This window comes from Winogradskyella sp. ECml5-4 (assembly GCF_036903175.1).
Taxonomy (GTDB): Bacteria; Bacteroidota; Bacteroidia; order Flavobacteriales; family Flavobacteriaceae; genus Winogradskyella; species Winogradskyella damuponensis.
Map to the genome: position 1 here is coordinate 230,687 of NZ_JAYJLF010000005.1, position 84,800 is coordinate 315,486.

General features: G+C 32.8%; 74 protein-coding genes and 2 tRNA genes (1 of these 76 cut by a window edge). 32 read left to right on the forward strand and 44 right to left on the reverse strand.

The features are described 5' to 3' along the window. From VDP25_RS05905 to VDP25_RS05925, 6 genes are all read right to left on the reverse strand, one after another. A protein-coding gene (locus VDP25_RS05905) for a NupC/NupG family nucleoside CNT transporter (RefSeq protein ID WP_334467777.1) crosses the window boundary here: on the reverse strand, positions 1-270 show its 5' end (the start). Its footprint begins 1,530 nt before the window's first position; the window shows 270 of its 1,800 coding nt (coding positions 1-270); it begins with the start codon at positions 268-270; the stop codon falls past the left edge of the window. Between the two features lie 16 nt (positions 271-286). Then, entirely contained in the window at positions 287-904 is a 618-nt protein-coding gene (locus tag VDP25_RS05910; protein WP_215928441.1) for a bifunctional nuclease family protein, read from the reverse strand. Positions 905-1,090: 186 nt separating this feature from the next. Beyond that, the gene (locus tag VDP25_RS05915) at positions 1,091-2,053 is read right to left on the reverse strand and encodes an electron transfer flavoprotein subunit alpha/FixB family protein (RefSeq protein ID WP_215928439.1); all 963 of its coding nucleotides are present in this window, start codon (positions 2,051-2,053) and stop codon (positions 1,091-1,093) included. Between the two features lie 129 nt (positions 2,054-2,182). Continuing rightward, positions 2,183-2,929 carry an electron transfer flavoprotein subunit beta/FixA family protein gene (locus tag VDP25_RS05920; protein WP_334467783.1) on the reverse strand — a complete coding sequence of 249 codons (747 nt, stop codon included), beginning with the start codon at positions 2,927-2,929 and terminating at the stop codon, positions 2,183-2,185. A 119-nt stretch (positions 2,930-3,048) separates the two neighbouring features. After that, positions 3,049-3,273 carry a T9SS type A sorting domain-containing protein gene (locus VDP25_RS17785; RefSeq protein WP_443089850.1) on the reverse strand — a complete coding sequence of 75 codons (225 nt, stop codon included), beginning with the start codon at positions 3,271-3,273 and terminating at the stop codon, positions 3,049-3,051. Then, a complete protein-coding gene (locus VDP25_RS05925; protein WP_334467785.1) occupies positions 3,260-4,138 on the reverse strand; it encodes a hypothetical protein in 879 nt (292 codons plus the stop codon). The genes VDP25_RS17785 and VDP25_RS05925 overlap by 14 nt, the downstream gene beginning before the upstream one ends. A 125-nt stretch (positions 4,139-4,263) precedes the next feature. Here VDP25_RS05925 and VDP25_RS05930 point away from each other — a divergent pair, with 125 nt between their 5' ends. The 5 genes from VDP25_RS05930 to VDP25_RS05950 all read left to right on the forward strand — a co-directional run bounded on the left by VDP25_RS05930 (position 4,264) and on the right by VDP25_RS05950 (position 13,032). After that, positions 4,264-5,241: a pyruvate dehydrogenase complex E1 component subunit beta gene (locus tag VDP25_RS05930; RefSeq protein ID WP_215928435.1), complete on the forward strand. Its 978-nt coding sequence runs from the start codon at positions 4,264-4,266 to the stop codon at positions 5,239-5,241. Positions 5,242-5,326: 85 nt separating this feature from the next. Continuing rightward, positions 5,327-7,840, forward strand: a complete 2,514-nt coding sequence (locus VDP25_RS05935) for a DUF5686 and carboxypeptidase-like regulatory domain-containing protein (RefSeq protein ID WP_334467788.1) — start codon at positions 5,327-5,329, stop codon at positions 7,838-7,840. A gap of 128 nt (positions 7,841-7,968) precedes the next feature. After that, on the forward strand, positions 7,969-8,496 hold the full coding sequence (locus VDP25_RS05940) for an inorganic diphosphatase (protein ID WP_334467790.1): 528 nt from the start codon (positions 7,969-7,971) through the stop codon (positions 8,494-8,496). Positions 8,497-8,642: 146 nt separating this feature from the next. Further along, entirely contained in the window at positions 8,643-11,066 is a 2,424-nt protein-coding gene (locus VDP25_RS05945; RefSeq protein ID WP_334467792.1) for a sodium-translocating pyrophosphatase, read from the forward strand. A 148-nt stretch (positions 11,067-11,214) separates the two neighbouring features. Beyond that, positions 11,215-13,032 carry a hypothetical protein gene (locus VDP25_RS05950; RefSeq protein ID WP_334467794.1) on the forward strand — a complete coding sequence of 606 codons (1,818 nt, stop codon included), beginning with the start codon at positions 11,215-11,217 and terminating at the stop codon, positions 13,030-13,032. A 79-nt stretch (positions 13,033-13,111) separates the two neighbouring features. On the opposite strand, the gene VDP25_RS05955 is transcribed toward VDP25_RS05950, so the two are convergent. The 4 genes from VDP25_RS05955 to VDP25_RS05970 form a co-directional block, all read right to left on the reverse strand. Then, the gene (locus VDP25_RS05955) at positions 13,112-15,871 is read right to left on the reverse strand and encodes a TonB-dependent receptor (RefSeq protein ID WP_334467796.1); all 2,760 of its coding nucleotides are present in this window, start codon (positions 15,869-15,871) and stop codon (positions 13,112-13,114) included. A gap of 38 nt (positions 15,872-15,909) precedes the next feature. Further along, positions 15,910-16,782 (reverse strand): GLPGLI family protein, encoded by an 873-nt coding sequence (locus VDP25_RS05960; protein WP_334467798.1) that lies wholly within the window; start codon positions 16,780-16,782, stop codon positions 15,910-15,912. A gap of 112 nt (positions 16,783-16,894) precedes the next feature. Continuing rightward, on the reverse strand, positions 16,895-17,746 hold the full coding sequence (locus VDP25_RS05965; RefSeq protein ID WP_334467800.1) for a GLPGLI family protein: 852 nt from the start codon (positions 17,744-17,746) through the stop codon (positions 16,895-16,897). Beyond that, positions 17,746-18,138 carry a hypothetical protein gene (locus VDP25_RS05970; protein WP_334467802.1) on the reverse strand — a complete coding sequence of 131 codons (393 nt, stop codon included), beginning with the start codon at positions 18,136-18,138 and terminating at the stop codon, positions 17,746-17,748. The genes VDP25_RS05965 and VDP25_RS05970 overlap by 1 nt, the downstream gene beginning before the upstream one ends. A gap of 124 nt (positions 18,139-18,262) precedes the next feature. Here VDP25_RS05970 and VDP25_RS05975 point away from each other — a divergent pair, with 124 nt between their 5' ends. The 5 genes from VDP25_RS05975 to VDP25_RS05995 all read left to right on the forward strand — a co-directional run bounded on the left by VDP25_RS05975 (position 18,263) and on the right by VDP25_RS05995 (position 22,458). After that, positions 18,263-19,801, forward strand: coding sequence for a sensor histidine kinase (locus VDP25_RS05975; RefSeq protein WP_334467804.1), 1,539 nt, complete (start codon positions 18,263-18,265; stop codon positions 19,799-19,801). After that, complete coding sequence (locus tag VDP25_RS05980) at positions 19,794-20,477, forward strand: response regulator transcription factor (RefSeq protein WP_334467806.1); 684 nt, start codon at positions 19,794-19,796, stop codon at positions 20,475-20,477. Before VDP25_RS05975 ends, VDP25_RS05980 begins: the two co-directional genes overlap by 8 nt. 109 nt (positions 20,478-20,586) lie before the next feature. Then, positions 20,587-21,381 carry a hypothetical protein gene (locus tag VDP25_RS05985; protein WP_334467809.1) on the forward strand — a complete coding sequence of 265 codons (795 nt, stop codon included), beginning with the start codon at positions 20,587-20,589 and terminating at the stop codon, positions 21,379-21,381. Between the two features lie 3 nt (positions 21,382-21,384). Continuing rightward, positions 21,385-21,999 (forward strand): deoxynucleoside kinase, encoded by a 615-nt coding sequence (locus VDP25_RS05990; protein WP_215928415.1) that lies wholly within the window; start codon positions 21,385-21,387, stop codon positions 21,997-21,999. After that, positions 22,000-22,458 carry a hypothetical protein gene (locus tag VDP25_RS05995; protein ID WP_334467812.1) on the forward strand — a complete coding sequence of 153 codons (459 nt, stop codon included), beginning with the start codon at positions 22,000-22,002 and terminating at the stop codon, positions 22,456-22,458. It begins immediately after the preceding gene. Here the strand turns inward: VDP25_RS05995 and VDP25_RS06000 are convergent. Continuing rightward, positions 22,448-23,452, reverse strand: a complete 1,005-nt coding sequence (locus VDP25_RS06000) for an App1 family protein (protein WP_334467814.1) — start codon at positions 23,450-23,452, stop codon at positions 22,448-22,450. The two genes, VDP25_RS05995 and VDP25_RS06000, sit on opposite strands and share 11 nt — an antisense overlap. Positions 23,453-23,616: 164 nt before the next feature. Between VDP25_RS06000 and VDP25_RS06005 the strand changes: the two genes are divergently transcribed. From VDP25_RS06005 to lspA, 4 genes are all read left to right on the forward strand, one after another. Beyond that, on the forward strand, positions 23,617-26,166 hold the full coding sequence (locus tag VDP25_RS06005) for a S9 family peptidase (protein ID WP_334467817.1): 2,550 nt from the start codon (positions 23,617-23,619) through the stop codon (positions 26,164-26,166). 138 nt (positions 26,167-26,304) lie between these two features. Then, a complete protein-coding gene (locus VDP25_RS06010) occupies positions 26,305-27,858 on the forward strand; it encodes an NAD(P)/FAD-dependent oxidoreductase (RefSeq protein ID WP_334467819.1) in 1,554 nt (517 codons plus the stop codon). Between the two features lie 128 nt (positions 27,859-27,986). Next, the gene (gene fabD, locus VDP25_RS06015) at positions 27,987-28,880 is read left to right on the forward strand and encodes an ACP S-malonyltransferase (protein ID WP_334467822.1); all 894 of its coding nucleotides are present in this window, start codon (positions 27,987-27,989) and stop codon (positions 28,878-28,880) included. An 11-nt stretch (positions 28,881-28,891) separates the two neighbouring features. After that, entirely contained in the window at positions 28,892-29,392 is a 501-nt protein-coding gene (gene lspA, locus VDP25_RS06020; protein ID WP_334467824.1) for a signal peptidase II, read from the forward strand. Here lspA and VDP25_RS06025 read toward each other — a convergent pair. The 4 genes from VDP25_RS06025 to VDP25_RS06040 form a co-directional block, all read right to left on the reverse strand. Further along, positions 29,389-29,580, reverse strand: a complete 192-nt coding sequence (locus VDP25_RS06025; protein WP_334467826.1) for a hypothetical protein — start codon at positions 29,578-29,580, stop codon at positions 29,389-29,391. The genes lspA and VDP25_RS06025 overlap by 4 nt on opposite strands. Positions 29,581-29,769: 189 nt before the next feature. After that, positions 29,770-31,047 carry a metal-dependent hydrolase family protein gene (locus VDP25_RS06030; RefSeq protein ID WP_334467828.1) on the reverse strand — a complete coding sequence of 426 codons (1,278 nt, stop codon included), beginning with the start codon at positions 31,045-31,047 and terminating at the stop codon, positions 29,770-29,772. 2 nt (positions 31,048-31,049) lie between these two features. After that, positions 31,050-32,069, reverse strand: coding sequence for a UDP-glucose 4-epimerase GalE (gene galE, locus VDP25_RS06035; protein WP_215928405.1), 1,020 nt, complete (start codon positions 32,067-32,069; stop codon positions 31,050-31,052). A gap of 1 nt (position 32,070) precedes the next feature. Continuing rightward, on the reverse strand, positions 32,071-33,219 hold the full coding sequence (locus tag VDP25_RS06040) for a DegT/DnrJ/EryC1/StrS family aminotransferase (protein ID WP_334467832.1): 1,149 nt from the start codon (positions 33,217-33,219) through the stop codon (positions 32,071-32,073). A gap of 123 nt (positions 33,220-33,342) precedes the next feature. On the opposite strand from VDP25_RS06040, the gene VDP25_RS06045 reads away from it, so the two are divergent. Continuing rightward, positions 33,343-34,581: a 3-deoxy-D-manno-octulosonic acid transferase gene (locus tag VDP25_RS06045; protein WP_334467834.1), complete on the forward strand. Its 1,239-nt coding sequence runs from the start codon at positions 33,343-33,345 to the stop codon at positions 34,579-34,581. Here the strand turns inward: VDP25_RS06045 and VDP25_RS06050 are convergent, their stop codons facing one another. The 10 genes from VDP25_RS06050 to VDP25_RS06095 all read right to left on the reverse strand — a co-directional run bounded on the left by VDP25_RS06050 (position 34,582) and on the right by VDP25_RS06095 (position 47,783). Continuing rightward, positions 34,582-35,184: an alpha-ketoglutarate-dependent dioxygenase AlkB family protein gene (locus VDP25_RS06050; RefSeq protein ID WP_334467836.1), complete on the reverse strand. Its 603-nt coding sequence runs from the start codon at positions 35,182-35,184 to the stop codon at positions 34,582-34,584. It abuts the gene before it with no gap. 28 nt (positions 35,185-35,212) lie between these two features. After that, entirely contained in the window at positions 35,213-36,502 is a 1,290-nt protein-coding gene (locus tag VDP25_RS06055) for a T9SS type A sorting domain-containing protein (protein WP_334467838.1), read from the reverse strand. A 70-nt stretch (positions 36,503-36,572) separates the two neighbouring features. Then, entirely contained in the window at positions 36,573-37,895 is a 1,323-nt protein-coding gene (locus VDP25_RS06060) for a M20/M25/M40 family metallo-hydrolase (protein ID WP_334467840.1), read from the reverse strand. A 2-nt stretch (positions 37,896-37,897) separates the two neighbouring features. Continuing rightward, a complete protein-coding gene (locus VDP25_RS06065; protein ID WP_334467842.1) occupies positions 37,898-38,743 on the reverse strand; it encodes a cyanophycinase in 846 nt (281 codons plus the stop codon). Position 38,744: 1 nt separating this feature from the next. After that, a complete protein-coding gene (locus VDP25_RS06070; protein ID WP_334467844.1) occupies positions 38,745-39,878 on the reverse strand; it encodes a PKD domain-containing protein in 1,134 nt (377 codons plus the stop codon). Between the two features lie 12 nt (positions 39,879-39,890). Further along, positions 39,891-41,237, reverse strand: a complete 1,347-nt coding sequence (locus tag VDP25_RS06075; RefSeq protein WP_334467846.1) for a PKD domain-containing protein — start codon at positions 41,235-41,237, stop codon at positions 39,891-39,893. A 30-nt stretch (positions 41,238-41,267) separates the two neighbouring features. Further along, positions 41,268-42,596 carry a RagB/SusD family nutrient uptake outer membrane protein gene (locus VDP25_RS06080; RefSeq protein ID WP_334467848.1) on the reverse strand — a complete coding sequence of 443 codons (1,329 nt, stop codon included), beginning with the start codon at positions 42,594-42,596 and terminating at the stop codon, positions 41,268-41,270. Between the two features lie 3 nt (positions 42,597-42,599). Next, the gene (locus VDP25_RS06085) at positions 42,600-45,899 is read right to left on the reverse strand and encodes a TonB-dependent receptor (RefSeq protein WP_334467850.1); all 3,300 of its coding nucleotides are present in this window, start codon (positions 45,897-45,899) and stop codon (positions 42,600-42,602) included. Positions 45,900-46,018: 119 nt separating this feature from the next. Further along, the gene (locus VDP25_RS06090) at positions 46,019-47,077 is read right to left on the reverse strand and encodes a FecR family protein (RefSeq protein ID WP_334467852.1); all 1,059 of its coding nucleotides are present in this window, start codon (positions 47,075-47,077) and stop codon (positions 46,019-46,021) included. A gap of 118 nt (positions 47,078-47,195) precedes the next feature. Beyond that, complete coding sequence (locus VDP25_RS06095) at positions 47,196-47,783, reverse strand: RNA polymerase sigma factor (RefSeq protein WP_334467855.1); 588 nt, start codon at positions 47,781-47,783, stop codon at positions 47,196-47,198. A gap of 351 nt (positions 47,784-48,134) precedes the next feature. On the opposite strand from VDP25_RS06095, the gene VDP25_RS06100 reads away from it, so the two are divergent. Next, positions 48,135-48,581 carry a hypothetical protein gene (locus VDP25_RS06100; RefSeq protein WP_334467857.1) on the forward strand — a complete coding sequence of 149 codons (447 nt, stop codon included), beginning with the start codon at positions 48,135-48,137 and terminating at the stop codon, positions 48,579-48,581. A gap of 66 nt (positions 48,582-48,647) precedes the next feature. Here VDP25_RS06100 and VDP25_RS06105 read toward each other — a convergent pair whose 3' ends face one another. From VDP25_RS06105 to mutS, 4 genes are all read right to left on the reverse strand, one after another. Next, positions 48,648-49,652, reverse strand: coding sequence for a LacI family DNA-binding transcriptional regulator (locus VDP25_RS06105; RefSeq protein ID WP_334467859.1), 1,005 nt, complete (start codon positions 49,650-49,652; stop codon positions 48,648-48,650). A gap of 142 nt (positions 49,653-49,794) precedes the next feature. Continuing rightward, positions 49,795-49,878 (reverse strand) — tRNA-Leu (locus VDP25_RS06110). Between the two features lie 46 nt (positions 49,879-49,924). Continuing rightward, positions 49,925-49,996, reverse strand: a tRNA-Gly gene (locus VDP25_RS06115). A gap of 95 nt (positions 49,997-50,091) precedes the next feature. Then, positions 50,092-52,704: a DNA mismatch repair protein MutS gene (mutS, locus tag VDP25_RS06120; protein ID WP_334467861.1), complete on the reverse strand. Its 2,613-nt coding sequence runs from the start codon at positions 52,702-52,704 to the stop codon at positions 50,092-50,094. A gap of 312 nt (positions 52,705-53,016) precedes the next feature. Here mutS and VDP25_RS06125 point away from each other — a divergent pair, with 312 nt between their 5' ends. Together VDP25_RS06125 and VDP25_RS06130 are read left to right on the forward strand one after the other, a co-directional pair. Next, positions 53,017-53,553 carry an RNA methyltransferase gene (locus tag VDP25_RS06125; RefSeq protein WP_334467862.1) on the forward strand — a complete coding sequence of 179 codons (537 nt, stop codon included), beginning with the start codon at positions 53,017-53,019 and terminating at the stop codon, positions 53,551-53,553. 39 nt (positions 53,554-53,592) lie between these two features. Next, positions 53,593-54,207, forward strand: a complete 615-nt coding sequence (locus VDP25_RS06130; protein WP_334467926.1) for a class I SAM-dependent methyltransferase — start codon at positions 53,593-53,595, stop codon at positions 54,205-54,207. A gap of 47 nt (positions 54,208-54,254) precedes the next feature. Here VDP25_RS06130 and folK read toward each other — a convergent pair whose 3' ends face one another. Beyond that, entirely contained in the window at positions 54,255-55,400 is a 1,146-nt protein-coding gene (gene folK, locus VDP25_RS06135) for a 2-amino-4-hydroxy-6-hydroxymethyldihydropteridine diphosphokinase (RefSeq protein WP_334467864.1), read from the reverse strand. Between the two features lie 71 nt (positions 55,401-55,471). On the opposite strand from folK, the gene VDP25_RS06140 reads away from it, so the two are divergent. The 5 genes from VDP25_RS06140 (at position 55,472) to VDP25_RS06160 (ending at position 60,867) form a co-directional block, all read left to right on the forward strand. Continuing rightward, positions 55,472-56,176 (forward strand): queuosine precursor transporter, encoded by a 705-nt coding sequence (locus tag VDP25_RS06140; RefSeq protein ID WP_334467866.1) that lies wholly within the window; start codon positions 55,472-55,474, stop codon positions 56,174-56,176. Positions 56,177-56,286: 110 nt separating this feature from the next. Further along, complete coding sequence (locus VDP25_RS06145; RefSeq protein WP_334467868.1) at positions 56,287-58,947, forward strand: AsmA-like C-terminal region-containing protein; 2,661 nt, start codon at positions 56,287-56,289, stop codon at positions 58,945-58,947. 115 nt (positions 58,948-59,062) lie between these two features. Then, entirely contained in the window at positions 59,063-59,926 is an 864-nt protein-coding gene (locus VDP25_RS06150) for a sigma-70 family RNA polymerase sigma factor (protein WP_215928363.1), read from the forward strand. Positions 59,927-60,027: 101 nt separating this feature from the next. Continuing rightward, a complete protein-coding gene (gene rpsU / locus VDP25_RS06155; protein ID WP_195871527.1) occupies positions 60,028-60,222 on the forward strand; it encodes a 30S ribosomal protein S21 in 195 nt (64 codons plus the stop codon). Between the two features lie 129 nt (positions 60,223-60,351). After that, the gene (locus VDP25_RS06160; RefSeq protein ID WP_334467872.1) at positions 60,352-60,867 is read left to right on the forward strand and encodes a gamma carbonic anhydrase family protein; all 516 of its coding nucleotides are present in this window, start codon (positions 60,352-60,354) and stop codon (positions 60,865-60,867) included. A gap of 36 nt (positions 60,868-60,903) precedes the next feature. Here VDP25_RS06160 and VDP25_RS06165 read toward each other — a convergent pair whose 3' ends face one another. From VDP25_RS06165 to VDP25_RS06205, 9 genes are all read right to left on the reverse strand, one after another. Continuing rightward, complete coding sequence (locus VDP25_RS06165; protein ID WP_334467874.1) at positions 60,904-61,251, reverse strand: GTPase; 348 nt, start codon at positions 61,249-61,251, stop codon at positions 60,904-60,906. A 33-nt stretch (positions 61,252-61,284) separates the two neighbouring features. Continuing rightward, the gene (gene murI / locus VDP25_RS06170; RefSeq protein ID WP_334467876.1) at positions 61,285-62,064 is read right to left on the reverse strand and encodes a glutamate racemase; all 780 of its coding nucleotides are present in this window, start codon (positions 62,062-62,064) and stop codon (positions 61,285-61,287) included. A gap of 67 nt (positions 62,065-62,131) precedes the next feature. Then, entirely contained in the window at positions 62,132-62,632 is a 501-nt protein-coding gene (locus VDP25_RS06175; RefSeq protein WP_334467878.1) for an OmpH family outer membrane protein, read from the reverse strand. Positions 62,633-62,678: 46 nt separating this feature from the next. Beyond that, positions 62,679-63,788 (reverse strand): OmpH family outer membrane protein, encoded by a 1,110-nt coding sequence (locus VDP25_RS06180; protein ID WP_334467880.1) that lies wholly within the window; start codon positions 63,786-63,788, stop codon positions 62,679-62,681. A 153-nt stretch (positions 63,789-63,941) separates the two neighbouring features. After that, complete coding sequence (bamA, locus tag VDP25_RS06185) at positions 63,942-66,527, reverse strand: outer membrane protein assembly factor BamA (RefSeq protein WP_334467882.1); 2,586 nt, start codon at positions 66,525-66,527, stop codon at positions 63,942-63,944. A gap of 10 nt (positions 66,528-66,537) precedes the next feature. Continuing rightward, a complete protein-coding gene (locus VDP25_RS06190; protein ID WP_215928354.1) occupies positions 66,538-67,278 on the reverse strand; it encodes an isoprenyl transferase in 741 nt (246 codons plus the stop codon). Continuing rightward, entirely contained in the window at positions 67,279-67,968 is a 690-nt protein-coding gene (gene porG, locus VDP25_RS06195) for a type IX secretion system protein PorG (protein WP_334467885.1), read from the reverse strand. It lies immediately after the preceding gene. 110 nt (positions 67,969-68,078) lie between these two features. After that, positions 68,079-68,957: an NAD kinase gene (locus tag VDP25_RS06200; protein ID WP_334467888.1), complete on the reverse strand. Its 879-nt coding sequence runs from the start codon at positions 68,955-68,957 to the stop codon at positions 68,079-68,081. 2 nt (positions 68,958-68,959) lie between these two features. Continuing rightward, entirely contained in the window at positions 68,960-69,616 is a 657-nt protein-coding gene (locus VDP25_RS06205; RefSeq protein WP_334467890.1) for a CBS domain-containing protein, read from the reverse strand. A gap of 247 nt (positions 69,617-69,863) precedes the next feature. Between VDP25_RS06205 and VDP25_RS06210 the strand changes: the two genes are divergently transcribed. From VDP25_RS06210 to clpX, 6 genes are all read left to right on the forward strand, one after another. Continuing rightward, on the forward strand, positions 69,864-70,577 hold the full coding sequence (locus VDP25_RS06210) for a pyridoxine 5'-phosphate synthase (protein ID WP_334467892.1): 714 nt from the start codon (positions 69,864-69,866) through the stop codon (positions 70,575-70,577). Positions 70,578-70,623: 46 nt separating this feature from the next. Beyond that, positions 70,624-71,388, forward strand: coding sequence for an alpha/beta fold hydrolase (locus VDP25_RS06215; RefSeq protein WP_334467894.1), 765 nt, complete (start codon positions 70,624-70,626; stop codon positions 71,386-71,388). Between the two features lie 25 nt (positions 71,389-71,413). After that, on the forward strand, positions 71,414-71,761 hold the full coding sequence (locus tag VDP25_RS06220; protein WP_334467896.1) for a phage holin family protein: 348 nt from the start codon (positions 71,414-71,416) through the stop codon (positions 71,759-71,761). A 79-nt stretch (positions 71,762-71,840) separates the two neighbouring features. Continuing rightward, positions 71,841-73,163: a trigger factor gene (gene tig / locus VDP25_RS06225; RefSeq protein WP_215928342.1), complete on the forward strand. Its 1,323-nt coding sequence runs from the start codon at positions 71,841-71,843 to the stop codon at positions 73,161-73,163. A 209-nt stretch (positions 73,164-73,372) separates the two neighbouring features. Beyond that, on the forward strand, positions 73,373-74,047 hold the full coding sequence (locus VDP25_RS06230) for a ClpP family protease (RefSeq protein ID WP_215928340.1): 675 nt from the start codon (positions 73,373-73,375) through the stop codon (positions 74,045-74,047). Positions 74,048-74,123: 76 nt separating this feature from the next. Next, positions 74,124-75,353 (forward strand): ATP-dependent Clp protease ATP-binding subunit ClpX, encoded by a 1,230-nt coding sequence (clpX, locus tag VDP25_RS06235; RefSeq protein WP_215928333.1) that lies wholly within the window; start codon positions 74,124-74,126, stop codon positions 75,351-75,353. A 282-nt stretch (positions 75,354-75,635) separates the two neighbouring features. On the opposite strand, the gene VDP25_RS06240 is transcribed toward clpX, so the two are convergent. Further along, positions 75,636-77,153, reverse strand: coding sequence for a GH3 auxin-responsive promoter family protein (locus VDP25_RS06240; protein WP_334467900.1), 1,518 nt, complete (start codon positions 77,151-77,153; stop codon positions 75,636-75,638). 53 nt (positions 77,154-77,206) lie between these two features. Between VDP25_RS06240 and VDP25_RS06245 the strand changes: the two genes are divergently transcribed. After that, positions 77,207-77,998 carry a DUF2797 domain-containing protein gene (locus tag VDP25_RS06245; RefSeq protein WP_215928329.1) on the forward strand — a complete coding sequence of 264 codons (792 nt, stop codon included), beginning with the start codon at positions 77,207-77,209 and terminating at the stop codon, positions 77,996-77,998. An 86-nt stretch (positions 77,999-78,084) separates the two neighbouring features. Here VDP25_RS06245 and VDP25_RS06250 read toward each other — a convergent pair whose 3' ends face one another. Together VDP25_RS06250 and VDP25_RS06255 are read right to left on the reverse strand one after the other, a co-directional pair. Beyond that, complete coding sequence (locus VDP25_RS06250) at positions 78,085-78,819, reverse strand: LytR/AlgR family response regulator transcription factor (RefSeq protein WP_334467903.1); 735 nt, start codon at positions 78,817-78,819, stop codon at positions 78,085-78,087. Between the two features lie 81 nt (positions 78,820-78,900). Then, positions 78,901-81,069: a tetratricopeptide repeat-containing sensor histidine kinase gene (locus tag VDP25_RS06255; RefSeq protein WP_334467905.1), complete on the reverse strand. Its 2,169-nt coding sequence runs from the start codon at positions 81,067-81,069 to the stop codon at positions 78,901-78,903. 214 nt (positions 81,070-81,283) lie between these two features. Here VDP25_RS06255 and VDP25_RS06260 point away from each other — a divergent pair, with 214 nt between their 5' ends. Continuing rightward, on the forward strand, positions 81,284-82,315 hold the full coding sequence (locus VDP25_RS06260) for an SIMPL domain-containing protein (RefSeq protein WP_334467907.1): 1,032 nt from the start codon (positions 81,284-81,286) through the stop codon (positions 82,313-82,315). Between the two features lie 5 nt (positions 82,316-82,320). Next, positions 82,321-83,487, forward strand: a complete 1,167-nt coding sequence (locus VDP25_RS06265; protein WP_334467909.1) for a vWA domain-containing protein — start codon at positions 82,321-82,323, stop codon at positions 83,485-83,487. 61 nt (positions 83,488-83,548) lie between these two features. Here the strand turns inward: VDP25_RS06265 and VDP25_RS06270 are convergent, their stop codons facing one another. Together VDP25_RS06270 and VDP25_RS06275 are read right to left on the reverse strand one after the other, a co-directional pair. Continuing rightward, positions 83,549-84,565: a PorP/SprF family type IX secretion system membrane protein gene (locus VDP25_RS06270; protein WP_215928322.1), complete on the reverse strand. Its 1,017-nt coding sequence runs from the start codon at positions 84,563-84,565 to the stop codon at positions 83,549-83,551. 6 nt (positions 84,566-84,571) lie between these two features. After that, a partial coding sequence (locus tag VDP25_RS06275) for a T9SS type B sorting domain-containing protein (protein WP_334467913.1) occupies positions 84,572-84,800 on the reverse strand: 229 nt, incomplete at its 5' end.

Genomic DNA, 84,800 nt, shown 5'->3' on the forward strand with positions numbered 1-84,800 from the left:
GTATTGTCCGTTTTTATATAAATTAAGATATTCTTTACCTTTAGCAAACTCTTGATGACCTTGAATACTGTCTGGATATTTTTCATAAATGACATGTTGAGACAACTGCCAATTATTAAGTTTTAAATCCTCAATATTAGTTAGATATACTGGTACTTCTTTTACATCGTCAATATAAATGGAATCATTTTTTGGCTTCTCAAGTTCCTGTGCTGTTATTGACGAAAGCCCTAGAAAAATAGCTAGAAAAGCCTTGAAAAACTGATTCATATGTAATAAGTGTTAGTTAGCGTTTAGAAATTTCGTCTCTTATTTTGGCAGCCATTTCATAATCTTCATTATTAACCGCCTCTTCTAAGAGATTATTAAGTTCTTCGAGAGATTTATTTTTATAACCTTCTTGTTCTGCAGATGCAGCTTCAATTTCTTCAACAATAAGGTCGTCAACAAGAATACTATCTTGCTCTTCATCGTCTTCCTTTTTAGGATTGACTTTAAGATAGATTCCTGCTTTATCTAAAATATTTTTGTAAGTAAAAATTGGTGCCTGAAAACGTAAGGCTAATGCAATAGCATCGCTCGTTCTGGCATCTATAATTTCTTCAATTTTATCGCGTTCGCAAATTAAACTTGAATAAAACACACCATCAACCAACTTATGAATAATGACTTGCTTAACAACAATATCAAATCGGTCGGCAAAGTTTTTAAATAAATCATGTGTAAGCGGACGCGGAGGTCTAATTTCTTTTTCTAAAGCAATGGCAATAGATTGCGCTTCAAAAGCACCAATAACTATTGGTAACTTCCGATCACCATCAACTTCATTAAGTATTAAAGCGTAAGCACCATTCTGGGTTTGACTATAAGAGATGCCTTTGATATTTAAACGAACTAAACTCATAATTTATAAAACACAAAGAACTGTTTAAATTTGGACTTTACCAACTGCATTGTGCAGATTTGGTTAATTTCCTCTATACTTTCGATAAAACGCAAGCGAATAAGAGGAATCTAAATTTAAACAGTCCTTATTAATACCGCATCTAATTTTTTATGAATTGGCATTTAATATTACAAGGTAATAAAATTATGCGTTTGCAGCTTTAAAAGCTTTTAATTTTTCAATTAATTTAGGTACCACTTCAAATGCATCACCTACAACTCCGTAATCTGCAGCCTTAAAGAAAGGTGCCTCAGGATCGGTGTTAATTACCACTTTTACTTTTGAAGAGTTAATACCTGCTAAATGCTGAATAGCACCAGAAATACCTATAGCAATGTACAAATTAGACGCTACAGGCTTTCCTGTTTGGCCAACGTGCTCGCTATGTGGTCTCCAACCTAAATCTGATACAGGTTTAGAACATGCTGTTGCAGCACCTAACACTTCTGCTAGTTCTTCAACCATACCCCAATTTTCAGGACCTTTTAATCCTCTACCTCCTGAAACTACAATTTCGGCATCAGCAATACTTACTTTATCAGTAGCTTTATCTACAGACTCAACTTTAACACCTGATTCTGGTATTGATGGTGAAAAATCTTCTACAGTAGCACTACCTTCCGTTTCTACCAAACCGAATGAATTATTAGATAAACCAACAATTTTTACATCTGTTGTTATTTCAGTATTTGCAAATGCTTTATTTGTAAACGCTGAATGTTTCACTGTAAATGGAGAGACACTAGATGGTACTGCAATAACATTAGAAACATAACCTGCTTCTAAACCTACAGCTAACAATGGCGCTAAATATTTGCTATTGGCACTAGCACTAATAACCACCACTTTTGCATCTTCGTTTTTTGCAGCACCTTCTATAGCAGCTGCATATTTTTTAGCGTTAAATGAATTTAAAGATTCATCTTTTATTGAAAGTACTTTAGACGCACCATAATTTCCTAGCGTTTCTGCGTTGTCTGCATTAACAGCAACTGCTGTAACTGAAGTTCCCATTTGGTCTGCAACAGCTTTAGCATAAGACACGACTTCTAAAGCCGCTTTTTTAAATTTTCCGTTTTCGGACTCTGTATATACTAGAATTGACATAAAATTTTATTTATAAAATTTATCCTGAACTTGATTCAGGAACTTATTACTATTTCCTTTAACTTCAAGAGATTCCGAAATAACACTTGAACTCTGCTCAGCGTAACCTTTCGGAATAATCAAAGTTTACTAAATTACCTTAGCTTCGTTATGAAGTAAGTTTACTAATTCGTCTATATTATCGGCATCAACCAATTTAACTGCACCCTTTGGAGCTGGTTTTTCAAAACTTACTGCTTTAGTTTCTGCAGTAGCATCTGTAGGCTCTACAACCGTTAAAGGTTTTTTACGTGCCATCATAATACCTCTCATATTAGGAATACGAAGATCACTTTCTTCAACTAACCCTTTTTGACCACCTATAACTAAAGGTAAAGTTGTGCTAACCGTTTCCTTACCGCCATCGATTTCTCTAACGGCCTTAACGTTAGTGCCATCAACTTCTAAACTAATACAATTGGCAACAAAATTAGCATCAATTATTCCTGCTAACATTCCAGGAACCATAGCACCATTGTAATCAATAGATTCTCTTCCTGCTATTACTAAATCGTAACCACCATCATTAACAACTTTAGCTAATTGTTTTGCTACTGAATAACCATCTGTAGCCTCTGTATTTACTCTAATTGCCGAGTCTGCACCAATAGCTAATGCTTTTCTTAAAGTTGGCTCTGTTTCTGCACCACCAACGTTAACGACATCTACACTTGCCCCTTGTTTTTCTTTAAACCACATGGCACGTGTTAGACCAAACTCGTCATTAGGATTAATAACATACTGAACACCATTAGTGTCAAACTTTGTATCTCCTTCTGTGAAATTAATCTTTGATGTTGTATCAGGTACATGACTAATACATACTAATATTTTCATATAAAAATGATTTATTTAAACGTCTTTTTTCTTGAGTACGAAGATAAAAATAATAATTTGAATTTTACTATGCACGCATAGCAAATTTCAGAAAAATTCAATCATTCATCAATAAACTATCATTTTTTTAAAAATTTGAAGATTTTTTGCTGATTATTTAAGTTTGAAACTCTAATGAAATATAATCCGTTGGAAAGATTTGAAATATTTAGACTGTTTTCTTTGAACGTAATTGGCTGAATAATTTGTTGTCCAGATGTGTTATATATTTCAACATTTACCAATTGATTATTTAAGTTAGTGATTTGCAAAAATGGATTTCCTTTAGTCTCAAAAAGTTTCATCACTTATTGATAAAGCAGTGTCTTGAAAAGTTAAAAAATCCGTCGCAAAAAATGCATTTTCTCTTTCAAGAATGATCTGGCATGTTTCATCTATACTTTCATTAACCCTAATATTTCCATAATTATCATGGTCTATACACCCTATATCTAAAACGGAATAGAGCATTTTTTCAATATAGTGACATGGTTGATTATAACTTGTAACGGTAGAAGTTCCTTGTTCAGATTGCCATAATTGAAGTGTGTTATCTGTGCTGCCAAATCCATCGTCAAATCCTCCCCTCAGCCTTATCGAAAAAGAATTTTCACAGCTAGAAATACCTTCTGTTTCGGCATGCATCATACCATTGACTTCATCATATATAAAAACAATATTTAGTTGAAAACCAGCTGGCACATTTTGTTCCCCTTCTGGGCAAGGTAACCCTCCTTCTGTTGATTCAGTACAATACTTTATAAGCTTATAAGTTTTGTTGTCTAACAAATTAATTAAACCAGGACTTATAGAGGTGTTAGAATATGGTTCCATACTATAAACATCGGGATATGCATAATCATATAACTCATTGATAAGTGTTCTGTTCCCATGTACAATTGTATAATATTTGATAAGCTCACCATCGGGATTTGTGTTGGGAAAAGATTGGTAGAAATCATAAATTACATAATCGGCAAAAATATCAGTAATGTTTTGATCTTGGTGTGTTAGCGTTATTGTACCATCCATATTATCTATTACCGTCGGAATATCTGCTGTGGATTCAATTTTTACATGATGATTTTGCAACGGACAAAGCACAGCTTCTTGAGCAAAAGCAAAATTAGAAACTATAAAAAACAAACAGATAAAAATGTAATTTTTCACTTTCATAAACACTCAAATAATTAATACGAACTACAAGTTACAATTATTTTCTTTTTTCGTTTAAGATTTAATGTCATTATATAGTCTAGAATTATTATTTTTGCAGCTCGAATAAAAACAAAAGCATGAAGACAATTCAATTTAGAGAAGCTATTTGCGAGGCTATGAGCGAAGAAATGCGCAGAGATGAAAGCGTTTATCTTATGGGTGAAGAAGTAGCGGAATACAATGGTGCTTATAAAGCATCTAAAGGGATGTTAGACGAGTTTGGTGCTAAACGCGTCATAGATACACCTATTGCAGAACTTGGTTTTGCTGGTATTGCCATTGGATCTACAATGACGGGCAATCGTCCTATAGTAGAATATATGACGTTTAACTTCTCTTTGGTTGGAATTGATCAAATTATAAATAATGCCGCTAAAATTAGACAAATGTCTGGTGGACAATTTAAATGCCCTATTGTATTTAGAGGACCAACAGCATCTGCTGGCCAATTAGCAGCAACACACTCTCAGGCTTTTGAGAGTTGGTTTGCCAATACTCCAGGATTAAAAGTTATTGTTCCTTCAAATCCATATGACGCTAAAGGTTTATTAAAAGCTGCCATTAGAGATGACGATCCTGTAATTTTTATGGAAAGTGAGCAAATGTACGGTGATAAAGGCGAAGTACCAGAAGGAGAATATGTAATACCTATTGGTGTTGCAGATGTGAAACGTGAAGGAACAGATGTTACTATCGTATCTTTTGGTAAAATCATAAAAGAAGCTTACAAAGCTGCAGACGAATTAGAAAAAGAAGGTATTTCTTGTGAAATTATAGATTTAAGAACTGTTCGTCCAATGGATAGAGAAGCCATTTTAAAATCTGTGAAGAAAACCAATAGATTAGTTGTTTTAGAAGAAGCATGGCCCTTTGGAAATGTAGCTACTGACATCACTTACTTAGTACAATCAGAAGCATTTGATTATTTAGATGCCCCAGTTGTTAAAATAAATACCGCAGATACTCCTGCACCATACTCTCCTGTTTTATTAGCAGAATGGTTGCCTAATAGCGACGATGTTATTAAAGCAGTAAAAAAAGTAATGTACAAATAAATTGCAGTTTTCTGCGTTTAAAAAACTTCATTAGTAACCCTCTAACTAAAGTTTAGCATGGTTATTGATGAAGTTTGTTTTTAATATGAAATTAAAATTATTTACACTTTTTTTTGTTCTAGGCTTTTTTTCTGCAATCTCACAGACAAAAGTTAGTGGATACGTGTTTGATGAAAACAACGTAGCACTTCCTTATGTTAATATCTTCTTTAAAGGTTCTACACAAGGTACCATTACTAATGAAGATGGAAAGTTTTATCTAGAATCTGATGAAACATGGGAAACCATAATTGTGTCTTTTATTGGTTTTGAAGTTTTAGAAATTCCACTTACCAAACGTGTTAATTACGATTTAAAATTTATATTAAAAGAAGAAGCTTCCTCTTTAGACGAGGTGCTTATTGTTACCGGAAAACAATCTAAAAAAGCCTCCGAAAATCCAGCGATTAGAATTCTTAAGAAAATTTGGGAACGTAAACGACAAAATGGTTTAAGTCAATTTAAACAATACGAATACGACCAGTATGAAAAAGTTGAATTTGACCTAAACACTATAGATAGTGCTTTAATAAAAAGTAAACTCTTTAAAGGTATGGAGTTTGTTTTTGAAGAAGTAGATACTTCAAACGTTACTGGAAAAACGTATTTGCCTATTTTCTTAAACGAATCTGTTAAAAAAATATCTGGCGATAATATTCTTAAGAAAGAACGAGAAGATTTATTAGGAAATAAAAACTCAGGATTTAGCAACAACCAAATCATTATAGACTTTATAGACGATTTATATTCCGAGTATAATGTCTATGATAATTACCTAAAGTTTTTTGATAAGAGCTTTGTAAGCCCATTAAGTAGAACAGGTATCCAAACCTATAATTACGTATTGTCAGACAGTGCATTTATTGATAATAAATGGTGCTACAACATTATATATTATCCTAGACGAAAAAACGAATTGACTTTTAAAGGCGACTTTTGGGTTAACGACTCTACCTACGCCATTAAAGAAATTAATCTTCAAGCATCTAAAAGTGCTAATATCAATTGGGTAAAAGAAATTTATATAGAACAAGAGTTTGAAGTACTAAGCGACTCTTTATTTCTTATTAAACGCGATTATTTTCTTTCCGATTTTGCATTTAATAAAAAGGAACAATCTAGAGGTGTTTATGGTAAACGAACTACAATTTACGATAATTACAAATTTAATCAGCCAAAAGAAGATCCTAAATTCTATGATAAAGTTGTCTATGATTATGACAAAGACGTTTATAATAGAGAAGATGATTTTTGGGAAAACAATAGACTTGAAGCCTTAAACAAAGACGAAAAAGGGGTTTACAAAATGTTAGACACGCTTAAAACAGTGAAGAAATTTAAGCGATTGTATAATTTAGGAAGCATTCTTGCTTCTGGTTATGTAGAATTTCCAAGCATTAATTTTGATTATGGTCCTATTTTCTCAACCTTTGGATATAATGAAGTTGAAGGTTTACGCTTAAGAACAGGAGGACGAACTTATTTTGGCCCTAACGATCTGTGGAGGGTCGAAGGCTTTATGGCTTATGGCTTTAAAGACGATAAATTTAAATACGGCCTTTCTGGAAAATGGTTGCTAGATAAACGAAGCCGATTAACCTTGTTTGGCGGAAACAGGCGCGACATAGAACAAATTGGTGCAAGTTTAACAAGCTCTACAGATGTCCTTGGTCGAAGCTTAGCATCTTCCTCTGTTATTGGTACTGGTTCTAATGATAAATTAACCAATATCAATTTAACCAACCTCGGAATGTCTATTGAAGCTGCTAGAAATTTCGAAATACGCTTAGATGGTAGTTTCCGTACATTAAGCTCTGCCTCTCCTACTTTTAGTTTAGATTATAATGATGCAGAAGCGTCATCTGGAATTTCTTCTGAGGTAAAACAATTTGAAAGCCGACTCTCATTAGCCTTTTACCCAAAACGCCAAATGACTGGTTTTGGAGTCGAACGAAAAGAAAAAAATGACAATTTCGCAAGATTATTTGCACAAGTAAGTCGTGGAGATCGCAGTTGGTTTAACAGTGATTTTGATTATACAAAAGTACAATTCTCATATATACAACCATGGCAAGTTGGTGGTTTTGGCCGTTTAACAACATCTATCGAAGCAGGTAAAACTTATGGAGAAGTCCCTCTTTCGCTACTAAATGTTGTACCAGGAAACCAGACCTATTTTTCAATCTATAATACCTTTTCTCAACTTGACTTCTATGAGTTTGTTACAGACACATATACATCAATGCATGTAGAGCATAATTTTAATGGACGTATTTTTTCACGCATTCCATTTTTAAAGAAATATAATTTAAGAGCTATTTTAAGTTTAAGAGGTGTTTGGGGCGAATTATCTCAAGAAAACAGAGACCTTAGCACTACTGGTAATCCTGTTGAATTTACATTGGTTGCTCCAGATTCACGTATATATTACGAGTATAGTTTTGGTGTTGCCAATATTTTTAAAGTTTTAAGATTAGACTTTAACTTTAGAGGTAATTACCTTGAAAATCCTGATGCAAGAAAGTTTGGCATTACAGGTAGTTTTGGCTTTTATTTTTAATCTCTACATAAGCCCAATTTCCTTTGGCAACAAATCTGTATTATACTATATTTGCTGCTTAAATTATCACAAAAATTACATAATTAAATTTCCGTGTTCTTTTTGTAAAAAAACAAAATAAATCTAACATGTCAACAACAGAAGAATTAACCTTCGATGTATTAATTGAAATACCAAAAGGAAGTCGTAATAAATATGAATACGATTTTACATTACATAAAATACGTTTCGATCGTATGCTTTTTTCATCTATGATGTATCCTGGAGATTATGGTTTTATACCTGAAACTTTAGCTTTAGACAGTGATCCTTTAGATGTTTTAGTCTTAGGTCACCAACCAACATATCCAATGGTAGTAATGGAAGTAAGACCAATTGGTGTTTTCCATATGACAGATGAAAAAGGTCCAGATGAAAAAATTATTTGTGTACCAGTTTCTGATCCAATTTGGAGTAATAATAAAAACATAAGTGATTTAAATCCACATAGATTAAAAGAAATCGAACACTTTTTCCGTGTATACAAAGATTTAGAAGAAAAGAAAGTAGATGTTGGTGGATGGGGAGACGCAGAAGAAGCTATCAAAATTTATCATGAATGTGTACAACGTTATGATGAAAGCGAACACAAAAAGAAACGCACGTTTACGATTTAATATTCTCATTTAGAAATCTCAAGTTTTTTTAACAAAAAACTAATAAAAAAGCAGTATCATATAATTGATATTGCTTTTTTCGTAAAAATATGATTCATTTTATTACATTTACCTAGCTAATAACTAATTAAATTAAATATTATAATATGGAGTCAATGATGATTTATATGCCAATAGCTTTGGCACTTTTAGGGTTAATTTACATGCTTATAAAGCAATCTTGGGTAATGAAACAAGACGCTGGAGATGGTAAAATGAAAGAAATTTCAGATCATATCTATGAAGGTGCATTGGCGTTCTTAAATGCCGAATATAGATTGCTTGCCATTTTTGTAGTCATTGTAGCAGCCTTATTAACTCTAGTCTCTTTCATTGTTCCAACTACGCATTGGCTAATTGTAATTGCCTTTGTTTTTGGTGCTGTATTCTCTGCTTTTGCAGGAAATATAGGCATGAAGATTGCTACTAAAACAAATGTTAGAACAACACAAGCCGCACGTACAAGTTTACCAAACGCATTAAAAATCTCTTTTGGAGGTGGTACTGTAATGGGACTTGGTGTTGCTGGTTTAGCCGTTTTAGGCTTAACCGTTTTCTTTATCGTGTTTTTCCATGTATTTATGGGAGGTGAGTGGACCAATACAATGGATATGACCATAGTATTAGAAACACTTGCAGGTTTCTCATTAGGTGCTGAATCAATTGCTTTATTCGCAAGAGTAGGTGGTGGTATTTATACTAAAGCTGCAGATGTTGGTGCCGATTTAGTTGGTAAAGTTGAAGCTGGTATTCCAGAAGATGATCCTCGTAATCCTGCAACTATTGCAGATAACGTAGGTGATAATGTTGGTGATGTTGCTGGTATGGGAGCCGATTTATTTGGATCTTATGTCGCAACCGTATTGGCGGCAATGGTTCTTGGAAACTATGTCATAAAAGATATGGGTGGAGCAGTTGATGATCTGTTTGGAGGTATTGGCCCAATCTTATTACCAATGGCAATAGCTGGTGCAGGAATCATTATTTCAATCATCGGTACAATGTTGGTAAAAATAAAAAGTAACGACGCTAAAGAAGCTCAGGTTATGGGAGCTTTAAATATAGGTAACTGGACATCTATTATACTAGTTGCTGTGTCATGTTTTGGTTTAGTAACGTGGATGTTACCTGAAACCATGCAAATGAACTTCTTTGGAGAAGGCTTACAAGACATTTCTTCAATGCGAGTATTCTACGCCACCTTAGTTGGTTTATTTGTAGGAGCAGTGATTTCTTCAGTAACGGAATATTATACAGGTTTAGGTAAAAAACCAATTTTAAATATTGTACAACAGTCAAGCACAGGAGCAGGTACAAACATTATTGCTGGTTTAGCAACAGGTATGATTTCTACATTCCCATCCGTATTATTATTTGCTGGAGCTATTTGGGCATCTTATGCTTTTGCTGGATTCTATGGTGTAGCTTTAGCAGCTTCTGCGATGATGGCAACAACAGCTATGCAATTGGCCATTGATGCCTTTGGACCAATATCTGATAACGCAGGTGGTATTGCTGAAATGAGTGAACAAGAACCTATCGTTAGAGAGCGTACAGATATTTTAGATTCGGTTGGTAACACAACAGCTGCAACAGGAAAAGGATTTGCTATTGCTTCTGCAGCTTTAACATCATTAGCCTTATTTGCTGCCTATGTAACCTTTACGGGTATTGACGGCATTAATATCTTTAAAGCACCAGTATTAGCGATGTTATTTGTTGGTGGTATGGTGCCAGTAGTATTCTCTGCCTTAGCAATGAATGCTGTAGGTAAAGCAGCTATGGAAATGGTAGAAGAAGTACGTCGCCAGTTTAGAGATATTCCTGGAATTATGGAAGGGACTGGAAAACCAGAATACGATAAATGTGTGGCTATTTCTACACAAGCTTCTTTAAAAGAAATGATGTTACCAGGATTATTAACTATTGGTTTTCCTTTAGTAATTGCTTTTGTTCCTATGATTTTTGGAATGAATAATTTAGCGATTGCTGAAATGTTAGGTGGTTATATGGCTGGTGTTACTGTGTCTGGTGTGTTATGGGCTATCTTCCAAAACAATGCCGGTGGTGCTTGGGATAATGCTAAGAAATCTTTTGAAGCTGGTGTTGAAATTAACGGAGAGATGACGTTTAAAGGTTCTGAAGCGCACAAAGCTGCAGTAACAGGAGACACTGTTGGTGATCCTTTTAAAGATACTTCTGGACCATCAATGAATATCTTAATTAAATTAACCTGTTTAATCGGTTTGGTCATTGCTCCTATCTTAGGTGGTCATGCTAATGACATAGGCTTAGCCAATATTGAAGAAGACTTTTCTGTTGAAATGACTATTGATTCTGAAGATATTGAAGCCGTAGCTACAGTTGATTACTCGACGATTAAAGATGGAGAAAAAGTATTAAAAACCATTGTTTTTAAAGGAACTAAAACTCAAGTAGAGAATTCACTAAAAACATTTGAAGCATCATTAACTAACAAAGCTGGTGAGGTTGAAAAAGTGATCGAAAAAATAGATATTACCAAAGGATAACCCTTAAAAGTGTTACCCAAAAACAACCCTCAACATTTTAATTAATGCTGAGGGTTTTTCTTTTAGAATAATCGAAACAGGTAGGAATTTCAGTTATTGAGTTGTTTTATAAGTGAAAAGTAAAATGCATAATCAAAAAAAAAGCGATATGAAACGTACGAACAAATTCCCCAAATTCATTTTTCTATTTTTATTTTCATTACTTACAATGACGTCTTGTCAAAAAGATGATAGCAATCCGGTAGGTGAACAACAAGAAATTGTTCCTGACGAATTCTCTGAATATTTCGGAAATGAAATTTCGAGAGATTTTTTAGGAACAGTCATCGACAAAAACCATCTTCCTATTGAAGGCGTTTTAATAACAATTGGTGATGATACTGCAATGACTGATAGCAATGGTGTTTTTATCATTAAAAATGCGACAGTACACAAACGCTTTGGCTATATCAAGGCTTCAAAAGCAGGTTATATTCATGGCTCTAGAAATGTAGTACCCACTAATGGCACTAATAAAGTAACTATTATGTTACTTGACGCCAATATTACAGGTACTGTAAACAGTGGTTCTGAAGGAACAGTATCACTTGACAACGGAAGCTCTGTAAGTTTTGATGGAAATTTCATAAAAGAAGATGGCTCTGAATACGCTGGCACTGTAAATGTTATTGTACATCATTTAGATCCAGCAGATGAAGATATGGCCTTACAACGCCCAGGAATGTTATATGCTCAAAACTCTGATGGAGCTGAACGTATGTTACAAACCCTTGGAATGTTGGCTGTAGAATTACGTGGAAGCTCAGGAGAAGAATTAAACTTAGCTGAAGGATCTACCTCTGAAATTAAAATGTATGTTGACCCAAGTTTAATGAGCATTGCACCAGCAACCATTCCACTTTGGTATTTTGACGAAACCAAAGGCTATTGGATTGAAGAAGGTGAAGCCACCTTACAAGGCAATATGTATATTGGAACCGTAACGCATTTTTCCTTTTGGAATTATGATATTCCTGCCAACGCTATCACACTTTGTGTAACTGCTACAGACGATCAAAATAATGTTTTAAACAATCTCTATGTAAGTATTACAAGTGCTACATTTGGTACTCGTAGTGGCTATATTAACGACAATGGAGAAGTGTGTGGTTTTGTCCCTAGTGGAGAAACTTTAGAGCTAGATATTTATAATTATGACTTTTGTGGAAATGAATCATTACACTCGCAAATAATTGGCCCTTTTACATCAGACTCTGATCTCTCAATAACTATACCTGACAATCCTGATATTATAGCCGAAACTGTAACAGGAGACTTTAATACTTGTGATGACAATGCTGTAACAGATGGCTACGTACAATTAAAATACGGAGGACAAATCTTTACCGATGTTGTTAACGATGGTACATTTGAAATTAATCTATTACGCTGCGAAAACGATAATACTTTCAAAATAAAAGCGAGTGACTATGTCAACCTTCAAACAACAGACAGTATTAGCTATACCTTTACCACGCCATTAACAAACATTGGAACTATAAGTGCTTGTAACACGATTACTGAGTTTATTCAATATAGTATTGACGGTGGAGATTTAATTTATGTTTTAGATAATATTAATAGTCAGTTTGATGCCAACTCACCTAATTACAATGGGCCAATTTTAACACTTAGTGGGTCTAGTAATGATGGAAACTGTTTTTACCTGATTGGAAAATTAGATGAAACCTCTTACGAAGGGACTTACGACAATTACAATTGGAATGCCAATGACAACAGCGATACGGGCTTCAATCTTCAAGAGTGTTTTGGCATGTCTAACACCAATAACAACGTCATTTACAATTTAACATCTCTTGGAGCTGTTGGTGAATATATTGATATTAATTTTAGCGGAACTTATGAAGACTATGATGGAAACCCACATTCTGTTTCAGGAGTTGTGCATGTTTTAAGAGATTATTAATTAACTTAAAACCTCAAAAAACAAAAAGCCTTGCAATCAATAAATATGAATGCAAGGCTTTTTTATATTAAAATTGTTCTTATAAAGTATAGGTTAACCTAAAGGTAACAAACCTTGGTAAAACAAATGTTTCAGAACTATAAACTGAAATGTTACTAGAACCATTATTTACTTCAGAATCTATATTCAATAAATTGGTTGCTCTAATTTGATACTCCCATTTAGCATCCTGATCTTTTCGGTAAGCTAAACTAGCGTTCCAAGTTTGGTAGGATTGTGTATCACTAACATTACTACTTTGACTTGTATAAGAATAATCAGTTCTAAACGTTAAAGCTTTCCACAAGTATGCATCAAACTCTACTGAAGGAGCATTTGTAATAAACTGTGTATCATTATCACCTTGATTCGTATCAGAAACACGATATAAATATTTTAAACTTACGTTTGGTGCTTCTCTAAAATTAGTACGCAATTCTGGTGTATAACTCTGAGAAAATGTTTCATTTACAGATCTTACATCTTGTACAAATTGATTATTCTTACTGTAATTAAAATTAACTCGCATACTAGCTCTTAACTTACCAAATGTACGTTGTATACGTCCAATAGCTGTAACACTCTCATCTGCGAAGTTTGAATTAAAGTATGTATTTGTTCTAATGACATTATCAAAATTAGTAAATGAACGTATTTGATCTATGTTTTTGTTATAATTAAGAATTGCAAAAACATTGGTATAATTAAATAGGTTAAAACTAAAGTAACGTAAGCTCAAATTATGAGATAACGAATTTTGTAATTCTGGTTCACCATACTGAAGACTATTATAGTTATTTAAAACTAAACCTTCAGCTAAACTTGTAACATCCGTAAACGCATTTTTCATGTTATAACGAAAGGTTAAGCTTTCGCTCTTTTTAAACTGAATTTGTGTTTCAAAATCTGGTAATATTCTAAAGAAATTGTCTTCGTAAGTTTTACCAAACTGTGTGTTTTTGTTACCATAAGCATGCACAGAAAACCCTGGAGTAATTGTAAACTTACCTGTTTTTAATCGGTAATGAAAACCTAAATAAATATCACTAAAATTATACTCAGTGTCATTTTCATTTAATAACACATCTCCTTCCTCGTTTGTTAAACTTGCAGTTGGATCAAAATAAGAACCATCATCTAAAAACTGAAAGATATTAGAGTTAAATTTCTGAGTACTTAAAATAGTCCCTAAGGTTAAATTGATATTACTTTTTGAATTCAAAATATTGTAATAATCTAATTTAGCATCTAGCTGATTTGATTTTATACGACGGTCTTGATTCAAATCATAACCTAACTGATCTCTATCTAGTCCTAAACTCAAAGCTGTATTATCAAAAGCATCTCTATCACTAGGATCTGTAGCATTATTATTTGTAGGGTCGTTTACTAAAATGGCATTGTAAAACGGATCTTCATCTTTTATTAAATGTTGTGCTTCAAAAGCAAAAATATTATTCTCATTTAGGGTGTAATAATAATTTACATTTTGATTAATACTAAATGGTTTAGCCTCATCTAATTGATACGTATTACCTACAACCGAAGAAAATTCATTTTGAGTTTCAGAATCACTAGAAATTCGACCTAAAACATCATAGTTTAATTGGTTATTTGCATTTGGCTTATAAGCTGCACTTAATTTTGCTAAACCTTGGTTAGTAGCCTCACTACCTGTCTGTATTGTTTCTTCATCCGGAATTTCTAATTCGGGATTTGTATAACGTACAAAACTTTCTTCACGAGTACGTAATCTACTACTATTATAAATTATAAAGCCACTAAGATCTAAAGCTTTATTTGGCGAATAACTAAAGTTAACTGCTGCTAATTTAGATTCTACAGTTTGTGAATCGTCTATATTGGTTAATCCACTTAAGCCATTATCTCCAAGATTTAGACTTGTTCCGCTACTAGAACTTGGTCTTCTAAAACCACCACCAAAGTTTCGAAGATCTCTACCTGTTAATGCCACTTCACCTGTATTATTTAAATCTCCAATAACATTAACACTGTATTTAGGGCTGTAATAAAATAGCTTAGGCTGCACTAAATAAAGCTCATCATTTGGAGATGGTGCAACACCTCCACCTACTGTAACATCACCAAACCAAAAGTTTTCTTTTCCTTCTTTTAGTTTAATATTTATAGCAACGTTATCTTGGTTGTTTTGTACACCACTTAATTGCCCTACCTCAGCATAATTACGTAATACTTGAATTTTATCTACAGCATTAGAAGGTATATTTTTTGTGGCCAATTTTGAATCTCCATCAAAGAAATCCTTTCCGTTTACCATTAGCTTAGTAACTTCCTTTCCTTCTACTTCAATTTTACCTTCTGCTGTTATTTCTACGCCAGGTAATTTTTTTAGGACATCTTCAAGCTTTCGCTCTGTTCCACTTTTAAAAGAATCGGCATTATAAATTAAGGTATCTCCTTTTATGGTTACTGGCATTTCATAAGTCAACTCAACAGCATCAAGCATATTATCTGTAAGCATTGTAAAGTCTTTTGTGATATCTACTTCTTTAGTTTCAATAGTTTCATCGACGGACTTTAATCCAATATAACTCACCTGAATACTATACCTTCCGTTCTTACTTAGCGAAATAACATATTTCCCACTAGCATTAGTAATAGCATAGGATTCTAATGTATTGGTATCTTTATTAATAGCTATAATATTAGCTAACTCTAAAGGCGCTCCAATACTATCTTTTACAATGCCTTGCATTTTGATTTGAGCAAAAGAGCTCATTACTACTAAGGTAAATAGTAGTGCTAAAATATTTTTCATATAATTTGGTTGTGATTGTGGTGTTTAATATTTGGTGCTTAATTTCGTCCTCTTCCGCCACCTCTACCGTTGCGTCCTCCGTACATTTCACGCATTTCTTCCATCTTTTTTGTAGTGATTTCAGTGTATTCTTCTTGCGTAACTTTTTGACCTTTTTTAGGCTTTTCTATCGTTTCTTTATCTGTTGGGTTTAATACAATCTTAGTACAAAGAATCGTTGTACGGTCTGCATTAACTTCTAAAATTAAACCTGGTAAACCCCAATAATTATCAGGCCCTTGGTTAACAGGAATTTGAGGAGTGTACCACGCTACAACCTCTATTGTTTTAGGTTTTGCAGGCTCATTTGAGTCAGTAGAATCTTTACCCTTCTCTCCTTCTTTACGTTGATTTCCATTTCTTGGTCTTCTGAAACTCTGAAAATCAATTCCTGTAGGCTCTACCATCGCAGTTGCTTTAAAACAGGTGTATTGACCAATTGTTTTGGTTTCAGTCCCCATTTTCCATTCTATAGTTTTTAATTCGTCTTTAACTAAAAACTGCTTCCCAAAAAATTCTTGATCTTGAAGCATTTCTTTGGTTTGAACATTTTTATATTTTGGTCCGCCTGTCAGACTTCCTCCAAAACCTCTACGACCTCCGCTACCAGGTGCTTCTAACTTTTCTTCTTCTTTATAGATAGACTCAGATTTAGTAAACGTTAATGTAAACTCTTTTTCTAAAAAGCTCTTCATACGTTCTTGAATTTGCTTTTTACGTTCTGCGCTCATGTCTTGTCCACCAAACTGATCTAAATCCATGGTTGTTTTAGACATGTAATAGGCTTTTCCTTGAAAATCTTGAGCAAATAAATTAGAACTGGAAATTATCACAGTTAATAACAATGCAATTTTAAGCGGTAGTTTCTTCATCTTTAATGGTATAGTAAAACTCAATAATAGTTTTTTTGTTAATCTTATTATCATAAGACTCTACTGATGAAGAAAAGTTAAGTCTAGGTTTGTTAAACTTGTGTTAAGAAAACTAACCTCCTATACTTATCTGAATCACCTCACCGCTTTTACTACCATTTCTGGGTGCATAACGCTCCATCATTTCCTTTGTTTTTTTATCCATAATGGCGTCGTATTCCTTCTGAGAAACTTCTTTACCTTTTGTAGGTGCTTCAATCTTAATTTTTTCTTCAGGATTAACGATTATCTTACTACAGATTACCGTTAGTTTTCCGTCGTGAATTTCTAAAATTAAACCCGGAAGACCTTGGTATTTTGCAGGACCATTACTTACAGGAATTTGAGGAGTATACCAAGCTGTAACTGTACGTTCTTCCATTTCTAGTTCTTTTTCCTCTTCAGTATCATCATCTATATTTGAATTACTGTTAAAATTGAAATTATTTTTAGGCACCTTCTTGGTATATGTTGCTTTAAAACACATATACTCTCCTATGTGTTTGGTGTCGGATTCTAGTTTCCATTCTATGGGAGAGATCGTATCTTTAATAAGGAATTTTTTTCCCATTGTTTCCTTGTGATCTACATAGTTATGATCTTTTATATTTTTATAAAACACATCTGACCCACTATTGCCAAAAGACATCTGAATGCCTCCTCCAACTTGTGGCTTATCTAATTCTGCTTCTTGTTTATATAATGATGCACTTTTATCAAAAGTCAAAATATACGTTTTCTGAAACTGCTTCTTCATCATGTCCATCATTTGCTTTTGCATTGCATCGTTCATTTTGGTACTATCCATTTTAATATCAAAATCACGATGGGTTTTGTAAGTCGCAATGCCTTGAAAATCTTGTGCACTAACAGATGAAACGATTACCATTAATATCAAAATTATAATTCTAGTAATTGTTGTCATTAGTTTCTGTTTTTTAAATTATAAAATTTCGATGCTGTAGATTTCATTTTTTCAATATTCTTTAGAAATTTCGTTTTTTCATTTGCCCTTCCTGTAACAGTATAAGTCATGTTTCCTTCTAAATTATCCTTAGCCTCTGAAAAGCTACAGTTTAAGGTTAAACTCAACTCTTCATTGTTATCCATCATTTTAAATAACTCATCTAAATCTTCCGTTTTAAAAGTAGACTCTAACTCTTCAAGAGAATCAACGCTAACCTCAATACTAAACGCATCAATTTTTACTGATTTTTCTTCAACTTTAGATTGACTAAATCCAACAACAGAAACTAATAACACTAAACAAGTGAGCACTTTTTTTAGACTATAACAGTCACGCATCTTTGATTTCATTTTTTATGGTTTTATAATTAATACCCTACAAATATCTCAACACCAATTCGTTTTTTAGGTTAACTAGTGTTAACGTGTGTTAACCGATAACCTATACTTAATAATAACTTTATACATTTGACATATGAATGATAAACGGTATCGCCTAATCTTATACACCATCATTGCCGTAATTATGGCTACCATTGGCATACAGGTCTATTGGAATTATAAAAACTACCAAACCAATAAACAACAACTAATTAACGACGTACAGATTAGTTTAGATAAAGCGGTAGATGATTATTATACCGCTTTGGCAGAGCGCACTACTTTTGGTTTTATTCTTGAAGGCGACCAACAAAAAAATGCTTTTGAAGAAGATGGAGAACTAGAAAAAATTTTAAAAACCATTGATGAATCTAAAAAAGAGTTTACAAATCTTGATGCTTTAGATACAAATACTATTGAAGGCATAACTATTTTTAGAGGGTTTAAAGCAGATTCAATGTCAGAGGCTCATAATAAAAAACACAAGCCCTTATCAATAGATCAATTTAAATTACAAATAGATAGCCTTAAAATTGATACCAAAGATCTCGAATTTAAAAATGCCGAATTTCTGACCTCTAAAGTGATGATTTCGATAAAAAATGACACACTTGATGTTAAGGCCGTTGAAAGTCTAATAGCAAAAGAATTAGAGCGCAAGAATATTAATGTCGATTTTTATTTAGACTATAAAGACTCCGAACGCTATTTAGACTATTTTAGGGTAAACGGATACATACCCGAATTAGATCCTAATCACATGTCTGATGATTACCTTCAAACAGATACAAAATCTAGATTTCTACCAAAAGGCACATTTTTAACCATATTATTTACCAACACCACTAAAGCTATTTTATATCGCATTCTCGGAGGCATCTTAATTTCAACGCTCTTAGTTTTAACTGTAATAAGTTGTTTATTCTATCTATTAAAAATCATAAAACATCAAAAGCAATTAGCCGAAGTAAAAAATGATCTTATTAGTAACATTACACATGAATTTAAAACACCAATTGCCACCATTGGTGTTGCTTTAGAAAGTATTAATAGTTTTAATGTTATTGACGATAAAGAAAAAACTAAAGCCTACATTAATATGTCTTCTAAGCAATTAGATAAATTGAATATTATGGTTGAAAAACTCTTAGAAACAGCCACTTTAGACAGTGACAATTTAGAGTTAAACAAAGAGTCTATTGATATTGTAGAATTACTAAACACTTTAGTAAATCGTTATAAAATTCAATTTCCAGAAAAGGAATTTAATACCAGTTTAAAAGTTGAGAACCTGTGTATTAGTGTCGATATATTTCATTTTGAAAATGCTCTAAATAATATTTTAGACAATGCCACAAAATATGGAGGCGCTATTATTTCTATTGATTTAGTTCCAAAAGAAACAAGTATAAAACTTTTAATTTCAGATAATGGCAATACTCTAAGTAAAGCAAACAAAGACCGGATTTTTGAAAAATTCTATCGTGTTCCAAAAGGGAATACACACGATGTAAAAGGATTTGGTATTGGTTTATATTACACTAAAACTATTATAGACAAACACAATGGGTCTATCTCCTTAGAACTCAATAAAAATTTAACCACATTTAAAATCACACTTCCAAATGGCTGATCACATAAAAGTTTTATTAGCTGAAGACGAAGCTGCGCTCGGACAAATCATTAAAGAAAGTCTAGAAACACGAGATTTTAAAGTCGTTTTATGCGATAATGGAGAAAAAGCATTTGAAAAATTCAAATCTGAAGCACTAGACATTTTAATTTTAGATGTAATGATGCCTAAAAAAGACGGCTTCACTTTAGCAAAAGAAATTAGAGCCATTGATGATGATATTCCTATTATTTTTTTAACAGCAAAATCGCAAACTGCCGATGTTGTAGAAGGGTTTTCTATTGGAGGAAATGACTATCTAAAAAAGCCCTTTAGCATAGAAGAACTTATAGTAAGAATTCATAATTTAATAAGCAGGTCTAAAACACAAAAAACAACAAAAGTCTTAAAAATAGGTGCTTATACTTTTGATTTCCCCAAACAACAACTTCTTTACAAGTCTGAAAATCCTATTCAATTAACTCATAGAGAAGCGCATCTTTTATTTCATTTAATAAAAAACAAAAATCAGGTTTTAGACCGCTCTTTAATATTAAATAAACTTTGGGGAACCGATGATTTTTTTACGACAAGAAGCATGGATGTTTTTATTACAAAATTGCGTAAAAAACTAAAGAAGGATCAAAGTATACAAATCATTAATGTTCGTGGGTTTGGGTATAAATTAACGGATTGATTTTAGCTTAGCAACCAAGTTTAAACCTTTCAGGTTTTAAAAACCTAAAAGATCTTGACACAAAGTCTGACACAATTTTTGTATTTTTCAAGCTTATTCGCCCACAATCATGCAAAAATTAGTGTATTTGTTTTTTCTCTTTAGTTTATTTTGCTTTTCACAAGAGAAGACACAACAACGAATTACTGCTACTCTAAAAGATTCTATAAAAATTGAAACCAAAGCTATTTTTGGTATTGACAACTTTGGAACACTTTACTATACTACAGAAAACAATTCATTTAATAAAAAAACAAAGGATACCACCATTACTTATGCCAATTTTCAACTTGGAGAAATCACATCGGCAAACACGTTTAACCCTTTAAAAATAAGCCTATTTTATAAAGATTTTAATACAGTTATAATTTTAGACAATCGTTTAGCCGAAATTTCAAAAGTAGATTTTAATACCATTCACCCATACAAAAGTGTCTCTTTTGTCTCTTCTGGTTTTGATAATTCGTTGTGGATATTCAATCAGGATTATCAATATTTAGAATTGTATGACTATAAAACTAATAAGATAAAACTCAAAACTGTTCCTGTTCAGTCTATCGTTTTAGACCTAAAAAGCGACTATAACTATTGCTATTTGCTTACGGAGAACTTTCTTTACATTTATAATTATTTTGGTAGTTTAATTCAAAAGATAGAGAATACAGGATATGAGCGTTTAGCTTTTAGTAAAGCATATTTGCTTTTAAAGAAGGCTGAAAAACTTTATTTCTTAGAAAAAAATGGCTCTAAAATTAAGCCTATACAACATCCAAAAATGTTAATAAAACAGTTTTTGGTAACCAACGAAACCTTGTATATTTACGACCAAGAAATACTACGAGAATACCAATTAAAAACGGAATAGATTATGCATGTTGCTGTTGCTGGAAATATAGGAGCTGGAAAAACTACACTCACAAAATTACTCGCTAAACATTTTAAATGGGAGGCACAATTAGAAGATGTCGTTGACAATCCTTATTTAGATGATTTTTACAATCAGATGGAACGTTGGAGCTTTAATCTACAAGTGTATTTCTTAAATAGCAGATTTCGTCAAGTCAACCAAATTCACGATAGCGGAAAAGATATCATTCAAGATAGAACCATTTATGAGGATGCACATATTTTTGCACCCAACTTACATGCTATGGGCTTAATGACAAATCGCGATTTTGAAAACTATTCTTCGCTATTTGAGTTAATGGAATCTTTTGTAAAAGGGCCTGATTTATTGATTTACTTACGCAGTTCTATTCCTAATTTGGTCGCTCAAATTCATAAAAGAGGTCGCGATTACGAAAACACTATCAGCATAGATTATTTAAGTCGCTTAAACGAGCGCTACGAAGCTTGGATTTCTAAATACAATAAAGGTAATTTATTGATTATTGATGTAGACAATCTTGATTTTGTAGCGAACCCTGAAGATTTAGGTGATATTATTAATAGAATTGATGCTGAGATTAATGGCTTATTTTAGGTGACTCTTACACTCTATTTTCTCAAGGCCATTACATTTACTTTTGTCTCATGGACTATTGGGTTAATCGTTAATAATGCAATAAAAAACACCACATTCTATTCAAAATTATCAGATTTTCAATTTATCAGAAGCGCAACTATTTATAATAGTCTTGGGCTATCTGTATTTGCTTGGATTATAAAAAACAGCTTCTTTAAAATCTTCAATCAGAATATAAAACTAAAAAAAAGAGCTTCTCGTGAAGATCTAAAACAGATTAGAAATGAAATGGTTTATGCCGAAATTGGACATATTATTGGCTTCATTTTTATACTTATTATTATAGGTTTACAAATAGGGTATAAAGCTTATACCTTTGCTCTAATATTGTTTGTTTTTAATGTAATATTTAATCTATATCCTTCATTATTACAACAGAAAAACAAAAAAAGAATAGACAATATCCTTAAACAATAAATCCGTGTTCTCTAGCATGTTCTATTGCCTGTTGACTATTTTCTACAAGCAAAACTGGTGTTAAGCTATAATTTTCTATCAAGCGTCTTACCCGTAACATTTTCTTTTTGTGCTTAACACTCCGTAGATAAATAGCAAGAATTCTATTTGGAAATTTTTCTGCTACTTCTATATAAATATCTGGATCATGCTCGCCACTATCACCTATTAAAATAAAAGGCAAATCTGGATACGTTTTAAGAAGGTTCAAAATCTCTTTTTGTTTCTGAGGCTTATCACCTAATTCCTTTTTCTTTAAAGCCTCGCTAACGCTACGCAATAAGATAGGTCCTTTTGGAAAATCGTTCTGCTTTAGAAAGAGTTCTAAGTAACGGTATAAATTCCACGGACTATGACTAACGTAAAAAATAGGATTGGCATTATCACCAGATGAGCCTCGATGTAATTTATGAAAAAACTCTACCGAGCCCTCTAAAGGAATTCTACTTTTAGCACTCTTAAAAATAGAATTATAAATTAATCTCCACTTTAGTAAAGACACAACTCCTGTATGTAAAATTGTATCATCAATATCGCTTGCCACACCAAATTTCGCTTTACTTGAAGGAATTAATAATTCTCCCGGAAATCGATTTTGATTCTGTATGGTACGTTTTATATTGACGTCATTATAAGATAATTCAAAAGGCAACCAACCCTCATCATTGGTAAGTGATTTTAAGTTTTCTAAATTAGCTTCAACCCAAAAATAGCCTTTTCTATCTGTCGTTGCTTTTAAAATGTTATTATTAGGTAGTTTTAAATCTAAACCTACATGCTTAATTTCATCAGTTCCAAAACGTTTCCAAGAATTCACGATAAGCCGCCAAGTATTGTTAGCTTCTAAGTCTATTGATTCATCTTCTAATGCTCTACCTCTAGCATAAAAATGAGAATCTGTTCCATAACTTTGAAATGCAATAATCTGTAAAGGGTCTTTTTTTAACCAGCTCAATTATCTATTTTTTTATGTTTTTCAAGATACTAAAATCACTTCATTACAAAAGCAATAGCACGTTTAATTCGTTAGGCTAATGTTAAATATTTATCACCTTTATAATATTCCTAGTATTTTAGTCAAATCAAGAAACTAAAGCAACTTAAATCCAACCACAACGCATGCAAAAATTAATATTTCTACTCCTATTAGGCTTCTCTTGTAGTTTAATAACCGCACAAAACACCGAAAAAGAAAATCTAACACCCACACCTAACTATAGAGCAGCAGCTAAATTTTCTCCAACAAATTTAGGAAAACTGGTACATTCAACATCTGTAAATCCACATTGGTTAAAAAACGGAAATCGGTTTTGGTACCAATATAAAACAACTGAGGGTTCTAAATACTATATTGTAGATGCAGACAAACGCAGTAAAAAAGAACTTTTTGACAATGAAAAGATGGCAAAATGGCTTACTGAAATTACAAAAGATCCTTATGATGCTAAACATTTACCAAAATTCAATTTTGAGTTTGTAAAAAATGAAACAGCAATACGTTTCTATGTAACATCTACTGAAAAAGTAGACGAAGCAAAAGATGACGACGATGACGATAAAGATATTGAAAACAGCAAAGACACCGATTCTACCAAAACAAAGAAAAAAGGCAAAGCTAAAAAGGCTAAAAAAGTCAACAAAGTATACCATTTTGAATACCGACTTGGCAGTAATGGCTTAACCGTCTTAGATAATAAAAAGAAGAAAAAAGAAGATTGGAAAAAATGGGCAAACATTGCACCAGACAGTTCTGTAGTGTTATTTTCTAAACATTACAATTTGTATTGGATGGACAAAGAAAATTTCCTCAAAGCGGTTAAAAACGAGAAAGATTCTACAATAGTTGAAAACCAATGGACTACTGATGGGGAAGAAAATTATGATTTTGGTGGAAGTAGCCGTGGAGAAAACAATGAAACCAAATTAAAGAATAAAGACAAACGTAAATATGTTCGTGGTATTTGGTCTCACGACTCTAAAAAGTTTGTATTCCAAAGAACAGATTCTAGACATATCAACGATTTGTGGGTTATTAATACAACATCAAACAAGCGTCCTACTTTAGAAACTTACAAATACCACATGCCTGGTGAAGATGAGTATTACAAAACAGAACTCCATGTCTTCGATATACCTTCAAAAAGTAATATAAAAGTCCAATTAGATACTGTTAAACAACAAAGTATTCAAGTGTATCGTGCGCCAAGATTAAAATCGAGTTACGATGATGATTTTTCACCTTCATTACTTTTATCTAAAAAAGGTAAAATCTATTATAGCACAATTAGTAGAGATCGTAAAAAACTAGATATCTGTGTGGCTGATATTAATACCGGAGAAACAAAAGTTTTAATTGAAGAACGCTTCAACACCTATATAGAGTCACGTCCGTTAGTCTTACTAAATAACGAAACTGAAATGCTACATTGGGCAGAACGTTCAGGTTGGGCACACTATTATTTGTATGATACTGAAGGAAACTTAAAAAACGAAGTGACCTCAGGCTCTTATCATGTAGAACGTGCTATTGGTGTTGATGAAAAAAGTAGAACACTTTATTTTACAGCTCATGGTATTCCAAAAAACCAAGATCCGTATTATGAACACCTTTATAAAATTAATTTAAATGGCTCTGGACTGCAAGCTTTAAATCCTGGTGATTATAATACGAGTACGAGCATGGCAGACTCTAACGCTTATTTTGTAAATAATTATTCTAGAGTAAATACCGTTCCTAAATCAGAATTAAGATCTCATACCGGAAAACTTATTATGAATTTAGAAGAAGCCGACCTATCACAATTAATGGCTACAGGTTATCAATTTCCAGAACCCTTTAAAATGAAGGCAGACGATGGTATTACAGATATTTATGGAGTAATGTACAAGCCTTTCGATTTTGATGAGACTAAAAAATACCCATTACTAGAATATGTATATCCTGGACCACAAACCGAAGCTGTAAATAAATCATTTTCTGTACGTATGGATCGCTTAGATCGTATGGCACAAGTCGGATTTATTGTAGTCACTATGGGAAATCGTGGTGGACACCCAGACCGTTCTAAATGGTACCACAACTATGGCTATGGAAACCTTAGAGATTATGGTTTGGCCGATAAGAGACACGTTGCAGAACAACTTGCCGACAAACATAATTTTATTGATATTAATAAAGTTGGAATTTACGGTCATTCAGGTGGTGGTTTTATGTCTACCGCAGCCATGTTAGTGTATCCAGATTTCTTTAAAGCGGCAGTCTCTTCTGCCGGAAACCACGATAATAACATTTATAACAGTTGGTGGAGTGAAACGCATCATGGTGTACAAGAAGAAATGGATGATGATGGTAACGTAAAATACAAATACCTCATTGACAATAACCAGTCTTTAGCTAAAAATCTAAAAGGAAACTTAATGTTGATTACTGGTGATGTAGATAATAATGTACATCCAGGAGGCACCATTAGAATGGCAAACGCATTAATAAAAGCAAACAAACGTTTCGATTTTATGCTTATGCCAGGTCAACGTCATAGTTTTGGTAATATGACTGAGTATTCTTTTTGGTTACGTGCCGATCACTTTAGTAAACATTTACTAGGAGTAGAAGCAACAGAAATTGATATCACCGAAATAAACAGAGATCAACCTAAAACAAAACCTTAGTACACTACTATATTTGAGATAAAAATAAAAACCACGTTCCTTAGCGTGGTTTTTTTTATGCTTATATAGAAACACTAACATTACAACTTAGTGCTATTTTAAAATTTTGATAACATTTCTTTTCTTTAATTTTGCAACATGATAAAAGCCTTACAACTACGCATTAATTTACAGCAAGAAAGACAACCCGATGGTTTGCTTAATAAAGCGGCCTATGATTTGGGAATGAAATCTTCCGAAATCTCAGGAATTAAAATTCTTAGAAAATCGATTGATGCACGTAAGCGCAATATTATGTTCAACTATAAAGTTGAAGTTTACATCAATGAACCTGTACCTGAAACTTCAGATTATCATTTTGATTATAAAGATGTCTCTAACGCAAAGCCTATTCATATTATAGGTTTTGGCCCAGCAGGTATGTATGCCGCATTACGTTGTATAGAGTTGGGTTTTAAGCCTATTGTATTAGAACGCGGTAAAAATGTACAAGATCGTCGACGTGATTTAAAAGCCATTAACCAAGATCATTTTGTAAACGAAGATTCCAATTACTGTTTTGGTGAAGGTGGTGCAGGAACTTATTCTGATGGTAAATTGTACACCAGAAGTTTAAAACGTGGAGATGTTAGAAGAATCTTTGAAAACCTAGTGTATCACGGAGCAACAGATCAAATTTTAGTTGATGCCCATCCACATATCGGAACCAATAAACTACCAAAAGTGGTTCAAAATATAAGAGAGAATATCATCAAGTTTGGTGGTGAAGTGCATTTTGAAACGCGTGTGACTGATTTCACGATTAAGAACAATAAAATTGTGGCTATTCAGCTTAACAATGACAATGAACTCGATGTTGAAAAAGTCATTCTAGCGACGGGTCATTCTGCAAGGGATATTTTCTATTTGTTAAATGATAAGAAGATAAAGTTAGAAGCAAAATCATTTGCCATGGGAGTGCGTGTAGAGCATCCGCAAGACATCATTGATGGTATTCAGTACCATTGTAAAGGTGAGCAACGCGACGAGTTACTTCCGGCAGCTTCATACAGTTTGGTACAACAAGTGAATGACAGAGGTGTGTATTCATTTTGTATGTGTCCTGGTGGATTTATAGTTCCTGCAGCCACAGCCAATGGTGAAGTTGTCGTTAACGGGATGTCTCCTTCCAAACGAAATAATAAGTTTGCCAATTCAGGTATTGTCACAGAAATTAATGCTGATAAAGATCTTTATAAATACGAACATTTCGGCCCTTTAAAAGCCTTAGAATATCAAAAAGACTTGGAACGTTTAGCCTTCACTGCTGGAGGACGTAGACAATCTGCTCCTGCTCAAAGGTTGACGGATTTTGTAGAAGGCAAATTGTCTTCAAGCTTAAACGAAACGTCTTACCAACCAGGTTTAAAATCGGCACCATTGCATTCATTACTACCCAAAATAATTGGAGGATCTTTACGCAAAGGCTTTAAAGCATTTGGCGAAAAAATGAAAGGCTACTATACCAAAGAGGCTAATATTATTGGTGTAGAATCTCGTACATCTTCACCTGTAAACATTCCAAGAACAGAAACTTTAGAACATCCTGAAATCGCTAATTTGTTTCCTTGTGGAGAAGGTGGTGGTTATGCTGGAGGTATTATTTCTGCAGCTATGGATGGTGAGCGTTGTGCTGAAGCTGCATGTGTTTAGAATTACGTATACGATATAATTGTTCCAATGAAGTTAAAACAGTCTTTATTCCTGTTTCTATCAGCAACGCAATCTTAATTCAATTTCAAGATATTATTCCTATTTTTGCATCTTAAATTGAAACACAAATGAACGCATATATATTTCCAGGTCAAGGTGCTCAATTCTCAGGAATGGGATTAGACCTTTACGAAAACTCACCTTTAGCACAAGAATTATTTGAAAAAGCCAATGATATACTTGGTTTTAATATTACAGACATTATGTTTGAAGGTTCTGCTGAAGATTTAAAAGAAACTAAAGTCACTCAACCTGCTATCTTTTTACACTCTGTAATTTTAGCAAAAACACTTGGAGACAGCTTTAAGCCGGATATGGTTGCGGGTCATTCTCTTGGTGAATTTTCTGCATTAGTTGCCGCTGGAGCATTAACTTTTGAAGACGGACTTAAATTAGTATCACAACGTGCACAAGCCATGCAAAAAGCCTGTGAATTGCAACCAAGCACTATGGCTGCCGTTTTAGGTTTAGAAGATACCGTTGTTGAAGACATCTGTAAAACTATCGCAGGAGTTGTAGTTCCTGCAAATTATAATTGTCCAGGTCAATTAGTAATTTCTGGCGAGGTAGAAGCCATCAATAAAGCTTGTGAGGCATTAAAAGAAGCTGGTGCAAGACGTGCTTTGGTATTACCTGTTGGTGGAGCATTTCACTCTCCATTAATGGAACCTGCTCGCGAAGAATTGGCTGCTGCCATAGAGAATACAACATTTAGTAAACCTAATTGCCCAATATATCAAAACGTAACAGCGTCTGCTATAACAGATGAAAATGAGATTAAATCCAATTTAATTTCACAATTAACAGCTCCTGTTCGTTGGACACAATCGGTACAGCAAATGGTTGCTGATGGTGCATCACATTTTACAGAAGTAGGACCTGGAAAAGTATTACAAGGCTTAGTAAAGAAAATACACAGAGAAGCAGAAACGGCTTCAGCTACTTTTGAAACTAACTCCTAAACCCAATTACTTTGAACAGATCACTATTTATTGTATTACTCATAGCTTTTAATATTGCCATTGATCAAATTTCTAAAGTAATTGTTAGAACAACAATGATTAAAGGAGGTAAAGGCCAAATCAATGTTATACAAGATTATTTTCAACTCATTTGGGTAGAAAATAAAGGAGCTTTTTTAGGTATGGGAAGTGATATGAATCCTACGCTTAGGTTAATCTTCTTGTTAGTTTTACCAACCCTTGTTTTAGCTTATGTGATATATTATATTTTAAAAACTAAAGAATTAGACAGATTAAGCCTTATTGCCTTTTGCTGTATTGCAGGAGGAGGTATAGCCAATGTCTTTGACCGAATTGTTTTCGGTGAAGTCACTGACTTTTTCTTTATTGATTTAGGCGGTGTTTTTAAAACAGGAATCTTTAATGTTGCTGATATGTCTGTTACCATAGGAATGGTAATGTTACTATTCAGTGGTGTTTTTAACAGCAAGAAAAAAGAAAAGATTGCTTAACGCGCTAGTTTACAATCTTCGCAATCTTTAATTTCACCATAATAAGTTTCACGATATTTGTGAAGTGTTTTGTAAGGTATACTTAAAAATTGCTTTTTGATGTAGGTGACATTAGTCTGTAATACACCCATTTTTTTTGTGAAGCGACCTTCTGTTTTGGTCTCTCTTTTAATACTAATCAATTTCATGTTGTTCAATTATCATTCACTGCAAAGCAACGAAGATTGATGACCAACTCCAAGAAATGAATGTTAAAACAGGGTTAACTCCTTTTGATATTATCATATTGAAAATCAGACACTACAACAATTAACATATTCGCATCGTTGTAGCTTAAGGGTTACACATTCAATAATCAAAATTTCGCTTAAAATGGGCTATTTTTTGTAAATAATGCCGTTTTTCATTACAAAAGTGACGTTTTCCATGGTAGAAATTGTGATTGTTGGATCGTCGTTTACAGCAATAATATCTGCTAAATAATTAGGTTTAATTTGTCCAATTTTATCTTCCATTTGTAACAACATAGCATTGGTAACTGTTGCACTTTGAAGCGCTTCAATTGCAGGCATTCCTGCTTCAACCATATATCCAAACTCTTTAGCATTATCACCATGATAAAATACAGCAGCGTCAGTACCAAAGGCAATTCCCACACCTGATTTATAAGCTCTACCAAACATATCTTGAATTTTTGGTCCAATATTTAAAGCTTTAGGAACAATAATTTCAGGATAATAACCCGAAATCTTTGCTTTATCAGACACAAACTTACCTGCTGTAATGGTTGGCACTAAATAAACATTGTGCTTCTTCATAAGCTCCATAGTTTCATCACTCATTAAAGTACCATGCTCAATCGTTTTTACTCCACCTAAAATGGCACGTTGCATCCCTTCATCTCCATGTGCATGTGCAGCTACATGAAAGCCATAATCTTTGGCTGTTTCACAAATTGCTTTTATTTCTTCGACAGTAAATTGTGGATTTTGTCCACTTTTAGCCATACTCAAAACACCGCCTGTTGCTGTTATTTTAATTAAGTCTGCTCCGTTTTTATACCGTTGTCTTACTGCTTTCTTCGCATCCTCAACACCATTAACCACACCTTCCTTTGGACCAGGATCACCCATAAGATTTTTACTAGATCCGTTTGTTGGGTCGGCATGACCACCTGTCGTTGCTAATGATTTACCTGCTGTAAAAATTCTTGGACCAACAACTTTTCCTGCGTTTATAGCATTTCTTAATGCTATATTTACTCCAGAACCTCCTAAATCTCTAACCGTTGTAAAACCACTCATTAAGGTGACTTTCGCATAATTTGTAGAATTAAAAGCTACATCTGCATCATTCAAGGTATATTTATTAAGATAAGCTTTTGGACTCGTTTCGCCTTCAATATGAACATGCATATCTATTAAGCCTGGCATGACCGTTTTAGACTTTAAATCTACTGTGATATCTTCTGCACTTGTTGGATTTATATAGCCATTTTCAATCGAAATTATTTTATCGCCAGAAACAACAATAGTTTTCTTCTTATGTACTTTACCTGATTTTGTATCTATCAATTTTCCACAGTGTAAATACGTGTTCTGTGCCGTAAGTGTTACTGTACAGAGCAATACTAAAATCCCAAGTAAAGTTTTCATAATTATTTAGTTCTTATTTTTTGTTCCCATTTCCAAGCAGAATCCATTGCGTCGTCTAAGGTCAATTCGGTTTTCCAACCTAAAACCTTATTGGCTTTGGACGTTTCAGCATAAGCCGAAATGACATCTCCTTCGCGTCTATCTACAATTTTATAATTTAAAGATTTCCCAGAAACGCGTTCAAAAGACTGAACAGCCTCTAAAACTGTACTTCCTTTTCCTGTTCCTAAGTTAAAAAACTCAAAATTAGAATCGTTTTTATGATTCAATAATCGCTGTAAAGCCAGTACATGCGCTTTTGCTAAATCTACCACGTGAATATAATCTCTAACACAAGTACCATCTGACGTTGGGTAATCTCCTCCAAAAACAGATAATTGTTCTCGTATACCAATTCCCGTTTGCGTAATAAAAGGCACTAGATTTTGCGGCACTCCAATAGGTAATTCCCCTATTTCTGTTGAAGGATGCGCTCCGATAGGATTAAAATAACGTAAAGCAATAGCATTAACATCTCCATTTACTTTACAGACATCTCTAATAATTTCTTCACCTATTTGTTTTGTATTTCCATAAGGAGATTCTGCAACTTTAACAGGTGCATTTTCAGTAATTGGCAATTCATCTGCTTGACCATAAACCGTACATGATGAACTAAAAATGAAATTCTTAGTATTTAAACCACTTAATTCCTGAAGCATATAAACCAAAGTTGTAATATTATTTTCATAATACATTAAAGGTTCAGCGACACTTTCTCCAACCGCTTTACTTGCGGCAAAGTGAATGACTCCAACAACATCATTATGACGTTTAAAAAAGTCTTGTACGTCTTGTTTTACTCTTAAATCTAATTTTTCAAAATGTGGCTTTTTATTCGTAATAGCAGTGATACCATCTAAAACTTCAATTGAAGAATTGGATAAATTATCTATAATTACGACTTCGTAGCCTTCGTTTTGTAATTCAACAACGGTATGCGACCCAATAAAACCTAAACCGCCTGTTACTAAAATCTTCATATTATTTATTTGTCTGTATAAAATTTAAAACTGTACTCGTGATAAATTCAATTTGTTCATCATCAAGTTCTGTATGCATTGGAAGTGAAATCACAGATTGGATTAAGGCATTGGTAACTGGAAAATCTGATTCGTTATAACGCTCATCCATATACGCTTTTTGTCTGTGCAACGGAATTGGATAATACACTCCACATGGAATATTTTTTGATTGTAAGTGTGCTACAAGAGCATCTCTATCTACTCCTTTTAAATTAAGTGTATATTGATGGAAAACATGATCATCACTACTATCTCCATGCTCTAAACCTGTTGGAGTTACAATATTAGGATGATCTTTAAAAGCTTCATTATATTTTCTTGCTGTGTTTCGTCTGGCTGTATTGTAGCTATCTAAATGCGGTAATTTAGCATCTAAAACAGCGGCTTGAATAGAATCTAAACGTGAATTTACACCAACCACATCATGATGATACCTTTCGTACATTCCATGATTTACGATACCTCTAATTTTATGAGCCAAATCATCATCATTAGTAAAGATGGCGCCACCATCTCCATAACAACCTAAGTTTTTAGATGGAAAAAACGACGTAGAAGCTACATGCCCTATAGCTCCTGCTTTGGTTTTACTACCATCGCTATGTGTATAACTTGCGCCAATAGCTTGCGCATTATCTTCAATGACGTATAAGTTATGTGCTTTCGCTAATTCCATAATGGCATCCATTTCTGCCGGAAGTCCAAATAAATGAACTGGCACAATAGCCTTAGTTTTTGGTGTAATTGCTTTTTCAATCGCAGCGACATCAATATTAAACGTTATGGGATTCACATCTACTAAAACTGGAGTTAATTGTAATAATGCAATAACCTCAACAGTGGCTGCGAACGTAAAATCGGCTGTTATCACCTCATCTCCAGGCTGCAAGCCTAAGCCCATCATGGCGATTTGCAAAGCATCTGTACCATTAGCACAAGGAATAACATTTCTAACTCCTAAGTAATCTTCAAGATTTTTTTGAAATTGATGTACTTTAGGTCCATTGATAAATGCAGCACTTTCCATCACTTCTGCTATCGATGGATCTACAACATCTTTTATTTTTGCGTATTGACTCTGAAGGTCAACCATTTGTATTTTTTTCATTCTAAAGACTACATTTTAGTGTATAATAAAAAAAGCCAAAGGCTCTAAGCGAAAATACAAAATTGTAATGGCTGAGCCAATGCTTTTAATTGAAAGAAATGTATTTTAGCACAAATCTTTTTTTTGAAAGGACTCTATTCCATAGGAATTTACTTAGCAAATTTTGTTATTACAATTGCTTCATTATTCAATTCTAAATTGAAACAGGGAGTTATTGGCAGAAAAAACACCTTTTCAAAACTTAAAAAAACCATTACACCAGAAGACAAAACCTTTTGGTTTCATTGTGCTTCTCTTGGCGAATATGAACAAGGTTTACCTGTTTTTGAAGCTTTAAAAGCTAAGCATCCTGACTACAAAGTCGTACTATCTTTCTTTTCGCCTTCTGGTTATGAGGTTAGAAAAAATGCAAAAATTGCCGATGTTGTAGTTTACCTTCCACTTGACTCCAAAACAAATGCCAAACGTTTTTTAGATTTAGTAAATCCCGATTACACACTATTTGTAAAATATGAAATATGGCCTAATTTTTTACATGAAATTAAAAAACGTGACCTAAAAGCGATTTTAATTTCTGCTGTATTTAGAAAAGATCACATTTTTTTTAAATGGTATGGCAGTTATGCAAAGTCTGCGCTGTTTGCGTTCAATCATATTTTTACACAAGACGAAAACTCTAAAACATTACTTCATCGTATTGGGTATAATACTGTTTCTGTTTCTGGCGACACACGATTTGATCGAGTTTCAAATCAATTAAAAGTTGACAATACAGTGTCTTTTATTGAAGAATTTAAAAACGACAAATTATGTGTGGTTTTTGGAAGCTCTTGGCCAGATGATGATAAATTATATATGGATTTCATAAATTCTAATACTAATGCAGATGTAAAGTTTGTAATTGCTCCACATAATATAAAGCCTAGTTATGTGGCTTCTTTAAAATCACAATTAAACGTAAAAACCATTTGTTATTCAGAATTAACTGAACATCAAAATTTAGCCCATTATAAAGTCTTTGTTTTAGACACCATTGGGTATTTAAGCAAAGCTTATAGCTATGCAGATATGGCTTATGTTGGTGGAGGCGCAGGAACAACTGGTTTGCATAATATACTAGAACCTGCTGTTTTTGGTATTCCAATTCTTATTGGAAAGAACTACGACAAGTTTCCTGAAGCTAAAGAACTTATTAATTTAGGAGGAGTTACTAGTTTGGCAAGTTCTTCAGCCTTTAACGCTTCTTTAAGCGCTTTAATTACTGATGCTATATTGAGAAAAAAGCAAGGTGATATTACTAAATCTTTTATAGACTCTAATACTGGCGCTGTTTTAAAAATTATGGCTTATTTAGAATCTTAATTAATATTCTATAGTTCTAAACGTTAAATTAATCCTTGGTGTTTTTACTTTTTTAGTTGGAGGTAAGCGATGTAACCAATGGGTTTGAGTAGATCCTTTCATCACCAACAAACTGCCTTTTTCTAACTGAACAGAAACGTTTTGCTTAGTCGCTTTATGTTTAAATAAAAATTTACGTTCTGCACCAAAACTTAAGGACGCAATGGCTCCATTCTTTTTTAAATCCTTTTCACCATCACTATGCCAAGCCATACCTTCTTCTCCACTGTGGTACAAATTAAGTAAGCATGAATTAAAAGTTTCTCCTGTTTTGGCTTCTACCATTTGCTTGAGTTCTAAGAGCTCTTTATTCCAAGGTAATGCCGATTTTGTAGTTTTAGAATAGGTATAACTAAATGGTTGATCTCCATACCAAGCTACTTTTCGTTTCGTAATAATTAGTTTTCCAAAAATGATTGCTTTATCATTCTCCCAATCAATATGTTCAAGTAATTTTTTGTAATATTCTTGTGCTGTTTCAACAGTCATTATGGAGCCGTAATAATTAACTTCTCCATCAAATGGTAAAAGATTAGCATCTATTTCAGCATTAAATAAGTCCATTATTACAAATAAATACACCTCAAGCTTTCTATTTCTTCACAAGTCTTACAACTTGAGTAGCTGCATCGCTCTTCAATTGTATAAAATAAATTCCAGAACTTAATGATGTCACATTAATAGTCATATCGGACTGTAATTTTACGGGAATTGTATTTCCTAAAATATCAATAAGTTGAACTGATTTTAAGACAACATCAGATTCTATTTGAATGGTATCTACAAACGGATTAGGATATACTTTAATTTTTGCCATTTCAAATTCTGAAACAGATAAAGAACATTGGGGATTAGTACCAGCTACTGATGTAAAGACACCATTATCTATAGACCAATTTCTCCATTCTCCTCCACTGCCTGTTTCCCAATCTGAGAGATCAAAATAATTCACGCCTGTTTCTGTTCCTGGGACTTTGTAAACTTTGATGGCTTCTCCTCCTCTATTCCAGGTTAAAGGCGAACCCGACACGCAGGTTTCTGGCTCAAAATCTGTGGTACAATTAGCTTGTAAAAAATAAACATACTCATCGTAAGCAGGATACTCTCCATACACGTATGCTTTACCATCTGGTTCAACACACACTGCGGTATATTCATTACAGCCTATTCCAAAAGAACGTGTGCCATTATCTGTTGCAATTCTGGCCAACATTACACTATGTCTTGCTCTTCGGTCTGGGCTGTCGTAATGCGAATCTGTAATCAGATTATTCAAATTTGGTATATCTAAAAAATCATTTTCACCAATAGCGACTCTTGGATGGTATGGATTACTTAAAGCGACTTCACTAGACAAGGTTCCGTATTGTGCTGAAAAATAGTTACCTCCTAAAATAGCCAAACCAGCACTAGTACCACCAATGACTCCTTGTTTGGTATTTACAAAGGTATTTAGCGCATCTTCCATAGCATTATCCTTAAAATAACTGACATAATCGTATTGATCTCCACCAGCAAACCAAATGGCTTCTGCATTAGCTACTTTTTGTAACACATAAGGATCTGTAGCGCCAGCAACGTTATTGATAACAAATGTGGTTACTGAATTAATTGGTGAATTTAAATCTGATGCTAAATCCGTATAAAAATAATCGTTATAACCATCGCTTCCTGATGCTCTAAGGACTACAACATCTCCTCCGTCTGCTTTATTTAAAAACCAAATCATAGCATCTTCTTGTTCTACAGCCCCACCCATTAAACAAACTCCTGCTTCATGATTAGTAATAGCATCTGCATTACTTCCTGTATGATATTCTGTATAATCTTGAGCAAATCCAATTTGTAAACTCAACAAACATAATAGGGTAATTTTTTTCATGTGTTCTTATTTAATATTCTTCTTAAAATGAATGCTTTCAACCTAATCCCTAATACCTCATGCCTAATACCTATTTCAATTTAGAATTCACTAACCTGTACATCAAAACTGCAGTTATTTTTGCTTGTGTTGCTACCGTATTTAAATCTCCGGTTTCATTAATTGTGTGGTCGTCTCCACCTCCTGTAAGCCCTAAACCATCAATTGCCATATCTACATATTCTGAAGTAAACGAAATATCTGCAGCACCAGCATTTCTTGGATTTACAGCTGTGACAGATCCAAAACCTAAATCTTCGCTTACGGTATTATAATATTCTAACAACTTCACATTTCCATCTGTTTTGGTTAATGGTGGATATGCACCTGCTGAAAAGGTTAATTCGGCCTTCGTTTTTGGGTAATTTTCAGAAACTATCTTTTTCATTGTGGCTTTAGCTTTAATCAGTTGATCTAATGATACGGCTCTTAAGTCTCCACGAACAATAGCCTCTTGAGATACCACATTAGATTTTCCAAAAGCATGTCCTCCCGTTCCATCTTCATCGGGTTGTAATGTTGTACCTCCAATAATGAATCCTGGGTTGAAGGTTAAATCTTTTTCTTTGGCTAACTGAACGTAAAATTCATTTAAAATTCTAGATGTTTCATAAATAGCACCTGAACCAATAGCATCTGTAAAAATTTGAGAAGAATGCGCAGGGTTTCCTGTTACTTTGAGTTGCCAATCTGCAGAACCTCTTCTTGAAACCACTATTGTCTTTGGGTTGTTATCGCCATTTTCAAAGCCTAAAGCAATATCTGCGCGTTTTGCGGCATCGATTAAAGCTTTTTTAGACAATTCTAAAGGGTCACCACTCTTTTCTTCGTCGCCTGTCATTACAATTTCTATAGACATATCATCTAAAAGTCCAGCGTCGTGTAAAGCTTGCATGGCTAAAATGATGATAACGTCACCACCTTTCATGTCGGCAACGCCTGGTCCTTTCATGATAGAATCATTAAGCATGGTGTAGTCTTGAAAAGGACTATCTAACTCAAAAACAGTATCTAAATGACCTATCATTAAAAATTTTGGGCCTTTTTTTCCTTTTCTTGTCGCAATTAAATGTCCTGCTCTACCATAAGCATCACCATTAGTCAATTCGGTTTTAAACCCTAATTTATCTAATTCCTTTTGATAGAGTTTTCCCACTTCTTTTACACCTTCAAAATTCATGGTGCCACTATTGATATTGACTGTTTTCTTAATCAACTCAATAGCGTTTTCCGTATGTTTATCTACCGCTTTTATAATGTTTTTCTCTTTTCTATTATTTTGAGAAAAACCTAAAAGCGAAACGCATAAGACAGCAATGAAAAGTGAATTTTTATAATTGGATTTTAAAATCATGTTTAATCTATTTTGAAAGTTTCTCCTGGTAAATATAAGTTCATTATAAGGCCATGAGCTCCAAGTTTATCATTAAATGTGGTTTTTGATTTATCTGGATTTGTAAAAACGACGACCTGAGATTCACCAACCACTTCCATCGTTTTTCCAGATATTAAAATTGCTGTGGATTCATCAATACCAATTCCTGCTATTTCTGGATATTCAATCACCGCACTTAATAAACGATTATATCGACTTCGTTTTACAAAATGCTGATCGACAATAATGTTGGTTATTAATCCTAATCCTGATTTTATTTCAATATTCTCAGATTCAATATTTCTAAAGGTAGAAGAATAATCTGGATGTTTAAGCTCGCTTCCTGTAATCATCATTTCACTCATGACGGCAGCTCCCGCACTTGTTCCAGCAATTAAAGATCCGTTTTCATAAGCTTCGTGAATTAAAACTTCAATTGCTGTACCTTGAACGATATCCATAAATTTATTTTGATCGCCCCCAGAAATATAAATCAATTTTGCGTTTCGGATGGAATCTAATTTTGAAACGGTTAACACTTCGTCTTTAACAAAATTTAAACCATAAACATTATTAACTCCTAACTTATAAAATTGATTAGTTGCATAATATGCTGAAGAATCTGGTATAGAACTAGACATTGGTAACACAATACCGTAGCCTTCCTTATCTATTCCTGATTCTTTAACAATACGATCTACCATAGATGCTGGTCTTGAACCACCACCTATGATAAATAGCTTTCCTTTTGCATCTAAATTTTGAGCACAACTTTGAATTGTAAACCCTAAAAATAGACTAAGCAGTACTATTCTTTTTAACATCATATCACTCCAATTCTCCTATAACAATTCCTCTAGTATCAGCTGAATGTGTAAACCATGCTTCAGGGCTAGAACCATCTAAATTAGCACGCATCATGACATCTGTAGCACGATCTCCCCAATAAATTTTATTGTCATTGGCATCGTAACCAATTCCGTAAACAACGCGACCAATATTAACTGCTAAAGTTGAAATTCCAGTACCATCTAAATTTGCTGATTTTAATCTAATGTCACCAGAAGCAACATATTCATCATAGAAAATTTTATCACCAACAACTAAAATACTTCCTCCTTCTATAGCTGGTATTAATTCAGCCTCTCCTGTACCATCTAAATTCTTAACCCAAACACCTCCATTGTAGTTAATCCAATACAGTTTTCTATTCACTAAATCTATAGAAAGCCCATCGGGATCATTAGTTTGTCCTGTAACAAAATCTTCAACCTGATTCACATCAGAATCATCAATATTACCTCTTTGAATTCCTGAGCTAGTATCCCAATATAATTGGTTGTCTTGGTAATCAATCGCCATTCCATTAGGAGAATCAACTCCGACTCTAAACTCTTCAAAATCGCTACCATCTAAATTAGATCTGTAAATTTTATCTGCTCCATAATCACTTATATAGAGCTTATGATTTACTTTATCCATTACCATCCCATAAGACGATTGCGCCGCAACTCCACTTAATGGTGTAAAAATTGGTGCTTGCGAATTAATTAAACCTTCATAAACTTGAGCTCCATCTGTAAAATAAATAGGCACTCCTGTTGCACTTGGGTCTCTGATGACAATGGTTTTTGTGATTTCATTTATTTCTAAGGATTCAGAAGTTGCAACAACTAAATTCACATTATAAGCTCCTGGCTCTGTATATAGATGTGTTGGATTTTCTTCTGAAGTGGATTGTCCATCACCAAAATTCCAATAATAGGTTACAGAACCTACGGTTTCTGGTACAATAGAATTATTGGTAAATGTTACGGTTGCAGGAGCAAACTCGTCGTTATCTATGGTATAACTATACTCAGGTACTGTACTTGCTGGTGGCACAGGATAATCATCATCGGAACACGACTGAAACATCCCAACGGTAAGCAGTAGAGCCACTATATAAATTAAGTTCTTCATTATTTTAAAGTTTTATTTTATTAATGCAATTCCTCTAGGACTTGAAATTCCTGTTCTTAAAACGACCTTATCTGTACCATCTAAATTAGCAGAGTATAATTCCCCAGAATCACGACCAGACCAATATAATTTACCTGCTTCATGATCGATTTGCATACCGTAGATTCTAGAACCTCCGTCATCAATTGTTTGAATATTGGTACCATCTAAATTGGCTACTTTTAATAATTCTTCATTTTGATCATCAAAATAAATTTTGTCGTTTACGGTGTCTACTAAAATAGCGTAGCCATAATTGCCTGTGATAATAACATTTGGATCTGTGCCATCTAAATTAACTTCGTAGATCTCTTCAATATTAGCATCATACACGTACATTTTGTTATTCTCAACATCTAAAGAAATTGCTCTCCAAGACACTCCTGTCATTGAGAAGAATCCAATTTCTGCACTAGAACCATCTAAATTTGCTTTGGATACATTACCAGCATCATCTACCCAATAAATTTTATTTCCTGCAACATCTAATGTAATGGCGTAAGGATCGTCAATATTTGATGCAATAGCTTCGATACCAGAACCATCAAGATTCATTCTCCATATATTTCCAAAAGGAGTTGTATCAAAATCACTGAAGTATAATTTTTCATTAACGGCATCGTAAGCCATGCCAACACCACCTTTTCCAACGGCATTGTACACATCTTCAACCGTTCCTTGACCATCTAAAATAAGTTTTCTTATATACTCATCTCCGATTGCCATATAATATAGTTCGGCTGGGTTTTCTGGAGCTTCACCAATTACAACTTCTTTTGTCACCGTTTGCGAACCGTACGCTGAACTTGCAGTTAAACTTACCGTAAATGTACCAGCTGACGGAAATGCAAACAATGGATTTTCTTCTGTAGATGTTGAATTATCTGCATCTCCAAACGACCAAGAGTAACTATCTGCACTAATAGACGTGTTAGTGAATTGTACAGGAATCGTTGCTATAAGGGTTTCTTCATCTTCAACCATAAAAGATGCGGCAGGTGTTACTGTAATTTCCATATTAGAAATTGTAGAACCTCCAGCTCCTGTAGATACTAAACTTACTAAAAAGACATTACTAGTATCGTATGATTTTCTAGGCGAAACTTGATTAGACGTTGTACCATCTCCAAAACTCCACGCATAAGCAGTAGCATTTTGCGAATTGTTGGTAAACTGTATTTCTTCACCAACGGCAACTTCGGTTGCGCTAGCTGTAAACTCTGCTTGCGATTGTGGTGGTAATGGATCATCTTCTTCACAAGTAAAAAATGTAAACGATAAAACGGCTATAAAAATGTAGCTTAAAAAATTAGTTTTCATAAAATTTATTTTAATCATGATCGATAGTTTTTAGTATCCTGGATTTTGAACCATTCCAGAATGGTTATTAGTTTGTATTTCGTCTGTAGGAATTGGAAAAAGTGTTTGATTTGTACTAGTCACATTTGGTAAAACAGCTATGGCGCGATCTGTTCTTACCAAATCGAACCAACGTTGCCCTTCAAAAGCAAACTCTATACGTCTTTCTTTTTCAATGATTCGTTGTAATTGTGGAATCCCAGATTCTGATGTTGGTTGTAAATTGGCTCGTAATCGTATGTCGTTAATATCCGATTGTATTGCTGAAACTATTGGACTTGGTAAATTGGCCTCTGCTTCTGCTCTTACCAAATACATATCTGCTAGTCTTAAAACAATAAAGTTATCTGCTCCCAAGCTTAAATCATCGTATTTTATGGCATATGCTTGATCTCCTTCAAAAGCTAAACTGGCATTAAATCTTTCGTCATTTGCTTCATAAGCATCTAATAAATCTTGAGATGGCTCTACTTCTCGTCTTCCGTTAAGCGCTGTTGGAAAATTATATTCTGAAATACGGTTTCTTTCCAACTGTGAAAATGAAATTTCGAAAATAGACTCTGCCGATTCATCATCGGCGAAAATGTCGCTATAATTAGGTAAAAGCGTATAACCTCCGTCTGCAATAACTTCTGAAGCTAATGTTTTAGCCTGAGGATAATCCTTTTTATATAAATATACTTTTGCCAATAAGGCTTTTGCTGCATATTTAGATGCTCTTACTTTATTCGTAGAAGGAGGTAGGTAATCTGAAGCAAAAATAAGATCGTTTATAATTTGACTATAAACTTCTTCGACACTATTTCTTGGTACATCTAAATTTCCTGTACCAACCGTTGGTGTGACTTTAATAGGAACTCCTCCAAAATAGTTTAATAAATTGAAATGATTTAAAGCTCTAATAAAATACAATTCTGCTAAAGCGACATTCTTTTCTTCTTCTGTCATGTTTGCAATAGATGGGACTTTATCAATCACGTTGTTTGCAACGTTAATTCCATCATAAGCAATACTCCAAATGCCATCTACAGATCCATTTTCTGGCAAAATGCTGTTGTTATCAACTTCTGCATATTCTGTTGCTGTAGCATCAATTGGGTGCGATAAATTATCTGAAGCTAAATCTGAAAATATACTAAACGTTCTTCCGTAATAACTTAGACTTTGAAACGACGCATAAGCTCCTAAAATACCTTTATCTATATCTTCTTTTGTTTTAAAGGCATCTTCTGCTGGTACCGAGTTTTGAGGTTTTACCTCTAGCACCTCACACGATAAAGCTGTAACTAAAATTAAGGTTATATAAATGATCTTCTTCATGATTTAAAATTTTAAATTAACACCTAATGTGAATACTTGCGCTTGTGGATAGGTAAAGAAATCTGTTCCTATAACAGAGTTATCATCACCTCTATAATTCACTTCTGGATCTAAGCCAGAATAATTGGTAAACGTGAATAAGTTTTGTGCACTTGCATATACTCGTAGACTAGAAAACATGGTTTTTTCCATAATGCTTTTGTCTAACGTATATCCAATGGTTACGTTTTTTACTCTTAAATAAGAACCGTCTTCAATAAATCGAGACGACACACGTTTGTTCTGTGCAGATGCAATAGGATCTGTTGTTGCTCTAGGAATATCAGTAATATCACCTGGTTGCTGCCAACGCCTTGTTATATCTGCAACTTGATTATCTCCACCTTGTAAAGACTCTAAGAATAATCTAGAACCATTAAACACATCGTTTCCATAAGATCCTTGTAAGAATATTGAAGCATCAAAACCTTTATAAGTGAATGTATTGGTTATACCATAAATAAAATCGGGATGCGGATTACCTACAATTGTTCTGTCATCTGAAGTAATCTCACCATCAAAATTAGTATCTGCATAAACAATATCTCCTGTTGAAGGATCTACACCTAAAGACTTATAACTATAGAAAATACCAATAGGCTGCCCTTCCATAATTCTATTTCCACCTCGACCAATATCATCAATTGGTTGATTGTTATAAAGCTCTAACACTTTATTTCTGTTACCTGAAATATTGAATTGCGTATTCCATGTAAAATCTTCTCCAATAAAATTTTGTGTTGCTATAGATAACTCAATACCTTTATTTTCTACTTTACCTACATTTTCGGTTATTGAAGAAAACCCTGAACTTGATGGTAAAGGTCTACTTAATAATAAATCGTTGGTCTGTTTGTTGTAGTAATCGGCAGTTAATGTAATTCTGTCTTCAAACAAACCTACATTAATACCAACATTAAATTGTGCTGTACTTTCCCATTTTAAATCTGGGTTAGGAATATTGCTTGGGTAAATTGCTGGCTGACCGTCATAAGAGGTGTTTCCGTATAGCTCTGAAAATAAAAACGGACTGATATCATCGTTTCCTGTAAGTCCATAACTCACTCTTAATTTTAAATCTGAAACAAGATCTTGATCTTGTAAAAAATCTTCTTGAATTATTCTCCACGCTAATGAAGCTGCAGGGAAAAATCCGGTTCTGTTATTCTCACCAAATTTTGTAGAAGTATCAAAACGACCTGTAATAGAAGCAATATATTTATCATCGTAATTATAATTTAATCGCCCTAAATACGATCTTATACCTTCGTCTGACGCATTAGCTGTAGCAGATACAATTGTTGCTGCCGAACTAATATATTCTAAATTATCATCGGCAAAATCTTGACCTCGAATAAAAGACGATCTGTATTGGTATTTTTCAAATGAATAACCAACCAAAGCTTCTAATTTATGTTTATTAAATTTCTTTTTATATTTTAAAAGGTTATTTGATACAATGTTAGACACATTAGAATACGTTTCAAATCCTAAGCCATTATACTTTGCTCCTTGAACTGTTTTTGTAGATTCATAAGCATGTTCTCTAAAATTTAAAAAATCTACTCCCCATTTTGTGGTAAAAGTTAAATCTTCAATAATATCCCAATCTAAATACACATTAGAGTTCGTTCTGTATGAAAAATTTTGATTGATGGCTTCGTTTGCAATTGACACGGCATTAGAATAAGGTCCACTTTGGTTGTAAGAACCATCTTCGTTATAAACCGAATAAATGGCAGGAGTAGAAATACCGTTTGGTAATGGACCATGCAAAGTTTGATCGCTTTCAACTCGATTTGTTTTAGCATGTGTTAAACCTATACTTGTTCCTATTTTAACTTTATCTGACAATTGATGATCGACATTAACACGTGCATTAACACGTTGATAATCTGTCCCTATTAAAATGCCTTCCTGTTCTAAATATGTTCCGCTAATAAAATATTGTGTTTTTTCGGAACCTCCTCTTGCAGAAGCTTCATAACTATTAATAGAAGCTGTTCTAAAAATAACGTCTTGCCAATCGGTATCTATAGTGTTATTAGCTATATCTTCTGGAGTAAAAACAGTTGTTCCAGCCAAATCGTTTCTGTATTCCATCCATTCTCTAGCGTTTAACATATCTAATTTATTCCATGCTTGTTGCACACCAGAATATACATTAACACTAACTATAGATTTTTGTTCCTTACCACGTTTTGTAGTAATTAATACAATACCATTAGACCCTCTAGCTCCGTAAATAGCAGTTGCAGACGCATCTTTTAAAACACTTATAGATTCAATATCACTTGGGTTTAAATCTGAAAGCGCACTTGCCCCTTGACCAGAATAACCAATACGACCAAAATCTCCTGAAGTTACGGGAATACCATCAATAATATAAAGTGGTTGATTAGAGCCACTAATTGAACTTAATCCACGAATTCTTACCGACATTTCTCCGCCTGGTGTTCCTGAATTTTGTTGCACTTGTACACCTGCGGCCTGACCTTGAAGAAGACCATCTACAGAAGGAATTGGTAAATCCTTAACTGAACTGGATTTAATAGAAGACACGGCATCACTCAACAATGATTTTTGTTCTGAACCATAGCCAATAATAACAATCTCATCTAAGGCAGCACTATCTGCTATCATTTTTACCTCAACTGTGGTTTTATCGGTAATATCAATTTCTTGAGTAGCAAAACCTAAATACGAAATCACAATAGTTGTTGTGTTTTCTGAAACTGTTAAGCTAAAATGACCATCAAAATCTGTAGCAACACCAATATTTGTGCCTTTGACTTGAACTGTAGCCCCCATTAAAGGATTACCAGTATCGTCAAGAACTTTACCTGTAATGGTTTTTTCTTGTTGGTTTGTTTTTATGTGACGTCCTTGGTCTAAGCTACTAAGATTTTCCTTAACAACTATTTGTCTGTCGTTTACTTTATAAGTAAGATTGGTACCTTTAAGTGCTGAATCTAAAATGGTAGTAACAGATGCATTTTTCACATTTAAGGTCACATTATATTTTAGAACATTGTCTTTGTAAAAAAATATAAATTCACTTTTACTCTGTATATCCCTAAATAGTTCCTCTAACGTTACGTTCTTTACGTTTACATCTATTTTTGTCTGTGCAATTGTAGTATTTGCAAAAGCAGAACTCAGACCAATGGTTATTAATAGTAGAAAGACTCTCATAATATTTACCAAATTGTATCTTAAAGATTTTACGCTTCGCAAAGCATAAAGGTTCTCGTTTTTATTCATAATTTTGTTTTAGTGGTTAATATTGCTGTTTAATACAGTTGTATTGATTTTTTTAGCTAGAGGATGTTGGCGCATCTTCTAGTTTTTTTGGTTCGGTTTTACTTCAAATCATTTGGTTTTTAGTTAATAATTAGTTTTTTATTGGTTGTTAATTGATAATTGAATTGAGAAGATTCTGCTTCTTTAATGATTTGCATTACATGTTCTAAATCTTGATTCACATCTAAATATCCCGAAAATGTTTGGTTCGCTAAGTCTTTATCAGTGATAGAAATTTCAACATTGTAATAACGCGACAGCTTTTTCATTATCGTTTTTAAAGCATCATTTTTAAAGATAAAAACACCATCTCGCCAAGAAAAATAAGTTTCGACATCTACTGTTTCAGTATGAATCGTTTTTGCTTCTTTATGATAGGTAGCCAGTGTATTTGGTGTAATTTTTAATTCACTTTGAGAAGACAACAAATTAGTATTCTTATAATGAAGATTTATACTTCCACTTTTAAGTATGGTAAAAACAGCATCATCATCGTCATAATTACTCACGTTAAAAACGGTTCCTAAAACTTCAATATCTTGATTTTTTGATTTTACAATAAAAGGTTGATGCTTATTATGTGTTACATCAAAAATTGCTTCTCCTTCAAGGTACACCTCTCTATTTCCCTTTAAAAATGTTGCAGGAAATATTAATTTAGAACCAGAGTTAATCCACACTTTAGTGCCGTCAGACAATACAATTTCTGAGCGTTTTCCGTAAGGCACAATTAGAGTATTGAAGACCATTTCTTTTGATTCTTCAAGTTTTTGATTTACAGATTTTGATTTTCCGATAGCTACATTTTCACCATTATTAGAATAGATTATTTCTAAATTTTCATCTGTTATTTCAATGTTTTTATTGTCGTTTAATATCAGTTGTACTTCATTGGTCTGATGATCACTTGTTGAAGAATTAACGAAACTTTCAATTGGTGAATCCGTTTGATTTTGATGATTAAAAATTCCTATAGAAACTAGCAATAGTATTGACGCAGCTGCAAATCGAAAGGCATACTTTTTTATACGCCTTTTTTGAGCATAAGTGTACACAGAACGTTCTATTCTGTGCTTTAATTTAGATTTCTCTTCCTTAGAAATCTGACTAAAATTGATATTAGATTTATTATCTTTCATTCTCTTGTACGACTTATTGAGGCTAAAGCTATCTTTGAGTATTATATAAATATTTATAGCTTCTTTACCTTAATAAGTAGAGAATAGACAATCCATAGACAAAAAAATATAAGAAATTTTAAAAAAATGTTTTAAGAATACAAAACACCCCAACTAACATATTCTTTCTTAGCGTTTTAATTGCTCTATACACTAAGGTTCGTGAAGTTTGAACTGAAACATTCATAATTTGAGCAATCTCTTCGTAATCGCGTTCTTCTGTAAATCTTAGAAACAAGCCTTTACGTTGTTTTTTACTAAGTGAATTTATAGCTTTAGATAATTTATAGGTTTGCTCGTTATTAAATTCTGTTTCTATAATTTCTTCTTCAATAGAGTTTGAATATTTATTGATATACACATCATCATTAAACATAAAAGCCTGATCTAAAAGCTCTCCTTTTAAAGAACTTATAATTTGATTTTTTAACGATCTAAATAAATAATACTTTACCTGATCTGTATTGGCTAAATTTTTTCTGTACTTATAAAGATTTAAAAACACATCGTGAATACTATCCATTACAACAGTCTTATCTGCACAAAACTGCACACCATAACTAAATAACTCATCAATAAACAAGTCGTACAAACCTCCTAGAGCATCAATATCACCATCTTTAAGCTGTGCCCACAATATAAGGTCGGTATCTTTATTTAATTTCAATATTAAGTAAGCTTTATTGGGTTAAAAAGTTGTGTTTTCATTAAAATTATAAAGTTTCAATTATAAATCAAAGATTTTACAATAACTGCCATTTCCTATTGACAACTTAAACTCTAAAACATTGAAGGTATTCTATTTTAAAGAAGTACAAATAAAAAATTATTAAAATATCAACTAACGGAAGAGTTCTGTCACACAAATTTGTAAAAATTTATCTAAAAAAAGTCCAAAACCAATAATCTAAACGTATATAGCACAGATGCGCGTCGAAAAAATCGGCAAATTATATTATTAATTCGCTTAAATTGCTATTTTCGTGCATTAACATAAATTAACACTAAAACTATTAAAATGAAAAAAGTTGTATTAAGTTTAGCACTTGTTGCTGTATTAGGATTGTCATTTACATCTTGTAGAGAAACTGCTGATAAAGCTGAAGACGCAGTAGAAAACGCTGCTGACGCTACAGGAGATGCATTAGAAGATGCTGGTGACGCAATTGAAGATGCTGTTGATGATGCTGGTGACGCTTTAGAAGATGCCGGTGATGCTATAGAAGATGGCGTGAACGACGCTACAGACGCTGCAGGTGATGCAGTAGACAACGCGACAGATGCCGCAGGTAATGCAGTAGATAGCGCAAAAGATGCTGCTGGTGATGCTGTTGACAACGTTAAAGATGCTGCTAAAGATGCCGTTGATGGTGCTAAAGAAGCTGGTGCAAATGCAGTTGACAAAGCTAAAAAGACTGGTACTGATGCTGTAAACAAAGCTGCAGATAAAGTTAAAGGAAACTAATATCCTTTTAAACCCATAAGAAGAGCCTGATAAAAATCAGGCTTTTTTTGTGCCTTATTTTAAAATTTACTTTGTAGACTCGCTTAATTTAAGTTCGCTTGGAACAACAATAGTCTGCGTTTTAAGAGTTTGATCTTTAACGCTATCTATTAACAACTTAGTAGACATTTCTCCAATTTTATGTGCTTTTTGGTGAATAATTGAAATTTTAGGACTTGATAATAACTGGGTATGGTCATAACCAAATCCCACTACAGATAAATCTTTTGGAATTTCTTTCCCCAATCTTTTAGCCATATTAATTGCTACAATCCCAGTAATATGATCTATAGACAGAATAGCATCTATAGATGTATTGTCCTTTAAATATGCATATATTTTCTTTTCAACCTCAATATCAACGGCGTTATCTAACTTTAAAATATTAGGTGTTAACTTATAATCCTCTAAAGCTTTTGAGTACCCACTTATTCTGAGCTGACCAACACTAAGTTCTTCAATATTACTAACCAAAAGAATGTTCTTACGTTTTTCGTTAACTATTAAATGTTTAGTAGCTTCATATACCGATTGAAAATCATCTACAATTACCTTATTACACTCAATACCATTAACCACCCGATCAAACATTAAAACAGGAATCTTACTTTTTATAATAGCTTCTATATGATCTGTCTGATTTTTTACTTGACTTTCTCTTGCTACAGCAATTATAAATCCATCAACACTTCCATTAGACAATAAGCTAAGGCTTCGTTTTTCTTTATGTAAGGTTTCATTAGAAAGACAAACGATAATATCATAATTATTATTTGTTGCTGCCATTTCAATACCATGTAAAACTTCAGCAAAAAAAGGATTTGTAACTGTTGGAAGTATTACACCTATAGTTTTAGATGTATTATTTTTAAGCTGTTGTGCTATTCTATTGGGCTTATAATTAAGTTTCGTTGCTAATTCCTTAACACGTATTCTTGTTTTTTCACTAATTTCATGACTATCATTTAACGCCTTTGAAACCGTAGATACGGAAATATTTAAAAGTGCGGCTAATTCTTTGAGTGTTGTCATAAATAGTTCTATTTTAAAAGAAAAAGGTATAACCAAAATACTCTTTTTCAAAATTTATTTTGCAATAGAGGCAAATCAAGATTGTTTTTGGCTATTTTTTAAAACAAAAAAAGTCGAAACTTTCGTTTCGACTTTTCATCTGTACTGAAGACGGGACTTGAACCCGTACGTCCTAATGGACATTGGATTTTAAGTCCAACGTGTCTACCAATTCCACCACTTCAGCATCTTGATTACAGACTGTAATCAAATTGGTATTTTTATATCATCAGAGCGAAAGATGGGATTTGAACCCACGACCTCCACCTTGGCAAGGTGATGCTCTACCCCTGAGCTACTTTCGCAATTTTTAAATGAACTTTTTCGCTTCAAAAGCGGATGCAAATTTAAAATTTAAATTCTAAATGCAAAGCCTTTTTTGAAAATTTTTTATTTTTTTTTACGCTTGCTTTTTCTTTAGCAACATTCGCTTAATTTCATTGAGTTTCATTAAAGCTTCAACAGGTGTTAATGTATCAATATCTGTATGCAAAATTTCATCCTTAATCTCCACTAAAAGAGGATCATCGAGATTAAAGAAACTTAATTGCAAATCGTCTTTAATACTTTTTACCTTATCCGTGAGCTCTTCACTTGAGTGTGACTTCTCTAATTTAGATAAAATTTTATTGGCACGTCTAATGACTTGTTGAGGCATTCCTGCCATTTTTGCCACATGAATTCCAAAACTATGTTCGCTTCCTCCTTCAACCAATTTTCTAACAAAAAGTACATTGTCTTCTAATTCTTTTACTGCAACGTTGAAATTTTTAATGCGACCAAACGTTTCTGTCATTTCATTTAACTCGTGATAATGCGTTGCAAAAAGTGTTTTAGGCTTAGATGGATGCTCATGTAAGTATTCGCTAATAGCCCAAGCGATAGAAATACCATCATAGGTACTTGTTCCTCTTCCTATTTCATCTAACAACACCAAACTACGATCCGAAATATTATTCAGAATAGAAGCCGTTTCATTCATTTCTACCATAAAGGTAGATTCTCCCATTGAAATATTATCACTAGCTCCTACGCGCGTAAAAATTTTATCTACCAAACCAATTCTAGCTTCACCTGCTGGCACAAAACTTCCTATTTGCGCTAATAACACAATTAAAGCCGTTTGCCTTAAAATTGCCGATTTACCCGACATATTAGGCCCCGTAATCATAATGATTTGCTGAGACGCTCTATCTAAAAATAAATCATTAGCAATATATGGCTCACCTATTGGCAATTGCTTTTCAATAACTGGATGACGACCATCTTTTATCTCTAAATCGTAGCTGTCATCAATTTGTGGGTACACATATTTATTAGACTTAGCTAAACTTGCAAAACCACATAAACAGTCTAATTGCCCAATAAGTTGCGCATTTTGCTGCACCGAAATAATAAATTGATGCATCCACGTTACTAAATCGGCAAATAATTGTTGTTCAATAGCCAAGATGCGTTCTTCTGCGCCTAAAATCTTTGCCTCGTATTCTTTAAGCTCTTCTGTAATGTAACGTTCCGCATTCACTAAGGTTTGCTTACGAATCCATTCTTCTGGAACTTTATCTTTATGCGAATTTCTAACTTCAATATAATAGCCAAAAACATTGTTTGACGCTATTTTTAAAGAGGTAATTCCTGTACGCTCACTTTCGCGCTTCAGCATATTATCTAAATAGGTTTTTCCTGATTGGGATAAACCTCTCAGCTCATCTAACTCTTCAGAAAAACCTGCAGCAATTGAACTTCCTTTTAAAATGTTTACTGGTGCCTCTTCGTTTAAAGTCTCCTTTATTTTTTCACGTAATAAATCGCAGCGATGTAAATTATCTCCTAATACCTTTAAAGCTTCGTTCTTACAAGTTTCAGCAACCGATTTAATAGGCACAATAGCATCCAAAGAATTTTTTAGCTGAATTACTTCCCGCGGACTCACTTTAGTCGTTGCTATTTTTGAAATAAGACGCTCAATATCTCCTATATGCTTTATTTGACCTTGAATATCTTGAAGTACGGTTTCATTTTCTAACAAATACTTCACCACTTCGTGGCGTTGCTTTATTTTTTCAGCATGTTTTAAAGGCAATGCCAACCAACGTTTTAAGGTTCGTCCTCCCATTGCCGAAATCGTTTTATCAATAATATTGATTAACGTCACCGCATTGGCATTAGTAGAATTATAAAGCTCTAAATTTCTAATGGTAAATTTATCCATCCAGACATAATCATCTGTTGCAATTCTAGAAATGGTTGCAATATGCTCTAACTTATTATGACGTGTTTCACTTAAATAATGAAGTACAACGCCTGAAGCAATAATCCCTTCATACAAATCTTCAATACCAAATCCTTTTAAGGTCTTCGTATTAAAATGTTTGGTTAATGTTTCATTGGCATAATCGGCTTGAAACACCCAATCTTCCAAATAAAAGGTATGAAAATCGTTTCCAAAGGTTTCAGAAAATACTTTTCGACTTTGTTTTGAAATTAAAACCTCACTTGGATTAAAATTCTGAAGTAGCTTATCAATGTATTCCGCATTACCTTGAGAGGTTAAAAACTCTCCTGTTGAAATATCTAAAAACGATATACCTATACGTTGTTTTTCAAAATAAACAGCTGCTAAAAAGTTATTAGACTTAGAATGTAGAATATCATCATTAAAGGCTACACCTGGCGTCACCAACTCTGTAACTCCACGTTTTACAATGGTCTTAGTTTGTTTTGGATCTTCTAATTGGTCGCAAATTGCAACACGCTCTCCTGCCTTAACTAATTTTGGCAAATACGTATTTAAAGAATGATGTGGAAAACCAGCTAATTCTGTTTCGCTTTCGCTGCCTGCACCACGTTTGGTTAAAATAATATCTAAAATCTTTGATGCTTTTACAGCGTCACTACCAAAAGTTTCGTAAAAATCGCCTACTCTAAACAGTAAAAGTGCATCAGGATATTTAACCTTGATGGCATTATACTGTTTCATTAATGGTGTTACTTTTTTTGCCTTTTTAGCCAATGGTAATCGCGTTTTAAATTATACTTTTGTACTGAATTATTTCAGAATTGCAAGTTTGCTAAATTACTTATATTTTGAGGTTTATTGAAGCTCAAAAACTAGAAGTTATTTACAAGTGTTGATAACGGCGTGCCAACTGACCTAGCTGGTTTTAAAAACTTTATTGGTCTCGTAGAATAAAAAAACACCCCTCAAGGGGACAATTGTTAAAAATATCTTTCAGATTTTTTTAACCGCAACAGTGAGACTGTCCCCTTGAGGTGAAGGGACTTTAGGGGTGTTTCAAAATTTAATTAAAAAAATTAAGTACAGTTGAAAAGAAAACTAAAAAACGAAGAATTAGATAGACTAGACGTTTCAGAATTTAAAGACGCTAAAAAGACGCCTATCATTATTATTTTAGATAATATTAGAAGTCTTAACAATATCGGTTCTGTATTTAGAACTAGCGATGCTTTTTTAATTGAGAAAATTTATCTCTGTGGCATCACCGCACAGCCTCCGCATAACGACATTAGAAAAACTGCTTTAGGAAGTACTGAAACTGTAGATTGGGCATATGCAGAACACACTATAGATGTTATTGAAAAATTAAAAGCAGAAAACGTAAACATCTGTTCTATTGAACAAGCCGAAAACGCAACTATGCTCAATGATTTTAAACCTCAACCTAATGAAAAATACGCCTTTGTATTTGGTAATGAAGTAAAAGGTGTTGACCAAAACGTAGTTGACGCTAGTGATCTGGTGATTGAAATTCCGCAATATGGCACCAAGCACTCCTTAAATATTTCGGTGAGTTGTGGTGTTGTAATTTGGGATGTGTTCAGTAAATTAAAAGCGCTGTAATAATTGAAACCAAAAACACCTTGGCCCACAAAAGATGCCATGCAGCAAGTCTATGACCTGCATCTTTGGGGAGGAAAAGACTTTGACTTTTACTCAGGTGATGGCTCTCATAACATTAAAATTATTGAACCTTACCTACATAGTGTTTCTACGTTTTTAAAATCGCATAACAACTCTCTTACTGTTTGCGATTTAGGTTGTGGTGATTTTAATATTGGAAAGCAACTCATTAATTATACTAAAAAGTATATTGGAATTGATATCGTTGAAAATTTAATTGAAAGAAACAAAACCCTATTTAAAGCCGAAAATTTAGAATTTCATTGCCTTAATATTGTTGAAGATGAATTACCAAAAACCGACTGTGTTATTTTAAGACAGGTGTTACAACACTTATCTAATACTGAAATTCAAAAAATCATTAAAAAACTCTCACATTATAAATATCTGATTCTGACAGAACACTTACCCGTTGGAAATTTTACACCTAACATAGATATTATTTCAGGACAAGGTATTAGGATTAAAAAAAATAGTGGTGTTAATCTACTGGAAGCTCCTTTTAATTTAAAAATTGTTGAAGCACAAAAACTTTCACAAATTACTTTAGATAACAATAAAGGTATAATTAAGACTACGCTTTATAGACTATAAGAAGTTCCACACCAAACAAAACTAAGAACAACAGAACCAACGGCCTACTACTTACTGCTTACTGAAGACTCATTAATCTCTCCCAACAACCACAAATAATCCGCACGATGCTTAACAAAATCCTTATCTGAAACATCAATGATTTTCACATTCATATCAGGTTGACTTTTTAAAAACTCAAGATAACCTGTATTTATTTTTTCTAGATAATCGTCTTTGATATCCTTTTCGTAATTACGGCCTCGTTTTTTAATATTAGCCTGTAAACGTTCAGTATTTTGATATAAGTAAACGTACAAATCTGGCTTTGCAATATCTTTGTAAACTTGATAAAACAGTTTACGATATAAACGGAATTCATCTTCTGGCAAGGTTACTTTAGAGAAAATAAGCGACTTATTTACATCATAATCACTAACCATAAAATCCTTAAACAAATCTAATTGTGATAAATCATCACTAATTTGTTGATAACGGTCTGCCAAAAAAGACATTTCCAAGGTAAAGGCATAACGTTCTGGCTCTTTGTAGAATTTTGGTAAAAACGGATTATCAGCAAAACGCTCTAATATTAGTTTAGCATTAAAGTCTTTAGAAATTTTATTAGCCAAACTTGTTTTTCCGGCTCCAATATTACCTTCAATTGCTAAATAATTATAATTATTAAAGGTGTAAACTTTCCTTGGATTCTTTAGCCAAATATTAACGTGTTCTATCTCTGAATTATCTATACACTGACCTAATAATGCTTCGATTGAAGTATTTAAAACCGGATGCTTAAAATCTTTAGCGATATCAAGCAGTGGCTGTAAAACAAATGTACGATGTTGTATTTGTGGATGCGGAATGATTAAGTTTTTTTCTTCAAGAATTTCGTCTTCAAAAAACAGAATATCTAAATCTATTTCGCGAGATTCATAACCACTGGTAGTTTTAGCAGCTCTACCCAACTTAAGTTCAATCTCTTGTAATAATTTTAAGACGCTCTTAGGCCTTAATTCTGTTTCAACCGCAATACAGGCATTAAAAAAATCGTCACCTTCAAAACCAAAAGCTGGCGTTTTATATACTTTAGAAATCTTTTTAACCGCACCAATACGTTCAAAAATAGCATCAATAGCAGATTGCAAATACTGCAATTTATTGCCTTTGTTACTCCCTAATGCTATATGGATGGTTTTGGTTGGTTTCATCGAAGCAACAAAATAACTAAAACAAATTTTATTACTTTAGCTTTACCTAAACTATTTATTAACCATTTTTAATGTCATTAAAAGACAAGCTTTTAGCCCAACGTATTTACTTCTTACTTGGAGGACTTTTTATCACTTCGCTCGTCGTTTCAAACCTAATATTTCAAAAATTCTTTTATTGGCATCCTTTTGATGTTGAGATTTTTGGTTCTAAATTATTTGAGATTTCTGTTGGTATTTTACCCTATCCCATTACATTTTTAATTACAGATTTAATTAGTGAGATTTATGGTAAAAAACGTGCTAACGACATTGTGGTGGTTGGTATTTTTGCTTCACTATTTTCCTTATTAATTATCTATACAGCGTCAAGTGTACCTGCTACAAATTGGTCTTATGTTAATGACACCATGTTTAACAAAGTCTTTGGGAACACGTCGCTTGCTGTTTTTGCTAGTATGGTGACCTATTTATTTGCTCAGTTTGTAGATATTCAAATCTATCATTTCTGGAAACGATTAACCAAAGGCAAACACCTTTGGTTACGTAATAATTTCTCGACATGGTTTTCTCAATTTATAGACACCTTTACTATTGTGTTTTTACTCTGTTCATTTGGCATTATAGATTGGGCAAATTTTCCAGGATTACTCATTAGCGGCTTTATTTTCAAAGTATTAATCGCATTATTAGACACGCCTTTTTTATATTTAGGCGTCTATTTATTCAGAAAGCGTTTTAAGCTAAAGGTAAATGAGGAAATAAATTTATTATAACCGCTAAACAAAACATTAAAATCTTCTTAAACTTACCGAAATTAGCAACTTTTATACGGAATTTTGCGTATATAACTAAAGAAGCTATTTAAAACTTACAAATACTAATTATGAAGAAAGTCCTCAAAATTGTCGGAATCATTTTACTACTTTTTATTGCGATTCTTATTGCAATACCTTTTGTCTTAGAGTCTAAAATAGATGCCATTGTTCAAAACTATGCTGATGAAAACTTAAATGCCGAACTAACTTTTGACGATATTAGCCTAAGCCTTATCAGTAGTTTTCCTAAAGCCGAAATTAGTGTAGACAATTTAAAAATCACCAACCGCGCTCCTTTTAAAGGAGAAACCTTAGCTACAGCAAAATCATTGTCTTTTGAAATGGGAGTTATGCAATTATTGAAAGGCACGGAAGAACCTCTAGAGGTTAATGAAATAATAGCCAATGAGCTACTTCTTATTTTAAAAACCAATAAAACTGGTGCTGTAAATTATGACATTGTAAAGGAAAGTGAAACAGATGCGGCACCTGTAGACACCGAAGCTTCAAGCGGTTTTAGTTTTGATATTGACAACTACGAACTTAACAACAGTGCTTTTACCTATATTGATGACACATCTAATATGGCATTTTACCTTACAGAAATTAACCATAAAGGAACAGGTATATTTTCTGGAGGCAAGTCGGAACTAGACACAAACACAGAAGCTAATGTCACCTTTGCTATGGACAGCACTGAATACTTAAGCAATAATAGCATTAAGCTAGACGCACTCATCGATTTAGATTTAGAACAACAGAAATACACCTTCAAAGAAAACAAAGCCTACATCAATGCCTTACCCTTAGAATTTGATGGTTTTGTGCAGTTGGTTGAAGCTGGACAACAAATTGACATTACGTTTAAAAACCCTGAAGCATCCTTCAAAGATTTTTTAGCTGTTATTCCTAAAGCTTATGCTAAGGATATTGAAAACGTAAGCACTACTGGGAATTTTACCGTAAACGGAATTGTTAAAGGATTAGTTTCAGAAGAAACAATACCAACCTTAGATATTAATTTAAATTCCAGTAATGCATCATTTAAATTTCCTGATCTTCCAAAAAGCGTCCGAAATATTGCGATTGACGCTTCGGTAAAAAACACAACAGGTAATGTAGACGACACATTTGTAAACATTAATAAACTGAATTTTCAAATTGATGAAGATGTATTTAAATCTGAAGCTTCTATTAAAAACCTCACAAAAAACATGTTGGTTGCTGCCAAATTAGATGGTGTTTTAAATTTAGCAAACATCACTAAAGCTTACCCTATTGAATTAGAGAATGAACTTAGCGGTATCTTAAAAGGAAATGTCAGCACTTCTTTTGATATGAACGCCATTGAAACAAATGCTTACCAACGCATTAAAAATGTTGGTAGTGTTTCGTTATCTAATTTTGTATTTTCTTCTGAGGACATTGTAAATCCGATACAAATCAATAAAGCAGATTTAACGTTTAAACCAGGAACTGTAAGCTTAAATAGTTTTGATGCTTTAACGGGACAGAGTGATTTTTCAGCTACAGGAACTATTACCAATTTACTAGGTTTTCTTTTAAGCGATAAAAAATTAGAAGGTAACTTTAATGTTAACTCTAATACGTTTGCCATTTCAGATTTTATGGTAGAAGATGAAACAGCTAGTGAAACCTCTAATAAAACAACCTCTGAAACAGAATCTCTTAAAATTCCTGCATTTTTAGATTGCACTATTACAGCCAATGCTAAAACAGTAATTTATGACAATCTAAATCTAAAAAACGTAAAAGGGCAACTATTAATTAAAGACCAAAATGCGAATTTAAAAAATATGACCACAGATATTTTTAACGGTCAATTAGGGATTTCTGGTAATGTATCCACTAAATCTGCAAAGCCAAGTTTTGATATGAAATTAGGCATGCAAAACTTTGACATATCACAATCCTTCAAAGATTTAGAAATGCTAAAAGCCTTGGCACCAATTGCTAATGTATTGCAAGGAAAATTAAATTCTACCATTGATATTAGCGGTTTTTTAGACGAAAGCTTCTCTCCAGATTTAACAACAATGTCTGGTAATGCTTTGGCTGAAATTTTAACAGATAAAGTAGATACAAGCAACAGTCCTTTACTAACAAGCTTAGATAGCAAATTAGATTTTATTGATTTTAACAAACTAGATTTAAAAGACATTAAAACGAATTTAAGTTTTGAAAACGGACAAGTTTCTGTAAAACCATTCACTATTAATTATAAAGACATTCCTATTGAAGTCTCTGGTTCTCATAGCTTTTCAAATACAATGAACTACAGTGCTGTTTTACAAGTACCAGCTAAATATTTAGGAAGTGAAGTCAATCGTTTGATTGGAAAAATTAATGACAATGAAGTCAATAATCTAACGGTTCCAATAACAGCTAGTATTGGTGGCACATTTGCAAGCCCTAATATTAAAACCGATTTAACATCTGGTGTTACCAACTTAACCAATCAATTAATTGAAATTGAAAAACAAAAATTAATAGGAAAAGGAAAAGATAAGGTTACAGATTTATTAGGTGGCCTTTTAGGAGGAAACTCAACTCCTACAAAAACCGATTCTACATCTACAAAAGAAGATACAACAAAGTCATCTACTGAAGACAAAGTTAAAGAAGGAGTAGGTAATATTTTGGGTGGACTATTAGGCGGAAAGAAAAAAACAAGTAACAAAAAAGCGACAGATTCAACCAAAAATTAACCGTTCAACGGTTAAAATAGCTATTTTTCGTTAAAACCTGTTAATAATAACCTAATTGTTTGGAATTCTTAATTATTAGATTACATTGAAGGTTCACTAAATTTTAAAAGGATATATGAGGCAGTTAAAAATCACCAAGCAGGTTACCAACAGAGAAGACAAATCTTTAGATAAATATTTACAAGATATAAGTAAAATTCCGTTGATTACTGCTGATGAAGAAGTGGAATTAGCACAGCTTATAAAAAAAGGTGATCAAGCAGCTTTAGACAAACTAACGACAGCCAATCTTAGGTTTGTGGTTTCAGTTGCTAAACAATACCAAAATCAAGGTTTAAAATTACCAGATTTAATTAATGAAGGTAATGCTGGTTTAGTAAAAGCCGCAAAACGTTTTGATGAAACAAGAGGTTTTAAATTTATTTCTTATGCTGTATGGTGGATTAGACAAGCGATATTACAAGCATTAGCAGAGCAATCGCGTATTGTAAGATTACCATTAAATAAAATTGGCACAATTAATAAAATTAATAAAGCTTTCTCTCATTTAGAACAGCTTCACCAAAGGCCACCAAATGCAGAAGAAGTTGCTCGCGAATTGGATATTAGTGTTCGTGAAGTAAAGCAATCTATGAAAAACTCTGGTCGTCACCTCTCAATGGATGCTCCATTAAAAGATGGAGAAACATTTAGTTTATATGATGTCGTAAGTTCTGGTGAATCACCAAGACCTGATAGAGATTTAATGAAAGAGTCTTTAAACACGGAAGTTGAACGTGCTCTAGAAACACTAACTCAAAAGGAAAGTGATGTGATTCGTTTAAATTTTGGAATCGGAGATCAACCACCAATGACCCTTGAAGAAATTGGAAGTATTTACGATTTAACACGTGAACGTGTAAGACAAATCAGGGAAAAAGGTATTAGAAGATTAAGACATGCAAGTAAGAGTAAAATCTTAAAAACATACCTAGGTTAAAAATAAATATCTAAAACGTTGAATTAATTTTTTATTTTCAAATAGTTAGCATATATTTGCCGACCATTTGCAAGAATTAGTTAACAAAAATATATCGATAAATGATTAAAATCGAAATCAAAGAAGGAGAAAATATAGAACGTGCACTTAAGCGTTACAAGCGTAAACACAGAAATGTGCAAATTATGCAAAACCTTAGAGAATCTCGTTATTTCACTAAACCTTCTGTAAAAAGAAGAAGAGAGATTCAGAAAGCTGAATACATTCAAGGTTTGAGAGACGCTGAAGATATATAGATATATATTTCTATAAGATAATATTAAAGAGTAGCATAATGCTGCTCTTTTTTTATGCAATAAATCCTGCATATCTTAATTTTTCATTTTATCTTATAGCCTTTATAACTTATAATATAAAACTAAATTATGCCAATTATAAAACCTGTTAAAGGAAAACATCCACAAATTCCAAAAGATTGCTACGTAGCAGAAAATGCAACTATTGTTGGAGAAGTTTCTATGGGAAAAGAATGTAGCGTATGGTTTAACGCCGTAATTCGAGGTGATGTACATTTTATAAAAATGGGCAACAAGGTAAATATACAAGATGGTGCAGTGATTCATGCAACATATAAAAAATCACCAACAACCATTGGTAATAATGTATCTATAGGTCATAATGCCATAGTGCATGGTTGTACTATAAAAGATAATGTGCTTATTGGTATGGGAAGTATTATTATGGACGATTGTATTGTTGAAAGCAATAGTATTGTCGCTGCAGGTGCTGTATTAACTAAAAATACCATTGTAGAATCTGGAAGCATCTATGCTGGAGTACCTGCAAAAAAAGTAAAGGACATTAGCAAAGAATTAATTTCAGGTGAAATTGATAGAATCGCTAATAATTATGTAGAATATTCAAGTTGGTTTAAGGAGTAATTTTGAGCGTCTAAAAAGCTGAACACCTTATCTATATTAAACCTCTCGTTTTAAGCGTTCAATTAAGCCTTCAACATTTGAAATCTCTTTTAAGACATCTGGATTTAAAACCGTTGTTAGCTCATGACCTTCTAACTTAAGAATGGTTGGATACATTATTTTTACACTAGGAAATTTTGCTTCAAACTCATCTTTATGATAAAATTCCATTTTAAAATGATTTTCTGACCTAAAGTTCTTCCAAATTGTATTTTCTGTAAATGCATCATGTGTCAAAGCACACAAACTACATTTATAGGTTGAAGGACTAAAAAGCTTATGTCCTGCATCAAACAATGCATTTAATGCCCCTGATTTAGCATTATAAACAAATAGTAATTTCATAATAGATTAGTATACTTTAAAAAGGAAACCTTACTAAAAATCTAAATAAGTCGCATTAAATTGTTGATCTATAATTGAATTTAAAACTGCCACATTACCGTTAGAAAATAACTGTATCGTTGGATTTAACTCAGAATTGTTTAATAAGTTTTTATCCGATAAAATTGTTTGTGTCTGTTTTGCTACCGCCAAACCCGAATCAATAATTTTTATGTGCTCTGGAAGCATTTTAGAGAGCATAGGAATAAGGTACGGATAATGTGTGCAGCCTAGAACCAAGTAATCAATATTTTGCTCTAACATCGGTTTTAAATAGGCCTCTAGCAATACCTGCATTTCAATCGAGTCTAGCTTACCCGATTCTATTAATGGCACAATACCTTCACCTACTTGCTCAATCACTTTTATTCCATTAGTATATAAATCTGTTGTTTGGTGAAAAAGTTGACTACTTAAAGTTCCTTTTGTTGCTAAAATACCTATGACCTTAGTTTTAGTATTTAGAGCTGCTGGCTTTATTGCCGGTTCTATACCAATAAAAGGAATGCTGTAGTTTTTTCTTAGATAAGAGATAGCATTTGTTGTAGCTGTATTACAAGCCACAATAATGATTTTACAACCTTTACTTATAAGATATTCGGTATTTTTAATACTTAGCTTGAGAATGTCTTGGCTTGTTTTATTCCCGTAAGGTGCATTTTTACTATCGGCTAAATAGATGTAATTTTCATTTGGTAAAAGCGTATAAATCTCCTTGAAGATAGATGTACCTCCAATACCCGAATCAAATATACCAATGCTTTTTTTACTCATGTATACAAAAATAAAAAGTCGCTTATTAATAAGCGACTTTCTAAATGTTTATTTTTTTTAATTAGGATTACATTCCTAATTGTTTTTTAACATCTGCCATAAGGTCTTTACCATCTGCTACAATTAACATTGCAGAATCTACAACATATTGAAATCCTTGTGCTTTAGCCACAGCTTTAATCGCATTGTCTGCTTTTTCAACGATAGGCTTTAAAAGATTAAATTCTTTTTCTTGTAAGCTTTTTTGAGCTTGTTGTTGGTATTCTCCTAAGCTCTGCTTGATACCTTCAACCTCTTGCATACGTGCTTGATTCTCTTCATTAGTCTTTGTAGGCTCTTCTGCTGTATATTGCTTTAATTTTTTGTCTAACTCTTTAAGTGAATTTTGAATTTCAGCTTCATAAGTTTTACCCATCTTTTCAATATCTATTTGTGCTTGGGTATAAGCTGGCATAGATTTAATTAATTCTTGCTTATTAATATGAGCAATTTGACTTTGAGCAGCTGTAAGACTTGTAGCTCCTATAAAAAGTACCGATGCAAATAATAAAGTTTTTAAATGTTTCATTTTTCTAAATTGTATTTGTGTGTTATAAATTATTAATTGTTTACTTCTAGTTGTCTCCGTTTTTCTTGGATTTAGCGATAGAATCTAGTCTTTTTACTTGTCTTTCTCGCTCTTCACGTGCTTTTTTACGTTCTTCTAAAATTTTATTTTTTCTATCTGCTAAAGCTTTCTGACGTGCTTCTCTTTCTTTTATTTTATTAAGGCGTTGTGCTTCTGCTATTTCCGCAGCTGTTTTAGGCTTTTTAGAGCTTATTGAGTCTTTTTTAACAGCACCTTTAGCTTTTGTACTATCTGTTTTTACAATTGGTCTCGCACTTGCTGTAGAATCTTTTGCTGTAGCTTTATCAGAAGTAGAAGCAGATTTATTATTTCTTGCCTCTATGGCCTTTTGACGGCGCTCTTCTGCCTCTTTCTTTTTAGCGTCGCGTAATGCTTCTTGTGCTTTTTTTCTATCCTCTGCTGCTTTCTCACGTTCTGCACGTTTAGCTGCCAATTCTTCTTCACGTTTAGCTTTACGATCCTCTAATGCTTGTTGACGAGCATCCTTATCTCCTCCTCCTACAACTGGCACAACCGCTTCATCTTCTAATGCCTTGCGCTCTTTTTTATTTTTAGCTTGTGATCTTTTAGATGTTCTTGTAATTGTTTGCAGTACACGCTCACTAATATCATAACGTTCTGCAGAATACAACATCACAACATCTGCTGATTTATCAAATACAAAATCATACTTTCCAGTTTCTGCGATATCTTGCACTGCTGCAAAAATTTGATCTTGTATAGGTTCTATTAACTGACGCTTTTGAATCATTAAATCTCCATCTGGTCCAAAACGCTTTTGTTGATAATCTAAAATTTCAGCTTCTTCAAAAGAAATATCCTCAAAACGCTCATCGTATAATTCTTTAGTTAAAAGGACACGTTCATTATCAAGCTCTGATTTCTTTTGTTCTATGGCTCTTAATTTTGTTTCTATTTCAGATTTCCAATCTTTCACCTTTTTATCTAACTGCGTAGAGGCTTGTTGGTATTCAGGTACGTTTTGTAAAATGTATTCTGTATCTATATAACCTATTCTTACTCCACGCTGGGCATTTGCAGTAAAGCTCAACAGGCTTATTGTTGCTAGTAAAAAAAGAACTTTAAATTTCATCATTTTTGTTTTTGTATTTTGAGACATTTTACTTGTAAAACCAAATGTGTTATCATTTTAGTATTACTAATCATCAAATTTAACGAAATATATTCTTAAAAATTTTAACACCATGATGAAATCCTTGTTTAGCTATTAGAAAATATCGTGCCAAACTTAAAATTGCTGCCCAATAATAAAGTGTGTTTCCCATTTTTTGACTGTTGCTCCATATGGAGATTCATCAAAGGCATGACCAAAGTCTATCCCAAGTAAACCAAAGGCTGGCATAAAAATTCGCAGTCCAAAACCGGCAGATCTTTGAAGGTTAAATGGATCAAAATCTTTAAAGTCATTTACAGATGAACCTGCTTCTAAAAATGATAATGCATAAATTTTAGCTTGTGCACCTAAAGTGATAGGATATCTTAATTCTAAAGAAAATTTATTATAGATTGAACCTCCATCTTCTGATGATAACGACTGGTTTGGATAACCACGTAATTGCACAACTTCCCTTCCATCTAATGAAAAATTACCTAAACCATCACCACCAACAAAGAAACGCTCAAAAGGAATTACACCACGTGCATTATTATAAGCTCCAAGGAATCCAAACTCTACACTTGGTCGTAATATTAATTTTTTAGTTAAAGCCTGATACCAATCTGCTTTAAATTTAATTTTATAAAACTCTAACCATTTAAAACGCTCTTGGTCAATTTCACCTATTCTTTCTGCGGCGTTATTATATAAAGTAGTTTCTTGTAAACTAGGGTTTGGATTTGATTGATAATCACTAATTATTTCGTTTTGTTCTGCTCTTTCGTCCTGTAAAGCATCATAATCTACACCATTAACTAATGAATAAGGGAATGAAAACTTAGCTGATACTGAAAAATTAGAACCTCCCGTTGGGAAAATTGGATCGTTATAAAGGTTGTTTCTACTTAATCCAATAGTATAAGATAAGTTATTAGAAGTACCATCACCAAAAGTAAATAAACCGGTGTTGTAATTCTGAAGATCATAATGCTGATAACTTATGGCTTGTGATAACAAAAAGTAATCATCTGGCTTTGACAATCTTGTTGAAAGACCAAAGGTTAAACCTGTTATATTAAAACGTTTACTTTTATCTGCATTTCCTGTTGACGAATCATATAAAAATTGTCTTGAATGCGAAAGCGATGATGACATTTGAAATGGTTTTTTACCACCAAACCAAGGCTCACTAAATGAAAAGCTATACGTTTGAAAAAACTGACTTGCTTGAAGTCTTAATGCTAAACTCTGACCATCACCTCTTGGTACTGGTTTATAAGCGTCTTTCTTAAAGATATCCTTTATTGAAAAGTTATTAAACGATAAGCCTAAAGTACCGATGAAGCCTCCTCCACCATAACCACCTTGTAACTGTATCTGACTAGATCCTTGCTCTACAACAGAATACTCTATATCTAAGGTACCATCTACAGGGTTTGGATTTTTAACATTTGGTGAAATCTGTTGTGCGTCAAAATACCCTAATTGCCCAAGCTCTCTAATGGTTCTAATAATATCTGCTTTTCTGTAAAGCATACCAGGACGTGTTCTTAATTCTCTATAAACCACATGATCGTTTGTAACATCATTACCAATTACAGTAACATTATTAAAATACGCTGGTTTACCTTCAGAGATACGGATTTCCATATCTATTACATTTCCTTCTGCACTAACTTCAACAGGGTTTATTGTAGAGAACATATAACCATAATTCTGATAAGCATTGGTTATGTCATTAGCATCTGGATTAGTTTCGTCTGCAATACGCTCTCTTAACTCTACTCCATTATATGTATCTCCTTCTTTTATTCCAAGAAGACTAGATAAATACTGATCTGTATATACTGTGTTACCTACAAAAGTAATTTTTCCAAAAGTGTATTTTTCACCTTCTTCTACTTTAATATTAAGAGCTATATTTTTCTTATCTAAATAGGTAATAGAATCAGATATAATTCTAGCATCTCTATAACCATTTTCTTTATAGTAATCTACTACACTTATAAGATCTTCTCTAAAATTATCTTCAATATATTTTGAACGTTTTAAAAGTCGAATAAAATTCTTTTTCTTCGTATTTTTCATTGCTCTACGAAGCTTTTTATCGGCCATTATTTCATTACCTTCAAAATTAATCGTTTTAATTTTTACTTTTTCGCCTCTGTCTATATCAATGCGCATATTAACACGCTCTTTCTCTACAGAGTCAATAACTTGTGACGTACTAATTTTTATTTTAGTATTTAAAAATCCTTTTTTCTTATATTTATTGGTAAGGTAATTTCTAGTTGTAGCAATAAGGTTTTCTGTTACTTTCAGACCTGGCTTAAGCTTATTCTCTTCAATAACCTCTTCCTTTTTTCCTTTTCTTACACCTTCAACGGTAATATCCTTAAGTTCTGGTAAATCACTAAGATGAATTTCTAAGTTTGCTGTATTGCCTTCTATATTTGTAACATAGATATCTATACTGCTAAACAAATTAGATTTCCATAATGTTTTAACAGCATTAGCTATTTTCTCTCCACCAACTTGTACCTCTTCATCCTTTCTAAGTTTAGAATAAGCAATTATAGTTTGTGCACTAAAATTAGTGTTTCCTGTAACAATTATTTCTTTGATTAAATAGGTTTCTCCTTCTTCAACCTGAGCATTACTGGTAAATGCAACTGTAAATAGTAATACAGTACATATAAATTTAATAAATGACTTCAATACTGTCTTATTAGGTAAGTTGTTCGCTTGTTTTTCCAAATCTTCGTTCTCTATTTTGATAATTTATGAGTGCCTCATATAGATCTTCTTTTCTAAAATCTGGCCACAAAATATCTGTAAAATATAATTCTGCATAGGCTATTTGCCAAAGCAAAAAATTACTAATACGTTGTTCTCCACTTGTGCGAATAAGCAGGTCTACGTCTGGTAAATTTTGCGTGTAAAGATGCTTATTTATAATGGATTCATCAATACTTTCAGCAGAAATTATATTATTTTTAACTTTAACTGACAATTCTTTAATAACATTAACAATTTCTTCACGAGAACCATAGCTTAATGCTAAAGTTAATGTCATATTTTTATTATCCTTTGTCTTTTCTATAACATCTAATAGTTCTTGATGCGCTTTTTTAGGTAAATCGCTCAAACAACCAATTGCACAGAGTTTTATACTATTGTCTTGAAGTGTTTTAATTTCCTTTTTTAAAGATTTTACTAAAAGCTTCATTAAGGTTTGTACTTCTAACTTTGGTCTGTTCCAATTTTCTGTAGAAAAAGCATAAAGTGTTAGGTTTTTAATTCCTATCTCTGCACTTGCTTCAACGGTTTGTCTTACTGACTTTGTCCCATTTTCATGACCAATAGCGCGTAACATTCCTTTTTGTTTTGCCCAACGACCGTTGCCATCCATAATAATAGCAACATGTTTAGGTAACTTTTCTTTATTTATTTGATCTTTTAAACTCATTTAAAAATTGCAATAGCATGGTCTTCTTCCAAAGGTGTAAGTTAATGTAATTCCTGTAAACATATACCAATCTGTGTTATTCGTATTTCCAAAACTAAATACTTCTCTATCTACAGAATCTGGAACACTTCCATCTAACTCATCCGAAAAAGTATAACGTGCACCAATTTCTGCCGCCAAAACAAGGTGATATGCTATGTTTGTTTTATATCCCAAAGCCATAGGAATTCCTACCGCCCAACTACTTGTGCCTTCTGATGTATACTCACCTGTTGGAGTAAAATAATAATTATCATGATTGGCTAGAGAAATACCCGAATACAAATATGGTGTACCTTTCATACCACTCGAATGTAAGTCGAAATCTAAAAATGTAAATTCCATTCCTGCTGAAATTTCCAATATACTTGTATCAAACTGATAACCACGTTGTTTTCGCCTAGGATCGTCAGATTCTCCATCAACCCCTTTTAAGTCTGAAAATATTAAAGAAGCTCTAAACGAATGCCTTGGACTTCTATTCCATCTTGCAACAATACCAAAAGCAGGTTGATTTGGCGAAATATAATCTGTTGCACCAACATCTCCAATAAAATTACTTCCACCAGCAAATATACCAACCTCATAGATTTGAGCATCAGCCTTATTAATAATAAAAGTACTTAAAATAATTAGAAAAATATACCTCATAAATTTTTCAAAGTTTGCAAATATAACAATTAAGATTTGTGTGTAACAATTTGATGCAAATTGTCTTACTCATTAACAATTTAAAGAGGTATTTATTGTATTATTTAGCTTTAGTTACGTCGATCTTCTCCCCAAAGCAACTTTTTTCGGAGTGTTGCCAAAAAGGTTTCGTCTAGTAGTTCTACCATTTTTACAACAAAATCTGCTTTTTTTACAGTAACTGTTGTGGTATTAGATAATGTTACAATCCTTGAATCTAACGACATTAAAAACTGATCTTCTCTACCGCTAACTTTTAAGGTTACTGTTGTATTGTCTGGAATAACCAAAGGACGTGCGCTTAAATTATGTGGTGCTATTGGAGTTAACACAAAATTATTTGCATCAGGAGCAATTACTGGCCCACCACAACTTAAAGAATATCCTGTAGAACCTGTGGGCGTAGATAATATGAGTCCATCTGCCCAATATGAGGTTAAATATTCACCGTTAAGATGTGTTTCAACGGTAATCATAGATGTTGTATTTTTTCGACTTAATGCAATTTCGTTAAGTGCAAAACTTGTATTAACGACATCATTATGTCCTGGATCAGTTGTGACACTTAATAATGAACGTTCAGAAATTTTATAATCACCACTAAATATTTCTGATAAGGCTGTTTGAATATCTTCAACTTGTATCGTTGCTAAAAACCCCAAACGTCCTGTATTAATTCCCACTATAGGAATACCTAAATCTCTCACATAAGTTACAGCTCTTAATATAGTACCATCACCTCCTACACTTATTAATAAATCATAACTCGTATCTAATTCGTCAAATGTTTTAACTTCTGAACTATTCTGAATGGCTGTATTTTGAGTTGTTAAAAATTCACTTTCAAAAAAAACAGTGGCATGTTTTAATAACAAAAAATTAAAAAGCTGCTGAACTGTTTCTTGAGTTGTTTCTTTTACATAATTCTGCCCGTAAATTGCTACCTTCATAATTACATATTTAGGTATTTATCGAGATATTGCGAGCGATCTTTTAAACTTTCGATATAAGAATCCTCTTCATGACCTGAAATAATATTATAACTATAACGTCTAAAAGTATGAATAACGTCATTAATACTAGCGTTACCAATTTTTACCGTTATCCTCACTAAATCGCTATCCATTTTAGAAATAAAAGCACCTAGTAATTTAGCGTTGTTAGACTCTACAATCTGACTAATTTCACTAAACGAATAATCGTTAATTCCTTTTTCAACAATTAAAATACCGCCTGGCTCTGCAAAGAAAGGTGTTTCATTAAACAAATGAATGATATCATTTAACTCATAATAACCAAGATATTTATTGTTTTGATCTAAGATGGGCATAATATTAGAATCGTTTTGTGCAAACGCTTCGAGCACATCTAACCAAATAGTCGTTGGCCTTACAAAAAAACCTTCTATAGCATAATTACAGTCACTAATAGAATTAGCACCTTCAAAACAATGCGCGTCAGTTTCTGAAACACATCCCATATACACACCATCTTTATGAATAGGAATATGTGAATATGTTAACTGATTAAAAAGCAATTTTAAATCGCTTACTTTATCAGTAATACTCAACGGTTTTATATCATTTATTACAAAATCTTGAAGCTCCATTATACAATATTAAATAAGTTGCAAATTAATCAAAAATAACCACAAAAAGCTTGTGCTCATTTTTAGAGCTTAGCTTTACTTTTTCTTCAATTTACAAAATTACCATTTTACATTATAACTTTACATTTTTTATACTCGCAACTAAACCATAATCAAAAAAAAATACTTTACCACAGAGCTGAAACTTTTCGGTTAAACCAAAAAGTAAGGTTGAGTTCTGTATTTTTGTAATAGAAAATCTAATAAAATGACCAAATTAAGTGTTAATATAAATAAAATAGCTACGCTAAGAAATAGTCGTGGAGGTGATGTACCAAATGTCGTTCAGTTTGCAAAAGACGTACAGCGTTTTGGAGCTGAAGGTGTTACCATTCACCCAAGACCAGATGAAAGACATATTCGCTACCAAGATGCCTACGACCTGAAACCAGAAGTTTACACAGAATATAATATTGAAGGGAATCCTATTCCCAAATTTATAGATATGGTATTAAAAATTAAGCCAACACAAGTTACCTTGGTACCTGATTCTGTAGATGCAATTACCTCTAATGCAGGTTGGGATACTATAAAACATAAAAATTTTTTAATTGAAGTAATTAAGGAATTTAAAAGTAACGGCATCAGAACATCCATATTTGTAGATCCTGATTTACACCAAATAGAAGGTGCAAAAGCAACCGGAACTGACCGTATAGAACTTTACACTGAAGCTTTTGCTCATCAATATAGCTTAGGAAACAAAGACGCCATAAACCCTTATATGGAATGTGCTGGTTTAGCAAATACCATGCAACTTGGTATTAACGCAGGACATGATTTATCTTTAGATAATATTAAATTCTTTAAAGAAAACATAACAGGTTTGCTGGAAGTTTCTATTGGACACGCTTTAATTGCCGAAAGTCTATACTTAGGTATTGAAAATGTTATTGGGATGTATTTAGAAAAACTGAAATAAAATAAGCTAAAAACACGACGTTTAAAGAAACTTCAAACTCAAAAACATGAATTTACACTCAAATATAATAGGAGAAGGAAAACCATTTATAATTCTACACGGATTTTTAGGAATGGGTGACAATTGGAAAACCCTAGCCAAACAATTTTCTGAAGCTAATTTTGAAGTTCATCTTGTAGACCAACGTAATCATGGTCGTAGCTTTCATTCTGAAGAATTTGATTACGACGTAATGGCTGAAGATTTAAAAATCTATTGCAAAACCAACAACCTAAAAGAGGTTGTTTTATTAGGCCATTCTATGGGTGGAAAAACAGCAATGCTTTTTGCTACTAAATACCCTGAGTTAGTAAACAACCTTATTGTCGCTGATATCTCTCCACGTTATTACCCTGTACATCATGATGCCATTTTAGAAGGCTTAAGTCAATTAAACTTTTCAGAACTCAAAACCAGAGGCGAAGCAGACAAAGCATTAAGTAATTATGTTCACGAAGTTGGAACTCGTATGTTTCTACTCAAAAATTTATACTGGGTAGAAAAAGGACAATTAGGTTTACGTATTAATTTAGACGTTTTAAAAGCAAACGTTTCTGAGGTAGGAGAAGCACTTCCTATACATGCAACCTTTCAAAAAGACACGTTGTTTTTGAGAGGTGATCGCTCAGAATATATTGGAGAAGCAGATGAAACTATAATTCATCGACATTTTCCAAATTCTAAAATTATAACAATCTCTAACGCCGGACATTGGTTACACGCAGAAAACCCTAAAGAGTTTTACAAAGCTGTGATGAATTTTGTATCTTAGGTAAACTTAATTAAATATTGAAATTATGAATTTACTGATTAGACTTTTACTAAACGCCTTAGCTGTTTTTGTTTTGGCTAACATACTCAATGGAGTCCATGTAGATGGTTATGTTGGGGCTATTATTGTCGCTGTAGTTTTATCAATTCTTAATTTGCTGGTAAAACCTTTTTTAGTTATCCTCACCTTACCAATTACCATTATGACTTTGGGTGTTTTTTTATTAGTCATCAATGCCCTCATCATTCTATTAGCAGATAAACTTGTAGACGGATTTAGTGTCTCAAGTTTTTGGACAGCCATATTATTTAGTATTCTGCTATCTATCTTACAATCATTGCTACAATCCTTTTTAAAAGACGACAAAAAGTAGCTGATATACAAACGCTTAAAACTATTGTTGGGTTGTAAAAAATATTGTATTTTTGCAGCCCAATTTTAGTTTCAAGAAAATGAATATTACAAGAGAAAACATCGACGCATTAAATGCAGTTGTAAAAGTTGATATCGCCAAAGAAGATTACAGCGATAAAGTAGAAAAAATATTAGTAGATTACCGTAAGTCTGCAAACATTCCTGGTTTTAGAAAAGGTCACGTACCAATGGGAATGGTAAAGAAGCAATATGGTAAAGCGGTTTTAGTAGATGAAGTAAATAAATTATTACAAGATGCTCTAGGTAAGTATTTAGTTGAAGAAAAATTAGATGTATTAGGTAACCCGTTACCAAAAGCTCAAGACGATTTAGATTGGGATGCTGAGGCATTTACTTTTGAATTTGAATTAGGTTTAGCACCAGAATTCGATGTAAATCTAAAAAGTAAGAAAGCAATAACGCATTATAATATTGTGGCAGATGACAAGATGATCAACGATCAAGTTGAAAACATCCAAAAGCAATATGGTAAAATTGTTTCTCAAAGCGAAGTAACAAAAGATTCTGAAATTACAGGAACGTTTACAAACGAAGAAAAAGAAATCGATAATTCTACAATGCTTACTTTAGATAAATTGAAAGGAAAAACAAATCCTAAGAAATTTATGGGAGCAAAAGTTGGCGATGTTATTTCACTAAAAACAAAAGGATTATTTAACGATGATCATGACTTAATGACCTTCTTAAAGGTATCTCACGATGATGCTCATGGTTTAGATATTGATGTGAATTTTACAATCACTGAAATTAACGAACGTGAATTAGCAGATTTAGATCAAGAATTATTTGATAAATTATTCGGAAAAGGAGTTGTAACATCAGTAACAGAATTAAAAGATAAGATAAAGGAAGATTCAGAAAAGCAATTTGCACAACAAGGTGATCAGAAATTGCTAAATGATGTTACCGAAAACTTAATCGAAAACACAAAATTCGATTTACCAGCAAGCTTCTTACAAAAATGGATGCAAACTGCAGGTGAAGAAGAAATGACTGAAGAGCAAGCTAAAGAAGAATACGAAAAGTCTGAAAAAAGCATGCGCTACCAACTTATTGAAGGTAAATTAATCACAGAGCACAAGCTACAAGTTCAGTTTGAAGAATTAAAGTCTTATGCTATGGAAATGATTAAAGGTCAGATGGCTCAGTTTGGTCAAATGAATCCTTCAGATAAAGAATTAGAAGACATTGCAGCTCGTATCTTAGGAAACCAAGACGAAGTAAAGCGTATGTCTGAGCAATTAATGAGTCAGAAGTTATTAAACTTATACAAAACTGAAGCTAATATTAAAACCAAAGACATCACTTATGATGATTTTGTAAAAGAATTCTATAGCTAATTTAAAAATATTAAGGCTTAGCCTTAAAACCTTAAAAATGTGGTTAACGTTAAAACGGTAACCTAAAAATTATTAGTATCTTTAAGGCGTAAAATGTAAAAATTTTACGCTTTTTTTTGGAATATATTTTTCATAAAAAACTAATATCACACTAAGCACAGTAGCAGTGCTTTATTGAAAAAACATTAATTAAAAGAATTAAAATTCATATGGATTACGGAAAAGAATTTGAAAAATTTGCAATAAAAGACCAAGGTATTAATAGCAATTACTACTCTAAGATTATCGAGAGCATGTACCCTTCTAACATGACGCCTAATATTATTGAAGAACGTCAGATGAACATCGCCGTTTTTGATGTATTCTCGCGTTTAATGATGGATCGTATTATATTTTTAGGCACAGGTGTTAACGACCAAGTAGCCAATATAATCCAAGCACAGTTACTATTTTTACAAAGTACTGATGCCTCAAAGGATATTCAAATTTATATCAATTCACCAGGAGGTTCTGTATATGCAGGCTTAGGTATTTATGACACAATGCAATTTGTAAAACCAGATGTAGCAACTATATGTACAGGAATTGCGGCTTCAATGGCAGCGGTATTATTATGTGCTGGAGAAAAAGGAAAACGTTCTGCGTTAAAGCATTCTCGTGTAATGATTCACCAAGTAAGTAGCGGAACTCAAGGTCAATTAAGCGATATGCAAATTGCTTTAAAAGAAACCATTAGAGTTAAAGAAGAATTATATGCCGTAATTGCTAAACATTCTGGAAAATCTATTGAACAAGTGGAAAAAGATTCTGATAGAGATTACTGGATGCGCTCTCAAGAAGCTTTAGACTACGGAATGATTGATGAAATTTTAGAACGAAAGTAATTATAACTACTTTCGACTAATTAATTAAACGTAAAATTTAAGATTCTTGCTTTAGCAAGAATTAAAAACATTGAAGATGGCAAAGGAAGAATTAGAATGTTCATTTTGTGGTAGGAAAAAGCCAGAAACCAGCTTACTTATTGCAGGTTTAGATGCACACATCTGTGATCGTTGTATTGAGCAAGCACATGGTATTGTAATAGAAGAATCCAAACAAACTGGTAATTCTGAATTAAGTGCAGAATTAATGCTAAGAAAGCCTAAAGAAATTAAGGGCTTTTTAGATGAATATATTATTGGACAAGAAAACACCAAACGTGTAATGTCTGTTGCAGTTTATAATCACTATAAACGTTTATTACAAGCACCAACAGAAGATGATATTGAAATACAAAAAAGTAATATCATAATGGTTGGGCAAACAGGTACAGGAAAAACATTAATGGCAAAGACTATTGCTAAAATGCTAAATGTACCTCTTGCAATTGTTGATGCAACAGTGTTAACAGAAGCTGGTTATGTAGGTGAAGATGTGGAGAGCATTTTAACACGTTTATTACAAGCTGCAGATTACAATCTTGAAAAAGCACAACGCGGCATCGTTTTTATTGACGAAATTGATAAGATTGCTCGTAAAAGCGATAATCCATCAATTACTAGAGATGTATCTGGAGAAGGCGTACAACAAGCTTTATTAAAACTTTTAGAAGGTACTGTAGTTAATGTACCACCAAAAGGAGGTCGTAAGCATCCAGATCAAAAATTTATTGAAGTAGATACCGAAAACATTTTATTTATTGCTGGTGGAGCATTCGATGGTATTGAACGTGTAATTACGAAACGTTTAAACATGCAAGCTATTGGTTATAGTTCTATAAATAAAGAAAGTGTTGATAAGGATAACATTTTACAATATATTATACCTAAGGATTTAAAAGATTTTGGATTAATTCCTGAAATAATTGGTCGTTTACCTGTATTAACTTACATGGATCCTTTAGATGCTAAAACCTTAAGAGCAATCTTAACAGAACCTAAAAATGCCATTATTAAACAATATAAAAAACTGTTTGAAATGGATGATGTTAATTTTACCATTACAGATGGCGCTTTAGATTATATTGTAGGAAAAGCTATTGAATACAAACTCGGAGCTCGTGGTTTAAGATCGCTTTGCGAAGAAATCTTAACTGAAGCGATGTTTGAATTGCCTGGTTCTGGTGAAACAAAATTAAACATAACTAAGGCTTATGCTGAGGATAGATTAAACAAATCAACATTAAAGAAGTTGAAGGCCGTATCTTAAGTTAGTATTACTTTTAAAATAAAAAACCACAATTTCTAATATTGAAATTGTGGTTTTTTTAGTTCGGGATTGATTAATATAATATTGCTAGCAATATATGTTAAGGGATTGTAAAAGTTAATAGCACATTAATTTTTAGCTAAGATATAAGCCACACTCAAAGTAAGGCGTGTTCGCTTTAATTATTAGGTAAAACACAAGTAATTTTCGTTATACCGTTTTTTTGTGTTTTTTTTCAGGATAAACCGTTGTTGTGCTTATTTTATGGGCACCAAAGCCAATTTATTGGGTATTGAGATGTAATAATTCTTCTAAATAAACTCTATTATTAGATAATCGAGGGACTTTATGTTGGCCACCAAGTTTATCATTTTCTTTTAACCAATCATAAAACAAATTGGGTCTTGCACTATGAATGGTTGGTTTATTTAACGTCATGTTATTAAAACGCTTAGCCTCATAATCAGAGTTTAAAGCTTTTAAAGCATTGTCAAATAACTCTTCAAAATAAGACATGTTTTTAGGCGGAGTTTTAAACTCAATAATCCACTCATGTGCACCTTTTTCTTTACCTTCCATAAAAATTGGTGCAGCAGTATAATCTACTATTTCTGCTGATGTACGTTTGCATACACTTTTAAAAGCTTCTTCGGCATTCTCTATAATTAATTCTTCACCAAAAGCATTGATATGATGTTTAGTTCTGCCTGTCACTTTAATTCTATGCGGACTCAGACTTACAAATCGAATCGTATCGCCAATTTTGTATCTCCACAATCCTGCATTAGTTGTAATAACCACAGCATAATTAGTATTTAACTGTACATCACTCAACGGAATCACGATTTGTGCTTCGGTACCATAGGCGTCCATTGGAATAAACTCATAAAAAATACCATAATCTAGCATCAACAATAAATCACTAGAACTGTTTTGATCTTGAATAGCAAAAAAGCCTTCAGAGGCATTATATATTTCGTAATATCTAAATTTATTAGAAGGTAAAATAGCCTTGTACTGTTCTACATAAGGATTAAAATTTACTCCACCATGAAAGTAAACTTCTAGATTAGGCCAAATATCAAAAAGACTGTCCTTTCCTGTTTTATCTAGTACATTATTAAGTAAAACTAGCATCCAAGATGGTACACCTGCAAGACTTGTTACATTTTCCTCTATAGTTTCTTCAACTATAGCCTGCATCTTAGTCTCCCATTCGCTCATTAGCGACACTCTATTACTAGGTGTACTGCTAAATTCTGCCCAAAACGGCATATTATCTATAAGAATAGCACTTAAATCTCCAAATACAGTGCCGTTCTCTTTGTATAATTCTTTACTACCACCTAATCTTAAGCTTTTACCTGTAAACAACTGTGCATCTTCATTATTATTTAAATACATACATAATAAATCTTTGCTTGCTGCATAATGGCAATCTTCTAAAGATTCGAGACTTACAGGAATAAATTTACTTTTAGCGTTAGTCGTTCCACTAGACTTAGCAAACCATTTTATAGGTCTAGGCCAGAAAATATTTTGTTCGCCATTACGCGAACGTTCTATTAAAGGTTGAAACTCTTCGTAATTTACAATTGGTATACGTTCGTTAAATTCTCTATACGTTTTTATAGAATCAAAGTCATATTTTCTACCAATTTCTGTGTCTTTTGCTACTTTTAACAAGCTAAAAAGCAATTCATTCTGTACTTCGTTTGGGTATTTTAAAAACAGTTCAATTTGATGGAATCGTTTTTTCAAAAACCATGAAGCTATAGAATTTACAATAGGAATTGGCATAGATTGGCTATCTTTACGAGATAAATGAATGCTAAAAATACTAAAATTCTTTCATGGTTTACACAGGAGTCCTCACAAAAATGCAAACTGAATTTTTAGAGCCAATTCAATACTATTTGGTCTTTAAACATGATTTTATTCACGTGAATCAATTATTAAACAAAACCATTGACATAAAACTTGTTGGACATCAATGTTTAAGCTGTGGATTAGACAGGCCTATTTACCGCCAAGGCTTTTGTAAAACTTGCTTTTTTGACAAACCACTTGCAGGAGATTGGATAATGCGACCAGAATTAAGTACAGCACATTTAGACAAAGAAGATAGAGATTTAGACTACGAGAAAAAAGTGCAATTGCAACCACATATTGTGTATTTAGCCAATTCTAGTAACGTAAAAGTTGGAGTAACTAGAAAAAGTCAAGTACCAACACGTTGGATTGACCAAGGCGCTCATGAAGCTGTTGAAATTGTAGAAGTACCCAACCGCTATTTAGCAGGCATTACTGAAGTTGCTTTAAAAGATCATGTTGCTGATAAGACCAATTGGCGAACTATGCTAAAAAATGATATTAAAGATGAAGATTTGTTAGCATGGAGACAAAAATTAAAACCATACATTCCTGAAGAAGCACAACCCTATTTTATTGAAAACAATTCTGAAACACACATACATTTTCCTGTAGAACAATACCCTTTAAAACCTAAAAGCCTTAATCTAAGTAAAACTCCAAATTATTCTGGAAAATTAGTTGGTATTAAAGGACAATATTTCATTTTTGAAGATAATACGGTTTTTAATGTAAGAGCTAACGAAGGGTCGGTTGTAGAATTAACGGTTTAAAAACACTGTCAGTTTGAGCCCAATCGAAAATCTTAAAAACCTAATTATATTTTGATTCATGAGCTTCCTTTTTCCAAAGGGATTGGTTACTTAAAATAAGACAACAAGTCAGACTTCTTTGAAGCTGATACCATAATCTCTTTACCATTACTTAAGACCACACTTCCGCCTTTGCCTTTTACATATTTCACTATTTCATTGACGTTGACTAAGTAACTTTTGTGGACTCTAGCAAAATTGGAGTCTTTTAAACTTTCTTCAATATACTTTAAAGTTTTACTCACAAGTTTCTTCTTGTTATTGTTTAGATATATTTCGGTGTAGTTATCATCAGCCTTACAATACATAATGTCTGCTGTTTCTATAACTTCGAAGCCATCTTGTTGTGGAATGGTAATTTTACCACTCACAACATTCGTTTTTGGCACTAAAACTTGATCTTGCAATGCATCTTCCTTTGTTCTAATTTCTGTTACATAATCTACAGCCTTTATCAACTCATCAATAGAAATGGGTTTCATTAAATAATAAGACGCATGTGCATTTAACGCATCAATGGCATAATGGTTATAAGCGGTTACAAATATGGTTTCAAAATTAACATCTCCAACTTTATCTAATAAATCAAAGGCATTACCATAAGGCATTTCTACATCTAAGAACACTACGTCTAAATCATTATTTCTAATTAACACTAAGGCTTCTTCAACATTAGCAGCTTCACCTAGGATTGAAATATTAGGACAATACTTCGTCAAATAATTCCTTAGAATTAATCTGCTATTTTCTTCGTCTTCTACTATTATGGCGTTTAATTTCATATTCATTTCCTGCGAAAGCAGTAATCTTTTTAATTATACTTCTATTAAATAATGCACTTTGACTGTATTCAATGTGACATTTTAATCTTTTTTTAAGGTTACAACTACTTTTGTTCCTGCATCTTCCAATTCTTGAAAATCAGCAATCGTTACATCTACTTTATCTTTATACATTTCATTTAAAATGGCAACACGTTTTTTAATGTTAGTCATTCCTTTAGAATTTTGCTTTTTCTGATGGTCTGTTTTCAAAGTTTTAGAACGCTCCCTTCCAATTCCATCATCTGAAATAGTGATGGTTATTTCGTCTTTAGATTTTGGCTGAATATGAATATGCAAATGCCCTTTATCTTTTTTATAGCGCAAACCATGCCATACCGCATTTTCGATGTACGGTTGTAATAGCATTGGTGGAATCTGGAATTCTTCAACATCTATGGTTTCATCGACATCTATAGCATAATCAAATTTATCTTGAAACCTAAAATGCTCTAATTTGGTGTATAAATTCAATAATTCTATTTCTTTTTTCAATGGAATAAAATCCTCTTCACTATTCTCCAAAACCGCACGCATTAATTGTGAGAAATCTGACAAATATTTATTAGCAGTACGTTCATCATTTGTTGCTATAAAGGTATTCACAGAGTTTAACGCATTAAAAATAAAATGCGGATTCATTTGACTTCGTAACGATTTTAAGGCCAACAAATTATTTGCTAAGCGTTGTTGCTTTATATATTTAAACATTAAAAAACCTGTAATTAAAAGTAATACCAAACCACCTATTAACGAATAAATAATGAGTTGTTGACTCTTGTTTCGTTCTTGCGTTAACTCGTAAGTACTCTTAGATAAGGCGCGATCACTTTCTAAAGATGTTATTCTATTTTGTTGTTCAGCAATATTTCGGCTAAAACGCGCTGCTTGGGAAATTTTCTGAATTTTTTTAGCGTATAATTCATCTACAACATCTTTATACTCGTCATTATAAGCTATCGTTTTTTCAGTATTTCCTAATCTAGCATTAACTTCAGATAGCTTACGAGTTGCATCTAATTTTACATCTAAATCTCCTTTTTCGCCAGCCTCTTCCCTACTTTTTTCTAAATATGGTATAGCTTTAGTTAAATCATTACTTAACAAATACGCATTACCAATTTTATAATTTTGCTTTTGAGAAGTAATAGGGCTTTCATTACTTATAACTGAATCATTTTCAATGTCTTTTATCCCTTCTATAGCCAATTTCCTTAATACAATTTCACTTTCGTAATCTGCATTATCACTATTAAATTCGGCCACTTTCACTTGTTCTTCAACAGCCCTTTTTTTATTCTCTTTTTCTGCTAATTTTAAAGAATTACTAAAGTAACTTTTTGCCTTATTCGTCTGTCCTTGAATACTATAAACCTGTGCTATTTTAGAATTTAAGTCGGTAACTTTTGGTGCTATTAGGTGTTTGTTAGCCACCTCTAATCCATCTTCGTAAGCCGTAATAGCTTTAGTATAATCCTTAATTTTTACATAAGCATCACCAACACCTTCAAACCAAACTACCCTATCATAATTAGGTAACGATTTTTGATCCATCGTTTTATATGTAGAAAGACTTGTTGTAAAATCATCATTATCAAGATAAGACTTTGCTAATTTTAACTGAGCAGAAGATGTCTTTGCATTTTGAAGACTAATTTTATACGCAGAAATTGCCAAATCAAACTGTTTCCAATGTCTATATATATCTCCTAACAACTCATGCGCTTCTGCACTTTGTTCTGTATTAATATCTACATTTAAGGCATTACCAATAAACTTAATACTCTTTTCTGCATCTTTTTTGAGATAGGCATCTGCAGAATCAATCATTTGATTAAAGCGTTTAAAATCCCCTTTATGCTTAGAACGTAAGCCAGACTGTTTAGAATCTATAACTTCAATCGTAATACGTTCGTTGGACTTTATGGTATAATATATGGTTTCAAAATCTTTATGGCTAATAATTAACTCATCACCAATCTTGGCCATTACATTAAATGTTCCATCAAAATTAGTTCTTGTGTATTTCCCGCCATTCACTAATATCTCAACGTCACGATAAGGTGTATGTGAACTTTTTTCATAGACTGAGCCTCTAATGGCAAACACAGCCTCATTAGTTCTTTTGCTTGTTTCATTTTGCTGTCCAAAGGATAAAAATCCTACTAGGCAAAACAATAATAGAAAACAATATGTTCTAGATATTTTCACTTACACAATTTATTTGTTGGACTAAACTTACATACTTTATTTGGTTTCAAAAAATGGACCGTTTAGAAGTGAGACCTTTTTTACTAATAAAAAGCCTAGGCTACTAAATAGGTCGTCGGTTTTACTCAGCCAAAAGCCCTCTTTACGCATTCTTGTTTTTTAGCACTGTTTTTTAGACAGAGCTTTACCCATAAATCAAAAAACAATATTAAACATGAAAACAATCAATTTAGGATTAGTGCTTTTGCTCATAAGCAGCATTACTATTTCTGCACAACACAGAGGAAATTATAATGAAATTACAAGCGACATTTCGAGACAAAATATTTTAAGCTCTGGAAATGCCAAAATCTACAATCCAGCGGTTCAGCAACAAATAAACCAAACACTTTACCCAAGCAATGTATTAACAGTAGATGTAAAAGCATTACAAAATGCTAGTGCCACAACATATACTGCCATTTTTAACCTCTCTCAAATGGGACCTTCTGCAGAAAAGACAAACCAATTAATGAAAGAACGTATAGACAGTATTAAATATCGTTTAAATGCTAAAGGCATTACTCAAAAAAATATAGCTATTGATGTCATTTCGTTCATTCCTATTTACGAAGTCGAAGTCACAAAAAAATTATTCAGTAAAACATATACCGAAGTTCCTAAAGGCTTTGAATTACAACAAAACATTTACATTCAATTTACAAAAACCAATCAATTTGAATCTATTTTAGAAGCCTGTGCGCAAAGCGAAGTTTATAATTTAGTTAAAGTTGATTATTACATTGACAACATTCAGGAGGTTTATAAAAACCTTCAAGATGAATTATTAAAACTTATCGATGAGAAAAAAAATTATTATCAAGCTTTAGGCTTTGACATGGCGACTTATGATGTAGCAATTGCAGATGATAAATATTGTTATTTTCCAAAAGATTTCTACCAAAGCTACCAAGCTTACAATAGCGTTTCTGTTGAAGCTTTAGATAAAAATAAAGGTATTACAACAGCAAAAAAACAAACCTCATACTATTACCAGCCCTTGACTTACGAAAATTACGATGTGGTTATTAATCCTTCTATTTTAGAACCTGTTGTTCAAATAGGTATGAATATAAAACTTGTTTTTACCCCTAAACCTAAAGAGAAAAAAGAAACCCCTAAGGTAGAAACAAAAATAGACCATAAGTATTATGTAATTTCTCCAAACGGCACTATTGATGTTAAGGAACTAAACACTAAAAAATAAAACATATGAAAACTCCATTTAAAACTTTAATCCTTGCTGTGAGCTTAGTATCACTTTTGGCTTGCAATGCAAATTCAAAAAATAGAACTCAAGATTTAGCAATCTCTGAAATAGTAATTAAAACAACTTCAAAAAATAAAAACCCAGAAATTAAAGTCGCTTTATTATTAGACACCAGCAATAGTATGGATGGTTTAATAGACCAAGCCAAAGCACAACTTTGGAAGATTGTAAATGAATTATCCTATGCTAAGTGTGAAGATAAAAGTCCTAATCTTAAAATCGCACTTTACGAATACGGCAACGATAACCTTAACGCAGAAGAAGGTTATTTAAGACAAGTTATTGCTTTTAGTGATGATTTGGATGAAATTTCAAAATCATTATTTTCATTAACTACAAATGGTGGTAATGAGTACTGCGGAAAAGTAATTGAAACTGCGCTCAATCAATTAGAATGGGGAAGTAGTAATAATGACCTAAAGCTTATTTTCATTGCAGGAAACGAGCCGTATTCACAAGGAAATGTAAGTTATAAAGAGGCATCAAAGCTCGCACACAATAATGATGTAACCGTCAATACTATTTTCTGTGGCGATTATAACCAAGGGATTTCAACCAAATGGAAAGATGGAGCCGATTTAACACATGGAAATTATATGGCAATTAATCATAATGAAGCAACTATTCATATTGCTTCACCTTACGATGACGAAATTTTAGAACTCAATGAAAAATTAAATCAAACCTATATTGCTTATGGAAGTGCCGGCAGAGCCAAAATGGAAATGCAAGCAGAACAAGATTCAAATGCAAGAAGCTATAATAAAGCAAATGCAGTGAGCAGAACCGTTAGTAAAAGTTCTCGTCTGTATAAAAACAGCTCTTGGGATTTGGTAGATGCCGAAAAAGAAAAAGATTTTTCTTATGAAGCGCTAGATAACAAACAACTACCAAAAGAATTACAAGGGAAATCTAAATCTGAAATTAAGTCCTTTATTGAAAAGAAATCTAAAGAGCGTAACAAACTTCAAGATCAAATTGTTGCATTAAATATAAAACGTCGGAATTTTGTTACACAACAAAGTAATAATGCTACAAACAATTTAGAAACGGCTATGATAAAAGCATTAAAAACTCAAGCCGAAAAGAAAAATTATAAATGGGAATAATAAGTAAAAAGAAAAAGGCTCAATTTACATTGAGCCTTTTTTATATATAAAAAATATACTATTAATTTACCGCAGGACAGTTACATTCATATTTCTCTCTTCTACAATTAAAATTGAAACCAAGAGTTAATTGATGAAAACCACCTGTATTAAAGTTTACAGTATTTGCTTGATAAGAATACGTATAAGCAAACACAAAATTGTTATAATCAATTCCTAAAAATGGAGTAATGTACTGTAGCTTTTGGTTACTAACACCAGATCCATCTTGAAATTCTGCACCATCTAAACTTCTTCTATAAGATAAACCACCCCAAACTTTACCAAAATCCATTTCTTTATAAACTTTAGCATTGATATCAATAGATGATTCTTTTGTCGCATCTCTATACATATACATTAAAGAAGGCTCATAACTCCACTCACTACCAAACTTACTGAAAGTATAACCTGAAGAAAGTAAATAAGTTCTTAGATTTTTAAATTCGAAACCACTTATACGATTCCAGTTAATACCTTCATTATCTAAAATATTTTTAGCTGTAAAATGGGCATAAAAATCTATAAAATGATAAGAAAAACCGAAGTCAATATTAAAGTTAGTATCACTTTGTACTATATATCCAACAGCATCATCTAAAGGCTCACCTGGAACTAACCAACTTGTTTCATCTAATTTATACTGAAGAAATCCAGCACTTAAACCAAATGACAACATATTTAAGTCAATCTCATTTCTTGAAAACATTAAATGATAAGCAAATGTTGCATAACCACCAACTGTTGAGTGGTAACCATTTGCGTCATTAAAAAGAATTCCTCCAATCGCAACAGGAGAATCACCTAATCTTCCGTTCATACTTAATGTTTGAACACTTGGTGCATCATCAACACCAAACCATTGTTGCCTTGCTGTTAGCCTTATTTTGGCACAATTAGCAACACCAGCCATAGAGGGGTGAATTAAATAATAATTATCCGTTAAATAATCCGAATAAATAGGAATTCCCTCTTGGGCAAAACTAAAATTTGCCAAAAAAGCTATAAATGCTACTAAACAATACTTTTTTAATTTCATAATTTTTTATCGTTTCAAGGTAAAATGGGCTTTATATTCTTTACGTTCATTAGTTATTGGTTCGTTGTATTCTACTGTAAACCAGTAGTCACTCGTTGGCATAGCATTACCATTAAACGTTCCGTTCCAACCGTTTCCATCTGGACTCAATTGTTTTAATAATTTTCCGTAACGGTCAAATATATAAATTTTTGCACTACTTCCAATACCTTCGATGTTCCAAGTTTCATTTTTA

Bases quoted from the DNA above. Each gene is read 5' to 3' on its own strand.
- VDP25_RS06090 (WP_334467852.1), bottom strand. From the start codon at position 47,077: ATGAAAGATAATAAATCTAATATCAATTTTAGTCAGATTTCTAAGGAA.
- VDP25_RS06245 (WP_215928329.1), top strand. From the start codon at position 77,207: ATGGTTTACACAGGAGTCCTCACAAAAATGCAAACTGAATTTTTAGAG.
- VDP25_RS05920 (WP_334467783.1), bottom strand. From the start codon at position 2,929: ATGAAAATATTAGTATGTATTAGTCATGTACCTGATACAACATCAAAG.
- VDP25_RS05940 (WP_334467790.1), top strand. From the start codon at position 7,969: ATGTCAACAACAGAAGAATTAACCTTCGATGTATTAATTGAAATACCA.
- VDP25_RS05930 (WP_215928435.1), top strand. From the start codon at position 4,264: ATGAAGACAATTCAATTTAGAGAAGCTATTTGCGAGGCTATGAGCGAA.
- VDP25_RS06265 (WP_334467909.1), top strand. From the start codon at position 82,321: ATGAAAACTCCATTTAAAACTTTAATCCTTGCTGTGAGCTTAGTATCA.
- VDP25_RS06150 (WP_215928363.1), top strand. From the start codon at position 59,063: ATGAGGCAGTTAAAAATCACCAAGCAGGTTACCAACAGAGAAGACAAA.
- VDP25_RS06065 (WP_334467842.1), bottom strand. From the start codon at position 38,743: ATGATGTTAAAAAGAATAGTACTGCTTAGTCTATTTTTAGGGTTTACA.
- VDP25_RS05960 (WP_334467798.1), bottom strand. From the start codon at position 16,782: ATGAAGAAACTACCGCTTAAAATTGCATTGTTATTAACTGTGATAATT.
- VDP25_RS06010 (WP_334467819.1), top strand. From the start codon at position 26,305: ATGATAAAAGCCTTACAACTACGCATTAATTTACAGCAAGAAAGACAA.
- VDP25_RS05985 (WP_334467809.1), top strand. From the start codon at position 20,587: ATGCAAAAATTAGTGTATTTGTTTTTTCTCTTTAGTTTATTTTGCTTT.
- VDP25_RS06190 (WP_215928354.1), bottom strand. From the start codon at position 67,278: ATGAGTTTAAAAGATCAAATAAATAAAGAAAAGTTACCTAAACATGTT.
- VDP25_RS06055 (WP_334467838.1), bottom strand. From the start codon at position 36,502: ATGAAAAAAATTACCCTATTATGTTTGTTGAGTTTACAAATTGGATTT.
- VDP25_RS06165 (WP_334467874.1), bottom strand. From the start codon at position 61,251: ATGAAATTACTATTTGTTTATAATGCTAAATCAGGGGCATTAAATGCA.
- VDP25_RS06105 (WP_334467859.1), bottom strand. From the start codon at position 49,652: ATGACAACACTCAAAGAATTAGCCGCACTTTTAAATATTTCCGTATCT.
- VDP25_RS06040 (WP_334467832.1), bottom strand. From the start codon at position 33,219: ATGAAAAAAATACAAATGGTTGACCTTCAGAGTCAATACGCAAAAATA.
- VDP25_RS06130 (WP_334467926.1), top strand. From the start codon at position 53,593: ATGCAGCAAGTCTATGACCTGCATCTTTGGGGAGGAAAAGACTTTGAC.
- VDP25_RS06085 (WP_334467850.1), bottom strand. From the start codon at position 45,899: ATGAATAAAAACGAGAACCTTTATGCTTTGCGAAGCGTAAAATCTTTA.
- VDP25_RS06215 (WP_334467894.1), top strand. From the start codon at position 70,624: ATGAATTTACACTCAAATATAATAGGAGAAGGAAAACCATTTATAATT.
- VDP25_RS05950 (WP_334467794.1), top strand. From the start codon at position 11,215: ATGAAACGTACGAACAAATTCCCCAAATTCATTTTTCTATTTTTATTT.
- rpsU (WP_195871527.1), top strand. From the start codon at position 60,028: ATGATTAAAATCGAAATCAAAGAAGGAGAAAATATAGAACGTGCACTT.
- folK (WP_334467864.1), bottom strand. From the start codon at position 55,400: ATGAAACCAACCAAAACCATCCATATAGCATTAGGGAGTAACAAAGGC.
- VDP25_RS06030 (WP_334467828.1), bottom strand. From the start codon at position 31,047: ATGAAAACTTTACTTGGGATTTTAGTATTGCTCTGTACAGTAACACTT.
- VDP25_RS05965 (WP_334467800.1), bottom strand. From the start codon at position 17,746: ATGACAACAATTACTAGAATTATAATTTTGATATTAATGGTAATCGTT.
- VDP25_RS05945 (WP_334467792.1), top strand. From the start codon at position 8,643: ATGGAGTCAATGATGATTTATATGCCAATAGCTTTGGCACTTTTAGGG.
- VDP25_RS05975 (WP_334467804.1), top strand. From the start codon at position 18,263: ATGAATGATAAACGGTATCGCCTAATCTTATACACCATCATTGCCGTA.
- VDP25_RS06050 (WP_334467836.1), bottom strand. From the start codon at position 35,184: ATGGACTTATTTAATGCTGAAATAGATGCTAATCTTTTACCATTTGAT.
- clpX (WP_215928333.1), top strand. From the start codon at position 74,124: ATGGCAAAGGAAGAATTAGAATGTTCATTTTGTGGTAGGAAAAAGCCA.
- VDP25_RS06145 (WP_334467868.1), top strand. From the start codon at position 56,287: ATGAAGAAAGTCCTCAAAATTGTCGGAATCATTTTACTACTTTTTATT.
- VDP25_RS06070 (WP_334467844.1), bottom strand. From the start codon at position 39,878: ATGAAGAACTTAATTTATATAGTGGCTCTACTGCTTACCGTTGGGATG.
- VDP25_RS06060 (WP_334467840.1), bottom strand. From the start codon at position 37,895: ATGATTTTAAAATCCAATTATAAAAATTCACTTTTCATTGCTGTCTTA.
- VDP25_RS06025 (WP_334467826.1), bottom strand. From the start codon at position 29,580: ATGAAATTGATTAGTATTAAAAGAGAGACCAAAACAGAAGGTCGCTTC.
- VDP25_RS05980 (WP_334467806.1), top strand. From the start codon at position 19,794: ATGGCTGATCACATAAAAGTTTTATTAGCTGAAGACGAAGCTGCGCTC.
- VDP25_RS05990 (WP_215928415.1), top strand. From the start codon at position 21,385: ATGCATGTTGCTGTTGCTGGAAATATAGGAGCTGGAAAAACTACACTC.
- VDP25_RS06005 (WP_334467817.1), top strand. From the start codon at position 23,617: ATGCAAAAATTAATATTTCTACTCCTATTAGGCTTCTCTTGTAGTTTA.
- VDP25_RS06240 (WP_334467900.1), bottom strand. From the start codon at position 77,153: ATGCCAATTCCTATTGTAAATTCTATAGCTTCATGGTTTTTGAAAAAA.
- VDP25_RS06260 (WP_334467907.1), top strand. From the start codon at position 81,284: ATGAAAACAATCAATTTAGGATTAGTGCTTTTGCTCATAAGCAGCATT.
- VDP25_RS06180 (WP_334467880.1), bottom strand. From the start codon at position 63,788: ATGATGAAATTTAAAGTTCTTTTTTTACTAGCAACAATAAGCCTGTTG.
- VDP25_RS06230 (WP_215928340.1), top strand. From the start codon at position 73,373: ATGGATTACGGAAAAGAATTTGAAAAATTTGCAATAAAAGACCAAGGT.
- VDP25_RS06160 (WP_334467872.1), top strand. From the start codon at position 60,352: ATGCCAATTATAAAACCTGTTAAAGGAAAACATCCACAAATTCCAAAA.
- VDP25_RS06205 (WP_334467890.1), bottom strand. From the start codon at position 69,616: ATGGAGCTTCAAGATTTTGTAATAAATGATATAAAACCGTTGAGTATT.
- VDP25_RS05955 (WP_334467796.1), bottom strand. From the start codon at position 15,871: ATGAAAAATATTTTAGCACTACTATTTACCTTAGTAGTAATGAGCTCT.
- VDP25_RS06200 (WP_334467888.1), bottom strand. From the start codon at position 68,957: ATGAAGGTAGCAATTTACGGGCAGAATTATGTAAAAGAAACAACTCAA.
- VDP25_RS06140 (WP_334467866.1), top strand. From the start codon at position 55,472: ATGTCATTAAAAGACAAGCTTTTAGCCCAACGTATTTACTTCTTACTT.
- tig (WP_215928342.1), top strand. From the start codon at position 71,841: ATGAATATTACAAGAGAAAACATCGACGCATTAAATGCAGTTGTAAAA.
- VDP25_RS05915 (WP_215928439.1), bottom strand. From the start codon at position 2,053: ATGTCAATTCTAGTATATACAGAGTCCGAAAACGGAAAATTTAAAAAA.
- VDP25_RS05970 (WP_334467802.1), bottom strand. From the start codon at position 18,138: ATGAAATCAAAGATGCGTGACTGTTATAGTCTAAAAAAAGTGCTCACT.
- VDP25_RS06175 (WP_334467878.1), bottom strand. From the start codon at position 62,632: ATGAAACATTTAAAAACTTTATTATTTGCATCGGTACTTTTTATAGGA.
- fabD (WP_334467822.1), top strand. From the start codon at position 27,987: ATGAACGCATATATATTTCCAGGTCAAGGTGCTCAATTCTCAGGAATG.
- VDP25_RS05935 (WP_334467788.1), top strand. From the start codon at position 5,327: ATGAAATTAAAATTATTTACACTTTTTTTTGTTCTAGGCTTTTTTTCT.
- VDP25_RS05910 (WP_215928441.1), bottom strand. From the start codon at position 904: ATGAGTTTAGTTCGTTTAAATATCAAAGGCATCTCTTATAGTCAAACC.
- VDP25_RS06100 (WP_334467857.1), top strand. From the start codon at position 48,135: ATGAAAAAAGTTGTATTAAGTTTAGCACTTGTTGCTGTATTAGGATTG.
- VDP25_RS06080 (WP_334467848.1), bottom strand. From the start codon at position 42,596: ATGAAGAAGATCATTTATATAACCTTAATTTTAGTTACAGCTTTATCG.
- VDP25_RS06210 (WP_334467892.1), top strand. From the start codon at position 69,864: ATGACCAAATTAAGTGTTAATATAAATAAAATAGCTACGCTAAGAAAT.
- murI (WP_334467876.1), bottom strand. From the start codon at position 62,064: ATGAGTAAAAAAAGCATTGGTATATTTGATTCGGGTATTGGAGGTACA.
- galE (WP_215928405.1), bottom strand. From the start codon at position 32,069: ATGAAGATTTTAGTAACAGGCGGTTTAGGTTTTATTGGGTCGCATACC.
- VDP25_RS06075 (WP_334467846.1), bottom strand. From the start codon at position 41,237: ATGAAAACTAATTTTTTAAGCTACATTTTTATAGCCGTTTTATCGTTT.
- VDP25_RS06250 (WP_334467903.1), bottom strand. From the start codon at position 78,819: ATGAAATTAAACGCCATAATAGTAGAAGACGAAGAAAATAGCAGATTA.
- VDP25_RS06220 (WP_334467896.1), top strand. From the start codon at position 71,414: ATGAATTTACTGATTAGACTTTTACTAAACGCCTTAGCTGTTTTTGTT.
- VDP25_RS06270 (WP_215928322.1), bottom strand. From the start codon at position 84,565: ATGAAATTAAAAAAGTATTGTTTAGTAGCATTTATAGCTTTTTTGGCA.
- porG (WP_334467885.1), bottom strand. From the start codon at position 67,968: ATGAGGTATATTTTTCTAATTATTTTAAGTACTTTTATTATTAATAAG.
- VDP25_RS17785 (WP_443089850.1), bottom strand. From the start codon at position 3,273: ATGAAACTTTTTGAGACTAAAGGAAATCCATTTTTGCAAATCACTAAC.